Annotated in this window: 104 protein-coding genes and 4 pseudogenes; 42 read left to right on the top strand and 66 right to left on the bottom strand. The window is 65.5% G+C overall.

Annotation, left to right across the window (positions count from 1 at the left end; translation table 11 throughout):
- Window positions 1–1536 precede the first annotated feature (1536 nt).
- Window positions 1537–2673 (top strand): choline transporter, encoded by a 1137-nt coding sequence (locus tag BM315_RS13730; protein WP_090501875.1) that lies wholly within the window; start codon window positions 1537–1539, stop codon window positions 2671–2673.
- A 94-nt stretch (window positions 2674–2767) separates the two neighbouring features.
- On the opposite strand, the gene BM315_RS13725 is transcribed toward BM315_RS13730, so the two are convergent.
- The 10 genes from BM315_RS13725 to glyQ all read right to left on the bottom strand — a co-directional run bounded on the left by BM315_RS13725 (window position 2768) and on the right by glyQ (window position 13192).
- On the bottom strand, window positions 2768–3712 hold the full coding sequence (locus tag BM315_RS13725; protein ID WP_090501872.1) for a phosphatidate cytidylyltransferase: 945 nt from the start codon (window positions 3710–3712) through the stop codon (window positions 2768–2770).
- Window position 3713: 1 nt separating this feature from the next.
- Complete coding sequence (locus tag BM315_RS13720; RefSeq protein ID WP_090501870.1) at window positions 3714–4334, bottom strand: lysophospholipid acyltransferase family protein; 621 nt, start codon at window positions 4332–4334, stop codon at window positions 3714–3716.
- Between the two features lie 9 nt (window positions 4335–4343).
- Complete coding sequence (locus BM315_RS13715; RefSeq protein ID WP_090501868.1) at window positions 4344–4799, bottom strand: hypothetical protein; 456 nt, start codon at window positions 4797–4799, stop codon at window positions 4344–4346.
- Complete coding sequence (locus BM315_RS13710; protein ID WP_170862216.1) at window positions 4789–6147, bottom strand: phosphatase PAP2/dual specificity phosphatase family protein; 1359 nt, start codon at window positions 6145–6147, stop codon at window positions 4789–4791. The genes BM315_RS13715 and BM315_RS13710 overlap by 11 nt, the downstream gene beginning before the upstream one ends.
- Entirely contained in the window at window positions 6147–7904 is a 1758-nt protein-coding gene (locus BM315_RS13705) for a bifunctional alpha/beta hydrolase/class I SAM-dependent methyltransferase (protein ID WP_090501867.1), read from the bottom strand. The genes BM315_RS13710 and BM315_RS13705 overlap by 1 nt, the downstream gene beginning before the upstream one ends.
- 10 nt (window positions 7905–7914) lie before the next feature.
- Window positions 7915–8538: a CDP-alcohol phosphatidyltransferase family protein gene (locus tag BM315_RS13700; protein WP_090501865.1), complete on the bottom strand. Its 624-nt coding sequence runs from the start codon at window positions 8536–8538 to the stop codon at window positions 7915–7917.
- Window positions 8539–8777: 239 nt separating this feature from the next.
- On the bottom strand, window positions 8778–9551 hold the full coding sequence (locus BM315_RS13695; RefSeq protein WP_090501863.1) for a lysophospholipid acyltransferase family protein: 774 nt from the start codon (window positions 9549–9551) through the stop codon (window positions 8778–8780).
- Between the two features lie 26 nt (window positions 9552–9577).
- Window positions 9578–10108, bottom strand: a complete 531-nt coding sequence (gene gmhB / locus BM315_RS13690; protein WP_090501862.1) for a D-glycero-beta-D-manno-heptose 1,7-bisphosphate 7-phosphatase — start codon at window positions 10106–10108, stop codon at window positions 9578–9580.
- A gap of 85 nt (window positions 10109–10193) precedes the next feature.
- Window positions 10194–12248, bottom strand: coding sequence for a glycine--tRNA ligase subunit beta (glyS, locus tag BM315_RS13685; protein ID WP_090501860.1), 2055 nt, complete (start codon window positions 12246–12248; stop codon window positions 10194–10196).
- Complete coding sequence (glyQ, locus tag BM315_RS13680; protein ID WP_090501858.1) at window positions 12245–13192, bottom strand: glycine--tRNA ligase subunit alpha; 948 nt, start codon at window positions 13190–13192, stop codon at window positions 12245–12247. Before glyQ ends, glyS begins: the two co-directional genes overlap by 4 nt.
- An 83-nt stretch (window positions 13193–13275) precedes the next feature.
- Here glyQ and BM315_RS13675 point away from each other — a divergent pair, with 83 nt between their 5' ends.
- The 4 genes from BM315_RS13675 to BM315_RS13660 all read left to right on the top strand — a co-directional run bounded on the left by BM315_RS13675 (window position 13276) and on the right by BM315_RS13660 (window position 16000).
- Window positions 13276–13830, top strand: coding sequence for a DNA-3-methyladenine glycosylase I (locus tag BM315_RS13675; protein WP_090501855.1), 555 nt, complete (start codon window positions 13276–13278; stop codon window positions 13828–13830).
- A 132-nt stretch (window positions 13831–13962) separates the two neighbouring features.
- A complete protein-coding gene (locus BM315_RS13670; protein ID WP_090501853.1) occupies window positions 13963–14850 on the top strand; it encodes a lysophospholipid acyltransferase in 888 nt (295 codons plus the stop codon).
- 99 nt (window positions 14851–14949) lie between these two features.
- Window positions 14950–15213 (top strand): PilZ domain-containing protein, encoded by a 264-nt coding sequence (locus tag BM315_RS13665; protein ID WP_090501851.1) that lies wholly within the window; start codon window positions 14950–14952, stop codon window positions 15211–15213.
- 127 nt (window positions 15214–15340) lie between these two features.
- Window positions 15341–16000 carry a 7-cyano-7-deazaguanine/7-aminomethyl-7-deazaguanine transporter gene (locus tag BM315_RS13660; RefSeq protein WP_090501849.1) on the top strand — a complete coding sequence of 220 codons (660 nt, stop codon included), beginning with the start codon at window positions 15341–15343 and terminating at the stop codon, window positions 15998–16000.
- Window positions 16001–16035: 35 nt separating this feature from the next.
- Here BM315_RS13660 and BM315_RS13655 read toward each other — a convergent pair whose 3' ends face one another.
- The 5 genes from BM315_RS13655 to def all read right to left on the bottom strand — a co-directional run bounded on the left by BM315_RS13655 (window position 16036) and on the right by def (window position 20684).
- Window positions 16036–16359 carry a tetratricopeptide repeat protein gene (locus BM315_RS13655; RefSeq protein ID WP_090501847.1) on the bottom strand — a complete coding sequence of 108 codons (324 nt, stop codon included), beginning with the start codon at window positions 16357–16359 and terminating at the stop codon, window positions 16036–16038.
- Window positions 16360–16469: 110 nt separating this feature from the next.
- A complete protein-coding gene (gene trkA / locus BM315_RS13650) occupies window positions 16470–17843 on the bottom strand; it encodes a Trk system potassium transporter TrkA (protein ID WP_090501846.1) in 1374 nt (457 codons plus the stop codon).
- On the bottom strand, window positions 17840–19168 hold the full coding sequence (rsmB, locus tag BM315_RS13645) for a 16S rRNA (cytosine(967)-C(5))-methyltransferase RsmB (protein ID WP_090501844.1): 1329 nt from the start codon (window positions 19166–19168) through the stop codon (window positions 17840–17842). The genes trkA and rsmB overlap by 4 nt, the downstream gene beginning before the upstream one ends.
- Window positions 19165–20109, bottom strand: coding sequence for a methionyl-tRNA formyltransferase (gene fmt / locus BM315_RS13640; protein ID WP_090501842.1), 945 nt, complete (start codon window positions 20107–20109; stop codon window positions 19165–19167). The genes rsmB and fmt overlap by 4 nt, the downstream gene beginning before the upstream one ends.
- Before the next feature lie 68 nt (window positions 20110–20177).
- Entirely contained in the window at window positions 20178–20684 is a 507-nt protein-coding gene (gene def / locus BM315_RS13635) for a peptide deformylase (protein ID WP_090501840.1), read from the bottom strand.
- A gap of 152 nt (window positions 20685–20836) precedes the next feature.
- Between def and BM315_RS13630 the strand changes: the two genes are divergently transcribed.
- From BM315_RS13630 to tsaC, 3 genes are all read left to right on the top strand, one after another.
- Window positions 20837–21862, top strand: a complete 1026-nt coding sequence (locus BM315_RS13630) for a LysM peptidoglycan-binding domain-containing protein (RefSeq protein ID WP_090501838.1) — start codon at window positions 20837–20839, stop codon at window positions 21860–21862.
- Window positions 21863–21971: 109 nt separating this feature from the next.
- Complete coding sequence (gene dprA / locus BM315_RS13625) at window positions 21972–23084, top strand: DNA-processing protein DprA (RefSeq protein ID WP_090501836.1); 1113 nt, start codon at window positions 21972–21974, stop codon at window positions 23082–23084.
- Between the two features lie 42 nt (window positions 23085–23126).
- Window positions 23127–23684 carry an L-threonylcarbamoyladenylate synthase type 1 TsaC gene (gene tsaC / locus BM315_RS13620; protein WP_090501835.1) on the top strand — a complete coding sequence of 186 codons (558 nt, stop codon included), beginning with the start codon at window positions 23127–23129 and terminating at the stop codon, window positions 23682–23684.
- Between the two features lie 70 nt (window positions 23685–23754).
- Here tsaC and BM315_RS13615 read toward each other — a convergent pair whose 3' ends face one another.
- The gene (locus BM315_RS13615; RefSeq protein WP_090501833.1) at window positions 23755–24732 is read right to left on the bottom strand and encodes an NADPH:quinone reductase; all 978 of its coding nucleotides are present in this window, start codon (window positions 24730–24732) and stop codon (window positions 23755–23757) included.
- A gap of 190 nt (window positions 24733–24922) precedes the next feature.
- Here BM315_RS13615 and hemF point away from each other — a divergent pair, with 190 nt between their 5' ends.
- Together hemF and aroE are read left to right on the top strand one after the other, a co-directional pair.
- The gene (gene hemF, locus BM315_RS13610) at window positions 24923–25837 is read left to right on the top strand and encodes an oxygen-dependent coproporphyrinogen oxidase (protein WP_090501831.1); all 915 of its coding nucleotides are present in this window, start codon (window positions 24923–24925) and stop codon (window positions 25835–25837) included.
- An 89-nt stretch (window positions 25838–25926) separates the two neighbouring features.
- The gene (gene aroE / locus BM315_RS13605) at window positions 25927–26748 is read left to right on the top strand and encodes a shikimate dehydrogenase (RefSeq protein ID WP_090501829.1); all 822 of its coding nucleotides are present in this window, start codon (window positions 25927–25929) and stop codon (window positions 26746–26748) included.
- A 137-nt stretch (window positions 26749–26885) separates the two neighbouring features.
- On the opposite strand, the gene BM315_RS13600 is transcribed toward aroE, so the two are convergent.
- The 4 genes from BM315_RS13600 to betC form a co-directional block, all read right to left on the bottom strand.
- Window positions 26886–28454, bottom strand: a complete 1569-nt coding sequence (locus BM315_RS13600; RefSeq protein ID WP_090501827.1) for a SulP family inorganic anion transporter — start codon at window positions 28452–28454, stop codon at window positions 26886–26888.
- Window positions 28455–28554: 100 nt separating this feature from the next.
- Entirely contained in the window at window positions 28555–29868 is a 1314-nt protein-coding gene (locus BM315_RS13595; RefSeq protein ID WP_244527298.1) for an anaerobic sulfatase maturase, read from the bottom strand.
- Window positions 29869–29975: 107 nt separating this feature from the next.
- Window positions 29976–30902, bottom strand: coding sequence for a choline ABC transporter substrate-binding protein (gene choX, locus BM315_RS13590; protein ID WP_090501823.1), 927 nt, complete (start codon window positions 30900–30902; stop codon window positions 29976–29978).
- Between the two features lie 53 nt (window positions 30903–30955).
- On the bottom strand, window positions 30956–32464 hold the full coding sequence (gene betC / locus BM315_RS13585; RefSeq protein WP_090501822.1) for a choline-sulfatase: 1509 nt from the start codon (window positions 32462–32464) through the stop codon (window positions 30956–30958).
- Between the two features lie 113 nt (window positions 32465–32577).
- On the opposite strand from betC, the gene BM315_RS13580 reads away from it, so the two are divergent.
- Window positions 32578–33498, top strand: coding sequence for a choline sulfate utilization transcriptional regulator (locus BM315_RS13580; RefSeq protein WP_090501820.1), 921 nt, complete (start codon window positions 32578–32580; stop codon window positions 33496–33498).
- A gap of 132 nt (window positions 33499–33630) precedes the next feature.
- Window positions 33631–34530, top strand: a complete 900-nt coding sequence (gene pbpG, locus BM315_RS13575) for a D-alanyl-D-alanine endopeptidase (protein WP_090501818.1) — start codon at window positions 33631–33633, stop codon at window positions 34528–34530.
- Between the two features lie 149 nt (window positions 34531–34679).
- On the opposite strand, the gene trpA is transcribed toward pbpG, so the two are convergent.
- Together trpA and trpB are read right to left on the bottom strand one after the other, a co-directional pair.
- Window positions 34680–35489, bottom strand: coding sequence for a tryptophan synthase subunit alpha (trpA, locus tag BM315_RS13570; protein ID WP_090501817.1), 810 nt, complete (start codon window positions 35487–35489; stop codon window positions 34680–34682).
- Complete coding sequence (trpB, locus tag BM315_RS13565) at window positions 35486–36700, bottom strand: tryptophan synthase subunit beta (protein WP_090501885.1); 1215 nt, start codon at window positions 36698–36700, stop codon at window positions 35486–35488. Before trpB ends, trpA begins: the two co-directional genes overlap by 4 nt.
- Before the next feature lie 148 nt (window positions 36701–36848).
- Between trpB and BM315_RS13560 the strand changes: the two genes are divergently transcribed.
- The 3 genes from BM315_RS13560 to BM315_RS13550 all read left to right on the top strand — a co-directional run bounded on the left by BM315_RS13560 (window position 36849) and on the right by BM315_RS13550 (window position 39169).
- Entirely contained in the window at window positions 36849–37739 is an 891-nt protein-coding gene (locus BM315_RS13560; RefSeq protein ID WP_090501814.1) for a LysR family transcriptional regulator, read from the top strand.
- 94 nt (window positions 37740–37833) lie between these two features.
- Complete coding sequence (locus BM315_RS13555; RefSeq protein ID WP_090501812.1) at window positions 37834–38049, top strand: dodecin; 216 nt, start codon at window positions 37834–37836, stop codon at window positions 38047–38049.
- A 121-nt stretch (window positions 38050–38170) separates the two neighbouring features.
- Window positions 38171–39169 (top strand): LLM class flavin-dependent oxidoreductase, encoded by a 999-nt coding sequence (locus BM315_RS13550; RefSeq protein ID WP_090501810.1) that lies wholly within the window; start codon window positions 38171–38173, stop codon window positions 39167–39169.
- 23 nt (window positions 39170–39192) lie between these two features.
- On the opposite strand, the gene BM315_RS13545 is transcribed toward BM315_RS13550, so the two are convergent.
- Complete coding sequence (locus tag BM315_RS13545) at window positions 39193–39603, bottom strand: PA0061/PA0062 family lipoprotein (RefSeq protein WP_090501808.1); 411 nt, start codon at window positions 39601–39603, stop codon at window positions 39193–39195.
- Window positions 39604–39684: 81 nt separating this feature from the next.
- Between BM315_RS13545 and BM315_RS13540 the strand changes: the two genes are divergently transcribed.
- Both BM315_RS13540 and BM315_RS13535 read left to right on the top strand, forming a co-directional pair.
- Window positions 39685–40764: an aminopeptidase gene (locus tag BM315_RS13540; protein ID WP_090501806.1), complete on the top strand. Its 1080-nt coding sequence runs from the start codon at window positions 39685–39687 to the stop codon at window positions 40762–40764.
- A 62-nt stretch (window positions 40765–40826) separates the two neighbouring features.
- A complete protein-coding gene (locus tag BM315_RS13535) occupies window positions 40827–41057 on the top strand; it encodes a DUF1161 domain-containing protein (protein WP_090501804.1) in 231 nt (76 codons plus the stop codon).
- A 63-nt stretch (window positions 41058–41120) separates the two neighbouring features.
- On the opposite strand, the gene BM315_RS13530 is transcribed toward BM315_RS13535, so the two are convergent.
- Entirely contained in the window at window positions 41121–41768 is a 648-nt protein-coding gene (locus BM315_RS13530) for an HAD family hydrolase (protein ID WP_090501802.1), read from the bottom strand.
- Between the two features lie 416 nt (window positions 41769–42184).
- Complete coding sequence (locus tag BM315_RS13525; protein WP_090501800.1) at window positions 42185–42730, bottom strand: gamma carbonic anhydrase family protein; 546 nt, start codon at window positions 42728–42730, stop codon at window positions 42185–42187.
- An 88-nt stretch (window positions 42731–42818) separates the two neighbouring features.
- Between BM315_RS13525 and prlC the strand changes: the two genes are divergently transcribed.
- Together prlC and BM315_RS13515 are read left to right on the top strand one after the other, a co-directional pair.
- Window positions 42819–44918: an oligopeptidase A gene (prlC, locus tag BM315_RS13520; RefSeq protein ID WP_090501798.1), complete on the top strand. Its 2100-nt coding sequence runs from the start codon at window positions 42819–42821 to the stop codon at window positions 44916–44918.
- Entirely contained in the window at window positions 44915–45199 is a 285-nt protein-coding gene (locus BM315_RS13515; RefSeq protein ID WP_090501796.1) for a YheV family putative zinc ribbon protein, read from the top strand. The genes prlC and BM315_RS13515 overlap by 4 nt, the downstream gene beginning before the upstream one ends.
- Before the next feature lie 186 nt (window positions 45200–45385).
- Here BM315_RS13515 and BM315_RS13510 read toward each other — a convergent pair whose 3' ends face one another.
- A complete protein-coding gene (locus tag BM315_RS13510; protein WP_090501794.1) occupies window positions 45386–47971 on the bottom strand; it encodes a TRAP transporter permease in 2586 nt (861 codons plus the stop codon).
- A 161-nt stretch (window positions 47972–48132) separates the two neighbouring features.
- Window positions 48133–49104 (bottom strand): TAXI family TRAP transporter solute-binding subunit, encoded by a 972-nt coding sequence (locus BM315_RS13505; protein WP_090501791.1) that lies wholly within the window; start codon window positions 49102–49104, stop codon window positions 48133–48135.
- A gap of 221 nt (window positions 49105–49325) precedes the next feature.
- Here BM315_RS13505 and BM315_RS13500 point away from each other — a divergent pair, with 221 nt between their 5' ends.
- The 5 genes and pseudogenes from BM315_RS13500 (at window position 49326) to BM315_RS13485 (ending at window position 52920) form a co-directional block, all read left to right on the top strand.
- Window positions 49326–49652, top strand: coding sequence for a hypothetical protein (locus BM315_RS13500; protein ID WP_090501789.1), 327 nt, complete (start codon window positions 49326–49328; stop codon window positions 49650–49652).
- 347 nt (window positions 49653–49999) lie between these two features.
- A pseudogene (locus tag BM315_RS25495) lies at window positions 50000–50197 on the top strand (hypothetical protein); the annotation flags it as partial.
- 21 nt (window positions 50198–50218) lie between these two features.
- Window positions 50219–50926, top strand: a pseudogene (locus BM315_RS25490) (PAS domain-containing protein); the annotation flags it as partial.
- 36 nt (window positions 50927–50962) lie between these two features.
- Window positions 50963–51808: a methyl-accepting chemotaxis protein gene (locus BM315_RS25485; RefSeq protein ID WP_425287786.1), complete on the top strand. Its 846-nt coding sequence runs from the start codon at window positions 50963–50965 to the stop codon at window positions 51806–51808.
- Between the two features lie 89 nt (window positions 51809–51897).
- Complete coding sequence (locus tag BM315_RS13485; protein WP_244527297.1) at window positions 51898–52920, top strand: DUF5924 family protein; 1023 nt, start codon at window positions 51898–51900, stop codon at window positions 52918–52920.
- 133 nt (window positions 52921–53053) lie between these two features.
- Here the strand turns inward: BM315_RS13485 and BM315_RS13480 are convergent, their stop codons facing one another.
- The 5 genes from BM315_RS13480 to BM315_RS13460 form a co-directional block, all read right to left on the bottom strand.
- Entirely contained in the window at window positions 53054–54283 is a 1230-nt protein-coding gene (locus tag BM315_RS13480) for a nucleoside recognition domain-containing protein (protein WP_090501883.1), read from the bottom strand.
- Window positions 54284–54436: 153 nt separating this feature from the next.
- Entirely contained in the window at window positions 54437–54601 is a 165-nt protein-coding gene (locus tag BM315_RS13475) for a DUF1328 domain-containing protein (RefSeq protein ID WP_013789335.1), read from the bottom strand.
- Complete coding sequence (locus BM315_RS13470) at window positions 54595–54876, bottom strand: hypothetical protein (RefSeq protein WP_090501781.1); 282 nt, start codon at window positions 54874–54876, stop codon at window positions 54595–54597. The genes BM315_RS13475 and BM315_RS13470 overlap by 7 nt, the downstream gene beginning before the upstream one ends.
- A gap of 2 nt (window positions 54877–54878) precedes the next feature.
- A complete protein-coding gene (locus tag BM315_RS13465) occupies window positions 54879–55139 on the bottom strand; it encodes a hypothetical protein (RefSeq protein WP_090501779.1) in 261 nt (86 codons plus the stop codon).
- Between the two features lie 239 nt (window positions 55140–55378).
- Entirely contained in the window at window positions 55379–56215 is an 837-nt protein-coding gene (locus BM315_RS13460) for a BON domain-containing protein (protein ID WP_090501778.1), read from the bottom strand.
- A gap of 232 nt (window positions 56216–56447) precedes the next feature.
- Here BM315_RS13460 and algB point away from each other — a divergent pair, with 232 nt between their 5' ends.
- Window positions 56448–57791, top strand: coding sequence for a sigma-54-dependent response regulator transcription factor AlgB (gene algB / locus BM315_RS13455; protein ID WP_090501776.1), 1344 nt, complete (start codon window positions 56448–56450; stop codon window positions 57789–57791).
- Window positions 57788–59563 carry an ATP-binding protein gene (locus BM315_RS13450; RefSeq protein ID WP_090501774.1) on the top strand — a complete coding sequence of 592 codons (1776 nt, stop codon included), beginning with the start codon at window positions 57788–57790 and terminating at the stop codon, window positions 59561–59563. Before algB ends, BM315_RS13450 begins: the two co-directional genes overlap by 4 nt.
- A gap of 140 nt (window positions 59564–59703) precedes the next feature.
- Here BM315_RS13450 and BM315_RS13445 read toward each other — a convergent pair whose 3' ends face one another.
- The 3 genes from BM315_RS13445 to BM315_RS13430 all read right to left on the bottom strand — a co-directional run bounded on the left by BM315_RS13445 (window position 59704) and on the right by BM315_RS13430 (window position 62955).
- On the bottom strand, window positions 59704–61224 hold the full coding sequence (locus BM315_RS13445; RefSeq protein WP_090501773.1) for a nucleobase:cation symporter-2 family protein: 1521 nt from the start codon (window positions 61222–61224) through the stop codon (window positions 59704–59706).
- 361 nt (window positions 61225–61585) lie between these two features.
- Window positions 61586–62365, bottom strand: coding sequence for an N-acetylmuramoyl-L-alanine amidase (locus tag BM315_RS13435; RefSeq protein ID WP_090501769.1), 780 nt, complete (start codon window positions 62363–62365; stop codon window positions 61586–61588).
- A complete protein-coding gene (locus BM315_RS13430; protein ID WP_090501768.1) occupies window positions 62362–62955 on the bottom strand; it encodes a MarC family protein in 594 nt (197 codons plus the stop codon). Before BM315_RS13430 ends, BM315_RS13435 begins: the two co-directional genes overlap by 4 nt.
- Window positions 62956–63099: 144 nt before the next feature.
- Between BM315_RS13430 and BM315_RS13425 the strand changes: the two genes are divergently transcribed.
- Window positions 63100–64518: a DASH family cryptochrome gene (locus BM315_RS13425; RefSeq protein WP_090501766.1), complete on the top strand. Its 1419-nt coding sequence runs from the start codon at window positions 63100–63102 to the stop codon at window positions 64516–64518.
- A 143-nt stretch (window positions 64519–64661) separates the two neighbouring features.
- Here the strand turns inward: BM315_RS13425 and BM315_RS13420 are convergent, their stop codons facing one another.
- The 5 genes from BM315_RS13420 to BM315_RS13400 form a co-directional block, all read right to left on the bottom strand.
- A complete protein-coding gene (locus tag BM315_RS13420) occupies window positions 64662–66491 on the bottom strand; it encodes a GGDEF domain-containing protein (RefSeq protein WP_090501765.1) in 1830 nt (609 codons plus the stop codon).
- On the bottom strand, window positions 66488–67369 hold the full coding sequence (locus BM315_RS13415) for an endonuclease/exonuclease/phosphatase family protein (RefSeq protein ID WP_170862214.1): 882 nt from the start codon (window positions 67367–67369) through the stop codon (window positions 66488–66490). The genes BM315_RS13420 and BM315_RS13415 overlap by 4 nt, the downstream gene beginning before the upstream one ends.
- Window positions 67370–67391: 22 nt before the next feature.
- Window positions 67392–68018 (bottom strand): thiol:disulfide interchange protein DsbA/DsbL, encoded by a 627-nt coding sequence (locus BM315_RS13410; protein ID WP_090501763.1) that lies wholly within the window; start codon window positions 68016–68018, stop codon window positions 67392–67394.
- Window positions 68019–68360: 342 nt separating this feature from the next.
- On the bottom strand, window positions 68361–68966 hold the full coding sequence (locus BM315_RS13405) for a c-type cytochrome (RefSeq protein ID WP_090501762.1): 606 nt from the start codon (window positions 68964–68966) through the stop codon (window positions 68361–68363).
- A 46-nt stretch (window positions 68967–69012) separates the two neighbouring features.
- Window positions 69013–69303: a c-type cytochrome gene (locus tag BM315_RS13400; RefSeq protein ID WP_090501760.1), complete on the bottom strand. Its 291-nt coding sequence runs from the start codon at window positions 69301–69303 to the stop codon at window positions 69013–69015.
- Between the two features lie 247 nt (window positions 69304–69550).
- On the opposite strand from BM315_RS13400, the gene yihA reads away from it, so the two are divergent.
- A complete protein-coding gene (yihA, locus tag BM315_RS13395; protein ID WP_090501758.1) occupies window positions 69551–70204 on the top strand; it encodes a ribosome biogenesis GTP-binding protein YihA/YsxC in 654 nt (217 codons plus the stop codon).
- Window positions 70205–70554: 350 nt separating this feature from the next.
- Here yihA and polA read toward each other — a convergent pair whose 3' ends face one another.
- Complete coding sequence (gene polA / locus BM315_RS13390; protein WP_090501879.1) at window positions 70555–73374, bottom strand: DNA polymerase I; 2820 nt, start codon at window positions 73372–73374, stop codon at window positions 70555–70557.
- 74 nt (window positions 73375–73448) lie between these two features.
- On the opposite strand from polA, the gene BM315_RS13385 reads away from it, so the two are divergent.
- A complete protein-coding gene (locus BM315_RS13385) occupies window positions 73449–73733 on the top strand; it encodes a DUF2782 domain-containing protein (RefSeq protein WP_090501757.1) in 285 nt (94 codons plus the stop codon).
- Window positions 73734–73763: 30 nt separating this feature from the next.
- A complete protein-coding gene (locus BM315_RS13380; RefSeq protein WP_090501755.1) occupies window positions 73764–74714 on the top strand; it encodes a homoserine kinase in 951 nt (316 codons plus the stop codon).
- A 39-nt stretch (window positions 74715–74753) separates the two neighbouring features.
- Here the strand turns inward: BM315_RS13380 and BM315_RS13375 are convergent, their stop codons facing one another.
- The 5 genes and pseudogenes from BM315_RS13375 to znuA all read right to left on the bottom strand — a co-directional run bounded on the left by BM315_RS13375 (window position 74754) and on the right by znuA (window position 80051).
- Entirely contained in the window at window positions 74754–75452 is a 699-nt protein-coding gene (locus BM315_RS13375; RefSeq protein ID WP_090501754.1) for a TSCPD domain-containing protein, read from the bottom strand.
- 66 nt (window positions 75453–75518) lie between these two features.
- Window positions 75519–77669: an adenosylcobalamin-dependent ribonucleoside-diphosphate reductase gene (locus tag BM315_RS13370; RefSeq protein ID WP_090501752.1), complete on the bottom strand. Its 2151-nt coding sequence runs from the start codon at window positions 77667–77669 to the stop codon at window positions 75519–75521.
- Between the two features lie 190 nt (window positions 77670–77859).
- Entirely contained in the window at window positions 77860–78243 is a 384-nt protein-coding gene (locus tag BM315_RS25480) for a CZB domain-containing protein (RefSeq protein WP_244527301.1), read from the bottom strand.
- 39 nt (window positions 78244–78282) lie between these two features.
- Window positions 78283–78588, bottom strand: a pseudogene (locus BM315_RS25475) (methyl-accepting chemotaxis protein); the annotation flags it as partial.
- A gap of 500 nt (window positions 78589–79088) precedes the next feature.
- Entirely contained in the window at window positions 79089–80051 is a 963-nt protein-coding gene (znuA, locus tag BM315_RS13360; protein WP_090501748.1) for a zinc ABC transporter substrate-binding protein ZnuA, read from the bottom strand.
- Between the two features lie 66 nt (window positions 80052–80117).
- Between znuA and BM315_RS13355 the strand changes: the two genes are divergently transcribed.
- The 3 genes from BM315_RS13355 to znuB are packed head-to-tail and all read left to right on the top strand — an operon-like array spanning window position 80118 to window position 82187.
- Window positions 80118–80603, top strand: coding sequence for a Fur family transcriptional regulator (locus BM315_RS13355; protein WP_090501746.1), 486 nt, complete (start codon window positions 80118–80120; stop codon window positions 80601–80603).
- A complete protein-coding gene (znuC, locus tag BM315_RS13350; protein ID WP_090501744.1) occupies window positions 80600–81406 on the top strand; it encodes a zinc ABC transporter ATP-binding protein ZnuC in 807 nt (268 codons plus the stop codon). Before BM315_RS13355 ends, znuC begins: the two co-directional genes overlap by 4 nt.
- Window positions 81399–82187, top strand: a complete 789-nt coding sequence (gene znuB / locus BM315_RS13345; RefSeq protein ID WP_090501742.1) for a zinc ABC transporter permease subunit ZnuB — start codon at window positions 81399–81401, stop codon at window positions 82185–82187. The genes znuC and znuB overlap by 8 nt, the downstream gene beginning before the upstream one ends.
- Window positions 82188–82196: 9 nt before the next feature.
- On the opposite strand, the gene BM315_RS13340 is transcribed toward znuB, so the two are convergent.
- The 3 genes from BM315_RS13340 to BM315_RS13330 are packed head-to-tail and all read right to left on the bottom strand — an operon-like array spanning window position 82197 to window position 84018.
- Entirely contained in the window at window positions 82197–82892 is a 696-nt protein-coding gene (locus tag BM315_RS13340) for a GNAT family N-acetyltransferase (protein ID WP_090501740.1), read from the bottom strand.
- Between the two features lie 15 nt (window positions 82893–82907).
- Window positions 82908–83354 (bottom strand): GNAT family N-acetyltransferase, encoded by a 447-nt coding sequence (locus BM315_RS13335; RefSeq protein WP_090501738.1) that lies wholly within the window; start codon window positions 83352–83354, stop codon window positions 82908–82910.
- Window positions 83355–83385: 31 nt separating this feature from the next.
- The gene (locus tag BM315_RS13330; protein WP_090501736.1) at window positions 83386–84018 is read right to left on the bottom strand and encodes an FMN-binding negative transcriptional regulator; all 633 of its coding nucleotides are present in this window, start codon (window positions 84016–84018) and stop codon (window positions 83386–83388) included.
- 121 nt (window positions 84019–84139) lie between these two features.
- Here BM315_RS13330 and pdxR point away from each other — a divergent pair, with 121 nt between their 5' ends.
- Together pdxR and glsB are read left to right on the top strand one after the other, a co-directional pair.
- Window positions 84140–85594, top strand: coding sequence for a MocR-like pyridoxine biosynthesis transcription factor PdxR (gene pdxR / locus BM315_RS13325; protein ID WP_090501734.1), 1455 nt, complete (start codon window positions 84140–84142; stop codon window positions 85592–85594).
- A 100-nt stretch (window positions 85595–85694) separates the two neighbouring features.
- Window positions 85695–86603 carry a glutaminase B gene (glsB, locus tag BM315_RS13320; protein WP_090501732.1) on the top strand — a complete coding sequence of 303 codons (909 nt, stop codon included), beginning with the start codon at window positions 85695–85697 and terminating at the stop codon, window positions 86601–86603.
- Window positions 86604–86808: 205 nt separating this feature from the next.
- On the opposite strand, the gene BM315_RS13315 is transcribed toward glsB, so the two are convergent.
- The 3 genes from BM315_RS13315 to BM315_RS13300 form a co-directional block, all read right to left on the bottom strand.
- The gene (locus BM315_RS13315) at window positions 86809–87264 is read right to left on the bottom strand and encodes a GNAT family N-acetyltransferase (RefSeq protein WP_170862213.1); all 456 of its coding nucleotides are present in this window, start codon (window positions 87262–87264) and stop codon (window positions 86809–86811) included.
- A gap of 334 nt (window positions 87265–87598) precedes the next feature.
- A complete protein-coding gene (locus tag BM315_RS13305) occupies window positions 87599–88588 on the bottom strand; it encodes an asparaginase (RefSeq protein ID WP_090501728.1) in 990 nt (329 codons plus the stop codon).
- 134 nt (window positions 88589–88722) lie between these two features.
- Complete coding sequence (locus BM315_RS13300) at window positions 88723–90168, bottom strand: alanine/glycine:cation symporter family protein (RefSeq protein WP_090501726.1); 1446 nt, start codon at window positions 90166–90168, stop codon at window positions 88723–88725.
- A 161-nt stretch (window positions 90169–90329) separates the two neighbouring features.
- Between BM315_RS13300 and BM315_RS13295 the strand changes: the two genes are divergently transcribed.
- Entirely contained in the window at window positions 90330–91148 is an 819-nt protein-coding gene (locus tag BM315_RS13295) for a helix-turn-helix domain-containing protein (RefSeq protein WP_090501723.1), read from the top strand.
- Window positions 91149–91186: 38 nt separating this feature from the next.
- On the opposite strand, the gene BM315_RS13290 is transcribed toward BM315_RS13295, so the two are convergent.
- From BM315_RS13290 to BM315_RS13275, 4 genes are all read right to left on the bottom strand, one after another.
- Entirely contained in the window at window positions 91187–91942 is a 756-nt protein-coding gene (locus BM315_RS13290) for a substrate-binding periplasmic protein (protein ID WP_090501721.1), read from the bottom strand.
- A 126-nt stretch (window positions 91943–92068) separates the two neighbouring features.
- On the bottom strand, window positions 92069–93322 hold the full coding sequence (locus tag BM315_RS13285; protein WP_090501719.1) for a dicarboxylate/amino acid:cation symporter: 1254 nt from the start codon (window positions 93320–93322) through the stop codon (window positions 92069–92071).
- A 146-nt stretch (window positions 93323–93468) separates the two neighbouring features.
- Window positions 93469–94893 (bottom strand): aspartate ammonia-lyase, encoded by a 1425-nt coding sequence (locus BM315_RS13280; RefSeq protein ID WP_090501717.1) that lies wholly within the window; start codon window positions 94891–94893, stop codon window positions 93469–93471.
- A gap of 409 nt (window positions 94894–95302) precedes the next feature.
- A complete protein-coding gene (locus BM315_RS13275; RefSeq protein WP_090501715.1) occupies window positions 95303–96100 on the bottom strand; it encodes a substrate-binding periplasmic protein in 798 nt (265 codons plus the stop codon).
- A gap of 178 nt (window positions 96101–96278) precedes the next feature.
- Here BM315_RS13275 and BM315_RS13270 point away from each other — a divergent pair, with 178 nt between their 5' ends.
- Window positions 96279–97184: a LysR substrate-binding domain-containing protein gene (locus BM315_RS13270; protein ID WP_090501713.1), complete on the top strand. Its 906-nt coding sequence runs from the start codon at window positions 96279–96281 to the stop codon at window positions 97182–97184.
- 70 nt (window positions 97185–97254) lie between these two features.
- On the opposite strand, the gene BM315_RS13265 is transcribed toward BM315_RS13270, so the two are convergent.
- The 10 genes and pseudogenes from BM315_RS13265 to BM315_RS13225 form a co-directional block, all read right to left on the bottom strand.
- Window positions 97255–97491: a type II toxin-antitoxin system RelE/ParE family toxin gene (locus BM315_RS13265; protein ID WP_244527300.1), complete on the bottom strand. Its 237-nt coding sequence runs from the start codon at window positions 97489–97491 to the stop codon at window positions 97255–97257.
- A gap of 57 nt (window positions 97492–97548) precedes the next feature.
- Window positions 97549–97806 carry a type II toxin-antitoxin system Phd/YefM family antitoxin gene (locus tag BM315_RS13260; protein ID WP_090501711.1) on the bottom strand — a complete coding sequence of 86 codons (258 nt, stop codon included), beginning with the start codon at window positions 97804–97806 and terminating at the stop codon, window positions 97549–97551.
- 597 nt (window positions 97807–98403) lie between these two features.
- Window positions 98404–98481, bottom strand: a pseudogene (locus BM315_RS25005) (hypothetical protein); the annotation flags it as partial.
- 58 nt (window positions 98482–98539) lie between these two features.
- Window positions 98540–99532, bottom strand: coding sequence for an AraC family transcriptional regulator (locus BM315_RS13255; protein ID WP_090501709.1), 993 nt, complete (start codon window positions 99530–99532; stop codon window positions 98540–98542).
- 104 nt (window positions 99533–99636) lie between these two features.
- Window positions 99637–100959, bottom strand: coding sequence for a two-component response regulator AauR (gene aauR, locus BM315_RS13250; protein WP_090501706.1), 1323 nt, complete (start codon window positions 100957–100959; stop codon window positions 99637–99639).
- The gene (locus BM315_RS13245; protein ID WP_090501704.1) at window positions 100952–102865 is read right to left on the bottom strand and encodes a sensor histidine kinase; all 1914 of its coding nucleotides are present in this window, start codon (window positions 102863–102865) and stop codon (window positions 100952–100954) included. The genes aauR and BM315_RS13245 overlap by 8 nt, the downstream gene beginning before the upstream one ends.
- Before the next feature lie 244 nt (window positions 102866–103109).
- Entirely contained in the window at window positions 103110–103844 is a 735-nt protein-coding gene (locus BM315_RS13240; protein WP_090501702.1) for an amino acid ABC transporter ATP-binding protein, read from the bottom strand.
- Window positions 103841–104509 carry an amino acid ABC transporter permease gene (locus BM315_RS13235; RefSeq protein WP_170862212.1) on the bottom strand — a complete coding sequence of 223 codons (669 nt, stop codon included), beginning with the start codon at window positions 104507–104509 and terminating at the stop codon, window positions 103841–103843. The genes BM315_RS13240 and BM315_RS13235 overlap by 4 nt, the downstream gene beginning before the upstream one ends.
- Complete coding sequence (locus BM315_RS13230) at window positions 104506–105252, bottom strand: amino acid ABC transporter permease (protein ID WP_090501698.1); 747 nt, start codon at window positions 105250–105252, stop codon at window positions 104506–104508. Before BM315_RS13230 ends, BM315_RS13235 begins: the two co-directional genes overlap by 4 nt.
- Window positions 105253–105420: 168 nt before the next feature.
- Complete coding sequence (locus tag BM315_RS13225; RefSeq protein ID WP_090501697.1) at window positions 105421–106335, bottom strand: glutamate/aspartate ABC transporter substrate-binding protein; 915 nt, start codon at window positions 106333–106335, stop codon at window positions 105421–105423.
- Window positions 106336–106949: 614 nt separating this feature from the next.
- Between BM315_RS13225 and purE the strand changes: the two genes are divergently transcribed.
- From purE to BM315_RS13200, 5 genes are all read left to right on the top strand, one after another.
- Window positions 106950–107441 (top strand): 5-(carboxyamino)imidazole ribonucleotide mutase, encoded by a 492-nt coding sequence (gene purE, locus BM315_RS13220; protein ID WP_090501695.1) that lies wholly within the window; start codon window positions 106950–106952, stop codon window positions 107439–107441.
- A gap of 81 nt (window positions 107442–107522) precedes the next feature.
- Window positions 107523–108608, top strand: a complete 1086-nt coding sequence (locus BM315_RS13215; protein ID WP_090501693.1) for a 5-(carboxyamino)imidazole ribonucleotide synthase — start codon at window positions 107523–107525, stop codon at window positions 108606–108608.
- Window positions 108609–108739: 131 nt separating this feature from the next.
- A complete protein-coding gene (locus BM315_RS13210; protein ID WP_090501691.1) occupies window positions 108740–108985 on the top strand; it encodes a GlsB/YeaQ/YmgE family stress response membrane protein in 246 nt (81 codons plus the stop codon).
- A 37-nt stretch (window positions 108986–109022) separates the two neighbouring features.
- The gene (locus BM315_RS13205; RefSeq protein WP_090501689.1) at window positions 109023–109571 is read left to right on the top strand and encodes a DUF3299 domain-containing protein; all 549 of its coding nucleotides are present in this window, start codon (window positions 109023–109025) and stop codon (window positions 109569–109571) included.
- 433 nt (window positions 109572–110004) lie between these two features.
- Window positions 110005–112050: a cation:proton antiporter gene (locus BM315_RS13200; protein ID WP_090501687.1), complete on the top strand. Its 2046-nt coding sequence runs from the start codon at window positions 110005–110007 to the stop codon at window positions 112048–112050.
- Window positions 112051–112750 lie beyond the last annotated feature (700 nt).

Genomic DNA, 112750 nt, shown 5'->3' with positions numbered 1-112750 from the left:
CAATAATGGTGCCCATTATTTTTTGTAAGTCATTGATTTAATTGGGATTGATGATTCTGACAAATGCCAGGTTTGTCGCCCGTCGACAGGTGTCGACGGGCAGGTTAATTGTCATGATTGTGCGAGTTATTGTCATGATGAAATCTGCCACTACCCCGGCCTAGCGCCGGGGTTTTTCTTTCTGGATCAGTGCTTTAGATGCAGCCTCGTAGTGTCCAGTAAGCGATTTATGTAGTGAAGCTACAGAGAAATCCCGGAAAATCTCGTTTTGAGAGTGCAGAAATCTGCGAGATTTTTGGAGTGAAAGACTCGCGGCAATTTGTGCCGATCAAAATAGCGTCACCCATCAGTCTCAAAAATTGTGATGGGTAGTCGAGTGCGACTCGCTTGCGGCTTCATCAAGCAAGGCTGATGTGCGCATCATCGACTTCATCGATGGGGGACACCCGGCTTTGTTACGGATGTGGAATAAGCGCCAAGCTGGCTATAAGGCGATGGGCTACCGGATCGTTGATACGTCCAGCTCAATGGAGTTGCTTGGTACGACGGGGTGATGAGCGTCTGTATCTAGCGCAGGAGGGCTTTGGTAAGTCCGGATATTGTTGCCAGTCAGTTCGGCCAAACAGCGCGGCAGAACGCGGAGAGCGGATTAGGAGAGGATGATCAACGGCTGACCCCTGCTCTGAAGATGGGGAAGCCAGAAAGCACTGAGGGGAGCCTGGGCTCCCCTCGAATAAGTTACGTGTGCTTTGTTTTTCTTGTTTAGCGATCTGTTGTTTTTATTGGTGATCGACAAGCTTTTCATCAGATCCCCAGAAGGGACCAAGGGCAAACGTATTTTTTTGGTTGCTGGCAGTGCCATTGTCACCAAGTGATCCAACCAGAACGAGCTACCTCAAGGTAGTTTTATTCTTCTAAAACTGGTTGCCGGTTCTGAATCCCGGAACAGCGCACCCTCTCCAAAAAAATCTGTTTGCTACTTCTCTGCCGTGTTGTTTTTGTTTTACCAGAGTCGAGATGTTTTTCTTTTTGCTGTTTTTGTTGTTGTTCTACCCTAGATAAAGCACAGCCCGTGCCAGTTTTTAAAAATCGTTATAAATCAATATGTTGATAGGTTATCGCTTTTTCTGCGAAGTAGAAGCGTGGCCGATCTGTTCCCGTAGCACTCAGTTACGTTACCTGTGGATGGGCGGCGTAACACAGGCTGCCCGCACCATGGCGCGACCGGGGGGGCCGGCGACAGGATAGAAGATGTCGCCTACGGGAATGTGTGAAGTTGCAGCCGGCGACAGGATAGCTCGGTGACCGGAGCCTGCTGACGAGGCTGCCAATCAAGGAGCTAAGGTTGGCTGCGCTGTTCTATCGCCAGGTGCCTTGTCGCCGCTCAGGGGTGAGCCGCGGCCCAGCGGCGTGGTGCCCAGGCAGGACACCTCGCAAGCAATCCATCAAACAATTACAAGAAGCACAACGCCGCCGCCGACCTCAGGGTTGGCCCTTGGCCACAGCATCAGGCGCGGCAGTAGGCATGGGGTCCTTATGAAATTTGTTTTGTCCGGCGCGATCATCGCACTGTTGCTCACCACCCTGTTTGTCCTGCTGCGCTGGGGCAACCAGCGTTGTCATGGTTCCGAACCGGTGGGGTTGCTGACCTTCATGGCGATCCTGTTTACCTCGGGCCTGGACATGGGCCTGATCATCTTTCCGCTGACCGAGTTCCCGGTCTACGCCAAGGACGCGGAATATCAATTCTCCAACCCACTGGCTGTCGAGTTCGGCTTCTGGGGCTTTCTGATTTGGGTGTTCTACTTCCTCACCACCTTCTACTTCTGTGTGATCGAGCCGCGGGTGAAGTTCTTCGAACTGAAACCGGTGAAGCTCATCAACAATCTGGTGATCATTTCGACCTGCGCCTTCACGGCCTACCTGTTCCTGGTGAATATCGCCTGGTATGCGCCGGAAGTCGGCGAAGGCTGGGGTTACCTGGTGGTCTTGCTGATCCTGCTGGCGGCGGTCTATTCGAGCACCGATATCAAGTACCTGAAGATCCTGAGCGTGGCCTCGACCTGGTTGTTCTTCGCCCTGATTGCCGGGATGTGGTGGTTGATGGATGCGGACGCCGGCTACGTGGCCGAGGCGGCTGCGGCGATCGGCACCGGCTATTTCGCCGAGTTGCATGAGTTCGTCCTGCCGCTGAGCGACTACCACGCCTTCTACCTGTTCTGGTGGTTTGCCTGGAGCGTGATGATCGGCCAGTTCGTCTCGCGTTTCGTCGGCGGCCTGAAGACCTATCAACTGTTGCTGGCGCTGCTGATCATCCCCTCCATTCCGTTGGCGATATGGTTCTCCGTGCTGTACTACTACTTCGCCAATGCCATCGAGATCACCCTGCTGTTCAAGCTGGCGATGGTCACGGTGGGGATCATCTTCGTGATCAACTCGGTCGATTCGCTGGTGCGCTTGTACACCGACAATCTGGGGATCAAGGTCGAGAAACTGGGGCGGCCGAGGTTCATCATGCTCAACGTGAGTGTGCTGGCCGCCCTGGTCCTGCTGTTCAAATTCACCCCGTTCGAGATTCAGTCGGTGGGACTGGTGGTGATTGCCCTGTATGCCGCGACTATCGCGACCATCCTGTGGCGGCATCGACCGGCGTTGGCCTCGATCAATGGCTGAACAACCGATGAACTGAACGGCATGTCGAGCCACAGCCCAAGCGGACCTGGAGCTGTTCTATTGCTGGGCTGTCCTGGCGACCGACGTACTGGATCTAGGCCAGTGCCGGCACCCACCAGTAGCGCACGAAGTGGAAGAATATCGGGGCAGCGAAACACACCGAGTCGAGGCGGTCGAGCATGCCGCCGTGGCCTTCGATCATATGACCCCAGTCCTTCACCCCGCGGTCGCGCTTGATTGCCGACATCACCAGGCCGCCGGCAAAGCCCAGCAGGTTGACGGTCAGGGCCATCAGCGCGGCCTGCCAGAAGTTGAACGGGGTGATCCAGCACAGCAGCGCACCGACCAGGCAAGCCAGGGCCACCCCGCCGACAAAGCCCTCCACGGTTTTAGAGGGCGACAGGCGCGGGGCGATCTTGTGTTTGCCGAACAGCTTGCCGCAGACGTACTGCAGTACGTCGGATAGCTGCACGACTATGATCAGCCAGGCGATCAGCAGCAGGTTGCGCCCTGCATAGCCGGGGATGTCCAGGGTCAGCAGTGCCGGTACCGCGGAGATGCAGTAGACCGCGATCATCAGCCCCCATTGCACCTTGGAGGCACGCTCGAGGAAGCGCGTGGTATCGCCGCCCAGGGAGGCGAGAATCGGCAGCAGCAGGAACAGGTAAACCGGGATGAAGATCGAGAACAGGCCGTACCAGTCGACGGCGATCAGCAGGTATTGCATCGGCAGAGCGAAGTAAAAGGCCGCCACCAGCGCCGGATAATCGCTGCGCCGGGTCGGCGTCAAGGTCATGAATTCGCGCAGGGCGTAGAAGGAAACGAAGTAGAACAGCAGGATCACGCCGATATCGCCGAACAGAAAAGCCGCGCCTATCACGGCCACCATCACCCACCAGGCGTTGATCCGCGCGTTGAGGTTGTCGATCACCGGGTTGGGGCTGTCGCCGCTACGCCATTTAAGGAAATAGCCGATGGCCGAGGCCAACAGCAACAGGGCGCCGATACCGGCGAACAGCAGCAGGGTGTTGTTATCCATTTCAAACCTCCTCGGGCGCCATGGCCAGCAGCGCGTTACGGGCGCGTTCGAGGAACGCTTCCTTGCTCTCGGTTTCCAGCGGTTGCAGCGGCGCACCGAAGCTCAGGGTGCACAGCAGCGGCAAGGGTAGCGCCCTGCCCTTGGGCATCACGCGGCTAAGGTTGGCGATCCATACGGGGATCAGCTCGATATGCGGTCGCGCCTTGGCCAAGTGATAGAGGCCACTCTTGAACGGCAACAAGCCCTCTTCCAGGTTGCGCGTGCCCTCGGGAAACAGGATCAACGAATCGCCGTTGTCCAGGGCATCGAGCATCGGTTGCAGCGGGTTGCTGTGTGCGGAGCCGCGCTCGCGATCGATCAACACGCCGTTGAACACCTGATGGATCAGGTAGCGGCGCAGGCTGTCGCGCTGCCAGTAGTCGGCACCGGCCACCGGGCGGGTGCTGCGCCGCAGCTCCGGCGGTAGCGAGGCCCAGAGCAGCACGAAGTCGCCGTGGCTGCTGTGGTTGGCGTAATACAGGCGCTGCACCGGTTGCGCGGTGCAGCCGAGCCAGAGCGCGCGGGCGCCGGTCAGCAGGCGCGCGGCTGAGGTAATCGCAAAGGCGGTCAGGGCAGCGAGCATGACGATTCCTTATCCAGTGATAGAAAGCCAAGGCAGACCGAGCAGGATCGCCACGGCCAGCAACAATTGCACGAGTAGCCAGAGCGCCTGCAGGCGTAACAAGCGCAGCGCACCGCGACTGCGTTCATCCCAGCTGCGCGCCTCCAGGTTTGCCGATCGCAGGCCTAGCCGGGTGAGCGCTTGATCGAGATCGGCGGTATGCAGCGCCAGGTGCTCGGCGTCGTCCGCCAGGCGCTGGAACAGTTCGGCATCCAGGGCCACTCGCAACGCCCAATACTTTTCGACCAGCCCCAGCAGTACCAACAGCCCGCAGAACAGGGTGGCCAATGGTTGAGCTGCAACGCCGAGCAGCGGTGCCAGGCCGATCGCCAAGCCGAGCAGGGTGACTGCGTTGGACAACCGATCCAGCGCCTTGCCCCGGCGCAGCAGGCTGGCCAGGGTGAACAGCTGCATCTCAGTAGCCATGGGTTGCCGCCAAGACCGGAGTCGCACCGCCGCTCAGTTGCTGCATGTCCACCAGCGCGCGCTGGTGGGCTTCGCTCAACACCACCTGCGGACGCGCCAGGCGCAGGCGTGCGAGTGCATCTGGCACGCTCTGGCAACGGCCGCTATGCAGCAGCCAGGCGGCTACCGCGGTGGCGCTGCGTGAATAACCTAGTGCGCAATAGACCAGCAACGGACCCTGCTGACGCAGCGTTTCGATTGCCTGGGCGGCGGCCTGCAGCGTGTGCGCGTTGGGTACGCTGAGGTCGAGCACCGGCAGCGAACGATAGGCCTTGGCCGGTGCTCGCCTCGGCAGTTCGGCGCAGAGATCCAGCAGGGCATGAAACTGATCGGCCTGCCCTGCTGCGGGAATTCGCCCGAGCCAGACGCCCTCGCTGACCTCATCGGCCTGGGGATGTTTACGAGTCCATAGGCGTGAGTTGAGCCAGGCAGCCGCCAGGTATGGCGCGAGCAGCCAGCAGGCGGCACTGCTGAGGTGGCCTTTGGCGTCCTTCTGAAAGCCTGCGGCGTCGAACAGCGCATAGTTCAGCGCCACCAGCAGCAACGAGAAGCTTGGCCACAACAGCCATAACCAGACGCCGCCCAGATTCACCGCCAGCGCGCTCAGCAGCGCCGCGCCCAGGCCATAGCGCAATGCCAGGCGCCAACGTTGCGGCTCGCGGGCCAACTGCCAATCCAGCAGCGGGCTGGGACCTTGCTGGGGCCAGAGCCAGACGCAGAGCCAGCCGGCCAGCACCCCGGTGGGCACGTCGATGAAATGATGCTGCCAGGTGGTCAGCACCGACACGCCGATCAGCGCAAACCAGCCGTGCAGCAGGCCGCGCAGCCATAGACCATGGGTATGTCGGGCGAACATTATCCAGATGACCACTAGCAGGGCGATATGCAGGGATGGCGCCTGGTTGAAGGGTTTATCGAAGCCCATCAGCACATCGAACAGGCTGCCGAACAAGCCATCCAGTTCGGGCCGCTCGAAGGTGAAACGCAGCGGCCAGAGCAGGAAGGCGGCGATGCACAGCAGCTGTACGCTGAGCAAGCGCAGGCCGTGGCGATCCATTTCCCGCCGTGTCGCCGGCAGCAGAAAGGACAAACCATAGAGCAGGTCGATCGACCAGTAAGGCACGATGGTCCATGGCCATAGCGGCATCCGGTTTTCCCAGGCGAACATCAGGCTGCCGACGTCATCGCGCTGGCTGCTCAGCCAGTTGGCAAAGCTGTAGCTGGCGAAGAACAGCGGCGCCAACAACAGCAGCCACACTATCCCGCGTTTCCACAGCCCCGCTTCGCGGCTAACCGCGGCGCCTGCCATCAGGACAGCCGTTGCGCCAGGGAGACGCTGAAGATGCCCCATTCATCGATGCGCTGGGTCAGCTTGCGGAAACCCGCGGCCTCGACCAGTTGATCCATCTCCGCCTGACTGCGTCGGCGCATGACCCAGGCTTCGCCGCCGCGGTGGCTGGTCAGCGCGCGGGCGATCAGTTCCAGCTGCGGGTGCCAGGGCTGCCCGGTGTAAACCAGATAGCCGCCCTCTTCCACCGCCGCGGCCAAGCCGGCCAGGGAGTCGCCGACCATCTGGTTGCTGCCGAACAGCTCGTACAAACCGGAGACCACCGCCAGGGTCGGCTTGGGATCGAGCGCGGCCAGATCGTCGCGGTCGAAGGCGTCGCCTTTGACGAAGCGGGCGATATGGGACAGGCCCCTGTGTTCGATCAGCGCGGCGCCGTCGCGCACGTTGACATCGCTGTAATCGCGCAGCAGGATCGAGTCGGGCTGCTGCTCCATCCCGTCCAGGGCTTCGAGAATGTAGCGGCCATGACCGGCGGCGATATCGACGATACGCACGCCACGACCCTGCACGCGCAACTTGGCCATGGCCAGGCGCAGCAACTCCTCGGCATGCACTTTGCGTTGGCGGATGCCGCGCCAGCCGATGGAGTTCAGGTAGTTCCGGTCGATCAGCTTGCCGAGTGCCGACTTGCCGCTGGGCCGGTTGCGGTAGACGTAATCGAGGGTGCTGCCGGAGTCGAAGCCGGTGTCGAAGCCCAGTTTGACTCCATCGGATAGATTGCTGCCGAACCTCAGGCTGGCGCGGCTGGCGCGCCAATAGAGGTCGCGCGGCGAGTTGTGCGGCAGCGGCGCGGCCAGGCTCTCGGCCTCGGCGCAAGTCGCGCCCAGGCGGTCAGCATCCAGCAGCGAGGGGTGCTGCACCGGCTCCTCGAAACAATGCAGAAGAAAGCGTCTCGCGCGGCTCAAGGCATGGCTACGGTCGCGTTCGCCGAGGGTGTCGTGGAAGAAGCCGGGCAGTATGTGCTGCTCCTTGCGCAGGCTGCCGAGGCGCTCGAAGAACTGTTCCTGCGGCTTGCGCTGCACCACGAAGTCGGCCCCGGAGATCAGCAGCTGGGTGGGAATCTGGATCGCCTGGGCATCGGCCACCACCCGCTCGGCGGCCTCGTACAGGCCGAGCAGCATATTCACCGAAATCGCCCGGGTGATCAGCGGGTCGTTATCGAAGGAGGCGATACGCGCCGGGTCGTGGCTGAGGAACCTGGCTTTGACGTAGCTGTTAACGAAGAAATTGCCGCGCCAGGTGCGCATCAGCTTGAGGCCGCTGCGGGCGAGGGGCACATAGAGCTTGACCTTGAAGGCCGGTGAGGCGAGCACCAGGGCGCGGATCTGCGGCGCGTAGTCATGGGCCCAGGTCGCGACCACAACGGCGCCGACGCTTTGCGCCAACACCGCAAGATCTTCCTCGGCCAGGCCATGCTGATCGCCGATATGCTCGATAAAGGTCTGCACATCGCGCACGCTGGTGGCGAAGCTCGGGCTGTCGCCGCGTTCGCCCGGCGACAGGCCATGGCCGCGGGCATCCCAGGCGAAGAAGTCGAAGCCGGGCATGTCCAGTTCATCGACCAGATGGGCCATGCGCCCGCCATGCTCGTGGCCGCGGTGGAACATCACGATGGCCCGTCTCGGCGCGGCAGCGTCGGCGACCTCGGCAGGCCAGTGGCGGTAGAACAGTTCGACGCCGTCATGGCTGGTGAAACGCAGTTGCTGGGCTTCGCGCATCGAGATATCCCTATTTCGAATCGGTCGGTTGTGCCGCCTCGGCCAGGCCTTGGCGCACACGGTTGTAGAGGGTGTAAAGCAGCAGGGCGAGGATCAGGGCGAGCAGGCCGTCGATCCAGCTGGCCGGCAACAGGCCGCTGGCCACCCCGGCGCCGAGCACGCCGAAACAGAAGGCGCGGTCGCTCTTGCCCATGGGCCCATCGTAGCGGCGCGAGGCACCGATCATGGGCCCGAGTACGCCGGCGTATTCGCTGATCAGGGCCAACAGCACCAGCAATACCACCAGCAGCGGCGAGACGCCGGGCAGCAGGGCAAAAGGCAGATACAGGGCGCTATCGGCGATCAGGTCGCAGAGTTCGTTGAGGTAGGCGCCGAGCCTGGATTGCTGGCCGAACTCGCGGGCGAGCATGCCGTCCACCGCGTTGAGCGCCATGCGCAGAATCATCCACAGCGGGATCAGGGCGAACAGCCAGGCGTGTCGATGCAAGGTCGCCAGGAGGATGCCGAGCAGCAGCGAAATCGAGGCCGCCGCCAAGGTCACCTGATTGGCGCTCACGCCGCTGGCATGGAGGTGCTTTACGCCGGGGCGCAGCAGGTTCTGCAAGTGTGGTTTGAGTTGATAGATGGACAGCATCGGCCTGAAGTCCCTTTCAGTGCACTGGGGTGGCGAATAGCTTAGCCGCTTTGGCTGTCCCGTTGCGTGTGCCAGTCCCGGATTAGCGCAACGGGTTAGAACTTATACCCAGCGACCTGGCTTCCCGCTATCTAGATAAAATCTATTAATAGTCAGCTAGTTATGTCGGATATAGGATGATTCCCAAGATTTCGCGCACAGCTTATCCACAGTTTTTCAAAAAACTTGGCGAACCTGATCTAAACGCTTTCGTGGACGTCGCACACGGCGTCTTCGGCAGCCAGGGCGCCGATATCGCGCTGTGCCTGGCTGATCCAGGCGAAGGCGCGATCGTTCAGCTCGGCAATCGCCCGCGGGCCTGTGCCTTCGGCCTGCATGGCCGGGCCTATCACCACCTGAACGGTGCCGGGGGTCTTGCCCCAGCCCTGCTTGGGCCAGAACTCGCCGGCGTTATGGGCGATGGGCAATACCGGCAGCTTGGCGTTGACCGCCAGGGCGGCGCCGCCGCGGGAGAACTTGCCGATCTGGCCGGTGGCGATCCGCGTACCTTCCGGGAAGATCAGCACCCAGGCGCCCTGCTCCAGGCGCTCGTGGCCCTGTTTGGCCAGCTGCTTGAGGGCGGCTTTGGGGTTGCTGCGGTCGATGGCGATGGGTTTGAGCATGGCCATGGCCCAGCCAAAGAAGGGTACATAGAGCAGTTCGCGCTTGAGCACCTGGCTCAGCGGTTCGAACAGCGCCGAGAGAAAGAAGGTCTCCCAGGTGCTCTGGTGCTTGGCGAGAATCACGCAGGGTCGCTGCGGGATGTTCTCCAGGCCTTTGACTTCATAGCGGATGCCCAGCAGCACCTTGGCCAGCCACACGGCGCAACGGCACCAGGTCTGATTGACGAAACGGTAGCGCGCCCGAAACGGCAGGAAGGGCGCAACGAATACGCTGAGAATGCACCAGACGCAGGCGCTGACAGACAGCAACAGGTAGAAGAGGAAGGTTCTGAGGGTCTGCATTGTCGACATGGGGGCGTTTACCGTCCTGCGTTATTTCAGTGGATAAGCTGGCTGGCGACCGCCGCCAGATCGTCGAATACCAGGGTGCCTGCCGGCAATGGCTGGGCCAGGGTCAGCAGGCCTTTGCCGGTCTTGACCAGGACCGGCTGGCAACCGACGGCCAGAGCGGCTTTCAGGTCGCCGCCGCTGTCGCCGACGAACCACACTCCGGCCAGGCTGGTGTCGTAATGTGTGGCGATCTGCCGGAGCATACCGGGCTTTGGCTTGCGGCAGTCGCAACCGTCATCCGGGCCATGCGGGCAATGCACGATCAGCCCCAGCTCGCCGCCCTGCTCGGCCACCAGTTGGCGCAGGCGCGCGTGCATCGCCTCCAGCGCCGTCTGATCGTAATAGCCACGGGCCAGGCCCGACTGGTTGGTGGCCACCGCGACCGTCCAGCCTGCCCGGGACAAGCGCGCGATGGCCTCGACGGCGCCGGGCAGCGGAATCCACTCGTCGAGGCTCTTGATATAGGCGTCGGAGTCGTAATTGATCACGCCGTCGCGATCGAGAATGAGTAGTTTCATAGCTGCAAGCTCCAAGCCTCAAGCTGCAAGTAAAAGCGGACTGCTTGCCGCTTGAAGCTTGCAGCTTGCCGCTCGGTGCAGGGCCTCAGCCCAGCACCGAGATATCGGCCACGCCGAGGAACAGGCCACGCAGTTTGGCCAGCAACGCATAGCGGTTGGCTCGCACCGCCGGATTCTCGGCGTTGACCAGCACCGACTCGAAGAAGGCGTCGACCGGTTCGCGCAGGCCGGCCAGTTGCGCCAGGGCGGCGCTGTACTGACGCGCCTCGGCGAGTGGCTGCACGGTCTGTTCGGCCTGCTGGATGGCGGCGTTGAGGGTGAACTCGCTCGGCGTATCGAAGTGGTGGGCCTGGATGCTGGCGGCGACCTGCCCCTCGGCCTTGCCCAGCAGATTCGACACGCGCTTGTTGGCGGCGGCCAGGGCCGCGGCTTCGGGCAGGCTGCGGAAGACCTGCACGGCCTGTACGCGCTGGTCGAAGTCCAGTGGCGAGACCGGATTGACCGCGCGCACCGCCTGATACACGGCGACCTCGACGCCCTCGTCTTCATAACGCGCGCGCAGGCGGTCGAAGATGAAGTCCTGCACCTGGGACGCCAGGTCGCCGGCTTTGACCTTGCCGTCGAACTGTTCGATGGCGAAGGCGACGGTCGCCACCAGATCCAGGTCCAGCTGCTTCTCGATCAGGATGCGCAGCACGCCCAGGGCGGCACGACGCAGGGCATAGGGGTCCTTGCTGCCGGTGGGCAGCATGCCGATGCCGAAGATGCCGACCAGGGTGTCGAGCTTGTCGGCCAGGGCCACCGCGGCGCCGGTCAGGGTGCTCGGCAGTTCGGCGCCGGCACCGCGCGGCATGTAGTGCTCGTTGAGCGCCAGGGCGACGTCTTGCGCCTCGCCGTCATGCGTGGCGTAGTAGTAACCGGCGATGCCCTGCATTTCCGGGAATTCGCCGACCATCTCGCTGGCCAGGTCGCACTTGCACAGCAGGCCGGCGCGCGCGGCGCGAGTCGCGTCGCCGCCGACGCGCGCGGCGATGAAGCCGGCCAGGGCGGAAACCCGCTTGGCCTTGTCGTAGACCGAGCCGAGCTGGGCCTGGAACACCACATTGGCCAGGCGCTGGTTGAGGGTCTCGAGCTTGTGCTTCTGGTCCTGCTTGAAGAAGAATTCGGCGTCGGTCAGGCGCGGACGCACGACTTTCTCGTTGCCGGCAATGATCTGCTGCGGATCCTTGCTCTCGATATTGGTCACGGTGATGAAGCGCGGCAGCAGCTTGCCGTTGGCATCGAGCAGGCAGAAGTATTTCTGGTTGTCCTGCATGGTGATGATCAGCGCCTCCTGGGGCACCTCGAGGAAGCGCTCCTCGAAGGAGCAGACCAGCGGCACCGGCCATTCGACCAGGGCACTGACTTCATCGAGCAACGCCGGCGGCACTATCGCGCTGCCCTGCTGTTCGCTGGCCAATTGCTCGATGCGCGCGGCGATCTGCCCACGGCGCTCGGCGAAATCGGCGATCACATAGGCGCTGCGCAGGTCTTCGGCGTAGTTGGCCGGGCTGCTGATGCGCACGTCGTGGTTGGCGTGGAAGCGGTGACCGCGGGAAACCCGGCCGGACCTCTGGGCGAGGATTTCGCAATCGATCACCGCATCGCCGAACAGCATCACCAGCCACTGGCTCGGGCGGACGAATTCGGTCTTGCGCGCACCCCAGCGCATGCGCTTGGGAATCGGCAGCTCGTTCAGCGAGGTTTCGACGATGCCCGGCAGCAGGCCGACCGCGGCCTGGCCGGGAATGCGCTGGCTGAATCTCAGCTTCGGCCCGCTGCGGTCGATCTCGGCCAGGTCGACGCCACACTTCTTGGCGAAGCCCAAGGCGGCCTGGGTCGGCATACCGTCCTTGTCGAAGGCCGCTTGCAGTGGCGGGCCATCGAGGTTCTGGGTGCGATCGGCCTGTTGTTCTTCGAGTTGCTCGACCAACACCGCGAGGCGCCGCGGCGCGGCGTAGTAGCGCACCTGGCCATAGCTCAGGCCGGCGGCCTTCAGGCCCTTTTCGATGCCGGCGAGAAAGGCCTGGCCTAGGCTGTTCAGGGATTTCGGCGGCAGCTCTTCGGTGCCCAGTTCTACCAGAAAATCGTGCGCACTCATTCTGCTGCCTCCAGCTTGGCTAGTACTTCATCACGCAGGTCGGGGGCGGCGAGCGGGAAGCCGAGCTTGCGCCGCGCCTGCAGGTAGCTCTGCGCCACGGCGCGGGCCAGGGCGCGTACGCGCAGGATGTATTGCTGGCGCGCGGTCACCGAAATGGCCCGGCGTGCATCCAGCAGGTTGAAGGTGTGCGAGGCCTTGAGCACCATCTCGTAGGTTGGCAGCGGCAGTTCCAGCTCGATCAGGCGATTGGCTTCCGACTCATAGAAATCGAACAGCTCGAACAGCTTGTCGACGTTGGCGTGCTCGAAGTTGTAAGTCGACTGCTCCACCTCGTTCTGGTGGAACACATCGCCGTAGGTCACGGTGCCAAACGGGCCGTCGGTCCAGATCAGGTCGTAGACCGAGTCGACGCCCTGAATGTACATGGCCAGGCGTTCCAGGCCGTAGGTGATCTCGCCGGTTACCGGGTAGCATTCGATGCCGCCGACCTGCTGGAAGTAGGTGAACTGGGTGACTTCCATGCCGTTCAGCCAGATTTCCCAGCCCAGACCCCAGGCGCCGAGGGTCGGCGATTCCCAGTTGTCTTCGACGAAGCGGACGTCGTGCACCAACGGGTCGATGCCGATGGCCTGCAGCGAGCCGAGGTACAGCTCCTGGAAGTTTTCCGGGTTCGGCTTCAAGACTACCTGGAACTGGTAGTAATGCTGCAGGCGGTTGGGGTTCTCGCCGTAGCGGCCGTCGGTGGGGCGACGGGAGGGCTGCACGTAGGCGGCGTTCCAGGTCTCCGGGCCGACGGCGCGCAGGAACGTGGCAGTGTGGAAGGTGCCGGCGCCCACTTCCATATCGTAAGGCTGTAACACCACACAACCTTGCTCGGCCCAGTATTGTTGCAGGGTGAGGATCAAGTCTTGGAAGGTGCGCACGGCAGGCGTAGTCTGGCTCACGGAAAATTCACCTGTTGGGGCTGCGACAGAAAGGGCGGGAGTATACCCCAATCCACGCGGCCTCCACCGCCCAGGAAGGCCCTATGCCCCGCTGCTTCTGGTGTACCGACGACCCGCTCTACCAGGCCTATCACGATCGGGAATGGGGTGTGCCGCAGCGCGATCCCCAGGCGCTGTTCGAGCTGTTGCTGCTGGAGGGCTTCCAGGCCGGCCTGTCCTGGATCACCGTGCTGAAGAAGCGCGAACGCTACCGCGAGGTGCTGTTCGGCTTCGATCCCCGGCGCCTGGCCGAGATGAGCGATGAGTACCTGGAAAGCCTGATGCAGGACCCCGGGATCATCCGCAACCGCCTGAAACTCAAGGCCGCGCGGCAGAACGCGCAGGCCTGGCTACGGCTGGAAGATCCAGTGGCGCTGCTCTGGTCGTTCGTCGACGGGCAGCCGAAGATCAATCACTTCAGCGAGCGCAGCCAGATGCCGAGCGTCACCGTGGAGGCCGAAGCCATGAGCAAGACGCTGAAGAAGGCCGGTTTCACCTTCGTCGGCCCGACCATCTGCTACGCCTATATGCAGGCCACGGGCATGGTCATGGACCACGCCACCGATTGCGACCGCTATGCCGAACTGTGCCGTGCCTAGCGGGGATGGGGGTGCGCCCCGCCTGGATCATCCGCGTGAATGGCGGGTTGCACCCGCCCTAAATCCCTGACATTGCTCAGCCCTGGCCACTCTTGGTTACACTAGGCACCTTTTGCCCGTGCGGAGTCGTCTGTGGAAAAGCTCAAAGGTGCCTTGGTGGTGGGTTTTCTGCGCCTGTTCGCCCTGCTCCCCTGGCGTGCGGTGCAGGCGGTGGGCAATCTCATCGGCTGGCTGATGTGGAAGCTGCCGAACAGCTCGCGCGAGGTGGTGCGGATCAACCTGGCCAAGTGCTTTCCCGAGCTGGACGAGGCCGAGCGCGAGCGCCTGGTCGGGCAGAGCCTCAAGGACATCGGCAAGACCCTCACCGAAAGCGCCTGCGCCTGGATCTGGCCGGCACACAAATCCATCGGCCTGATCCGTGAGGTCGAGGGCCTGGAGGTCCTCGAGGACGCCCTGGCCAGCGGTAAGGGCGTGGTCGGCATCACCAGCCATCTGGGCAACTGGGAGGTGCTCAATCACTTCTACTGCGCCCAGTGCAAGCCGATCATTTTCTATCGGCCGCCCAAGCTCAAGGCGGTCGACGAACTGTTGCGCCAGCAGCGCGTGCAGTTGGGCAACCGGGTGGCGCCCTCGACCCGTGAAGGCATCCTCAGCGTCATCAAGGAAGTGCGCAAAGGCGGCGCCGTGGGCATTCCCGCCGACCCCGAGCCGAGCCTGTCGGCGGGGGTGTTCGTGCCCTTCCTGGCGACCCGGGCGCTGACCAGCAAGTTCGTGGCCGGCATGCTCACTGGCGGCAAGGCCCGCGGCGTGTTCCTGCATGCCGTGCGCCTGGCCGATGGTTCCGGCTTCAAGGTGATCCTCGAGGCGGCGCCGGCGCAGATGTACAGCGAAGATGTGGAGACCGCGGTGGCGGCGATGAGCGAGGTCATCGAGAAATACGTGCGGGCCTACCCGAGCCAGTACATGTGGAGCATGAAACGCTTCAAGAAGCGCCCGCCGGGCGAGCAGAAGTGGTATTGAAGCGAGGCGTCCGATCGGCGCCTTGAGCGCATTGTCGCTCGGTTTTTCCAGAAAGTTGCGCTATTAATTGCACCTCCCCTGCTAAGGACGGTCACCGCTATGCCCAGTCAGCGCCAGCATCCACGTACCTCGATGAAGTGCCGGATCAAGATCTGCCACCCGAGTTTCGGTGAAGTGGTGGCGCAGACCCGCGACCTTTCCGATGGTGGTGTCTACGTCAAACACCCGGATCTGCTGGCCCTGCCCCAGGGCACGCTAGTCACGGGCCAGGTGCAGGACCTGCCGATCGAGGCACCGGTGCTGCAGATGGAAGTGATGCGGGTCGACGCCGAGGGTATCGGCCTGCGCTTCATCGAGCGCTGACACGCCGTCCGCGGCGCATAAAAACTTATCCTGGCGGTCAAGAAAACGCTAGAATGCCGCGCGGTTGATAGTTCCCCCGCCGCGGCAATGGGTTCCCTAACCCCATCTCATTGAAAAAGGACCCGTCATGCCAACGCTCCCTGCGACGATCTGGCGCCCGGCTCTGGCCGGCCTGATCGCCTTTCACATGCTGATCATCATTGCCAGCAACTACCTGGTGCAGTTGCCCATGAGTCTGTTCGGCTGGCAGACCACCTGGGGTGCGTTCAGCTTTCCGTTTATCTTCCTGGCCACCGACCTGACCGTGCGCCTGCTCGGTAAAGGCCCGGCGCGCCAGGTGATCGCCCGGGTCATGCTGCCGGCGCTGATCGCCTCTTATGGGGTGTCCGTACTGTTCCAGAGCGGCAGTTTCGCCGGCCTTGCCGCCTTGCAGGAGTTCAACCTGTTCGTCGCCCGTATCGCCCTGGCCAGCTTCCTCGCCTATGTCCTCGGGCAACTGCTGGATATCCAGGTATTCGACCGCCTGCGCAACCTGCGCCAATGGTGGCTGGCGCCAGCCGCCTCGACGCTACTGGGCAACCTGCTGGATACTTTCGCCTTCTTCTCCATCGCCTTCTGGCACAGCAGCGACCCGTTCATGGCCGAGCACTGGATCGAGATCGCCAGCGTGGATTATGCGATCAAGCTGGCGGTCAGCCTGCTGCTGTTCGTGCCGCTCTACGGCATGCTGCTCAGCGCCATCGCCCGGGCCGTGCCCAGGCGCGCAGCGCTGTCTTCCCGAGTCTGACGGCGGCGCAAGCCGGGTGATCCACGGCTGGTGAGCTACTCGGCTTGCGGCTGGTGTTTGTCCAGCTTGCGCAGGAATACCGTCATTTCCTTTTCCGCCTGCTTGTCGCCATGCTCGCGCGCGGCTTGCAGGCCCTGCTCCCAGGCCTGGCGGGCCGCCAGTGGTTGCTCGGCGGCCAGCAGCGCCTTGCCCAGCAGCTTCCAGGCGGCCGAATACTTGGGGTCGAACTCGACGCAGCGCTGCAGGTGTTCGGCGGCGCGCGCCGGCTCGCCCGTATCCAGATAGCCCTTGCCCAGGCCGAAGCGCAACAGGGCGTTGTCCACGCCCTTGGCCAGCATTTTTTCCAGGGATTCGAGCATAAAACCTCCGAGTAGGAGCGGGGGGAACGCCTAGTTCCTTGTCCGCGAGCCGGGCAACCCAAGAGCTTCGCGGGCATGGCCCGCTCCTACGCTCAGAAAAACGTCGGGGTTCAAAAAAACGTCAGGCCGACCTGGAACAGCCGTTCGGCATCGCGAATGTACTTCTTGTCTACCAGGAACAGGATCACGTGGTCGCCGGATTCGATCACCGTGGCGTCGTGGGCGATCAGCACTTCCTCGGCGCGGATGATCGCACCTATGGTGGTGCCCGGCGGCAGCGGGATGTCCTGGATGGCGCGGCCGACCACCTTGCTCGACTTGGCGTCGCCGTGGGCGATGGCCTCGATGGCTTCGGCGGCGCCGCGGCGCAACGAGTGCACGCTGACGATATCGCCGCGGCGCACGTGGGTCAGCAGGGTGCCGATGGTGGCCAGCTGCGGGCTGATGGCGATATCGATCTCGCCGCCCTGGACCAGGTCGACGTAGGCCGGGTTGTTGATCAGGGTCATCACCTTGCGCGCGCCGAGGCGCTTGGCCAGCAGCGACGACATGATGTTGGCCTCGTCGTCGTTGGTCAGGGCGAGGAAGATGTCGGCATCGCTGATGTTCTCCTCGACCAGCAGGTCCTTGTCCGAGGCGCTGCCCTGCAGGACCACGGTGCTGTCGAGGTTTTCCGAGAGGTAGCGGCAGCGCGCCGGGTTCATCTCGATGATCTTCACCTGGTAGCGGCTCTCGATGGCCTCGGCCAGGCGCTCGCCGATATGCCCGCCGCCGGCGATCACCACCTTCTTGTAGCTGACTTCCAGGCGGCGCATCTCGCTCATCACCGCACGGATATGGCCCTTGGCGGCGATGAAGAACACCTCGTCGTCGGCCTCGATCACGGTGTCGCCATGGGGAATGATCGGCCGGTTGCGGCGGAAGATCGCCGCCACCCGGGTGTCGACATTGGGCATGTGCTCGCGCAGCTGGCGCAGTTGCTGGCCGACCAGCGGGCCGCCGTAATAGGCGCGCACGGCCACCAGTTGGGCTTTGCCCTCGGCGAAGTCGATCACCTGCAGGGCGCCGGGGTATTCGATCAGGCGCTTGATGTAGTTGGTCACCACCTGTTCCGGGCTGATCAGCACGTCGACCGGGATCGACTCGTTGCAGAACAGGCCGGAGCGGGTCAGGTAGGCGGCCTCGCGCACCCGGGCGATCTTGGTCGGGGTGTGGAACAGGCTGTAGGCGACCTGGCAGGCGATCATGTTGACCTCGTCGCTGTTGGTCACCGCGATCAGCATGTCGGCATCGTCCGCACCGGCCTGGCGCAGCACCGTGGGAAAGGAGCCACGGCCCTGCACGGTGCGGATATCCAGGCGGTCGCCGAGGTCGCGCAGGCGGTCGCCGTCGGTGTCGACCACGGTGATGTCGTTGGCCTCGCTGGCCAGGTGTTCCGCCAGGGTGCCGCCGACCTGACCGGCGCCGAGAATGATGATTTTCAAGCGATCACTCCTGTTGGGTGGGGAGACGTGGCGATCTTGCTCAGCTTGGCATAGTAGAAACCATCATGGCCGTCGATTTGTGGCAGCAGCTGGCGGCCATGGGCTGGCTGCAGACCGAAGTCGGCGCTTATCTGCAGCTCGCGTGCGCTTGGCGTGCGGGCGAGAAAGGCGGCGATGGTATCGCTGTTTTCCGTCGGCAGCACTGAGCAGGTGGCGTACAGCAGGATGCCGCCGACTTCCAGGGTTGGCCACAGGGCATCGAGCAACTCGCCCTGCAGCTGCGCCAGCGCCGGAATATCCGCGGCCTGGCGGGTTAGCTTGATGTCCGGATGGCGACGAATCACCCCGGTCGCCGAGCACGGCGCGTCGAGCAGAATCCGCTGGAACGGCTGGCCGTCCCACCAGGCCGCGGTATCACGACCATCGGCGGCGATCAGCTCGGCGTCGAGGTTGAGGCGCCTGAGGTTTTCGCGCACCCGCACCAGGCGCTTCTCTTCCAGATCCACTGCCACCACGCCGGCCAGTGCCGGCTCGGCTTCGAGCAGGTGACAGGTCTTGCCGCCCGGCGCGCAGCAGGCATCCAGCACTCGTTGCCCGGGTGCCAGTTCGAGCAGCTCGGCGGCCAGTTGCGCGGCTTCGTCCTGCACGCTGACCCAGCCTGCGGCGAAGCCCGGCAGAGTGGTGACGTCGCAGGCCTGGAGCAAACGGATGCCGTCGCGGCTGAAGGCGCAGGGCTCGGCCTCGAAGCCGACCCGGCGCAGTTCGGCCAGGTAGTCATCGCGGCTGCCCAGGCGCCGATTGACCCGCAGGATCAGTGGCGGATGGGCATTGTTGGCCGCGCAGATGGCCTGCCATTGCTCGGGCCAGTGGGCTTTCAGGGCCTTCTGCAGCCAGCGCGGATGGGCGCTATGCAGCACCGGATCGCGCTCCAGGCTGGCAATGATACTGTCGCTGTCGCGCTGGGCGTTGCGCAGCACGGCATTGAGCAGGCCCTTGAGCGACGGCTTCTTCAGCTTGTCGACACAGGCCACCGTCTCGCCGATGGCGGCGTGGGCCGGAATCCGGGTATAGAACAGCTGATACAGGCCGATCAGCAGCAGCGCCTCGACGTCACGGTCGGCCGCCTTGAAGGGCTTTTGCAGCAGTTTGTCGGCGATCAGGGCCAGGCGCGGTTGCCAGCGCGCGGTGCCGAAGGCCAGATCCTGGGCCAGGCCGCGGTCGCGCTGCTCGACCCTGTCCAGCAGCGGCGGCAGGCTGCTGCCCAGCGAGGCCTTGCCATTGAGCACCACAGCCAGGGCGCGGGCGGCCGCCAGGCGCGGGTTCATAGACCGAGCACCAGGCCGACGGCGAACTGCTCGCGGCGGCTGTTGTACAGCTCACGGAAATCAAGCGCCTTGCCGCCGGGCAATTGCAGGCGGGTCAAGCGCAGTGCGCCTTGGCCACAGGCCACGGTCAGGCCCTGCTTGTCGGCCGCCAGGATGGTGCCGGGAGCACCGCTGCCCTCGCCCAGCTCGGCCGCGTGCACCTTCAGGGCTTCGCCATTCAACGTGCTGTGGCAGATCGGCCAGGGCTGGAAGGCGCGGATCAGGCGTTCCAGCTGCACGGCCGGGCGTGTCCAGTCCAGGCGCGCCTCGTCCTTGTTCAGCTTGTGTGCGTAGGTGGCCAGGCCGTCGTCCTGCACTTCGCCGTGCAGCGTAGCGGCGGCCAGGCCGGCGATGGCCTGGATAACCGCCTGCGGGCCGAGGCGGGCCAGGCGGTCGTGCAGGCTGCCGCCGGTGTCGTCGGCGGTGATCGGCGTGCGCACTTTCAACAGCATCGGCCCGGTGTCCAGGCCGGCTTCCATCTGCATCACGGTGACCCCGGACTCGGGGTCGCCGGCTTCGATGGCGCGCTGGATCGGCGCGGCACCGCGCCAGCGCGGCAGCAGCGAGGCGTGGCTGTTGATGCAGCCCAGACGCGGGATATCCAGCACCGCCTGGGGCAGGATCAGGCCGTAGGCCACCACCACCAGCAGGTCGGGCTTGAGCGCGGCCAGCTCGGCTTGCGCCTCTTCAGTGCGCAGGCTGGCCGGCTGGTACACCGGGATGGCGTTTGCCACGGCGAGCTGCTTGACCGGGCTGGCGGCGAGTTTCTGCCCGCGGCCTGCCGGGCGATCCGGCTGGCTATACACCGCAACGAGCTGGTGAGGGCTATCGAGCAGGGCCCTGAGGTGTTCGGCGGCGAACTCCGGGGTGCCGGCGAAGACGATGCGCAAAGACTCGGACATGGATTCTCGCTAATCACTACGGAAAAGAAAAAGGCTTGCCGTGGCAAGCCTTCTATACAAGCTGTGGTTCAAGCCTGCTGGCGATGTTGCTTTTCCAGCTTCTTCTTGATGCGGTCGCGTTTCAGGTTGGACAGGTAATCGACGAACAGCTTGCCGTTGAGGTGGTCGCATTCGTGCTGGATGCACACCGCGAGCAGGCCTTCGGCGATCAGCTCGAAGGGTTGGCCATCGCGGTCCAGCGCCTTGATCCCGACTTTTTGCGGGCGGTCGACGTTTTCGTAGAAGCCCGGCACCGACAGGCAACCTTCCTGATACTGGTCCACCTGGTCGGTGAGGATCTCGAACTCGGGGTTGATGAACACCCGCGGCTCGCTTCTGTCTTCCGACAGATCCATCACCACCAGACGCTTGTGTACGTTGACCTGGGTCGCAGCCAGGCCGATGCCGGGGGCTTCGTACATGGTTTCGAACATGTCGTCGATCAACTGACGCAAGGCGTCGTCGACCACATCCACCGGCTTGGCGATGGTGCGCAGACGCGGATCGGGAAATTCGAGGATGTTTAAAATCGCCATATGCGTTTGTGATGCACTTGTGGAATAAAGTCAAAATCCGCTGCTAAGATGATGAGCAGCATTGAAAAACGGCTTCACGCCGCAGTACTACTGGGTTTAGTCGCGGCGCTAGGGCGCTCCACGTGAAGGCACATAATAAAGGGATTCACCGCATGAGGAAATCACTACTCGCCCTGCTATTGCTTGCCGCTAGCGGCTTGACCCAGGGCGAAGTGCAACTCAAGGACGGTCACCCAGACCGTTATACCGTGGTCAAGGGCGATACCCTCTGGGATATTTCCGGGCGGTTTCTCCGCCAACCGTGGAAATGGCCGGAAATCTGGCACGCCAACCCGCAGGTGGAAAACCCTCATCTGATCTATCCCGGCGACCTGCTCAGCCTGGTCTACATCGACGGTCAGCCGCGCCTGATGCTCAACCGCGGCGAGTCGCGCGGCACCATCAAGCTGTCGCCGCAAGTGCGCAGCACGCCGATGGCCGAAGCCATTCCGACCATCCCGCTGGGGGCGATCAACAGCTTTCTGCTGAGCAACCGCATCGTCGATACCCCTGAACAGTTCGCCGGCGCGCCCTATATAGTCGCCGGCAACGCCGAGCGTGTGGTCAGTGGGGCCGGGGATCGGGTCTATGCGCGTGGGGCTTTCGATGAAGCCGCGCCGGTGTACGGCATCTTCCGTCAGGGTAAAACCTATGTCGATCCGGACACCCAGGAGTTCCTCGGGATCAACGCCGATGACATCGGCGGCGGCGAGATCGTTGCCGAGGAAGGCGATATCGGCACCATGCACCTGACCCGTACGACCCAGGAAGTGCGCCTCGGCGACCGCCTGTTCGCCACCGAAGAACGGGCGATCACCTCGACCTTCATGCCCAGCGAGCCGAGCCGCGAAATCAACGGCCTGATCCTCGACGTCCCGCGTGGCGTGACCCAGATCGGCCAGTTCGATGTGGTCACCCTGAACAAGGGCGCGCGTGATGGCCTGGCCGAGGGCAACGTGCTGGCGATCTACAAGACCGGCGAAACCGTGCGCGACCGGGTCACCGGCGAGTCGGTGAAGATCCCCGATGAGCGGGCCGGCTTGCTGATGGTGTTCCGCACCTACGAGAAGCTCAGCTATGGCCTGATCCTTGGCGCCACCCGCTCTCTCGAGCTGATGGACAAGGTGCGTAACCCGTAACGCCCCGCCACCCGCCACCCGCTTGCGCGGTTGGCTTTTCTGTTGCACCGCTACCTGCCGCCCGCAGCCTCTCGAGGCGTGCGGGCGCGACCGATCAAGGATGATCGCCATGGCGCAATGCCCCCGCTATAGCATTTCCCCTGCCGAACTCGAAGCCCGCCTGCGCCTGCACAGCCTGCCGGAGCTTGGCCCGCGGCGTTTTCGCAAATTGCTCAGCGCCTTCGACAGCGCCTCCGCGGCCCTCAGTGCGCCAGCCAGTGCCTGGCGTGCGCTGGGTTTGCCGGTCGCCTGCGCCGAGCCGCGGCGCAGCAGCGCGGTGCGTGAGCACGCCGCGGCCGCCCTGGCCTGGCTGGAGGCCGAGCGCCATCATCTGTTGATGTGGGACGACCCCACTTACCCGGGCTTGCTCGCCGAGCTCGGCGATGCCCCGCCCCTGCTGTTCGTCGCCGGCGATCCGGGGTTGCTCGAGCTGCCGCAACTGGCCATGGTCGGCAGCCGCCGCGCCTCGCGTCCCGGGCTGGATACCGCGCACAGCTTCGCCCGCAGCCTGGCTGGCGGCGGCTTTGTGATCACCAGCGGCCTGGCCCTGGGCATTGACGGCGCCGCCCATCGCGGCGCCTTGGATGTGGCGGGCAAGACCATCGCGGTACTCGGCACCGGCTTGCAGTGCCTGTATCCGGCGCGGCACCGGCAATTGGCCGCGGACATAGTCGAGCACGGCGGCGCGCTGGTGTCCGAGTTGCCGCTGGCTTGCCCGCCGCATGCGAGCAATTTCCCCCGGCGCAATCGCATCATCAGCGGCCTGTCTCTCGGCGTGCTGGTGGTCGAGGCCAGCCCGTCCAGCGGCTCGCTGATCACCGCGCGGCTGGCGGCCGAGCAAGGCCGCGAGGTCTATGCCATCCCCGGCTCCATCCACCATCCGGGGGCGCGCGGTTGCCATCAGTTGATCCGCGATGGCGCCGTGCTGGTGGAAAGCATTGCGCATATTCTCGAAGCGCTGCGCGGCTGGCAGCTGCAACCGCCGTCGGCGAGCGAGGCGAGTCCGCTGCAAGGCTTCGAGCACCCGTTGCTCGACTTGCTGCATGCGGCGCCGCACAGCAGCGAAGCCCTGGCGGCGGTCAGCGGTTGGCCGTTGTCGCAGGTGCTGGCGGCCCTCACCGAGCTGGAGCTGGACGGCCATATCGCCTGCGAAGCCGGACGCTGGGTGGGCCGCGCCCGCTAGCTTGGATACACTGCGCGGCAGGCATAGGCGGGAGAGTGGTGAATGGTTAGCCGTTGGCAGATACAGCAGGCAGCGCGGGTGGTGCGTCAGGGCGGAATAATCGCTTACCCGACCGAGGCGGTGTGGGGCCTGGGCTGCGACCCGTGGAATGAACTCGCGGTGGAGCGGCTCCTGGCGCTGAAAGAGCGGCCGATGAACAAGGGCCTGATTCTGGTGGCGGACAGCATTGAGCAGTTTGATTTTCTTCTCGAAGACCTGCCGGATATCTGGCAAGAGCGCCTGGCCGGCACCTGGCCGGGGCCCAATACCTGGCTGGTGCCGCATCAGCAGCGCCTGCCCGAATGGATCACCGGCGAGCACAGCAGCGTCGCCCTGCGCGTCAGTGATCACCCGCTGGTGCGCGAACTCTGCGCCCTCACCGGCCCGCTGGTGTCGACCTCGGCCAATCCGGCCGGGCGCCCGGCGGCCCGCTCGCGCCTGCGGGTCGAACAGTACTTCCCGCGGCAACTGGACAAGGTGCTCGGCGGCGCCCTGGGCGGGCGCAAGAACCCCAGTCTGATCCGCGACCTGATCAGCGGCGATGTAATCAGGCCGTCCTGACCGTAGGGTGCGCTGCGCGCACCGCAACGCCCTTGCATGAAACACAGGTGCGCACGGCGCACCCTACGTTTTACGGCAACAGAATGGTCGAGCCGGTGGTCTGCCGGGCGCTCAGGGCGGCTTGCGCGGCGGCGGCGTCCTTGAGTGCATAGCGGTTGCTGATATCGACCTTGAGTTGACCGCTTTCGATCATGCCGAACAGTTCGTCGGCCATCATCTGCAGGCGCTCGGGGGTGTCGGCGTAGCCGGCCACCGTCGGCCGGGTGACGAACAGCGAGCCCTTCTGCGCAAGGATGCCCAGGTTGACCCCGGTCACCGCGCCCGAGGCGTTGCCGAAGCTGACCAGCAGGCCGCGCGGGGCGACGCAGTCCAGGGAGATTTCCCAAGTGTCCTTGCCGACCCCGTCGTAGACCACCGGACACTTGTGCCCGTCGGTCAGCTCCAGTACGCGCTGGACCACGTCCTCGTGGCTGTAATCGATGGTCGCCCAGGCGCCCTGCGCCATGGCCCGCGCGGCTTTCTCGGCCGAACCGACGGTGCCGATCAGCCTGACCCCCAGCGCCTTGGCCCACTGGCAGGCGAAGGAGCCGACGCCACCGGCGGCGGCATGGAACAGGATGGTTTCGCCGCCCTTGAGCGGGAACACCTGGCGCAACAGGTACTGCACCGTCAGGCCCTTGAGCATCACCGCCGCGGCCTGTTCGAAGCTGATCGCGTCAGGCAGCTTGACCAGCTTGCTCGCCGGCAGCACGTGCAGCTCGCTGTAGGCGCCCAGTGGCCCGGTGGCGTAGGCTACGCGGTCGCCGACCTGGAACTGGCTGACCTGGGCGCCGACCGCCTCGACGATGCCGGCGCCCTCGTTGCCCAGGCCCGACGGCAGGGCCGGTGGTGGATACAGGCCGCTGCGGAAATAGGTGTCGATGAAGTTCAGGCCGATCGCCTGGTTCTGCACGCGGACCTCGTGGGGGCCGGGTGCGGCTGGCTGGTAGTCGCGGTACTCGAGGACGTCGGGGCCGCCGTGGCTGCTGAATTGAATACGCTTGGCCATACAAGGCTCCTTGCTGCAGGGGGTTCGACCGAACCGCCGATGATGGCGGCCGGGGCGCGTCGGGCATCTATCCAACCGTGTCGCTCGAGCGGCGTCAACTGCGAGGGCCCATGGGCAAATGTTATGCTTGGCCTCGATTCCGCCGGCTGGGCAGTTCCCCGGCTGGCCTGACTGCTTTCAAGGTGGTGCCGTGAGTGACCGTACCGAGGCCGTGAAGGCCTATCTGCTCGACCTGCAAGACCGTATCTGCGCCGCCCTGCAAGCCGAGGATGGCGGCGCCGAGTTCTTCGAGGACAGCTGGCAGCGCCCGGCCGGCGGCGGTGGCCGCACGCGGGTGATCGAGAATGGCGCGCTGATCGAAAAGGGCGGGGTCAACTTCTCCCACGTGTTCGGCGACGGCCTGCCGCCTTCGGCCAGCGCCCATCGGCCCGAGCTGGCCGGGCGCGGCTTCGAGGCCCTCGGCGTGTCCCTGGTGATCCACCCGGAAAACCCCTACGTGCCCACCTCCCATGCCAACGTGCGCTTCTTCAGCGCCGAGAAGGAGGGCGAGAAGCCGGTCTGGTGGTTCGGCGGCGGCTTCGACCTGACCCCCTATTACGCCAACGAGGAAGACTGCGTGCACTGGCACCGGGTCGCCTATGAGGCCTGCGCGCCCTTCGGTGCGGAGGTCTACCCGCGTTTCAAGGAGTGGTGCGACCGCTACTTCCAGATCAAGCACCGCGGCGAGCCGCGCGGGATTGGCGGCCTGTTCTTCGATGATCTGAACCAGTGGGACTTCGCCACCAGCTTCGCCTTCATGCGTGCGATCGGCGATGCCTACCTGGCGGCCTACCTACCCATCGTGCAACGGCGCAAGCTGACCCCCTACGGCGAACGCGAGCGCGAGTTCCAGGCCTTCCGCCGTGGCCGTTACGTCGAGTTCAACCTGGTCTACGACCGCGGCACCCTGTTCGGCCTGCAGTCCGGCGGGCGCACCGAGTCGATCCTGATGTCGCTGCCGCCCCAGGTGCGCTGGGGTTATGACTGGAAAGCCGCGCCGGGCAGCGAGGAAGCGCGCCTGACCGAGTATTTTCTGACCGACCGCGATTGGCTCTCGGCGACGTAGTAGTTGCGTAGCCCGGATGGAATCTGGCTGAGTCACAATAGACGGTAGGGTGGGCTCAAGCCCACCCTACGCATCCCACGAGGTGTTTCATGGACCGCTACGGCGTATTCGGCAACCCCATCGCGCACAGCAAGTCGCCGATGATTCACCGGCTGTTTGCCGCGCAGACCGGCGAGCAGCTGAGCTACGAGGCGCTGCTCGCGCCGCTGGACAACTTCGCCGGTTTCGCCCGGCACTTCTTCGCCGCGGGCAAGGGCGCCAACGTCACCGTGCCGTTCAAAGAGCAGGCCTTTCAGCTGGCCGACAGCCTGACCGCCCGCGCCCGACGCGCCGGCGCGGTGAATACCCTGAAGAAGCTGGATGACGGCAGCCTGCTCGGCGACAACACCGACGGCGCCGGCCTGGTGCGCGACCTGACCGTCAACGCCGCCTTCGACCTGCGCGGCAAGCGCATCCTCCTGCTGGGTGCCGGCGGGGCCGTGCGCGGCGTGCTCGAGCCGCTGCTGGCGCAACAGCCGGCGGCCCTGGTGATCGCTAATCGCACGCTGGCCAAGGCCGAGCAGCTGGCCGGCGAATTCGCCGACCTGGGCCCGGTGCTGGCCTGCGCTTTCGACCGGATCGATGCGCCGGTCGACCTGATCGTCAACGGCACCTCGGCCAGCCTGGCCGGCGAGCTGCCACCGCTGGCGGCGAGCCTGATCAGGCCCCATCACACGCTGTGCTACGACATGATGTACGCCAGGCAGCCAACTGCGTTCAACCGCTGGGCCGCCGAGCAGGGCGCAGGCCGTACCCTGGATGGCCTGGGCATGCTGGTCGAACAGGCCGCCGAGGCGTTCTTCCTCTGGCGCGGCGTGCGCCCGGACAGCGAGCCGGTATTGGCCGAGTTACGCCGCTCGCTCGCGGCCTGAAGCGGGCTGAATGCCCCGGTTGATTGCCTGGCGCAAGCTCGGCAGCCGACTGCAACCCCTAGGGTGCGCTGCGCGCACCAACGACTCGCCGATCATGGCACATGGCATAAGCGTACAAGCGCAGCGCCCCCGGAAGCCTAATCCTCGAACCGCACCGGGCACAGCTCGGCGCCTTCGAGTTTGAGGATTTCCTCGATCACCTGGGGCCGGGCGCGGCGCAGGATCAGCTGGCGGCCTTGGGCGTGCAGGCGGCGCGCCTCCTGATGGAGCATCTCCACCCCGGCGTAGTCGATGAAGTTGACGTGGTGGGCGTCGATGATCACCCGCTCGCCCTTGCTGCGCTGGATGAGCTGTTGCAGATAGTGGCAGGCGCCGAAAAAGATCGAGCCTTCGACGCGCAACAGTTCCTCCTCGCCCTCCTGCCAGAATTTAACCCGCGGCTGCGAGGTGCGCTTGAGGTAGAAGAACAGCGAGGCCAGCACCCCGGCATAGATCGCCGTCTGCAGCTCCAGCAGCAGGGTGGCGAGCAGAGTCAGCAGCATCACCAGGAACTCCGAGCGGCTGACCCGGAACAGCGCGCGCAGCCCGGCGATATCCACCAGCCCCCAGCAGATCAGCAGGATCCCCGCGGCCATGCTCGGCAGCGGAATGTGCGCGATCAGCCTGGCGCCGAGCAGGGCGAACAGCGCCACCAGCAACGCGGAAAATACCCCGGCCAGGGGCGAGCGCGCGCCGGCTTGCAGGTTCAGCGCCGAACGGGTGAAGGAGCCGGCCGACAACGAGGCGGAGAACCAGGGGCCGATCAGGTTCGACAGGCCCTGGGCGCGCACTTCCTGGTTGGCGTCGAGAAACTGCTGGGATCTGCCGGCCAGGGCGCGGGCGATCGACAGGCTGGTGACCAGGCCGAGCATGCCGCAGGCCACCGCCGCCGGCAGCAGCGCGAGGACGCTTTCCAGCTCGAAACGCAGCGGGCTGAACGGCGGCAGGCGACCCTCGAAGGCGCTGACCAGGGCGATGCCGCCGAGCTGGGCCGGCCAGGCCAGCACGAGCAGGCTGCCGGCGACCAGGCCGATCAGCAGGGCCGGCAAACGCGGCCACAGACGCCGGATCAGCAGGCTGACGCCGAGGGTGAAGCCGGCCACGGCCAGGGCGCGCCAGTCGGTTTGCGCCAGGTGCTGGCCGATATTGAGGATGGTCGCCAGCGCCGTGGCCTGGCTGGGTACAGCGATGCCGAGCAAGTTGGGCAACTGGCCGAGGGCGATGACCACGGCCGCGCCCAGGGTGAAGCCGAGCACCACCGAGTGCGAGACGAAATTGACCAGAGCGCCGAAGCGCAGCAGACCGAGCAGCCACTGGAACAGCCCGGCGAGAAAGCTCAGCAACAGGATCAGGGCGATGAAATCGTCGCTGCCCGGCGTCGCCAGTGGGCTGACGCTGGTGAACAGGACGATGGAGATCGCCGCGGTGGGCCCGCAGATCAGGTGCCAGGACGAGCCCCACAGGCAGGCGACGATCACCGGCACTATGGCCGCGTACAGGCCGTATTCCGCCGGCAGCCCGGCGATCAGGGCGTAGGCGATGGATTGCGGCAGGGCCAGGATGGCGCCGCTCAGACCCACCAGCAGATCGCTGGCGAGGCTGCGCTTGCTGGTGTTGGGCAACCATCTGAGAAAGGGCAGCAGCGTCTGGCGGCTGGGTAGCGGCATTCAGTGGCGCTCTTCGGTGGCGTGGACAGTCTCGCATGGGCACCCGCTGCGGTCGGGATCCGTGCGCAGCGGTGGGATCAACCCTACGCAATCCGGACGGTTAATTCAAAGCCGATCCCCTGCCAGGGTCTGTTGGCGCAGGGACACAGCACTGCTTGCGGGGTCGTCCACTGCCGCAAGGGCAGGGCCGCTTGAGCGCGGCTGCTGAATCGCTGCGGCGGGCGGCCAGCAGCGGCATGATCGCGGCCGCGGGGCTGCCGTGGCGAATGAGGTGCGCCATCGCGTCCAGCAAGGGGCCGGCATGGGTGAAGAAACGCCGGTAGGCGGCGCAGAAATAGTTGAGCCCTTGCTCTGCGCTGGCCTCGCTGGCCAGGAAGCGGTGCTTGGGACAACCGCCGTTGCACGCGAAGCGGTATTCGCATTGCTGGCAACGGCGCGGCAGGCTCGCGCGCTTGTCCTCGCCGAAGCGGCGCAGTGCCGTGCTGGCGGCCAGCTGCCCAAGCGGTTGCTGCATGATGTTGCCCAGGCGGTATCCGGGATAGACATAGTGGTCGCAGGCATAGAGGTCGCCATTGTGTTCGAGTGCCAGGCCCCGCCCGCAGGTTTCCGCGAAGATGCATAGTGCCGCGGGCCCGCCCAGCCACAGGCCCAATTGCACGTCGAAGAGCTGAACGAAGACCCGCCCGACGTCATGGCGGACCCATTCGTCGAAAATGGCGCAGAGGAAATCCCCGTATTCCAGGGGGCGCACGCTCCAGGGCGTCACCTGCATGGAGGGCTGTTCCGGTCCGCCCTCCGTCGGGCCGGCGAGGCATCCCTGCGGGCTGCTGCGCTCGACCACCGGGATAAATTGCATGAAGGTCACGCCGCACTCGCGCAGGAAGCGGTAGAGCTCGAGCGGCCGGCTCACGTTGTCGTGGTTGACCGTCACCAGCACGTTGAACTCGACCCGCTGCGCCCGCAGCAGATCGAGCGCCGCCATGACCCGGCCCGAGGTCGGCTGCCCACGCCGGTCGCGGCGATGCTGGTCATGCAGGTCGGGCGGGCCGTCGATGCTGAGGCCGAGCAGAAAATCATGCTGGCGCAAGAAACCCGCCCATTGCTCGGTCAGCAAGGTGCCATTGGTTTGTAGCGAGTTGCGGATCGTTTTTCCCGCGGGCCGGTGTTTTTCTTGCAGCGCCACGATGCGGGCGAAGTAGTCGAGTCCCAGCAGGGTTGGCTCGCCGCCCTGCCAGGCAAACCAGATCTCGGCAACCCCGGCGGAGTCCTGCGCGGCGATGTAATCGGCAATGAAGCGCTCGAGCACGGCGTCGCTCATCCGGAACTTCTGCTCCCGTGGATAGAGGCGTTCCTTCTCGAGGTAATAGCAATAGGTACAGGCGAGGTTGCAGCGCGGGCCGATCGGCTTGCTCATGACATGAAAGGGCCCTGCCGCGGGCTGTCCGGCAATGGATGACATCAGGGTTGCCTCGTGCTGTTGTGCTTGTCATGGGAGTCCGGCGGCCGCGCCACGGGGTTGCTTCAAAGGCGCGCCTTCACCGCCGCCAGACCGTTGCCGCCGTCGCGGCTGCTGACGCCGTCCAGCCAGTCGTCGAGCACCGCCGGATTGGCCTGCAGCCAGGTCTTGATCGCTTCGGCATTGCTCGCCTCCTTGCTCAGCACCCGGTCCATGATGGCGTTCTCCATCTCCTGGGTGAAGCCCAGGTTGCTCAGCAGCTTGCCGACATTCGGGCACTCTGCGGCATAGCCCTTGCGGGCCAGGGTGTTGACGCTGCCGCTGGCGCCGAAATATTTCTCGCCGCCGGCGAGGTACTGCATGTCGTACTGCACGTTCATCGGGTGCGGGGTCCAGCCGAGGAACACCACGAACTGCTCGCGTTTCACCGCGCGGCCGACCTGCACCAGCATCGCCTGCTCGCTGGACTCCACCAGTTGCCAGTCGCCCAGGCCGAACTCGTCGGCCTCGATCATTCGGCGGATCGACTCGTTGGCCGGCGAGCCCGAGGCGATGCCGTAGAGCTTGTTGGCGAACTGGTCGGCATGCTTGTCCAGGTCGGCGAAGGACTTCACCCCGGCCTCATAGACATAGGTCGGCACGGCCAGGGTGTACTCGGTTCCGCTGAGATTTTCCTTGAGCTTGTCCACCTCGCCAGTGGCGACGAACTTGTCGTAGTTGCCTTGCTGCGCCGGCATCCAGTTGCCGAGGAAGACATCGACCTGGCCCTTGTGCAGGCCGGCGAAGATGATCGGCACCGCCAGGGTCTGGGTCTGCACCTTGTAGCCCAGGCCTTCGAGCAGGAAGCTGGCGATGCCGTTGGTCACGGCGATATCGCTCCAGCCCGGATCGCCGAGTTTCACCGTGCTGCAACTGGCCTCTTCGGCCTGGGCGTGGAGGGTACTGGCAGCCAGTAGCAGAGCGCCGGCGAAACCTATGGTTGGTTTGTTCATGACTTGTGTCCTCTGATTTCTAATTATTTTATTCAGTTGCACCGATGTAGTTGTCATACCTGTGGATAGCGGGCGCGACGCTCCAGGTCGTCGAGGTCGATGTGGTTGCGCATGTACTGCTGACTGGCGTCGACCAGCGGCTGGTGATCCCAGCTTTTCAGCCGGCCCAGGGTCAGCGCTTCGGCGACCAGGCGGCGGCGGCGCTGGCTGGCCAGGGTCGCCCGATGAATCGCCGGCATATCCCAGCGCGTGTGCGCCTCGGCAATCAACTCGGCCAGCAGCGTCTGCTGCTCGGCGGAGCCGGCGAGGTTTTGTCGCTCCTGCGGATCGTGGCGCAGGTTGAACAGCAGCAGCGGATCCTGTTCGGAGTAGATGAACTTCCAGTCGCCACGGCGGATCATCATCAGCGGGGCGTTGCTGCCTTCGGCCATGTATTCGCCAATGACTTCATCGTGGCCCTGGCGACCTTCGAGGTGCGCTAATAGCGAGCGACCATCCAGCGCCAGGTCGGCCTCGACCTCGCCGCCGGCCAGCTCGACCAGGGTCGGCAGCAGGTCCAGGGTCGACACGCACTGGCCGATGCGCCGGGCGGCGAAGCGCTTGGGCGCATGCACCAGCAGGGGCACCCGGGCCGACATCTCGAACCAGTGCATCTTGTACCAGAGGCCGCGTTCGCCGAGCATGTCGCCGTGGTCGCCGGAGAAGACGATGATGGTGTCTTCGGCGAGGTTGCAGTCCTCGAGGGTCTTCAGCAGCTTGCCGATGTTCGTGTCGACGTAACTGCAGGCGCCGAAGTAGGCGCGCCGCGCATCCCTGACCTTGTGTTCGGGCAAGGGCTTGTCCCACAGGTCGATGACCTTGAGCAGGCGCTGCGAGTGCGGGTCCTGCTCAGCCTGGTCGATGACCTGTTGCGGCAGCGGGATGTCCTCGTCGCGATAGAGATTCCAGAATTCTTCGGGAATCGTATAGGGGTCGTGGGGGTGGGTCATCGACACCGTCAGGCAGAACGGCTGGTCGGCGTGCATGCGCACGTGGTCGTACAGGTATTGCTGGGCCTTGAACACCGCCTCCTCGTCGAAATCCAACTGGTTGGTGCGCACACAGGGGCCGGCCTGCAGCACCGAGGACATGTTGTGGTACCAGCTCAGGCGTTCCTCGGGCGCATCCCAGTTCACCGCCCAGCCGTAGTCGGCCGGGTAGATGTCGCTGGTCAGGCGCTCCTCGTAGCCATGCAGCTGGTCCGGGCCGCAGAAATGCATCTTGCCGGACAGCGCGGTGCGGTAGCCGAGGCGGCGCAGGTAGTGGGCGTAGGTTGGCACGTCGGCGGGCAGGTCGGCGGCGTTATCGTAGGCGCCGATCTTGCTCGGCAACTGGCCGCTGACCATGGCGAAACGCGAGGGCCCACAGAGCGGGCTGTTGCAATAGGCGGCGTCGAACACCACGGCCTGTTCGGCCAGGCGCACCAGGTTGGGCATCTTGATCGGCGATACCGGATCGTGAATCGGCAGGATAGGCGCAGCCATCTGGTCGGTCATGATGAAGAGAATATTCGGACGTTTCATAGGCCGCTGGTTTTCCATATAAAAGATTTATGCGACATTGCTGGCTTGATGATCAGGCCAAGCAAATGCCGGGTAAACCCGCGGCGAATACATGACTCGGATAACAACAGCTTATGTTTAAGAGCACCGCCGGGCTGTCCCTGGATGTGCTGCGGGTGTTCGAATCCGCAGCCCGCCACCTGAGCTTCACCACCGCTGCCGCCGAACTGGGTAGCAGTCAGCCGGCCATCAGCCAGCAGATCAAGCGCCTCGAACAGCAGTTGGCGGTCCGCTTGTTCGACCGCGTCTACCGCGGCATCGTCCTCACCGAGGCCGGCGCGCTGCTGCTGCGCTACGTCCAGGACGGCCTGCACAGCCTCGATGCCGGCTTGGCTGCGGTTGCTGCCGGGCAACAGCACGAGGTGCTGCAGGTGGCCACCGACTTCGCCTTGGCCGCCTACTGGCTGATGCCCAGGTTGCAACGCTTCCATCAGCTGCATCCGGAGGTGGACGTCAGCCTGATCACCAGTGCGCGCGACCTGGCCGCGCTACCCGCGGAGATCGACGTGGCCATCGCCTTCGGCGATGGCCGCTTCAAGCACGGCGAGGCCCATCTGCTGTTTCACGAAGAGGTGTTCCCGGTGTGCAGCCCGCAGTTGCTCAAGGGCCGGGCCTTGCCGCTGGCGCCGATGGCATTGGCCGAGTTGCCCCTGCTGCACCTGCGTCCGGAGATTCGTTCGCGCTGGTTCGACTGGAATGGCCTGTTCCGCGCGTTCGCTATCGCCGAGACGCCCAGCCCGGGGATGCTGCGCTTCGACAACTACACCCTGCTGATCCAGGCGGCCATCGCCGGCCAGGGCGTGGCCATCGGCTGGCGTCATCTGGTCGATGAGCTGCTCGATCAAGGCCTGCTGTGCCGCCTGTGCGCCGGCGAGGTGCGCTCCGACTTCGGTTATTACCTGGTGCTGCCCGAGCGCAAGCGCCGTCAGCGCCTGACCCAGCAGTTCGTCGACTGGCTCAAGCTGGAGCTGGCGCGGGAAGACCCAACGGCTTGAAGCAATCCGCCGAACGGGGACAATGCCTCGCCATGGACGCCTACACTAATAAGCGAAAGCCGAGTTCCGTATACTGCGCGGCCAGTCGCCGCTGCTCTGGCACTTCCCCACCCAACCCGGTGAAATTTTCCCGTGAATATCCGTCATTCGATAGTCGGTCTGTTGCTGATCTGCAGCGGCCTTGGTGTTACCTCGAACAGCCTGGCCGCCACTCAGCAGCAGCTCGCTGCCGGCAGCGCCCTGCTGGTCGACCTGCAGACCGATCAGGTGCTCTATTCGAGCAATCCGGATATGGTGGTGCCAATCGCCTCGGTGACCAAGCTGATGACCGCCATGGTCGCGCTGGACGCCCAGTTGCCGTTGGATCAGCAACTGCCGATCACCATTCGCGATACCGCGGAGATGAAGGGTGTGTTCTCGCGGGTGCGCATCGGCAGCGAGGTCAGCCGCCGCGACATGCTCCTGCTCGCGCTGATGTCCTCGGAGAACCGTGCCGCGGCCAGCCTGGCGCACCATTACCCGGGCGGTCATGTGGCCTTTGTCGCGGCGATGAATGCCAAGGCCCGGGCGCTGGGCATGAGCCGCAGCCACTTCGTCGAGCCGACCGGCTTGTCGGAGCACAACGTCTCCACCGCCCGCGACCTGGTGCTGCTGCTCAAGGCCAGCGAAGCCTACCCGCTGATCGGCGAACTGAGCACCACCCGGGAAAAAACCGTGACCTTCCGCAAGCCCAACTACAGCCTGGGCTTTCGCAATACCAACGCCCTGGTGCGCAAGGACAACTGGAGCGTGCAGGCGACCAAGACCGGCTTCACCAATGCCGCCGGTCACTGCCTGGTGATGCGCACGCGGATGGCCGGCAAGTCGGTGGCCTTCGTGGTGCTGGATGCCTTCGGCAAATACACCCACATGGCCGACGCCAACCGCCTCAAGCGCTGGCTGGAAACCGGCAAGGTCACCCCGGTGCCCGCCGCGGCGCTCAGCTACCGCAAGCAGAAGATGGCGCAGCGCCAGCTGCAGGCGGCGCAGTAATAGCCGGCTCCCACTAATCCGTAGGGTGGGCCGGGCGGCGATCCGCTTCAGCCCAACACCCATCGGAGCATCCCCGGCAACCCTGATATACCTCCGGACGGTGGGCTGAAGCCCACCCTACGCCCAACCCTTCACCCTACGTTCGACGGTTACTGGCGCGCCCCGCGCACGCCTGCAGCCAGTTCGGCGCAAAGCTGTAGCACGCCATCCACCGCCTGTTGGTCGTTTTCGGCAGTGGCGATCCGGTCGATCAGCGCCGAGCCGACCACCACGCCGTCGGCCAGGCGGGCGATGGTCGCCGCGTGTTCCGGGGTGCGGATGCCGAAACCGATGCTGATCGGCAGGTCGGTGTGCCGGCGCAGGCGGGTCACGGCCTGTTCGACATGTTCCAGGGTTGCCGCACCGGCACCAGTGACGCCGGCCACCGAGACGTAGTAGACGAAGCCGGAGCTGCCGGCGAGTACCTTGGGCAGGCGCTTATCATCGGTGGTCGGGGTGGTCAGGCGGATGAAGTCCAGACCTGCTACCTGCGCCGGATCACAGAGGTCGGCGTTATGTTCCGGCGGCAGGTCGACCACGATCAGGCCGTCGACCCCGGCTTCCTTGGCCTCGGCGATAAAGCGCGCGACGCCGTACTTGTGGATCGGGTTGAAATAGCCCATCAGCACCAGCGGCGTGTTCTGCTCGCCTTGGCGGAATTCGCGAACCATCTGCAGGGTCTTGGCCAGGTTCTGCCCGCCGTCCAGGGCGCGGATATTCGCCAGCTGGATCGCCGGGCCGTCGGCCATCGGGTCGGTGAAGGGCATGCCCAGTTCGATCACGTCGGCGCCGGCCGCCGGCAGACCCTTGAGGATCGCCAGGGAGGCGGCGTAGTTCGGGTCGCCAGCGGTGACGAAGGTCACCAGGGCGGCGCGGTTCTGTTGTTTCAGTTCGGCAAAGCGCGTCTGCAGGCGGCTCATACGACGGTTTCCTTCTGTTCTTGCATGTGGTGCATGACGGTTTGCATATCCTTGTCGCCACGGCCGGACAGGTTGACCACCATCAGGTGTTCCTTCGGCAAAGTGGGCGCGCGCTTGAATACTTCGGCCAGGGCGTGGGCGCTTTCCAGGGCCGGGATGATGCCCTCCAGGCGGCAGCAGGTGTGGAAGGCTGCGAGCGCTTCGTCGTCGGTCACCGAGGTGTATTCGACCCGGCCGATCTCATGCAGCCAGGCGTGCTCGGGGCCGATGCCGGGGTAATCGAGGCCGGCGGAAATCGAGTGGGCGTCGATGATCTGGCCATCGTCGTCCTGCAGCAGGAAGGTGCGGTTGCCGTGCAGTACGCCCGGTACGCCGCCGTTGAGGCTGGCCGCGTGCTTGCCGGTTGCGATGCCGTAACCCGCCGCTTCGACGCCGATGATCTGGATGTCCTGGTCGTCGAGGAAGGGGTGGAACAGGCCGATGGCGTTGGAGCCGCCGCCGATGCAGGCCACCAGGCTGTCGGGCAGACGGCCTTCCTGGGCGAGGATCTGCTCGCGGGTTTCCTTGCCGATCACCGCCTGGAAGTCGCGCACCATCGCCGGATAGGGGTGCGGGCCGGCCACGGTGCCGATCATGTAGAAGGTGTTGTCGACGTTGGTCACCCAGTCGCGCAGGGCCTCGTTCATCGCGTCTTTCAGGGTGCCGGTGCCGGCGACCACCGGAATCACGGTGGCACCGAGCAGCTTCATGCGGAAGACGTTGGCCTGCTGCCGGTCGATGTCGGTGGTACCCATGAAGATCACGCATTCCATGCCGAAGCGCGCCGCGACGGTGGCGGTGGCCACGCCGTGCATGCCGGCGCCGGTCTCGGCGATGATGCGTTTTTTGCCCATGCGCCGCGCCAGCAGGGCCTGGCCGATGCAGTTGTTGATCTTGTGCGCGCCGGTGTGGTTGAGCTCTTCGCGCTTGAAGTAGATCTTCGCGCCGCCGCAGTGTTCGCTCAGGCGTTCGGCGAAATACAGCGGGCTCGGCCGGCCGACGAAATCGCGCTGGAAGTAGGCCAGCTCCTTGGCGAACTCGGGATCGAGCTTGGCCTTCTCGTATTCGGCGGCCAGGTCGTGGATCAGCGGCATCAGGGTTTCGGCGACGTACTGGCCGCCGAACGAGCCGAACAGGCCGTTGGCGTCTGGGCCGCTGCGGTATGAGGTCATGGCGTTCTCCTGCGGGTGAATGGTGTAGGAGCGCCCCATGGGCGCGATCGCGGGCATGGCCCGCTCCTACGATCTGTGTTGAGGATACGGCTGTGGCGGTTGACAGAAAAGCGATAAGATCGCCGCAACCTGTCAGGAAAACTCACGTATGAGCCAAGGCCTGCCGCCACTCAATGCCCTGCGCGCCTTCGAGGCCGCCGCCCGCCTGCACAGCGTCAGCCAGGCGGCGGAACAGCTGCACGTCACCCATGGTGCGGTCAGCCGGCAGATCCGCGCGCTGGAGGAGCACCTCGGCTTGGCCTTGTTCGTCAAGGACGGGCGTGGCCTTAAACTCACAGATGCCGGGCTGCGCCTGCGCGATGTCAGCAGCGAGGCGTTCGAGCGGCTGCGGGCGGTCTGCGGCGAACTGCAGCAGGGTCAGGCCGAGGCGCCGTTCGTGTTGGCCTGCCCCGGCAGCCTGCTGGCGCGCTGGTTCATCCCGCGCCTGGATCGGCTCAACCGCGAGCTGCCGGAGTTGCGCCTGCAACTCTCGGCCAGCGAGGGTGAACTGGACCCGCGGCGGGCCGGGGTCGACGCCACCCTGTGGTTCGCCGAGCCGCCCTGGCCGGCGGACATGCAGGTGTTCGAGCTGGCGGTCGAGCGCATCGGCCCGGTCTTGAGCCCGCGTTATGGGCGCTACGGCGAACTGCACGCGGCGCCGGCAGCGGCGCTGCTGGGCGAGCCGCTGCTGCACACCAGCTCGCGGCCGCAGGCCTGGCCGAGCTGGGCGGCGCGCAATGGTCTGGATAGCGGCGCGCTCAGGCTGGGCCAGGGCTTCGAGCACCTCTACTACCTGCTGGAGGCCGCTGCCGCCGGCCTGGGCGTGGCCATCGCCCCGCAGCAGCTGGTCGCCGACGATCTGGCGGCGGGGCGCCTGGTCGCGCCCTGGGGTTTCGTCGCAACCCCGGCCCGCCTGGCCCTGTGGGTGCCCGCGCGGCGGCTGGACAAGCGCGCGCAATGCCTGGCCGAGTGGCTGCGCGGCGAGCTGAGTGGCGTTTGACTATCGCGTTTAGTTTGGCTGGATATGCCAAATACATGTCACAAAGATCTGTGTGCTCGACTAGCGTTTAATTACCCACCGTGGAGAAAACGCCATGTCTGACCACCACACCTACAAGAAGATCGAAGTTGTCGGCTCGTCGAAAAACAGCATCGATGAGGCGATCAACAATGCCCTGGGCGAATGCGCCAAGTCGATTCGCAACCTGGACTGGTTCGAAGTCGTGGAAACCCGCGGGCATATCGAAAACGGCAAGGTCGGCCATTACCAGGTGACCCTCAAGGTCGGTTTCCGCCTCAGCGAAAGCTGAAATCCGGGCCTGCTCATTCGCCGCGCAAAGAGTCCACCTTCGCGCGGCGGAGCGCTGCCGAAGCCGGGGTTGCCTTTGCTCCCGATGCCCCCATAAAGCATGTATGGCTTCAGGAGGCTGTATGAGCAGGCTATCCACCACCCCGTTTTCCATTCTCGACCTGGCGCCGATACGCGACGATGACGCCGGCCCGGCGCCAGCGCTGCAGCGTTCCCTGGCCCTGGCGCAACAGGCGGAGCGTTTGGGCTTCACCCGTTTCTGGGTGGCCGAGCACCACAACATGGACGGCATCGCCAGTTCGGCGACCGCGGTGCTGCTGGGCTACCTGGCTGCGGGGACCGCGAGCATCCGTCTCGGCGCCGGTGGGGTGATGCTGCCCAATCACGCGCCCCTGGTGATCGCCGAGCAGTTCGGCACCCTCGCCACCCTGTATCCGGGGCGCATCGATCTGGGCCTGGGCCGCGCCCCGGGCGCCGATCAGTTCACCGCCCATGCCCTGCGTCGCGAGCGCTCCGGTAGCGCCGACGACTTTCCTGCGGATGTCGAGGAGTTGCAGCGCTACCTGGGCCCGCGCACGCCGGATCAGCGAGTCATCGCCATGCCGGGCAGCGACACCCGGGTGCCGCTCTGGCTGCTCGGTTCCAGTCTGTTCAGCGCCCGGTTGGCGGGCGAGAAAGGCCTGCCCTATGCTTTCGCCTCGCACTTTGCGCCGCGCCTGATGCATGAGGCGATCCGCGTCTACCGCAACCATTTCAAGCCGTCGACGGTGCTCGAACAACCCTATGTGATGCTCGGTGTGCCGTTGGTGGCGGCAGACAGCGACGAGCAGGCGCAATTCCTGGCAACCACGGCTTATCAGCGCATCCTCGCCCTGATTCGCGGCCAGAGCCTGGTGCAGAAAGCGCCGGTCGAGAGCATGCACGGCCTGTGGCTGCCCCACGAAAAAGAGGCAGTCGCCAGTTTCCTGGGCATGGCGATGATCGGCGGCCCGGAGAAAGTTCGTGCGCGCCTCGAAGTGCTGCTGGAGCAGACCGGCGCCGACGAACTGATCTTCACCTGCGACCTTTACGAGTTCGCCGACCGCTTGCGCGCCTTCGAGATTCTCGCCCAGTTGCGTTGATCGAGGCGTGCCCACGGGGCCTGCTAGAACACCCCACAGCGCAGCACCCTGGCGCGCGCCAGCACATTGCGCTGGTCGTCGTAGAGCCAGCCCTGGGCACTCATCACCAGTGTCCGTGCTTCGATCAGGTAGCGCTGGCCGGCGGCGAAGTCGTCGTAGCGCACGCGCAGCTCACAGGTGCGCTGCATAGGCTCGGCCATCAGATTGCCGCCGCCGTGCACCTCGAACTGAAAGCGCGCGATCAGTTCGTGGGCGCCAGGGGTGATCTGGAAGTAACGACCGTCGTTGACCCGCTTGCCGTCGAGCTCCTCGGCCATCAACAGATCGCTGGCGGTGGTGTATAGGTCGACCCACGCCAGGCCAGGGTCGCGTGGTGGCAATGGCGAGGCGCAGGCACCGAGCAGCAGGCTGATAATCAGGACTAGGTAACGCATGGCAGCCTCCGAAATTGACCCTCTGCAATCAGCTTACGCCGATAGTGCGGACAGTCGCGTAAATGCGCTAATTTGCCGGGTATGGCGTGTCGTACTGCTCACTCATTTATCGACTCCTTCTGTTGGCGCGGGGTTCCGCTGCTGGCGGCGCTGCTGTGGCTCGGCGGTTGCAGCACCCTGGATTACTACGGCCACCTGGCCCGGGGGCAGGTGCAGGTGTGGCAGGCGAGCCAGCCGATCAATGCGCTGCTCGGCGACCCGCAGGTGGACCCCGAGCTGCGTCGGCGCCTGGCCCTGGCCCAGCGGGCGCGCGACTTCGCCAGTGCACAACTGGGCCTGCCGGATAACCGCAGCTACCGCCTGTATGCCGATATCCAGCGACCCTTCGTGGTGTGGAACCTGTTCGCCACGGCGGAGTTTTCGGTCAAGCCCGAGCTGCACTGCTTCCCCATTGCCGGCTGTGTGGCCTATCGCGGTTACTACAGCCTGGGCCGTGCCCGTGGCGCGGCGGCACTGCTCAAGCAGCGCCGCTTCGACACCTACGTCGGCGGGGTCGAGGCGTATTCCACCCTGGGCTGGTTCAACGATCCGATTCTCAACAGCATGCTGCGCTGGAACGATGAACGTCTGGTGGCGGTGATCTTCCATGAACTGGCCCATCAGCAGCTGTATGTGGCCGACGACAGTGCATTCAACGAATCCTTCGCCACCTTCGTCGAGCGCGAAGGCCTGCGCCAGTGGCAACAGGCGCAGGGCCTGCCGGCCGTCGACCCGAGCGGAGCCAAACAGCGCGAGCAGTTCAGCACGCTGGTGCTGGCCAGCCGTGCGCGCCTGGAACAGCTGTATGCCAGCGAACTGCCGGCGGATGCCATGCGTGCGGCCAAACAGGCCGAGTTCGAGCGCCTGCGCCAGGAGTACCGGACCCTGCGTGAGCGTGAGTGGGGCGGTCGCGGTCGCTACGACGGCTGGATCGCGGCGCCACTGAACAACGCCAAGCTGCTGCCGTTCGGCCTCTACGACCAGTGGGTGCCGGCGTTCGCCGCCTTGTTCGCCGAGGCCGGCGGTGATTGGCCGCGCTTCTACCGGCGGGTCGCCGTCCTTGGCGAGTTGCCGCTCGAGGCGCGCACCAAGGCACTGGAAGCCTTGCGTAAAGCCAGCTAGAACTTGCTGTACCGTGCGCCAGTCGAATACTGGCGAGTTTCGCCAAACCGGGGAGATCTGCGATGAACCGATGGACAGTGGCCATACTGCTCTGCGTGCTGGGCAGCACTGCGTGGGCGGCGCCCAAACCCTGCGAGGAACTGAAGCAGGAAATCGAAGTGAAGATCCAGGCCGCTGGGGTTTCCAGCTACACCCTGGAGATCGTCGACAACGACGAGGTGCAGGATCAGAGCATGGTGGTCGGCAGCTGCGACGGCGGCACCAAGAAGATCATCTACCAGAAGAACGGCTGAGACTGTCTCTGCGCCACCGTCCGTGGGAGCGGTTTTAGCCGCGATATACCCCGCAAGTGGGTATCAGTCGATAAACGCCCGGTGCAGCTCGGCCAGGGTCTGGAAGTGATAAGTCGGCGCCTCGGCCTGCAGTTCCTCACGACTGCCGAAGCCATAACCCACCGCTGCGGCGGCCAGGCCGTTGCGCCGCGCGCCGATCAGGTCGTGCTTGCGGTCGCCGATCATCAGGGTGTTGCTTGCAGCGAGGTTTTCCTGCGCCAGCAGATGGCCGATCAGCTCGACCTTGTCGGTGCGCGTGCCGTCCAGTTCGCTGCCGTAGATCACCTTGAAGTGCCGGGCGAAATCGAAATGCCGGGCGATCTCCACGGCGAACACTCGCGGCTTGCTGGTGGCGATATACAGGCTGCGATTCTGCATGAGCAGCAGCTCCAGCAGCGCGCCAACGCCGTCGAACAGACGGTTCTCGTACAGCCCGACCTCGCCAAAGCGCTCGCGGTAATGATGCACCGCCTGCCAGGCCGTGGCCTCGTCGAAGCCATAGCTCTGCATGAAACACTGCAACAGCGGCGGTCCGATGAAGTGCTCCAGCGCCTGCAGATCGGGCTCGTCGATGCCGAGTTGCGCCAGCGCATGCTGCACCGAGCGGGTGATGCCCTCGCGCGGGTCGGTCAGGGTGCCGTCGAGGTCGAAGAGGATGTTCTGGTAGTGCATGGGCAGCCGTTCCTGGTTGGGTTCAGTAGCATAACGCTGCTGGATTGGTAGGTCAGTGCAGCGCTCAAGAACAACCAGCCGGTTACAAAGCACCGCGGCTAAAGCCCCACCCACAGGAAATAGCCGCTGCCGTGGGAGGGGCTTTAGCCGCGACCCCGTTGATGGGAATCGTGTTGTCAGGAAATCCCGGACACCTGACTCACAATCCGCAAATTCCCATGCAGCGTCAGCTTGAGCGCCGAACCCCGCAGAACTGCCGAGACGCGGTGTCGCCACGGCTGAGTGACTCGATAAGACTGTCGGCCAGGGCGAATAGCCGCATGCGCCTGCGCGAGGCGCAAGAACCGGCAGTGCCCCCGGCGCGTCGAGACGTGCCGGCCGAATGTCTGCTGCGCTGCGGCGTCTGCCGCGGCGCCTCATTGGTTGGCGTAGTCTTCCATCAGGTGCTGATCCTTCAGGCGCACGTAGTTGTCGGCGCTGTAGCGGAAGTAGCTGCGTTCCTTTTCGGTCAGTTCGCGGGTTTTTTTCGCCGGGCTGCCGACGTACAGGTAGCCGCTCTCCAGGTGGCTGCCGGGGGTGACCAGGCTGCCGGCGCCGAGCACCACTTCCTCGTCGATCACCACGCCGTCCATGATGATGCTGCCCATGCCGATCAGCACCCGGTCGGCGATGGTGCAGCCGTGCAGGGTGACGTTGTGGCCGATGGTCACGTCGCTGCCGATATTCAGCGGATAGCCGCGCGGGTTGAAGGGGCCGGCGTGGGTGATGTGCAGCACGCAGCCATCCTGAATGCTGGTGCGCTCGCCGATGCGGATGCTGTGCATGTCGCCACGGATCACCACCAGCGGCCAGATCGAGCTGTCGGCGCCGATTTCCACGTCGCCCATGACCACGGCCGAGGCATCGACGAAGGCCCGCTCGCCGAGCAATGGAGTGAACTGTTGGTAAGTACGTATCGCCACGATAGAAACCTCTTGGGCTGCGGTGAGTCGAGATTGTAATTATGATGACGGGTATATGTGCCGAATCCACCCTGCCCAGGGCAGGTGCATGGCTTCAAACCCATTTCGTTACAGGTGCCCAATCGTGACCGCCAACAACCCGTTGCTGCAAGCCTTCGACCTGCCACCCTATTCCGCCATCCGCCCGGAGCATGTCGAGCCGGCGGTGGACAGGCTTCTCGCCGAGAACCGCGCCGCCATTGCCGAACTGCTCAAGCAACAGTCTGGCACACCGAGCTGGAATGGGCTGGTGCTGGCGCTCGACGAATTGAACGAGCGCCTGAACCGCGCCTGGAGTCCGGTCAGCCATCTCAATGCGGTGTGCAACAACGCCGAGCTGCGCGCGGCCTATGAGGCCTGTCTGCCCAAGCTGTCCGAGTACTCGACCGAGCTGGGCCATAACCGCGCGCTGTACGAGGCCTATCACGCCCTGGCCGTCAGCCCCGAGGCGGCCACCTTCGAGGTCGCCCAGCAGACCATCCTCAAGCACACGCTGCGCGACTTCCACCTGTCCGGCATCGATCTGGCGGAAGCCGAGAAGCAGCGTTTCGGCGCCATCCAGAGCAAGCTCTCCGAACTCGGCAGCCGTTTCTCCAACCAACTGCTCGATGCCACCCAGGCCTGGAGCAAGCAGGTCGGCGACGAGGCGGCGCTGGCCGGCCTGACCGATTCGGCCAAGGCGCAAATGAAGCAAGCTGCCGAGGCCAAGGGTCTGGACGGCTGGCTGATCACCCTGGAATTTCCCAGCTACTTCGCGGTGATGACCTACGCCGACGACCGCGCGCTGCGCGAAGAGGTGTATGCCGCCTACTGCACCCGCGCCTCCGATCAGGGGCCGAACGCCGGCCAGCACGACAACGGCCCGGTGATGCAGCAGATCCTCGATCTGCGTCAGGAGCTGGCCAGGCTGCTGGGGTTCGCCAACTACGCCGAGCTGAGCCTGGCGAGCAAGATGGCCGAGTCCACCGACCAGGTGCTGCACTTCCTGCGTGACCTGGCGCTGCGCAGCAAGCCGTTCGCCGCCCAGGACCTGGCCGAGCTGCAAGCCTTCGCCGCCGAACAGGGCTGCCGCGACCTGCAAAGCTGGGATGTCGGTTACTACAGCGAGAAGCTGCGCGAGCAGCGCTACAGCATTTCCCAGGAAATCCTGCGGGCCTATTTCCCCATCGACAAGGTGCTGGGCGGCCTGTTCGCCATCGTCGAGAAGCTCTATGGCATCCAGATCGAGGAGCTGAGCGGCTTCGATGCCTGGCATCCGGACGTACGCCTGTTCGAGATCAGGGAGCACGGCGAGCATGTCGGGCGTTTCTTCTTCGACCTCTACGCCCGCGCCAACAAGCGCGGCGGCGCCTGGATGGATGGCGCCCGCGACAAGCGCCGCGCCGCCGATGGCCGCCTGATCAGCCCGGTGGCCAATCTGGTGTGCAATTTCACTCCGCCAGTCGCTACTGCGGCGGTAGGCGACAAGCCGGCGCTGCTGACCCACGACGAGGTCACCACCCTGTTCCACGAGTTCGGCCACGGCCTGCACCACCTGCTGACCCGGGTCGAGCATGCCGGCGCCTCGGGCATCAACGGCGTGGCCTGGGACGCGGTCGAGCTGCCGAGCCAGTTCATGGAGAACTGGTGCTGGGAGCCGCAAGGCCTGGCGCTGATCTCCGGCCACTACCAGAGCGGCGAGGCTCTGCCGCAGAACCTGCTGGACAAGATGCTGGCGGCGAAGAACTTCCAGTCCGGGCTGATGATGGTGCGCCAGCTGGAATTCTCCCTGTTCGACTTCGAACTGCACGCCACTCACGGCGACGGCCGCAGCGTGCTCGAGGTGCTCGAAGGCATCCGCGACGAAGTCTCGGTGCTGCGTCCGCCGGCCTACAACCGCTTCCCCAACAGCTTTGCGCACATCTTCGCCGGCGGTTACGCGGCCGGTTACTACAGCTACAAATGGGCCGAAGTGCTCTCGGCGGACGCCTTCTCGCGCTTCGAGGAAGAAGGCGTGTTCAACAGCGACACCGGCCGCGCCTTCCGCGAGGCGATCCTGGCCCGTGGCGGTTCCCAGGAGCCGATGCAGCTGTTCGTCGACTTCCGCGGCCGCGAGCCGAGCATCGACCCGCTGCTGCGCCATCTGGGCCTGAGCCAGGAGGCCGCATGAGCGACGTGCCCAAGATGAGCAAGAAGCGCTTTATCGCCGGTGCCGTGTGCCCGGCCTGCAGCGAGCTGGACAAGATCCAGATGTGGGACGAGGACGGCGTGCCGCACCGCGAATGCGTGGCCTGTGGCTACGCCGACACCCTCGACGAGCGCGGCAACTCGGTGCCCAGGGAGCTGGCGACCCGGGTCAATGTCAGCGCCCTGAAACCCAAGACCGCCGATCCCAAGGTGCAGGCGGTGCAGTTCTTTCCCAATCCCAAGCTGAAGAAGCCGACGGAATAAATCTCGCGCCGGACTCGGTCCCGTAGCCCGGCGCAAGCCGGGAGCGGTTTGCCGGGCGCCGCCTTCGCAGCTGACCCGGAGCGTCACGGGCGGCGTTCCCACGTAGACGGTTCGACGTGGGAACGATCGTCGGAGTAAACCCGCGGCCTTTTTCGTTCACCAAGGAGTGCGCATTCGCCTCTCCGCTCAGCTACCCAGCAGCACCTCATTCGGCTCGCGTCGGCGCCGCTGCAGCCAGACCACCAGGGCGAACAGCATAAAGCCCGGAAGCCACATCAACTCCTTGGCCCAGCGCTCGGTCGGGGCGCGCACGATGAGGATCTGCTGGTCGAACTCGAGGCCGGCCTCGGCAGCCGGGCTGCCGAAGGTGACGCTGTCGATCAGCAGCTTGCCGTCTTCCTCATAGGTCAACAGGCCGAGTTTCTCCATGCGTTGCTCGCCCGTCTCGCCAGCCGGCACCGGCAGCAGCAGGGCGAACTCGCGGGGATCGCCGACCGCGTCCTCGCCCCTGATGCGCAGGCGCAACTGGCTGCCTTCCTCGACCTCGCCCAGCGCCTGCACCAGCTGCGCCGGTGGAATATCGCGGTAGGGGTCATGGACCATGTCCATCCAGAAGCCCGGGCGGAACAGGGTGAAGGCCACCAGCAACAGCAACAGCCCTTCGTACCAGCGGCTCCTGACCAGGAAGTAGCCCTGGGTGCCGGCGGCGAAGATCAGCATGGCGACGGTGGCGACGATGAAGATCAGCACGCCGTGCCAGAAGTCCACGTCGATCAGCAGCAGGTCGGTGTTGAAGATGAACAGGAACGGCAGCGCCGCGGTGCGCAGGCTGTAGTAGAAGGCGGTGATCCCGGTCCTGATTGGGTCGCCCTTGGACACCGCGGCGGCGGCGAACGAGGCCAGGCCCACCGGCGGGGTGACGTCGGCCATGATGCCGAAGTAGAAGACGAACAGGTGCACCGCGATCAGCGGCACGATCAGGCCATTCTGCTGGCCGAGGGTGACCACCACCGGTGCCAGCAGACTGGACACCACGATGTAGTTGGCGGTGGTTGGCAGGCCCATGCCCAGCACCAGGCTGAACACCGCGGTGAGCATCAGCATCAGCAACAGGTTGCCCATCGACAGCAGCTCGACCAGGTCGGCCAATACCAGGCCGACCCCGGTTTGCGACACCGCGCCGACGATGATCCCCGCCGCCGCGGTGGCGATACCGATGCCGATCATGTTGCGCGCGCCGGCCAGCAGGCCTTCGCGCAGGTCGACCAGGCCGTCGATGAAATTGCCGTGTTCATGCAGGCCATCGGTGCGCAACCAGCTCAGCAGCGGGCGCTGGGTGAGCAGGATGATCACCAGCATCACGCTGCCCCAGAACGCCGACAGCCCGGGCGACAGCCGTTCGATCATCAGGCACCAGACCAGCACCACCACCGGCAGCAGGAAGTGCAGGCCGGACAGCAGCACCGCGCGGGTCTCGGGCAGTGATTCCAGCGGGGCGTCCGGGTCTTCCGGCGCCAGCGGCGCAACGCTGGCGGCGATCTTCAGCAGGCCCAGGTAGACCAGCGCCAGCAACGCGCCGATGCCGTGCAGGGCGTAGTCGCCGAGCGCCGGCTTGAGCCAGCCGAGGCCATAGTAGACGGCCAGGGACAGACCGCTGATCAGCGTCGCACCGAAGGCGAAGCCGGTCAGGCGGCGCAGCCAGGGCTTGGGCTGATGGCCGCCGATCGGCTGCAGGCCGAGCTTGAGCGCCTCCAGATGGACGATATAGAGCAGGGCAATGTAGGAGATCGCCGCAGGCAAGAAGGCGTGCTTGATGATCTCGACATAGGGCATGCCGATGTACTCGACCATCAGGAAGGCCGCGGCGCCCATCACCGGCGGCATGATCTGGCCGTTGACCGAGGCCGCCACTTCCACCGCGCCGGCCTTCTCCGCGGAGAAGCCGGTGCGCTTCATCATCGGGATGGTGAAGGTGCCGGTGGTCACTACGTTGGCGATCGATGAGCCGGAAATCATTCCGGTCAGCCCGGAGGCGACCACCGCCGCCTTGGCCGGGCCACCGCGCAGGTGCCCGAGCAGGCTGAACGCCAGCTGGATGAAGTAATGGCCGGCGCCCGCGCGTTCGAGCAGGGCACCGAACAGCACGAAGAGAAACACGAAGCTGGTGGACACGCCGAGGGCGATGCCGAACACCCCTTCGGTGGTGATCCACTGGTGGTTGGCCAGGGCGGTGAAACTCACCCCGCGGTGCGCCAGCAGGCCCGGCATATAGGGCCCGGCCAGGCTGTAGACGAGGAACAGCAGGGCGATGATCGCCAGCGGCGGGCCGAGCGCGCGGCGAGTGGCCTCGAGCAGCAGCGGAATGCCGATGCAGGCGGTGACCAGGTCGGCCGTGGTCAGGCTGCCGGGGCGCTGCGCCAGCTCCTGGTAGAAGATGAACAGGTAGGCGGCACTGGCCGCGGCCACCAGCCCGAGGGCGAGATCCAGCAGCGGCACGCGGTCGCGCGGCGAGCGCTTGAACGCCGGAAAGGCGAGAAACGCCAGGAGCAGGGCGAAGGCCAGGTGGATGGCGCGGGTCTCGGTGTCGTTGAGTACGGCGAAACCGAAGATGAACGGCAGCGGCGAGGCGATCCACAGCTGGAACAGCGACCAGAGCAGCGCCAGGCCGGCGATCACCTGGGCCATGGCGCCGACGGGGATACGCGCGCCGACGTCCTGGGCGATCAGTTCTTCGGTGGACAGTTCGGCGGTTGAAAGTCGCTTGTCATGCATGGGGCGAAACCTGCATTCGGGAAATCGGAAAACGGCAAAGCCCGCAGCCTTGCGGCCAGCGGGCTTGTTTCAAGCTTAGGCGGTAGCCCGGATAAACCCAGGCGCAATCCGGGCAGTGCTGCTGCAGATTGCGCTGGCGCTAAGCCGGGCTACGGACGGGCTTACATCCAGCCACGTTCCTTGTAATAACGCACGGCGCCGTCATGCAGCGGTGCGGTCAGGCCGGCCTTGATCATGTCGGTTTCCTTGAGGTCGGCGAACGCCGGGTGCAGACGCTTGAAGCGCTCGAGGTTGTCGAACACCGACTTGACCAGCTGGTAGACCACTTCCGGGTCGGCCTGGGCCGTGGTGGAGAGCACCGCCTTGCCGCCGATCGAGGTGGTAGGCGCATCGTTGCCCTTGTACAGGCCACCGGGGATTTCGGCCTTGGTGTAGTAGCTCTTCTCGGCCAGCAGCTGGTCGATCTCGGCGCCGCTTACCGGCACCAGCACGGCGTCGGTGGTGGTGGTGGCTTCCTGGATCGCGCCATTGGGGTGGCCGACGAAGTAGGTCATGGCGTCGATGTTGTTGTCGCCCAGGGCGCTGGCCTGCTCGGCCGGCTTGAGCTCGGCGGACAGGGCGAACACCGACTTGTCCCAGCCCTTGACCCGCATGATTTCGTCGAGGGTGTCGCGCTGCCCGGAGCCCGGGTTGCCGACGTTGACGCGCTTGCCCTTGAGATCGTCGAGGCTGGCGATCTTGGCATCGCGGCGGGCGAGCAGGGTGAAGACTTCGCTCTGCAGGGAGAACAAGGCACGGATATCGTCCATCGCGCCTTCGGCCTCGAACGGCGCCACACCGTTGAGCGCCTTGAACTGGTGGTCCGACTGCATGATGCCGAAGTTGAACTCGCCGCTGCGCAGGCCGTTGACGTTGGCCACGCCGCCGCCACTGGCCGGGGCGTTGCACTTGATGCCGTGCTCGCTGGTGCCACGGTTGACGAAGCGGCAGATCGACTGCCCAGCCACGTAGTAAACCCCGGTCTGACCGCCGGTGCCGATGGTGACGAATTTTTCTTCGGCCTGTACCGCGCCACTCAGGGTGATACCCGCGAGTGCCGCCGACAGGACCCATGCCAGGGATTTGCCTTTCATGGGGGAGCTCCTTTTCTGCTTGTGGTTAAGCCGCACTAACCTCATGGGATGCGGCCGGAAGCGGGAAAGTCTAACCGTTCAGACAAAATTTGCACGGTGCAATGCGCTTTTAGGCGGTAATCGGCCAGCCAAGGGCAGGCCCGCGCGACACTGACCCTGATCAATAGATCCGCAGAGCGGGCGCGCTAGCCTTGGTGGCAATTCGCCATTGAGTTGCCACCATGCACAAGACCCGTTTGTTCGTGATCCTGCCCCAACCGCAATGCGCCAGCCGGGTCCGGCAATTGTTGCAGGCCCAGGTGCCGGGCTGCGAAGTGCTCGACCAGCCGGACGACTGCAGTCAGGCCGCAAGCTGTCGCTGGCTGCAGGCACTGCCGCCGCATCAGACCGGTGCCGTACAGGCTCTGCTCAGCGATGCCATCGAGGTGCTGGAGCAGACCCGGCATGCTTTCAAGTCGGCGCAACTGGGGCAACTGCGTAAACGCCTGAGCCGCATGCTAGAGGACTTGTCGGACAATTCAGAATCGGGTAAAACCCCTCTTCACTAGTGGTTTCGCTTCGGCGTAGACCCGCTTTGCCGGGCAGGGCATATGGACCTGCAAGACAGAGCGCCGAGGTGAGTCATCTGTTGTAGATGACTCGCCTCGGCGCTTTTTTTTGCGCTGCGAAATGTAAGGGACTATCCATGGACATGAGCAAGAATTCCAGGAACTGCTCCAACACGTCGTGTCTTTACCGCAAAGAAATCAGCCCGCGTCTGCGCTTTCTCGACTGGAACGCGGTCGATGTCGAGCCGCTCAGCCGGGCTGCAGCCGTCCTGCATCGGCGTCCTCGAGCCCTCTCCGAGCGCTGGCCGAGCATGCTCGAGCTGCACCGCGACCCGCTGGCCAACCCGGGTATCCAGTTGGCGCCGGACGACTTCGGCTCCGGCGACTCCTCGCTCGGCTACCGCAACCGCCTCCCGCTGCACACCCTTAAGGTGGACAAGACATTCATCAGCGGCACGGCGGTCGAGCAGGAGCGTCTGTTCAGCGGCGAGGACTGCTTCGAGGGCCTCTACTGCCTGTTGCAGCCCGCCCCTTTCCTTCCATAGCAAGAAAACGCGAGAGCCCCCATGAAGCTCAACTTGCCCGTCAGCGGCCGTGCCAGCTCCGTCGACGCCCAGGCCAATATCCTCACCACCACCGATCTGAAGGGTACGCTGAGTTACGTCAATCCGGACTTCGTCGCCATCAGCGGTTTCAGCGAAGCCGAGTTGCTCGGCCGCAACCACAACATCGTGCGCCACCCGGACATGCCGGCGCAGGCCTTCGCCGGCCTCTGGCGCACGCTCAAGGCTGGCCGTTCGTGGATGGGGCTGGTGAAGAATCGCTGCAACAACGGCGACCATTACTGGGTCAGTGCCTATGTCACCCCGGTGCTGCGCAATGGTCAGGTGGTGGAATACCAATCGGTGCGCACTCAGGCTTCGCCGCAAGGGGTCGCGCGTGCCGAGCATCTGTATGGCGAACTGCGCGCCGGGCGCAATCCGCTGCGGTTGCGGGCGCCGCGACTGAGCCTGGCGCAGCGCCTCGGCCTGCTCTGCGCGGTACCCGGCCTGCTCGCCGCGACGCTGCTCGGGGTCAGCGGCGCTCTGCCGCTGCTGCCTGCCCTCGGTGGTGGCGTATTGCTCGGCGGGCTGCTGGCCGGTGTGCTGCACCTTGGCCTGCGGCCGCTGACGGACTTGACCCGCCAGGCCCGCGCGATTGCCGACAACCCGCTGAGCCAACTGGTGTACACCGGGCGTAACGACTGCTTCGGCCAAATCGCCTTCGCCCTGCATAGCCTGCAGGCCGAAACCGGCGCCGTGATCGGGCGGATGGCCGACTCGGCCCGGCAGTTGAGTGGCGAAGCCGGACAGCTGGTCGCTGCCGTCGACAGCAGCAGCCAGGCAACCCTGCAGCAACAGGGCGAAACCGATCAGGTCGCCAGTGCCATCGGCCAGATGACCTGCAGCGTGCAGGAGGTGGCACGGCATGCCCAGCTCAGCGCCAGCGCGGCCGGCGCCGCCGACCTGGAAACCGGCAGCGGTCTACAGCTGGTCGAACACACCCGGCAGTCGATCGCCGTGCTGGCCAGCGAAGTACAGCAGAGCAGCCAGGTGATCCACCAACTGGAGTTGCACAGCCAGGAGATCAATCGCGCCCTGGAAGTGATCCAGAGCATTGCCGAACAGACCAACCTGCTCGCCCTCAACGCTGCGATCGAGGCAGCGCGGGCCGGCGAGGCCGGTCGCGGTTTCGCCGTGGTCGCCGACGAGGTGCGCGGCCTGGCCTCGCGCACCCAGCAGTCCACTGCGGAAATCCACGTCATCATTAGCAACCTGCAGCAGGGCACCAGCAACGCCGTGGCTGCCATGAGCCGTAGCCAGCAACAGGCCGAAGCCAGCGTTGCCCACGCGCTACAGGCCGCCCAGGCGCTCGAAGGTATCAACCAGAGAGTCAGCCAGATCAGCGACATGAACCTGCAGATCGCCGCCGCCGTCGAGCAGCAGAGTACAGTCGGCGACGACATCCAGCGCAGCCTCGGCGGCATCCGTCTGGCCAGCGAGAGCAACGTGGCGGCCGGCTGCCAGAGTCGCAGCAGCGCCAGCCGGGTCGCCGCCCTGGCCGATCGCCTGCAGGCCCTGGTCGAACATTTCTGGGGGCAGAAGCGCAATCACTGAGGCGCGGCAGACGGCGCTGGACACAGGCGTCGGGCACAAGGAGTATTCTCGGCTACTCGCCGACTTCGGCCACTGCCATGAGCCAGCCCTTGACCCTACTCGCGCGCGGAAAAAACCAGCTGCTCCGCCTGTTCGCCCTGATCCAGCGCAATCCGGGGCTGGTGGCGATCTTCGGTTTTGCCTCGGGGCTGGCGAGCTTCCTGCTGGTCGAGCGTCAGGCCGAACTGGCCCAGGTGCTGGCCACGGTGATGCTGGTCAGCTGGCTGTGGCTGATCCTGGAAAACATCCTGCGCGAGCAGATCGCCCGCTGGTTCGGCTTCGAGCTGCCGCCGCCGCTGCTGCGCTACGCGACCCAGATGATCCACCAGGAAAGCCTGTTCTTCGTCCTGCCGTTCTTCTTCATCACCACCACCTGGAACAGCGGCCAGGCGCTGTTCAGCGGCGTGCTGGCGGTGGCCGCGCTGGTCTCGATCATCGATCCGCTGTACTACAAGTGGCTGGCGCCGCGGCGCTGGCTGTTCCTCGCCTACCACACCCTGGCGCTGTTCGCGGTCATGCTCACCGCCCTGCCGATCATCTTCAAGCTGACCACCCCGCAGAGCTACCAGTTGGCCCTGGCCACCGCGGTGATCCTGTCGTTTCCCAGCCTGATCGGCATCATCACCGTGCAGCGCTGGTGGCGCGGCATGTTACTGGTCGGCTTGACCCTGGCGCTGGGCGCGACCGGCTGGCTGGCGCGCTCCTGGGTGCCGCCGGCAACGCTGTGGCTGACCGAGGTCGCAGTGTCCAGCGAGTTCGATGACCGCAACCGCGCGCCGGGCGCCAGGCTCAAGCAGCTCAGCGCCGCGCAATTGCGCGCCCAGGGCCTGTTCGCCTACACCGCGATCAACGCACCGCGCGGCTTGAACGAACGCATCTACCACGTCTGGCGGCATAACGGCCGCGAGCTCGAGCGCATCGCCCTGGACATCCACGGCGGGCGCAAGAAAGGCTACCGCGCCTGGACCCACAAGCAGAACTTCCCCGCCGACCCGCTCGGCAACTGGCAGGTGCAGGTCATGACCGAGGCCGGACAGATGATCGGCGTGCTGCGCTTCAAGGTGGTTGAATAGCCGGCACACTGGGCCACCAGCAATTGACCGTGGGAGGCGCTTTAGCGGCGCTGGTGCGTCGCGGTCCTCCCACCAGTGTCTCGCCGGCACCGGAGCGCGCCCCTCAACGGTCGACGCCTGATGGCTGCGCCGCTCAGCCGAAGAACCAGTAGCACACGCCGATGGCGGCGAGGATCCCGGCCAGGTCGGCGAACAGCGCACAGGCCACGGCGTGGCGGGCGCGCTGGATGCCGACCGCGCCGAAATACACCGCCAGCACGTAGAAGGTGGTCTCGGTACTGCCCTGTACCGTCGCCGCCAGCAGGGCGGGGAAGCTGTCCACGCCGAAGCTCTGCATGGTCTCGATCAGCATGGCCCGCGCCGCGCTGCCGGAGAACGGTTTCATCAGCGCGGTGGGCAGGGCGTCGATGAAGCGGGTGTCCCAGCCCAGCCACTGGACCACGGCGCGCACGCCGTCCAGGCCGAAATCCAGGGCTCCGGAGGCGCGCAGCACGCCGATCGCGCAGAGCATGGCGACCAGGTAGGGCAAGAGGTTCTTGGCCACCTCGAAGCCTTCCTTGGCGCCTTCGATAAAGCTCTCGTAGACCGGCACCCGGCGCAGGGCGCCGACCAGCAGGAACACCAGGATCAGGCCGAACAGGGTGAGGTTGCCGAGCAGCGAGGACAGCGCCGCCAGCGCCGTGGCCGAGAGACCGGCGAGCAGCGCCATGAAGCCACCGAGCAGCAGCGCACCGGGAATCAGGTAGGCCAGCACCACCGGATCCCACAGGCGCAGGCGCTGCACCAGGGCCACCGCCAGCAGGCCGGCCAGGGTCGAGGCGCTGGTGGCCAGGAGGATCGGCAGAAAGACCAGGGTCGGGTCGTCGGCGCCCTGTTGCACCCGGTACATGAAGATCGACACCGGCAGCAGGGTCAGCGACGAGGTATTGAGCACCAGGAAGAGGATCTGCGCGTTGCTCGCCACCAGCTTGCTCGGGTTCAGCTCCTGCAGGGCCTTCATGGCTTTCAGGCCGATCGGCGTGGCGGCGTTGTCCAGGCCCAGGCCGTTGGCGGCGAAGTTGAGGGTAATGAAGCCCAGCGCCGGATGGCCGCGCGGCACCTCGGGCATCAGCCGCGCGAACAACGGCCCCAGCGCGCGGCCCAGGAGGTCGACCAGGCCGGCCTTCTCGGCGATGCGCAGAAAGCCCAGCCACAGGGTCAGGGTGCCGAACAGCACGACCATCACCTCGACCGCCAGCTTGGCCATGGCGAACAGGCTCTCGACCATCGCGGCGAACACCGCCGGATCGTCACCCAGCAACCAGCGCGACAATGCCGCCAGCGCCGCCACCACGAAAAAGCCCAGCCACAAGCCGTTCAGCATCATCCACCCCCAATCGATGGGCGGATGATAGCGTGGCTCAAGGTGGCCGCGCGCAGCTTGTGTGCTGACTGGAGGCGGCCCTGGCGAAAGATGGCGCCCTGCGAGAGCGCTTCAGCAGGGCGGCAGGCGCTGCCAGGATCCGGCCACAGACAGCTAGCCCCGTGGGCGGCGGCCCATGATGAACGACACGATAAACATCACCAGGAACACCACGAAGAGGATCTTCGCAATGCCCGTGGCAGTGCCGGCGATACCACCGAAACCCAATACGGCTGCGACGATGGCGATGATCAGAAAAGTTATGGCCCAGCTCAACATGGCGTTGCTCCTTGGTGCGTGAGGTCTTGCAAAATATGTGTCGAATTTACAGTTGTGCTGCCGCGCGCGGGCATTGCAAACACTTTCCCGGCGCGATCTAACCCGTCGTTGCATCGCTGCCACGGCATGACATGCTCCTCGGCATGATTGCCCCACAGCCATTGGCCTGCCAGCAGCGTGCCGCCGAACATCACGCCTGACAGGGCCAGCAGAATCGCCAGCAACAAGACCACCGCACAGAGGGCCGTCTTGCGCGCCTGCAGCTGCATGTACATGGCTAGAACACCCAACTGACTTTGCGCGAGGAGTCGCTCCAGGTTGGCGCCAGACTATCGCGGCTGATCTGCTGCATGCCTCGAACCATCACCACTCCACCCGTCGTAGCGGCTATCGGCAGGGCTGGAGCAAGCATCGCCGCAGGGGAGGCTGCCACCTCGGCATCCCGACTCAACACCAAGCCGATCAGCGCCAGCAAAAAGGCGCTGCCGATCAACAAATACTTATCGCTTGATGCGAGATCGAAATGACGGCGGTTCATCCTGAAACTCCTCCCAGTCTTGCCTGGGTTGTCCGGTACCCGGCCGGCATGGATGCGGGCGCTGGGGCTGATAGCTTAACTAGCGCAGCGGTCGTGCCAGCTGAACTGAAAATAAAAAGTCATTAAGATCAACAAGATAAAAATAAATCCGGCAACGGATACGGGCATCCGGCACGATCCGCTGCCGGCCGCCGGTCGTTTTGCACGACGGCCAGCGCAGGGAACCCGGCAGTAAGCGTTTAACCAGTGACTTTCAGGCCTGCGGCTTTCACCGACCGCACGCCGCGGATGTTGCGGGCGGTCTCGATCGCCAGCTGCTTCTCGGCCTCGCTCTGCACGCTGCCGCCGAGCGTGACCTGACCGGCCTTGGTCGCCACCGAGATATTCAGGCCGTCGACGTTGCGGCTGTAGAGCAGGCTGGATTTGACCTTGCTGGTGATCCAGGCATCGCTGATTGCCGCCCCGGCATCAGTCGCGACGTTCTGCGCTTTTGCCGCCGTAGTCTCGTCGGCGCTGACGCTGAGCTGGTTATGCACCTGGCGTACGCCCTCGGTATTGGCCGCCAGACGCCCGGCCAGTTCCTTGGCCGCCGCAGACTGGGCACTGCCAGTGAGGGTCACCACACCGTTGTCGCTGGTCACCTTGATGTCCAGGCCTTCGGTGTTGCGATTCCACAGCAGCTTGGATTTCACCGTGGCGACCAGGGTGGCGTCGTCGAAACGCTGCGCCAGGGTCGGTTCGCTGCTGACCGCAGGTTCGATCTTCGGATCGATCTGCAGCTGGTTATCGACCTTGTTCACCCCGTCGATGCCCAACGCGACCTGCTCGGCGAGATCACGCTCGACAGCAGTTTCCACGCTGCCGGTGAGCAGCGCGCTGCCGTTCTCGACATCCACATCGATCTTGAACGGACTGAGGTGACGGTTGAGGGCGAATGCCGTCCAGATCGAGCCTTCCTGACGAGCTTCAGTGAGCTGACTGCTCAGGTCGCCCTGCTCGGCGTAGGCCGCCAAGGGCATGAAGGCGAACAGACTGGCGGTCGCGGTGGCCAGGGCCAGAGTTTTCAACTGATGCATGGCAGTACTCCTATCGAATCCACTTACGAGCCACCTGCGGCAGCTATGTGTGAGTGGACTCTTGCAGAGCCTGTGCCAGCCCATTGATTTAAATTAAACCGTTATATATCAATAGCTTATTAACTAGATTCAAAAGCGCTAGCATGCACTTTGCAAGATCGCCGCATACTGGTCATGCAACTTGCACGAAATCGCTGGGACTAATCCTTATAGTCAGCCTCTGGAGATGGACATGGACGCAGCACAACCGGGCGGGCGCATCCTGCTGGTCGATGACGAAGCGGCGATCCTGCGCACCTTCCGTTACTGCCTGGAGGACGCCGGTCATCAGGTTGCCACGGCCAACAGCGCCAATCAGGCTGAAACGCTGCTGCAACGCCAGGTGTTCGACCTGTGCTTCCTCGATCTGCGCCTGGGCGAGGACAACGGCCTCGACGTACTGGCGCAGATGCGTGTGCAGGCGCCCTGGATGCACGTGGTGATCGTTACCGCCCTGTCGGCGGTGGATACCGCGGTCGACGCCATCCAGGCCGGGGCGGCGGATTACCTGGTCAAACCCTGCAGTCCCGAGCAACTGCGCGTGGCGGCGGCCAAGCAGCTGGAAATGCGCCACATGTCCACGCGCCTGGAAGCGCTGGAAGGCCAGGTGCGCAACAGCAAGCAGGATCTCGATTCGAACAACCCGGCGATGATGGCGATCCTGGAGACCGCGCGCCAAGTCGCCGCTACCGACGCCAATATCCTCATTCTCGGCGAATCCGGCACCGGCAAGGGTGAACTGGCGCAGGCCATTCATGGCTGGAGCCGGCGGGCGAAAAAATTCTGCGTGACCATCAACTGCCCCTCGCTGACCGCCGAACTGATGGAAAGCGAACTGTTCGGTCATAGCCGCGGCGCCTTCACCGGCGCCAGTGAAAGCACCCGCGGCCGGGTCAATCAGGCCGACGGTGGCAGCCTGTTCCTCGACGAGATCGGCGACTTCCCGCTGACCCTGCAACCCAAGTTGCTGCGTTTCATCCAGGACAAGCAATACGAACGGGTCGGCGACCCGGTGACGCGCCAGGCCGACGTACGCATCCTCGCCGCCACCAATCGCATGCTTGACGACATGGTCAAGGACGGTCAGTTTCGTGAAGACCTGCTCTACCGCCTCAACGTCATCACCCTCAAGCTGCCACCGCTACGCGAGCGCAGCGAAGACCTGCTGGCGCTGGCCGAGCGTTTCCTCGCCCGCTTCGTCAAGGAATATGCCCGCCCGGTGCGGGGTTTCAGTGACGCGGCGCGCGCGGCGTTACTGGCCTATGCCTGGCCCGGCAACATTCGCGAACTGCGCAATGTAGTCGAACGCGCCAGCATCATCTGCACCCAGCCGCTGGTCGAGGTCAGCCACCTGGGTCTCGGCGAGCAGCTGAACGGCAACGGCCTGCGCATCGGCAGCACGATGAGCCTGGAAGAGCTGGAGAAAGCCCATATCAGCGCCGTGCTGGTCAGTAGCGAAACCCTCGACCAGGCGGCAAAAACCCTCGGCATCGATGCCTCGACCCTGTACCGCAAACGCAAGCAGTTCAACCTGTGAAGCTGCGTAGCCGGCTCTTCCTCAACAGCAGTGCGCTGATCACCGTGGCCCTGCTCGGCCTGCTGCTGGGCATGTTCAGCGTGTTGCAGCTGACCAAGACGCAAAGCCAGGCGATGACCCACAGCCTGAGTATTATCGACGCCACCCTCGGCCTGCGCCTGGAGCTGGGCAAGCAGCTGATCCTGCAGTTGCCGGAAAGCCGCGACCACCAGGCCTTGCAGGCCTCCGACCGTCGTTTTAACGACTGGCTCGAGCAGATCCGCGCAGGCGCCCTGGACGACCGCGATCGCCAGGCCCTGAGCGAGATCGCGCGCGCTTACGTGCTCTATCGGGAACTGCTGGATAAACCCTTGCCGAAGCGCCAGGAGCTGCTCGGCTCTGCCGCTTTCGGTCAGTCGCTGGAGGCCCTGCGCGAGCGCATCAATGCCGTGCAAATGCGTTATTTCACCGCGCTGCAAAGCGCCGAACAGAGTTCGCAGGAGCGCGCCACCCTGATTGCCGCGCTGCTCGGTCTGATCGGCGTGGCTGTGCTGTTGCTTGGTTTCGTCACCGCGCACAGCATCGCCCAGTATTTCGGCCAGCCACTCGAGGCCCTGACCCTGGCGGCCGAGCGGATCAGTCAGGGCGATTTCCAGGTCAACCTGCCGTCTACTCCGGTCGCCGAACTCTCGTCCTTGAGCCAGCGTTTCGGCGTGATGGCCGAGTCGCTGCGGCAATTCAAGAACAGCGATATCGAGACCTTGCTCACCGAGCAGCGGCGCTTGCAGGCGGTACTCGACAGCATCGACGACGGCCTGCTGATTTTCGACCGCAGCGGCCTGCTCGATCACTTCAATCAGGTAGCCCAGCGCCAGCTCGGCTGGTACGACCAGCCGCGCGGGGTGAGCATCAGTCAGGCCCTGCAGCGCCCGGGATTGGACGAGCAGTTGCAACGGGTCATGCGCGGCGAAGGCCTGGAACAGGCACCGGAAGACCTGCAGGTCGAAGCCGACGGCGAGATCCGGCTGCTGACCTACAGCCTGACCCCGGTCAGTCTCAACGACGAACGGGTTCACGGCGCGGTGATGGTGCTGCACGACGTCACCGAACAGCGCGCCTTCGAACGCGTGCGCAACGAATTCGTGTTGCGGGCCTCGCATGAACTGCGCACCCCGGTGACCGGCATGCACATGGCCTTCGGCCTGCTGCAGGAACGCCTGCACTTCCCGCCCGAGGCGCGCGAGAGCAAGCTGCTGCGCACCGTCGACGAAGAAATGCGCCGCCTGCTCCTGCTGATCAACGACCTGCTGAATTTCTCGCGCTACCAGAATGGCCTGCAGCAGCTCGACAGGCGCCCCTGCGACCTCGAGCAATTGCTGCTGCAGGCGCAACAGCGCTTCGCCGCCCAGGCCGGCGAGCGCCAGGTCACGCTGAGTGTCGAGGTCGGCGGCGCGCTGCCGGAGATCGATCTGGACCGCCTGCAGATTGAACGAACCCTCGACAACCTGCTCGGCAACGCCCTGCGCCACAGTCATGCCGGCGGGCAGATCCGTCTGCAGGCGCGGCGCCAGGGGCAGCGGGTGATCCTGGCCGTCGAGGATGATGGCGAGGGCATTCCCTACAGCCAGCAGGCGCGGGTATTCGAGCCGTTCGTCCAGGTCGGCCGCAAGACCGGCGGCGCCGGCCTCGGCCTGGCGCTGTGCAAGGAGATCGCCCAACTGCACGGCGGGCGCATCGGCGTGCAGTCGCGACCGGGACAGGGCGCGCACTTCTATCTGGAGCTGCCGCTCTGAGTGGCAGTCTTGGCGCCACGGCGAGCAACTTTTCCCGGCATCGGCCTGTCCAGGCTGATGCCGGAGCCTCGTACAGGGGGCCGCGGGTGTCGAGTGCCGTGGCGAGAGGTCTTCACAGCGTCTCAGGTATATGTCCGGTCCTAACTGTCGGCTGTCGATGCGACTGCCGCTGACCTCATCGCCGGGGCACTTTCCACCACCAGCGGTACCTCCTTGCCCTCGGCATCGAACAGCTTGCCGCCCTTGAAGTAGTCGCCATCGTTCAGCGCGGCGACATCCTGGTAGCGCAAGGTGCGTTCGCTGGCGGCGACGAAGACCGACTGCTGATCCGAGTTGCCGGTCCTGACGTGGTTGAACGCTAGGTTCAGCAGGATCGCCATGATCGCCGCCGAGCTGATGCCGGAGTGGAAGATGGTTTCGAACCAGGCCGGGAAGTGGTGATAGAAGGTCGGCGCGGCGATGGGGATCATGCCGAAGCCGAGCGAGGTGGCGACTATGATCAGGTTCATGTTGTTGCGGTAGTCGACCTTGGACAGGGTGCGGATGCCGCTCGCCGCGACCGTGCCGAACAGCACCACGCCGGCACCGCCGAGCACCGAGGTGGGCACCGCGGCAACCAGACGGCCCATCACCGGCAGCAGGCCCAGGGTCACCAGGATCAGGCCGCCGGTGGCCACCACGTAACGGCTCTTGACCCCGGTCACCGCAACCAGGCCAACGTTCTGGGCGAATGCGCTCTGGGTGAACGAGCCGAAGATCGGCGCGAACATACTGGAGATCATGTCGGCGCGCAGGCCGTTGCCCAGGCGTTTGGAGTCCACCTTGGTCTCGATGATGTCACCGACCGCGAGGATGTCCGCCGAGGTTTCCACCAGGGTGACGATGATCACGATCAGCATCGAAATGATCGCCGCGATGTGGAAGGTCGGCATGCCGAAATGGAACGGAGTCGGGAAGGCCAGCAGCGGTCCTTCGCCAACCTTGGAGAAGTCCGCCATGCCCAGCGCCACAGCCACCAGCGTGCCGATGACCATGGCCAGCAGAATCGACAGGCGCGAGATGCTGGCGCTGCCGAGTTTGCTCAGCAGCAACACGGTGACCAGGGTCAGCGCCGCCAGACCTATATTGGCCATGCTGCCGAAATCCGCTGCCTGGCTGTTGCCGCCCATCGCCCAACGCGCGGCGACCGGCATCAGGGTCAGGCCGATGGTGGTGATGACGATACCGTTCACCAGTGGCGGAAAGAACTTGGTGATCCGCGAGAACACCGGGGTGATCAGCAAGCCGATAAAGGCCGCGGCAATCACCGCGCCGAGTACCGCAGGCATGCCCCCGGCGCCGTCACTGCCGATTATCGCGATCATGGTCGCCACGCCGGCGAAGGACACGCCCTGGACCAGCGGCAACTGACAGCCGAAGAACGGCAGGCCGATGGTTTGCAGCAGGGTCGCCAGGCCACCGGCAAACAGCGAGGCGGCGATCAGCAAGCCGATGTCCGCCGGCGACAAGCCGGCGGCCTGACCGATGATCAGCGGCACGGCGACGATGCCGCCGTACATGGTCAGCACATGCTGCAAGCCATAAGCAAGGTTGGCGCCGATACCGAGGTTTTCGTCTTCCGGACGCTGCGCAGAAGGCGACGTAACAGGTGAAGTCGTCATGCTGGGGTTCTCGCTGTTATTTTTGTATGCGTTATGCAGGCAACTACATGAGCAAATATCCTATGCTTTGTATACAATTTTTGTCCAGCAGTACCTGCGCGCAATTACCACGGCAGCCCGGGCAATCGCTGCACGATGGCGCCGCGTGCAGTTCCTGGCGCACCAGGAGGTGCCCGGCGACAGGCCGCGATCGCGGGCGCTCACGGGTAATTAGCAGGCCGTCTCGGAGTTGTTGTTTCGCTGACAGCGGCTCGTACGCCGTGCGCACCGGCACCCGCTCGTCAGTGATGCGCACGGCCAGGCGGCCTCGGCCCGCCGGACAGCGGGCGACGCCGGATTGAGTCGCAGGCCTTCGCTCAAGCTAGCGGGCAGGCCCGCCCAGCACCATCAGCAGCGCTGCCGTCTCGGCATCCGGCTCGCCGTCGTAGCGCGCCTGGCGGTACTTCATCTGGAAGGCGGCCAGCACGTTGCGCGTGGCCTCATCCAGCTCACCATGCTCGGGCACCCGATAGCCCTGGCGCTGCAGCTGCTGCTGAAACCAGGCCACCGTGGGCAGGCTCTTGGCGAACAAGGCCTGCTGCTGCGCCACGGCCTGGGCATCCGGCCAGGGCAGCAGGCCGGCATCGGCCAGGCGCTTCCAGGGAAACAGCGGCCCCGGATCGACCTTGCGCTGCGGCGCCACGTCGCTGTGGCCGAGGATGCTGCCGGGGGGCAGCTGGTGGCGGCGCACGATGTCCTCGAGCAGTTCGATCAAGGCGTCGATCTGCGCCGGGGCATAGGGTTGCCAGTAGCGCCCGGCGGGACCCTCGTAGTAGCCCTGGTTGACCAGTTCGATGCCGATCGAGGTGCCATTGAGCCAGGTGCGCCCCTGCCACTGGCTGTCGCCGACATGCCAGGCACGGCGGTTTTCATCGACCAGGCGGTAGATGGTCGGCGGCGCATCGCCGATCAGGTAATGGCTGCTGACTTCCTCCCCGGTCAGCAGGCGTAAGGAGCGCGGCAGGTCGGTCGAGGTGTAGTGCAGGACGATGTACTGCACCCGGCTGTTCTGGCCGATCGCAGTGTAGCGGTCGTCGATCCGCGGACCGCTGGTACAGCCGGCGAGCAGGGTGATCGACAGGGCCAGGCAAAGGATTCTCATGGGCGGATATGCAACACGCTCTGCAGGTTATCCAGCAGCATGTCGACGCTGAGCATGATCAACAGCATGCCCATCAGTCGCTCCACTGCGGTCAGCCCGCGGGGGCCGAGGAAGCGCTGCAGGAACGAGGCCTGCAACAGGATAAAGGCGGTCGCCGCCCAGGCCAGGATGACCGCCAGGTAGAGTTCCCAGAGTGGCCCTTCATGGGTATTGCGCAGGGTCATCAACACCGCCAGGGCCGAGGGGCCGGCCACCGCCGGAGTGGCCAGCGGCACCAGCATGGGCTCGCCGTCCGGAGTATCGCCGAGCAGCCCCTGCGGGCCGGGAAAGATCATGCGCATGGCGATCACGAACAGGATGATACCGCCGGCAATCGCGATTGCCTCGCGCGACAGGCCGAGGGCGTTGAGGGCTTTGTCACCAAAGGTCAGGAACAGCAGGAGCAAGGCCAGGGCACAGAGCAACTCGCGCCCCGCCACCCACAGCCGGCGCTTGGGCGCGACATTCTTCAGCGCGGCGATATAGATGGCGATATTGCCGAACGGATCGGTCACCAGAAAGATCAACACCGCAATACCGAAAATATCCATGCAGCACTCCTCGACAGGTCGCGACAGTCTAATGTTGTAGAAGGCGACAGTCTGTCGGTAATACGCCTTCGTCAGGCACATCGACGGCAAACGCATATAACCGCCGCCCACTCCTTGGGTCAAACGCCACTCGAGCAAGTTCTCATGCGCGCACTGCTATGGTTGAAACAGGATCTGCGCCTCGACGATCACCCGGCCCTGCAGGCCGGACTCGGTGCCGAGTGCCTGCTGCCGGTGTTCGTCTTCGATCCTGAGCAGTTGCGGCTCTGCGCGTTCGGCACTCGCCGGCTCGGCGTGCACCGTGCGCGCTTTCTCCTGGAGAGCCTGACCGCGCTGGATGGCGCCCTGCGCCAGCGTGGTTCGCATTTGCTGGTTGTGCCGGGCGCGCCAGAGCGGGTGATCCCCCAACTGGTTAGCCAGTTCGCGCTGGACAGGGTGCTGACCCTGGAAGAGATCGCCCCGGACGAACGCGCGCAACTCGCCCGGGTGCAGCACAGACTCGCCAGCGTGACGCTGCAGCAAGCGCCGGGCAACAGCCTGTTGCGCGCCGAGGAGTTGCCCGACCAGATCGCCCGGATGCCGCAAGTCTTTAGCCGGTTTAAAAACCTGGTCGAGGAGCGTGTGCAGGTATTTCAACCGCGTCCGCCGCCGGATCGCCTGCCGGCCCTGCCGGATGGCGCGGCGGCGCTGCTGCAGCCCCTGCCGAGCCTGTCCCAACTGGGCCTGGGCGATCCGCTCAGCATGCCGGCCAGCGCCTTCCCCTTCTCCGGCGGCGAAACCGCGGCCCAGGCGCGCCTGCGCGACTACCTGTGGAGCAGTCAGGCTGTACGCCACTACAAGGAGACGCGCAATGGCCTGATCGGCAGCGAATATTCGTCGAAATTCTCGCCCTGGCTGGCCAACGGCAGTCTCTCGGCGCGGCGGGTGATGGCCGAGTTGCGTCGCCATGAGGGGCAGTACGGGCGCAACGACTCAACCTATGGCTTGTGGCTGGCGCTGCTCTGGCGTGATTTCTTGCGCGGGACTCTGGTTCGCCACGGCAGCGCGCTGTTCAAGGCCGGCGGCCTGAAAGCCACGGAGCACGCCCCGCAACGACTCGATCAAGGCTTCGAACGCTGGTGCCAGGGCCGCACCGGCATGCCGCTGGTGGACGCCAGTATGCGCGAACTGGCCGCCACCGGCTTCATCTCCAGCCGTGGCCGGCAAGTCGTCGCCAGTTACCTGGTCGGCGATCTGCTGCAGGATTGGCGCTACGGCGCCGCCTGGTTCGAGGAACACCTGATCGACTACGACCCGGCGAGTAACTGGGGCAATTGGGCCTACCTGGTCGGGGTCGCTTGCGACCCACAACGCCAGCGCACGTTCAACGCCCTGCGCCAGGCCCGCCAATACGATCCGGATGCCAGTTACGTCAGCCTCTGGCTGCCGGAGCTGCGTCATCTGCCGCAGCATTTGCGCCACACGCCGTTCCTTCTCTCGCAACGGCAACTGGACGTGCTCGACTACCCGCGCCTGGAACAGATTCCCGAGGCCTGGCGGCCCTACCTGCCCAGGGCGGCCTGAGGCCCGAATTCTGGGGCGCGGGGAATGGGGAATGAGGGGAACGCCCTCCTGGGAGCGGCCAGGCACTCTTGTCAGCCCGTATGTCATTGATTTTATGGATTGAACGTTTTCTGCAGAAGCGGGGCGGCGCCTAGCCTGATGGCTCAGTCCGCCTCGACGCGGTTGCGGCCGTCGCGCTTGGCCCGGTACAGCGCCTGGTCGGCGCGCTCGAAGACCTGTTCGCCGCGCTCGGCGCTGGCGAAGGCACTGATCCCGGCCGACAGGGTAATGGTCACCCGCTCGCCCCTGAAGTGGAACGGGCAGGCTGCGATGCCGGCGCGCAGGGTTTCCAGCAGCTGCAAGCCACCGGCCAGGGGGGTTGCGGGAATCAGCAGGGCGAACTCCTCGCCGCCGAAGCGGGCGATGAAGTCGGTCTTGCGCAGGCGCTTGTGCAGTTCGCCGGCGATGATCTTCAGCACCTTGTCGCCGGCCAGGTGGCCGTACTCGTCGTTGACCCGCTTGAAGTGGTCGATGTCGACCACCGCCAGCAGCAGTTCGCCGCCGTAGCGCTGCCAGCGCGCCACTTCCAGATCCAGGCGTTCGTTCCAGGCCGCGCGATTGGGCAGAGCGGTGAGTGGGTCGAGCAAGGCTTTCTGCCGTTGTTCTTCCAGGTGCTGGCGAAAGCCCTTGGCTTCCCGCTCCATGTTCGCCACGCGCTCGACCAGGGTTTGCAGGCGCCCGGCCACCAGCTGCTCGCGCTCGTCACGCTGGCGCTGGTATTGCTCCATGGTGCCGAGCAGACCATTCAGGCGGGTTTCCACCAGTTCCTTGAGGCTTGGCAGATCGGTTGCCTGCTGCACGCTGTTGTGCAGACCGTCGACCTGCTGGCGCAGTTCGCTATCCAGTTCGCGCGCGGCGCTGACCGAGTCGGTGTAGCCATCGTGGGCGTCCTGCAAACCGCCCTGGAAAGTCGCCAGGCGTTCGTTGAGCTGCTTGAGATAGCCCTCGAATTCGTGCTGGCCGGCATCGGCGAGGGCCAGCATCAGCACGGCCAGATCGTCCAGCACCGGCACCAGTTCGTACATGTTCAGCCCGGCCAGAATCCGCTCGCGCAGCAGATCGGCTTGATCCTGGTGGTGCTGCGGCAACGCCAGCTCATCCAACAGGCCAAGCAGGGTTGTCTCGACATGCGTGGCGATGGCGCTGTAACCCGGCTCAGGCGGCGATGGCAGGGCGTACTCGTCGACCGCCGCTTCAGGGCAGTCAGGCGCCGTCGGCGTTAACAGACCGGCAGGCAGCGGCAGGCTGTCGAGCAGGTTCGCCGTCGGTACCGGGGCTGCTGCGCGAACAGCGTTCGGCGTGATCGGACGGGCGGCAAGCGCCGTCGCTTCGGCCATGGGGCGGTCGACCGCCAATGGCACCATCGCCGGCTGCAGCGGCTGTGGTACAGGTTGCGGCGCAGGGATGGCCGGGGTGCTGCTGGCGAACAGGCGCTGGAACAGGCCCGGACGCTCAACCTGTTCGTGCCCCAGCACGGCCAGGGCCTGTTGCTGCAGGGTACTCAATTCGGCCAGCAGCAGCGGCAACTCACGCACCTGCTCGGCACGCCTATCGAGCTGCTTGGCGTAGCTTTTCAGCGGCTTGCGCACTTCCCGCGGCAGGTTCAGGTCGAGCAGCTGGTCAACCAGCGCCAGCAACGCAGTGGATACCTGGCCGACCCGCTGCTGGCGCCGCTGCTCGGAGTCCAGCACGGCCTTTTCCAGGCGCGGAATCAGCGCCGCGAGTCCGCCATCCATGTCGTCGCGGCGCAGGATCTCGCGCAGCTCCTGCATGCACTGATCGACCGCCTTATCGGCACCCTCGGCCGCCAGGCTGCTGCGCACCAGACCCCGGCGCAGCAGGTCGACCCGGGCGCCCCAACGCCGTTCGAGGACTTCCTGCTGTTCGAGGCCGGCCAGGTACTTGTCTTTCCAGCGCTGGGCGTCGTTGTTCATTGCGGTTTTTCGCGGGCTGGCAGGTTCGGTTCGGGCGTCTGCGGGCCGCGCAGCGTCTGGGGCAGGCGAATTTCCACGGCCACCGGCAGGTGATCGGAGATCGGCAGGGCCAGCACCTCGAACCGTTCCAGCAGCAGGCCGGGGCTGAGCAGGATGTGGTCGAGGCAGCGCTGCGGCCGCCAGCTGGGAAAGGTCGCCTCGAGCTGCGGCGCCACCAGGCCGAGGTCGCGCAGTGGCGAGCCCAGCAGCAGGTCGCTGGCATGGGTGTTCATGTCGCCCATCAGGATCTGATGCCGGTAGCCGCCGATCAATTCGCGGATATAGGCCAACTGGCGGGTGCGGGTACGGGTTCCGAGCGCCAGGTGCATCATCACCACCACTATGGCGTCCTCGCCTTCGCCGATGCGCAGCAGCATCGCGCCGCGGCCGCGGGGGCCCGGTAGCGGGTGATCCTCCAGCAGGCTGGGACGCAGCCGGCTGAGCACGCCATTGCTGTGCTGGGCCAGATGGCCAAGATTGCGATTGAGCTGTTGGTACCAGTAAGGGAAGGCGCCGAGGTGGGCCAGGTGTTCGACCTGGTTGACATAGCCGGAACGCAGGCTGCCGCCATCGGCTTCCTGCAGGGCGACCAGGTCGTAGTCGGCGAGCAGATTGCCGATGCGCTGCAAGTTGCCGGCGCGCCCGTAGTGGGGCAACAGGTGCTGCCAGCTACGCGTCAGGTAATGATGGTAACGCTGGGTATTGATGCCGACCTGGATATTGAAGCTGAGCAGACGCAGGCGTCCGCCGCAGGGCCAGTCGTCGGCCGCAGTGCACTGCGGGTTGACCTGCGGATCACACAGGCCAGCCTGGCGAGCGCTCGACCAGCGACGCAGCATGCCCGGCACTCCTGGCGGCCGCCTACTGCGCGGCGCGCTCTTTTTCGATCAGGTAGTCGGCCACCTGCAGGGCTTGCTCCGGGCCACCCGAACTGCCGATGTCGAAGCGGTACTTGCCGTTGACGATCATCACCGGCACCCCGTTGATCTGGTAGGCCATGGCCAGTTTCTTGGCCTTTTCCATCTGGCTCTTCACGCCGAAGGAGTTGTAGGTCTTGAGAAAGGCATCCTTGTCGACGCCCAGGGTGGCGAGAAATTCGGCCATCTCTTCTGCTGTCGCCAGCTTCTTGCCTTGCTTGTGAATGGCGTCGAATACCGCGGCATGCACCGCAGGCTCCACCTTCAGCGCTTCCAGGGTAATGAAGCCCTGGCCCTGCACATTCCACAGGCCGCCGAACAAGGCCGGGATGCGCACGAAGTTGACGTCTTCCGGCAACTGCTCGATCCACGGATTGATGGTCGACTCGAACTGATAGCAATGCCCGCAGCCGTACCAGAACAACTCGACCACCTCGATCTGCCCAGGCTTGGATACCGGCACGGGACTGGCGAGTTCGACGTAGTTCTTGCCGGCTATGGGTTCCGCCTGAACAGCCAGGGCGAACAGGCTGCTGATGGCCAGGGCGGCGCCGAGGATCAGTTTACGCATGGGGTACTCCTTGCTTGGATGTTAAGGGCCTGTCAATAAATAACTACGACGTCTTGCTGGTCTTTTCGTCCGCCTTCGGCGTTACGGCAAAGCTTGCATAGAACGACTATGCGCGCCTCGCCGTGCCTTGAAGGCAAACGAAAAACCGGCGCAATACGTAGCAGTTATTTCTTTCCATGACCTAAGCGTCGCCCAGCGACGAGTCGGAAATCAGACTCGTCGCTGCGGGCCAGGTTCCGGCCATTGTAGCGGGCTGACAAACGAAAAAGGGTGGCCGCAGCCACCCTTTTCTTTGCAGGTTCTTACATCACCCGCAGTAGGCGAGCCTTTGTTCGCAAGCTATCAATGCAGGCCCTGAATGAAGCTGGATACCGCTTCGATATCCTTGTTGCTCAGCTTGGCGGCGATACCGCGCATGATCATGCTGTCGCCGTCGTTGGTCCGATTACCTTCGCGGAAATCGGTCAGCTGCTTGGCCACATAGCCGGCATGCTGGCCGCCGAGTCGTGGGTAGCTCGCTGCCGCGAGCCCTGCGCCATCGGGCGAATGGCAACCGGTACAGGCCGGCATGCCTTCGTTCAGTTTGCCGCCACGGAACAGCGCTTCACCACGTTCGACCAGTTTCGGGTCGGCGGCGCCCACGCTCATGCTCTGGCTGGCGTAATAGGCGGAAATATCGGCCAGATCCTGATCGCTGAGGTGATTCAGCAGGCCGGTCATTTCCACGACCTGACGAGCGCCCGACTTGATGTCGTTCAGTTGCTTGAGCAGGTAACGCTCGCCCTGACCGGCCAGTTTCGGAAAATTCGGTGCAGCACTGTTGCCATCGGCACCGTGGCAAGCGCCACACATAACGACCTTGCCCTGACCAGCGACAGAATCACCAGCGGCCTGGGCCAAACCGGTGATGCCCAGGGTCAACAGCAGACTCACGAGTATTTTGTTCATCAACTAATCCAACTACGGCTAAGAGAGAAAGAGTTATGGGCCGGATTTACTCGGTCATCCACTGTATGACGGCTTGGTAATCCTCGGCGGTGCAGTCCATGCATAAACCACGTGGTGGCATGGCATTCAAACCATTGGTGACGCTCTGCACCAGCACGTCCATGCCTTTGGCCAAACGGGGTTCCCAAGCCGCCTTGTCGCCTTTTTGCGGCGCTATCGGCAACTGCCCGTTATGGCACGCGGCACAGGCACGAGCATAGACAGCCTCGGGATCCTGGGCAGCATGGCTGTTGATTGACAGCATCAACATGCCAGCGCCAAGCAGCATTTTTTTCATCAGATCTGCCTCATCAGGGAGGGGAACGTCCTGCTTCTAAGGGCAGCGGTACTCCATCGTTCCCATGAACACTTATCCTGCGAGTGGGACAAAGCGCACACAAAATCTGCGGCATTATATACTGGCGTCACCGAAACGGAAACGACGCCGCTTGCCGCGCTGCGTAGCGCCCGGCAGGATGTGCGCAAATGTCGCAAGGGCTGCGCACCTGCACTTTCCCTTATGCCCGCCCTCACCGGATACCCCGATGCAAGCCAAGAACCCCATTATCGGCCTGTGCCAACAAGCCACCTTCCAGATCAGCGCCGCCAAGGTCGACCAATGTCCGGACGACCTGGGTCACGAAGTCGCCTTCGCCGGCCGCTCCAACGCCGGCAAGTCCAGCGCGCTGAATACCCTGACCCACGCCAGCCTGGCGCGCACCTCGAAAACCCCGGGACGCACCCAGTTGCTCAACTTCTTCCGCCTGGACGATGAGCGGCGCCTGGTCGACCTGCCCGGTTACGGCTATGCCAAAGTGCCGATCCCGCTGAAGCTGCACTGGCAAAAACACCTGGAAGCCTATCTGGGCAGCCGCGAGAGCCTGCGCGGGCTGATGCTGATGATGGACATCCGTCACCCGCTGACCGAATTCGACATCTTGATGCTGGATTGGTCGACGGCCAGCGAGATGCCCATGCACATCCTCCTGACCAAGGCCGACAAGCTGGCCTTTGGCGCCGCCAAGACCGCGCTGCTCAAGGTGCAGCAGGACATTCGCAAGCGCTGGGGCGACCGGGTCAGCATCCAGCTATTTTCCGCGCCCAAGCGCCAGGGCATCGAAGAAGCCCAGGCGGTGCTGGCCGAGTGGCTGCAATTGGGTGAGTTCGCGCTGCCGGACGATGAGGCGGCCGAGGCCTGATTCGGGGGGGTGGACTACAAATTCCCAGGCGGAGTCTTTACCGCCGCGCCGCCAGGGATGGCAGGCCATAAAAAAAACCCCGAGACTCATATGGGGAGAGAGAGGCTCGGGGTCTAAGGGTCTGAACCGCTAGGGCGGGGTTCAGATATCTGCCAACACTTAACACAACAAGGAGCATCGAAAGGCTTTCTGGGCCATTCGTAGGTTCTGACTATTGGCACAAACGCAAAGTTCAGCCACTTCTTAGATTCAATTGGTCATAAAACACTTTTGCTTGATGTCTTACGGTTTTAAAACCAGCGGGAAAGCCTGCTGCCAAGCTTTCCCGCTACCGGCTGCACGCCGCCGTCTCAGTGCGCCTCGTCCCAGTTATCGCCCACGCCCACTTCCACCAGCAGCGGCACAGCCAGTTCGGCCGCACCGCTCATCAGCTGCTTGATCCGCTCGCGTACCTGCTCGACCAGGTCTTCGCGCACCTCCAATACCAGTTCATCGTGCACCTGCAGGATCACCTTGGCATCCAGCCCGGACTCGCTCAGCCAGTTGTCCACCGCGATCATCGCACGCTTGATGATGTCCGCGGCGGTGCCCTGCATGGGCGCGTTGATCGCGGTGCGTTCGGCGCCTTTGCGCAGGCCCTGGTTGCTCGAACGGATCTCCGGCAGGTACAGCCGGCGACCGAACAGGGTCTCGACATAGCCCTGCTCGGCGGCCTGCTCGCGGGTGCGCTCCATATAGGCGAGCACCCCCGGATAGCGGGCGAAATAAACGTCGATATAGGCCTGCGCCTGCTTGCGCTCGCAGCCGATCTGCTTGGCCAGGCCGAAGGCGCTCATGCCGTAGATCAGGCCGAAGTTGATCGCCTTGGCGCTGCGCCGCTGATCGCTGCTGACTTCGTCCAGAGGCACGCCGAACACTTCGGCAGCGGTGGCCTTGTGCACATCGCGGCCATGGCGGAAGGCATCCAGCAGGCCTTCGTCATGGGCCAGGTGGGCCATGATGCGCAGCTCGATCTGCGAATAGTCCGCGGCCAGCAATTTGTAGCCGGCGGGGGCGACGAAGGCCTGGCGAATGCGCCGGCCCTCGGCAGTACGGATTGGGATGTTCTGCAGGTTCGGGTCCGAGGACGACAAGCGCCCGGTGGCCGCCACCGCCTGGTGATAAGAAGTGTGGATACGCCCAGTGCGCGGGTTGATCTGCTCCGGCAGGCGGTCGGTGTAGGTGCTCTTGAGCTTGCTCAGGGTGCGGTACTGCATCAGCACCTTGGGCAGCTCGAAGTCCTGCTCGGCCAGTTCGGCGAGCACCGCTTCGGCGGTGGAGGCCTGGCCCTTGGCGGTCTTGCTGATGATCGGCAGACCGAGTTTGTCGTAGAGGATCACCCCGAGCTGCTTGGGTGACGACAGGTTGAACTCCTCGCCGGCGATGTCGAAGGCTTGGCGCTCCAGGGCCACCAGCTTGTCGCCCAGCTCGACGCTGTGCTGGCCGAGCAACTTGGCATCGACCAGCGCGCCCTGGCGCTCGATGCGCGCCAGCACCGGCACCAGCGGCATCTCGATCTCGCGCAGGACCTTGGCCAGGCTCGGTTCGGCTTCGAGCTTGGCCCACAGGCACTGGTGCAGACGCAGAGTCACATCGGCGTCTTCCGCCGCGTAAGGCCCGGCCAGTTCCAGGGCGATCTGGTCGAAGGTCAGCTGCTTGGCTCCCTTGCCGGCGATGTCCTCGAAGCGGATGGTGCTGTGGTCGAGGTATTTCAGCGCCAGGCTGTCCATGTCGTGGCGGGTCGCCGTGGAGTCGAGCACGTAGGACTCGAGCATGGTGTCGAAGGCCACGCCCTGCACCTGGATCGGCGTCGAGGCATTGGCTAGGATATTGATGTCGTACTTGGCGTGCTGGCCGACCTTGGCCTTGCGCGGGTCTTCGAGAATCGGCTTGAGCGCCGCCAGCACCTGGTCGCGATCGAGCTGCGCCGGCACGCCCATGTAGGAGTGGGCCAGCGGAATATAGGCGGCTTCGCCAGCCGTGACCGCAAAGGACAGGCCCACCAGCTGCGCCTGCTGCGCGTCTAGGCCGGTGGTTTCGCTGTCGAAGGCGATCAGCTCGGCGCCTTCGAGCTTCGCCAGCCAGCTGTCGAACTGGGCCTGCTCGAGAATCGTCAGATAGCCAGACGGGGCCGCGGCCGGGGCGACGCTGGCCGGCTGCGCTGGCGGCGCAGCGCTGGCGGTCAGGCTGAACAGGTCGGCGGCAGGCGGCTCGGCGCTGGCGACTTTGCCGGCCTTGGCAGCCTGGCCCTGGTTCTGGCGCAACAGTTCATCGCGCCAGCTCTTGAACTCCAGCTCGCCGTACAGCTCGATCAGGGTCGGCACATCGGCGGCGCCGGGATGCAACGCGTCGATTTCCAGGTTCAAGGGCACGTCCAGCTTGATGGTCGCCAGCTCATGGGACAGGTAGGCCATGTCGCGGTGCTCGCTGAGCTTGGCCGCCAGGGTCTTGGCCCCGCGGATCGGCAGCCCGGCCACCTGGTCGAGGTTGGCGTAGATCACGTCGAGGCCGCCACCGAGGCCGACCAGCAGGCCCAGCGCAGTTTTCTCGCCGACCCCCGGCACCCCCGGAATGTTGTCGACCTTGTCGCCCATCAGCGCCAGGTAGTCGATGATCAGCTCAGGACCGACACCGAATTTCTCTTTCACGCCATCGATGTCATAGACGCTACCGGTCATGGTGTTGACCAGGGTAACGTGCGGGCAGACCAGCTGGGCCATGTCCTTGTCGCCGGTGGAAATCACCACGTCGCGGCCCTCGCCGGCGCATTGGCGGGCCAGGGTGCCGATCACGTCATCGGCTTCGACGTTGTCGACGCACAGCAGCGGAAAGCCCAGCGCCCTGACGCTGGCGTGCAGCGGTTCGACCTGCACGCGCAGATCGTCGGGCATCGACGGCCGGTTGGCCTTGTACTCGGCGAACAGCGCATCGCGGAAGGTGCCGCCCTTGGCGTCGAAGACCACCGCGAAGGGGCTGTCGGGATACTGCTTGCGCAGGCTCTTGAGCATGTTCAGCACGCCCTTCACCGCACCGGTGGGCAAGCCCTTGGAGGTGGTCAGCGGCGGCAGGGCATGGAAGGCGCGGTAGAGGTAAGACGAGCCGTCGACCAGCACGAGAGGAGCGTTTGACATGCGCAGGATCAACCTTTTCCTGAGGGCCGGGGTTAAACTGAGCCGACCATTGACGATAAAGGGACAAGGTTACCATGCGCACACTCAATCGCCTGTTGCTGGTCAGCCTGCTGGCTGTCGTTCCGTTCGCGGCCTATGCCGATGATGCGCCGTCCGCCGAGCCGGATGTGACCATCCGCCAGGAAGGCGACAAGACCATCGAGGAATTCCGGGTCAATGGCTTCCTCTATGCAATCAAAGTCACCCCCAAGACCGGCAAGCCCTACTTCCTGGTGCGCGCCGACGGCAGTGACGGCAACTTCGTTCGCTCGGACTATCCGGACATGCTGATTCCGGCCTGGGAGATTTTTAAATGGTAAGACAGCACATGTTAAGTCGGCGGTTCTGATATGTCGGTATTCACCCCCCTGGAGCGTCACGAGCTGGAAGCCTTTCTCGCGCCTTATGGCCTGGGTCGCTTGCGCGACTTCCAGGGCATAGCCGCGGGCAGCGAGAACAGCAACTTCTTCGTCAGCCTGGAGCAGGGCGAGTTCGTCCTGACCCTGATCGAGCGCGGCCCCAGCGCCGACCTGTCGTTCTTCATCGAACTGCTCGATGTCCTGCATGAGGCCGGCCTGCCGGTGCCCTATGCCCTGCGCACCGAGAGCGGCGAAGCGCTGCGCAGCCTGGCGGAGAAGCCGGCGCTGTTGCAGCCGCGCCTGCCGGGCAAGCACGTCAGCCTGGCCAACCCGCACCATTGCCAGGAAGTCGGCAACCTGCTGGCGCGCATTCACCTGGCCACCCGCGGGCAAATGCTGGAACGCCAGAGCGATCGCGGCCTGGACTGGATGCTCGAAGAGGGGCCGAGCCTGGCGCTGAAACTGCCGGGCTCGCAACTGCCGCTGCTGCGCGATGCCCTGGCGGAAATCCACACAGTCAAGCCGCGCATCCTCGCCTTGCCGCGGGCCAACCTGCATGCCGACCTGTTCCGCGACAATGTGCTGTTCGACGGCAATCACCTGGCCGGCGTGATCGACTTCTACAACGCCTGTGCCGGCCCGATGCTCTACGACCTGGCGATCGCCCTGAATGACTGGTGCTCGGAAGCCGATGGCAGTCTCGATCCGCACCGCGCCCAGGCCTTGCTCGGCGCCTACGCCGCACTGCGTCCCTTTACCCCGGCCGAGGCCGAACTGTGGCCGGCCATGCTGCGCATCGCCTGCGTGCGCTTCTGGCTGTCGCGGTTGATCGCCGCCGACACCTTTGCCGGTCAGCACGTACTGATCCACGATCCGGGCGAATTCCAGCATCGCCTGCTGCATCGCCAGCGGGTCGAGGTGGCGCTGCCCTTTGCCCTGTAACGGCGGCGCCCGGGTGCGGGCGCTGCCGTTAGCTGGCGACTACCCGCATTTGGAGTAGCCGCAGTTGAGGCAGGTGGCGCAGCCGTCCATCTGCACTACCGCCTGGGTGTTGCACTTGCCACACAGCTGCGCGCCGGCCGGGAAGCCGTCGCCCGGCTCCAGCGTCACGGCACCCTGGCTGGCCTCGTAGGCGGCGCGCTTCTCGGCCAGGTACTGGCGCTGGGTTTCATCCAGCGCCTGGCCTTCGAGCATGCCGATGGCGATCAGGTGGCGTTCCAGCACCACGCCGATCTCGGCGACGATGGAAGGCATGTACACCCCGCCCTTCTTCAGGTAACCGCCGCGCGGGTCGAATACCGCCTTCAGCTCCTCGACCAGGAAGGTGCAGTCCCCGCCCTTGCGGAACACCGCGGACATGATCCGGGTGAGCGCGACTATCCATTGGAAATGGTCCATGTTCTTCGAGTTGATGAAGATCTCGAACGGGCGGCGCTGCTCGTGGGGCGTGCCGGCATTGAGCACTATGTCGTTGACGGTGACGTAGAGCGCGTGTTCGAACAGCGGCGATTTGATCTTGTAGGTCATGCCGATCAGGGTTTCCGGGCGTTGCAGGCTTTCGTCCATCTCCACCACGTTGACCTTGCTGGCCTTGTCGGAGGCGGTGGTGGCGGCAGAGCGCTCAAGGGTCTCGTCGACCACTTTGAAACCCTTGATGCGCTGGTTGATCTTGACGGTCATGGTGCAGTCTCTCCTGTCGGGCGGCGACGGCGGCGGCCCGAGGCTTGAACGGTGGCGGCGGCCGGCTCAGTACTTGCCGTAGTAGCCTTCTTTGAGTGCGTCGAACAGGTTGGCGGCGGAGTTCACCTCGCCATCGTATTCGACCTCCTCGTTACCCTTGAGCTCTACCGCGCTGCCGTCTTCGAGGATGAAGCGGTAGAGGGTCTTCTCCAGATCGGCTTCCTTGACCAGCACACCCTGGAAGGCCGCCGGATTGAAGCGGAAGGTGGTGCAGCCCTTGAGGCCCTGGCGCCAGGCGTAGCGGTAAATGTCCTTGAACGCCTCGAACGGGTAGTCGGTCGGTACGTTGGCGGTTTTGGAGATCGACGAGTCGATCCATTTCTGCGCGGCCGCCTGGATATCCACGTGCTGGGTCGGGCTGACGTCATCGGCGGTGATGAAGTAATCCGGCAGCTTCTCGCCCGGCTCGTCGGAGCCCGGCTTGGCCCGGGTGTTGACCAGCGTGCGATAGGCCAGCAGCTCGTAGCTGAAGACCTCGATCTTCTCCTTGGCCTTGCGCCCGGGGCGGATCAGGTTGCGCGAGTAATGATGGGCGAAGCTCGGCTCGATGCCATTGGAGGCGTTGTTGGCCAGGCTCAGGCTGATGGTGCCGGTGGGCGCGATCGAGCTGTGGTGGGTGAAGCGCGCACCCTGCTCGGCCAGCGCCTCGATCAGCTCGGGCGCGTATTCGGCGATCTTCTGCATGTAGCGCGAATACTTGGCGTGCAGCACCCGGCCGGGAATCTGCTCGCCAACCTGGTAGCCATCCTTCTTCATCTCCGGGCGCTTGCGCAGCATCTCGGCGGTGACCTCGACGCTCTCCATCAGCAACGGTGCCGGGCCTTTTTCCCTGGACAGGGTGAGCGCCTCTTCCCAGCCCACCAGCGCCATTTCGCGGGCGACTTCCTCGGTGAAAACACAGGATTCCGGGCTGCCGTAGCGCAGCTTGAGCAGGGTCAGGGTCGAGCCGAGGCCGAGGAAACCCATGCCATGCCGCCGCTTGTGTTCGATCTCGTGACGCTGCTGCTCCAGCGGCAGGCCATTGATCTCCACCACGTTGTCCAGCATGCGGGTGAAAATACGCACCACTTCGCGGTACTTGTCCCAGTCGAAACGCGCGTCGGCGCCGAAGGGGTCGAGCACGAAGCAGGTCAGGTTGATCGAACCCAGCAGGCACGAGCCATAAGGCGGCAGCGGCTGCTCGCCGCAGGGGTTGGTGGCGCGGATCGCTTCGCACCACCAGTTGTTGTTCAACTGATTGACCCGGTCGATGAGGATGAAACCCGGCTCGGCGTAATCGTAGGTGGAGACCATGATCATGTCCCACAGATGCCGCGCCTTGATCCGGCCATAGATACGGCAGGCCACCAGGCCGTCCTCGCGGACGATATAGCCCTCGTGCACCGGCCATTCGCGCCAGAGCACCTGCTCCGGGTCGTCCAGATCCAGATCGGCTTTTTCCTTGTGGTGCAGCGGGAAAATCAGCGGCCACTCGCCGTCGTTCTCCACCGCCTGCATGAACTCGTCGGTGATCAGCAGGCTGAGGTTGAACTGACGCAGCCGGCCGTCCTCGCGCTTGGCGCGGATGAATTCGCGCACATCCGGATGGCCGACGTCGAAGGTGCCCATCTGTGCGCCGCGGCGACCGCCGGCGGAGCTGACGGTGAAGCACATCTTGTCGAAGATATCCATGAACGACAGCGGGCCGCTGGTGTGCGCGCCGGCGCCGGAAACGAAGGAGCCACGCGGACGCAGGGTGCTGAACTCGTAACCGATGCCGCAGCCGGCCTTGAGCGTCAGCCCGGCCTCGTGGACCTTGCCGAGAATGTCGTCCATCGAGTCGGTGATGGTGCCGGAAACGGTGCAGTTGATGGTCGAGGTGGCCGGTTTGTAATCCTGCGCGCCGGCGTTGGAGATGATCCGCCCGGCAGGGATGGCACCGTTGCGCAGCGCCCAGAGGAAGTTCTGATACCAGAGCTCGCGCTTGTCCTCCGTCTCGACGTCGGCGAGCGCCCGGGCGACACGCTGCCAGGTGGCGTCGACGCTGTCATCGACCGGCGTGCCGTCCTTGCGGCTGAGGCGATATTTCTGTGCCCAGATATCCTCGGAGGCCGCCTGCAAAGCAATGCCGGAAGCGTTGTCTATACCTGCCGCGATGGTTCCGCCCGTCTTCGCCATGCCCTGCGCACCCTCGTGTCGATGGTAAGAAATAAAAGCAGTAAAGCTTAAACCAACGGACTCACAATGCCATGACCTCCATCAATTCCCCTGCTCGAGTTACCGCGATTGGGGGGTAGCCGGTTGCCCGTTCGGCCTGTGCCGGCTGCCGGGGGCCGGTTTGCCGCCCGTTGCGCCGGCGATTCGCCGTTCAGCGTCCGACCGCCTTGCCGAGCATGCGGCTCATGCCGGCCATCACCGTCAGGTTGGCGTTCTCCATCGCTTGCAGCTCGGCCAGCGCAGGCTCCAGCCGGCCTTCGTAGTAGAGCGTGACGGCCTGCCGGGCGTGCACGTGCACGGCGCGGTGCGGCGTCTCCAGTTCCGCGTAGCCGGGCAGGCCGGCGAAGCGCTCGCGCCCCTCGCCGTCGTAGTACCACTGGCCGAGGCGGCAGTGCTTCTCGTCCGGCAGGTCGTCCGGGTGGGGCCGCGAGATGCCGAGGAAGACCTTGTACACCTCCAGTTTGAGCGTCAGCTCCTCGATGTTGGCCAGCTCGACGTTGGCCAGCAGCGCCGACGAGGCGACGGCATTTTCCATACGCCGCGCCAGTTCGAGCAGGCGTTGCATGCTGTGCATGGCGACCTCGCTCTCGGCCGAGTAGCGGCTGGCGTCCTCGGCACCGACCTCCATCACCGCCTTGGCGGTGCGGGTCTCCTCCTGGATGTTGCCAACCAGGCCGGAAATCTCGGTCGTGGCCTTGGCCGTGCGCTCGGCCAGCTTGCGTACCTCGTCGGCCACCACGGCGAAGCCGCGCCCGGCCTCGCCGGCACGCGCCGCCTCGATCGCCGCATTGAGCGCGAGCAGATTGGTCTGGTCGGCGATCTCCTTGATCAGGCGCACGATGCCGCCGATTTCGCCGGCGCGCTGGTTGAGTCCGTCGACGTTGCGCGAAGCCTCGCTCATGCGCGCGAACATGGCGCGCAGGTTGCTGGCGATCTGCTCGAAAGCGATGCGGTTGCTGTCGGACTGCGCCGCCGCCTCGAGCGCCGAAGCCTTCTCCTGGTTGAGCGTGGTGGCGAGGCCGAAGAAGGACTGGCGCACGCCGCTCAGCGAATCGCCGAAGCTGCCGAGGCTGGTGAAGACGCCGTTCAGGTTGGACCGTTCGCGGCGCAGCAGGGCGGCCTCCTCATGCAGGCTGGCGCGCTCGGCTTCGAGCAGGGCGACGCGCGCCTGGAGGTCGGCGTTCTCGCGCTGCAGGCGCGAATTTTCGCTGTCGGCGCGGATCAGCGACTGTTTCAGCTTGGGGAAGAACATGGCGGCTCCCTGGCGAGTAGTTGAGTGATTCGCTCAACAATATAGTTGAGCATTTTAATCAACTATTGCGCCAAGGATTTGATGCCGATCAAAAAACGCCGTCGACGATTGATCGATAAGCCGAGGCCTTACAGGGCGCCCAGGCACTCGACCAGGCCATTGGCCAGGTTATCCAGCAGGGCCTCGTAGCCGTTGCCATCCACCGACAGCGCGCCGCCCATGGTGTCCAGTTCGGCCAGGGTCACCGGCAGGCCGGCGGTCAGGGTCTCGGCCAGGCGTGGGCGCAGCGGCGGCTCGCTGAACACGCAGGCCGGGCCGGCCTGCTGCAGGCGGGTGCGCATGGCGGCGACATGCCGCGCACCGGGCTGCACTTCGCTGGCCACGCTGAATACTCCGGCATGCTTGAGGCCGTAGGCGGCCTCGAAGTAGTCGTAGGCCTCGTGAAAGACGAAGTAGGGCTTGCCGGCCAGACCGCTCAGGCGGCTTTGCAGGCGCTGGTCGAGGGCCTCCAGGCGGGCGCCGAAGGCTTTGGCATTGGCCTGGTAGCGCGCAGCGTTGGCCGGGTCGGCGGCACTCAGGTCGGCGGCCATCTTCGCGGCTATGACCCGGGCGTTGGCCGGCAGCAACCACAGGTGCGCATCCAGGCTGCCGGGGCGGTGGGCGTGATCGTGCTGCTCGGCGGGCTCTTGCTCGTGTTCGTCGTGCTCATCGTGGGCCTGGCCGTGGTCATCGTGACCGGCATGGCTGTCGCCGAAGTGGCGCAGGTGCATGCCGGGCAGGTCCTGCACGGCGACGCTCGGCTGGCTGCGCGCGGCCAGCACCCGCGGCAGGAAGCTTTCCAGGTCCGGGCCGACCCAGTACAGCAGCGCCACCTCGCTCACCCGCCGCACATCGGAGGGACGCAGCGCGTAGTGGTGCGGCGAGGCACCGGGCGGCAGCAGCACTTCGGGGCTGCCAACACCGTCCTGCACGGCCGCGGCGATCAGCTGCAAGGGCTTGATGCTGGTCAGCACGCGCACCTCGGCGAGGGCGGTGGGGCTGGTGAGGAAAACGGCGCAGAGCAGGCTGACAGCAGAAAAAAGACGCAACACGGAGGACACTCGGGCTGGAAGGAACGGGTAATATAATAACGTCTCTCGCCTCTGCCGTCCCCGCCCATGACTCAGCCACCGCTCGCCTCACGTCCCCACGACCATTCCCGCTGCGTCAGCCATGCCCTGGCCGAGGCGGAAAGCATTTGCACGCGCCAGGGCCTGCGCCTGACCGCCCTGCGCAAGCGTGTGCTGGAGCTGGTCTGGCAGAGCCACAAGCCGCTCGGCGCCTACGACATCCTCGCCGTGTTGAGCGAGCAGGATGGCCGCCGCGCCGCGCCGCCGACCGTGTACCGGGCGCTGGATTTTCTCCTGGACAACGGCCTGGTGCACCGCATCGCCTCGCTCAACGCCTTCGTCGGCTGCAGTCACCCGGCGCATGCCCACCAGGGCCAGTTCCTCATCTGCCGCAGTTGTCATGCGGCCATCGAACTGGAGCACGCGGCGATCAGCGCAGCGATCGTCAGTGGCGCGCAGAGCGTCGGTTTCGTGGTCGAAGGGCAGACCGTGGAAGTGCTCGGCCTCTGTGCGGGCTGTCAGGAGGCCGCATGAGCGATGCGCTGATTCGCCTCGCCGGGATTGGCGTCAGCTTCCGCGGCCAGAGCGTGCTGCAGGACGTGCAACTGAGCGTCAAACCCGGCGAAATCGTCACCCTGATCGGCCCCAACGGGGCCGGCAAGACCACCCTGGTGCGTGCCGTGCTCGGCCTGCTCAAGCCCGACAGCGGCAGCGTCTGGCGCAAGCCGAAGCTGCGCATCGGCTATATGCCGCAGAAACTGCATGTCGATGCCACCCTGCCGCTCAGCGTGCTGCGCTTCCTGCGCCTGGTGCCCGGCGTCGATCGCGCCCGCGCCCAGGCGGCGCTGGCCGAAGTCGGCGCCGGCCAGGTGCTCGACAGCCCCTTGCAGAGCATTTCCGGCGGCGAACTGCAGCGCGTGCTGCTGGCCCGCGCCCTGCTGCGCGAGCCGCAGTTGCTGGTGCTCGACGAGCCGGTGCAGGGCGTCGACGTCAGCGGCCAGGCCGAGCTGTACCGCCTGATCACCCAGTTGCGCGACCGCCATGGTTGCGGCGTGCTGATGGTCTCCCACGACCTGCACCTGGTGATGAGCACCACCGACCAGGTGGTCTGCCTCAACCGGCATGTCTGCTGTTCCGGCCATCCCGAGCAGGTCAGCGGCGATCCGGCGTTCGTCGAGCTGTTCGGCCAGGACGCCAAGAGCCTGGCGATCTATCACCACCGCCACGACCATGAGCACGACCTGCATGGCGCGGTGGTCAACGAAGCGAGCGCCGGCCTGAGCATCCAGGGTCCGGTCCAACCACACGTTCACGGAGATGGCTGCAAGCATGGCTGATTTTCTGCTTAACGCCCTGCTCGCCGGCCTGGCCCTGGCCCTGGTCGCCGGCCCGCTCGGCTCCTTCGTGGTCTGGCGGCGCATGGCCTATTTCGGCGACACCCTGTCGCATGCCGCGCTGCTCGGCGTGGCCCTCGGCCTGATGCTCGACGTCAGCCCGACCCTGGCGGTGACGGTCGGCTGCGTGCTGCTGGCGGTACTGCTGGTGACCCTGCAGAGCCGCCAGCCGCTGGCCTCGGATACCCTGCTCGGCATCCTCGCCCACAGCACCCTGTCCCTGGGGCTGGTGGTGCTGAGTTTCATGCAGGACGTGCGCATCGACCTGATGGGTTACCTGTTCGGCGACCTGCTCGCCGTCGGCCCCGGCGACCTGGCCTGGATTCTCGGCGGCAGCGCCCTGGTGCTGGTGCTGCTGAGCCTGCTCTGGCGACCCTTGCTGGCAATCACCGTGCACGAGGAGCTGGCCCGGGTCGAAGGCCTGCCGGTGGCGGCGATCCGTCTGAGCCTGATGCTGCTGATCGCCGTGGTGATCGCCGTGGCGATGAAGATCGTCGGCGTGCTGCTGATCACCTCACTGCTGATCATTCCCGCCGCCGCCGCCCAGCGCCACGCGCGTACCCCGGAGCAGATGGCCCTGGGCGCCAGCCTGCTGGGCATAGTCGCGGTATGCGGCGGCCTCAGCCTGTCGTGGTTCCAGGACACTCCGGCCGGGCCATCGATCGTGGTCTCGGCGGCCAGCCTGTTCCTGCTCAGCTTCGCCTGGCCGCGGCGCACGGGGTAAGGCTGGCGCTCAGCGTTCCGGGCGGCTCCGGTTGCGCAGCTCGGCGAGGCTGCTGCGCTGGCGGCCCTGCTCATCGAAGTTGTCCAGGGCCAGCCAGCGCTCGAACGCTTGCCGTTGCGCCGGCCACTCGTGGTCGAGCAGGGAGAACCAGGCGCTATCGCGGTTGCGCCCCTTGATCACCAGATGCTGGCGGAACAACCCTTCGAAGCTGAAGCCGAAGCGCTCGGCGGCGCGCTTGGAGCGGGCGTTCAGATCATTGCACTTCCATTCCAGGCGGCGGTTGCCGAGGGCGAAGGCCAGTTCGGCGAGCAGGAATACCGCCTCAGTGGCCCGCGGCGTGCGCTGCATGGCGCGGCCGAAGGCAATGTGGCCGATCTCGATGCAGCCATGGGCCGGCACTATGTTCAGGTAGCTGAGCAGGCCCTGGGCCTGGCCGTTGGCGCGCTCGCGCACGGCGAAGAACAGCGGGTCGCTGCCGGCGGCATTGCCGGCCAGCCAGGCGTCGAATGCCGCGCGGGATGCGAAGGGTCCATAAGGCAGGTAATCCCACAGCGCCGGATCGGCGTCCGGCCCCTGCAGGCACGGCCACAGGTCATCACCGTGGCGCGCGGGATCGAGCGGTTCCAGACGCACATAACGGCCGTCGAGCGGACGCCGTGGCGGCGGGTTGGCGGGGCGCCAATCGGGCAGGGCTGGCTGGGTCATGTCATCGTCCTCGGGCTACAGGCCGTGGGTGTATTGCACGAAGCCGGAACGCTCGGCGATGTGATCGTAGAGCTGCATGGCGCTGTGGTTGCTTTCCCGGGTCAGCCAGTGCACCCGCGCACTGCCGGCGCTGCGGGCCTGGGCGTAGACGTGTTCGATCAGCTGGCGGCCAACGCCGCTGCCGCGCACCTCGGGGCTGACGAACAGATCCTGCAGATAACAGCTGTGGGCCACCAACCAGTTGGAGCGATGGTAAATCCACTGCACCAGGCCGACGGCATGGCCGTCGCGCCAGGCCAGCGCGGCATGGGTCGGCTCGGCCGGGTCGAGAAAGCGCTGCCAGGTGCTGGCGCTGGTTTCGTCTGGCAGCTCGCTTGCGTAGAAGCGCAGATAGCCTTGCCACAGCGGTAGCCAGGCGGCGTGGTCGGCGGCACTGACGGGGCGGATTTCGAGAGTCGACATCGGGGTATTCCTTCGCTGGGAGAGGGGGTCTTCAGCGCAGGCTATCCATCAGCCGCGCTACTTCCTGTTCGTTCGGCGTCGCGCGGGTCGCCAGGGCAGCGCGCACGCCGGCGCGGTTGTCCGCCGGCTGGTTCTGGCTCAGCTTACGTTTGCCGGCGATGCGGGCGATCGGCAGTTCGAAGCCGACGATGGCGCGCAGCATGGCGTCGAGGTAGTCGGCGGGCGCCTCGTCCAGCGACCAGGGCTGCGCCTGGCCGCTTTCGTGATGGGCGCTGAGGCGGCCGACCAGTTCGCGCAGGCGCGCCGGCTCGTCGAACACCGCGGCGTGGCCCCAGACGTGCACGGTCTGGTAGTTCCAGGTCGGCACCGCCTTGTGGTCGCGCGCCTTGCTCGGGTAGTAGCCGGGGCTGACGTAGGCCGAAGCGCCGGGAAAGATCACCAGCGCTTCGGCACCCGCGGCCAGGTCGCGCCACTGCGGGTTGGCGCGGGCGAAGTGGCCGAGCAGCGTGCCGTTTTCACCTGCGTCGGGGTCGAGCAGCAGTGGCAGATGGCTGGCCTGCAGGCCCTGCTCGGCCTGGGTCACCAGGATCGCCAGGGGTGTGCGCTCGATCTGTGCGTGCAGTTCGGCGAGGTCGTCGATGCGGAAGGCGGCGGGTGAGTACATGGCGGTTCTCCTGAGCGATGGCGCCATGCTAGGCGGGCTATTGGTCCTTTGTAAGAGCCATTAATGGTCTTTTCGATAGGTCCAATTTACTCTGTGCATTCTCCTGCCCAGGCCGCCGCCCATGTCCAGCAAACCGCCCTTGCCCCTCGACCCCGCGGGCTTCCGCCTCGACCCGCGTCAGGGCCTGGCGCGCCAGCTGTATCAGGCCCTGCGCGAACGCATTCTCGACGGCCGCATGGCCAGTCGCATGCGTTTGCCGGCCAGCCGCGAACTGGCCGAGGCGCTCGGCGTGTCGCGCAATACCGTGGTGCGCGCCTACGACCAGCTGTATGCGGAGGGCTATATCGACGGGCGCATCGGCGACGGCACCTATGTCGCCGAACTGGGTGACGGCGTGCCGGCCGCCATGCCGCCGGCGGCGCAGGCGCAGATTGCGCAGCCGCTGCGGGCGCGCTTGCAGGCCCACGGGCCGGGCGCGCCGCGCGAGGGGCCGCCGCGGGCGTTCCGCCTCGGCTTGCCGGCCCTCGACCTGTTCCCCTTCGAGGTCTGGGCGCGTTTGCAGGCGCAGTTCTGGCGTGCGCCGGCACTGGAATGCCTGGGCTATGGCGCTGCGGCCGGCGATCCGCGCCTGCGGGAAATGATCGCCGCCTACCTGCGCAACGGCCGCGGCCTGCGCTGCACGCCCGAGCAGGTGCTGATCACCAGCGGCGCGCAGCAGGCCATCAGCCTCTGCGCCCAGCTGCTGCAGGCCGGCGACGGCGTGGCGCTGGAGAATCCCTGCTACCGCTCCGCCGCGCAGACCTTCGCCGTCGCCGGGGCGCGCCTGCACGGCATCGCGGTGGACCAGGACGGTCTGGACACCGGTCAGTTGGCGGGCCTCGGCGATTGCCGGCTGGCCTACGTCACGCCGTCGCACCAGTACCCCAGCGGCGTCACCCTGTCCCTGGCGCGGCGCCTGGAACTGCTGGAATGGGCCGAACGCGAACAGGCCTGGATCGTCGAGGACGACTACGACGGCGAGTACCGCTACAGCGGCACGCCGCTGGCGCCGCTCGCCTCTCTGGATCGCCAGGGCCGGGTGCTCTATGTTGGCACCTTCTCCAAGGTGCTGTTCCCGGCGCTGCGCCTCGGTTATCTGGTGGTGCCGCCGGCGCTGGTCGAGCCCCTGGCGCAGTTGCGCACCCTGAACATGCGCCATTCGGAAATCGGCAGCCAGGCGGTGCTCGCCGAGTTCATCGCCCGTGGCCACTTCCAGCGGCATATCCGCCGCATGCGCCGCGCCGCTCGCTCGCGTCGCGATGCCCTGTTGCGCGACTGGCCCGCCGCCGAAGCCGGCGTGGCGCTGCCGGAGGTGCAGGCCGGGCTGCACGTCTGCGTGCCGTTGCCCAGCCTGGCGCGTGAGCGTGAGCTGATCGACCAGGCGGCAGGCGTCGGCGTCGAGCTCAGTGCGCTGAGCGGCTACTGCCTGGACGAGCCGATACAGCCGCCGCGTGCCGGGTTGGTGCTGGGCTTTGCCGGGGTCGACGAGGCGCAGATCGCCCAGGCACTCGATAAGCTGCGTCGGGCCTGGCGTTGAGGGAGCCGCCGGGAGCAGTTTCTTGTGTGATCAGCGCCGGCTGGCAGGCGTCTACCAGCCATCGCCCGAGGTTCGCTCGGGCACTGCTACGAGCCCGAACATGCAAGCGCTGTTGAATGAAATCCTCGACGAAGTCCGCCCGCTGATCGGCCAGGGCAAGGTGGCCGATTACATCCCGGCGCTGGCCGATGTGCCGGCCAATCAGCTGGGCATCGCGGTGTACAGCAACGCGGGTGAGCTGTTCTGCGCTGGCGATGCGGCTACGGCGTTTTCCGTGCAGAGCATCTCCAAGGTGTTCAGCCTGGTCCAGGCCATCGGGCACTCCGGCGAGGACATCTGGCAGCGCCTGGGCCACGAGCCGTCCGGGCAGCCGTTCAACTCGCTGGTGCAGCTGGAGTTCGAGCGCGGCCGGCCGCGCAATCCGTTCATCAACGCCGGCGCCCTGGTGATCTGCGACATCAACCAGTCGCGCTTCGCCGCGCCGGTGGTGTCGATGCGCGATTTCGTTCGGCGTCTGGCCGGCAACCCGCAGGTGGCGGTGGATAACCGGGTGGCCGATTCGGAATACCAGCACCGCGCGCGCAACGCGGCGGCGGCCTACCTGATGCAGTCTTTCGGCAATTTTCATAACGAAGTGGAAGCGGTGCTGCGCAGCTACTTCAGTTGCTGCGCGTTGCGCATGAGCTGCGTCGACCTGGCCCGCGCCTTCTGCTTCCTGGCCAACGGCGGCTTCTGCCTGCACAGCGGTGCGCAGATCCTCACGCCGCGACAGACCAAGCAGGTCAACGCGATCATGGCCACCAGCGGGCTGTACGACGAGGCCGGCAACTTCGCCTACCGGGTCGGCCTGCCGGGCAAGAGCGGGGTCGGCGGCGGCATAGTCGCGGTGGTGCCCGGGCAGTTCAGCGTCTGCGTGTGGTCGCCGGAGCTGAACGCGGCCGGCAACTCCCTGGCCGGGATCAAGGCGCTGGAGCTGCTCAGCGAGCGGATCGGCTGGTCGGTGTTCTAGCAGGCTGGCTATAGGGCGCCTGCGCTTTATCGATCCACCAGGGAGAGGCGCGACATCCGCCCTAGCAGGCCGTTGAAAAACTACCTGCGTTGGCAATACTGCGTTAAAAACGGGCTCGGAATGCTCATTTACATCTCGTAAACTCCGCTTCTTCGGCTGTTTTTGCCTTGTCTTGCCTGCCTCGCCTACGTTTTTCAACGGCCTGCTAGAGCAGCTTGCGGAACTGCACGAAGCCCGAGCGTTCGGCGACCCGCTCGTACAGCAGCATGGCGCGGCTGTTGGTTTCGTGGGTCAGCCAGTACACCCGCGCGCAGCCGGCCTGGCGGGCCTGGGCGTAGACGTATTCGATCAGCTGGCGGCCGACCCCGCTGCTGCGCACATCCTTGGCGATGAACAGGTCCTGCAGGTAGCAGTAGTCGCCAGTGGTCCAGGTCGAGCGGTGGTAGACCCAGTGCGCCAGGCCGATGGCCTGGCCTTCGTGCCAGGCCAGGGCGGCGTGCATGGGTTCGGCCGGGTCGAGAAAGCGCTGCCAGGTGACGTCGCTGGCGGCGGCGGGGATCTCGGTCATGTAGAAGCGCTGATAGCCCTGCCACAGCGGCAGCCAGGCCGCATGCTCGGCGGCGCTGACGGGACGGATCTCGGCGGGAATGCGAACGGCCATCGGGCAACCTCCTGTCGGTATGATTGATCATCCTGAAACGGTTAAGGTCTGGCTGCAAGTGTAGGAGCCCGACTAGTCTGCGCGCTCGTCGCACAGGTCGGGGGGAACCAGTGTTCCGTCTCGGCCTGGCTCAGCCTCGTAGTGTGGATCTGGGCGCGTAGCTGAGGTTTCACCATCCACCAACTGCGATGGTACCTGTAGGAGCGGGCCATGCCCGCGAAACGCATCGCGGCCATGGGCCGCTCCTACAGGTCTTGGTGCTGATTCAATTTCTATATAAAACAATTATTTATTTCTTGTTCGATAAGAACCGACGCCTGCCCAATAGGGCCTGTCAATCGGCACGCTCGCCGCACAGGTCGAGGGCGAACCAGTGTTCCGTTTCGGCCTGATCCAGGCCGGCGCCGAGCAGGGCGAACAGCTTGCCCAGGGCCGCCTCGCGGGTCATGCCGCCGCCGGAGACCAGGCCGGCGCTGGCCAGTTTGCTGCCTGCCGCATAGACGCCGAACTCGACGTGGCCATGGGCGCACTGGCTGATCGCCGCCAGCACCACGCCGCGCGCATGGGCCGCCGCGAGTGCGGCGAGCAGTTCGCCGTCGTCCGAGGGGCCGGTGCCGCTGCCGTAGCACTCCAGCAGCAGGCCGCGTACACCGCTATCGAGCAGGGCGCGGACATGCGCGGCCTGGATGCCGGGGAACAGCGGCAACACGGCGAGGTTCACCGGCTGGCGCGGCTGACGGTAGTCGAGGGCGGTGGGAATCTGCGCGGCGCGTTCGCCGCGGCGCTGGCGCGGCAGTTCGGCGAAGGCGCCGAAGGTGGCGCTGGCCAGCTTGCTGACCCGCGCGCCGTGCAGCAGTTTGCCGTCGAAGTACAGCTGCACGCCGGGCGCAACGCCCTGCTGCAGCGCCTGCATGGCGCCGAACAGATTGGCCCAGGCATCGCTGCCCGGCACGCCGGCCGGCTGCATCGAGCCGGTCAGCAGCACCGGCAGCGCCAGGCCGAGCAGCAGGAAACTCAGGGCCGCGGCGCTGTAGGCCAGGGTGTCGGTGCCGTGCAGCACCAGCACGGCGTCGCAGCCGTCCTGCTCGACGCCTGCGCGGATCGCCGCGACCATCGCCAGCCAGTTGGCCTGGCTCATGTTGGCGCTGTCGATCGGTGGCAGCAGTTCGCGGAAGATCCAGGCCGGCAATTGCCGCTCTTGTTCCTGCGCTTGCCGGGCGCGCAGCCGCGCCTCGAAGCCGGAGGCGGGCGCCAGGCCGTCCGCGCCCATCTGCATGCCGATGGTGCCGCCGGTGTAGAGCACCAGGAGTTTTGTTATAGCCATGACGGCTCTCCTCAGAGGTTGTGAAAATATCGAGCGCCGTCGCGAAACCACCGCAGTAGGCGGGAGTTGTGTCACAGCCTCGCATATAAAAAAACAGGGGGCCATGGCCCCCTGTTTATCACGTCGTTAGCGGCTCAGCGCTGGTGCACGCTGTGGCCGATCTCGGCGCTCAGGGTCTGCGGTGCTGGCGACGGCTTGGCCGGCCAGGCTGCCGGATCGAGATCCAGGTCGGCGAAGGCTTTCGGGTCGAAGACCGGCGACGCTACACCCGCCTTGATCTGCTTGTCGTAGTCGCGCATCAGGCGCAGGCCGACCTTGAACAGCAGGGCCAGGGCGATCAGGTTGGCGATGGCCAGCAGGCCCATGGTTACGTCGGCGAAGGCGAACACCGTGCCCAGGTCCTGCAGCGAGCCCCAGAGTACCAGGCCGATCACCAGCACGCGGTAGGCCTGTACCAGCCAGCGCTTTTCGCTGAAGAAGCCCAGGGCGTTCTCGCCGAGGTAGTAGTTGTAGATCAGGGTGGTGAAGACGAACAGCAGCAGGGCGATGCTGATGAACACCCGGCCCCACTCGCCGACCACGCTGGCCATGGCGGTCTGGGTCAGGATCACCCCGGAGACTTCCATGCCCGGCTGGTAGACGCCCGAGAGCAGGATGATCAGCGCGGTGCAGCTGCACAGGATGATGGTGTCGATGAACACGCTGAGCGATTGCACGATGCCCTGGGCGACCGGGTGCTTGACCTCGGCCACGGCGGCGACGTTGGGCGCACTGCCCAGGCCTGCCTCGTTGGAGAACAGGCCGCGCTTGACGCCCATGATGATGGCCGCGCCGATGCCGCCGGCGAAGGCCGGTTCCAGGCCGAAGGCGCTCTTGACGATCAGTGCCAGGGTCGCCGGGACCGCCTCGATGTTCAGGCCGATCACCACCAGGGCCATGGCGATGTAGGAGAAGGCCATCACCGGTACCAGCACGTCGGCGAATTTGGCGATGCGCTGGATGCCACCGAAGATGATCAGGCCCATTACGGCGACAAGGATCAGGCCGCTGATATGGGTGGGTAGGCCGAAGGTATCGTGCATCGAGCTGGCCACGGTGTAGGACTGCACGGCGTTGAAGCCGAAGCCGAAGGTCACCAGCAGCAGGATCGACACAACGATGCCCAGCCAGCGCTGGCCAAGACCGTGCTGGATGTAGAAGGCCGGGCCACCGCGGTAGCTGCCGTCGGCTTCGCGGCGCTTGTACAGCTGGGCCAGGGAGCACTCGAAATAGCTGGTGGCCATGCCGACCAGGGCGACCATCCACATCCAGAACACTGCGCCCGGGCCGCCGAGCATGATGGCCACCGAGACCCCGGCGATGTTGCCGGCGCCGACGCGGCCGGCGACGCTGAGCATCAGCGCCTGGAACGAGCTGAGCTGGCCCGGATGGTGTTGAAAGGCTTCGCTGAAGATGCGGAACATGTTGCCGAAGTAGCGAAACTGGACGAAGCGTGAGGCGATGGTGAAGTACAGCCCGAGGCCGATCAGCATCACGATCAGCAGCTTGCTCCAGATAAGGTCGTTGAGAATATCGAGCATGGCGGGAGGGTCTCTCTCTTGTTGTTGGGGAAAAATGCAGCGTCAGCTTGGGGCCCGGGAATGGTTGGCCAGACGCGCTCGTCATGCAATTTCGCGGGTGGCGGCGACCTGATGCGAGTTGATGCTACAATCGCGCCGATCGCGCCAAGAGGAGCTGCAGCATGTCGGAATACCTGGGAGCCAATCTCAAGCTGCTGTGCAGCCACTACCGCTCGATCGCCGAGGTCTGCCGCAAGCTGGCGATCAACCGCGCCCAGTTCAACAAATACCTCAGCGGGCAGAGCCAACCGACCGCGCACAACCTCAAGCGCATCTGCGATTTCTTCGGCGTCGAGGCCTATGAACTGAGCTTGCCGGGCGAGCAGTTCGCCCGTCTGATCGGCGCGCGCGGCAGCGGCCTGGAGCAGCCAGCCGGCGGCGATCCGCTGTTGGAGTTGCTGCAGCCGCTGCGCGAGCATGCCAGCAGCCTGGCGCGCTACTGCGGCTATTACTTCGAGTACGCCAACTGCATGTCGGTGCCGGGGCAGATCTTGCTGTCGCTGGTGCAGCTGCGCGAGGAGCGTGGTAATTACCTGTTCGAACGCCAGGAGCGCCAGGAACCGTCGCGCGCCGCCAGCGCCAAGGCCGAGGACTGGGTGCGTTGTCGCTACCTGGGCGCGGCCTTCTACCTGCAGGATCGATTGTTCCTGATCGACTACGAGTCGCTGACCGGCAACGAGATGAGCCAGACCATCCTGATCCCCAGCTTCAAGAGCCGCATCGCCCGCCTCAACGGCCTGAAGACCGGGGTCTCCAGCGGCGACCTGCGCACCCCGGCCTGCACCCGGGTGGTCTGGGAGTTCCTCGGCACGGAGATCAACCGGGTCAATGCCTATCGCCAGGTGATGCTCTACGAGCCGGACGATCCGCGCATCGACCCCGACATCCGTCAGCGCCTGGCCGGAGCGCATATCCGCGACGGGCTGTTCGAGATCGAGTAGCAGTCGGCCCACCTGGCGGGCGCGGCAGCTCTTCGCGCTCAGCACAACTGTGGGTTCTTCGCGCAGCTGCCATAGCCTTCGTCGCGCATCTGCTCGAGTGCCGCCTGCAGGCGTTCCACCACTTCATCCGGGGTGTCCTTGTTCAGCGCCAGGTACAGCTGTGAAGTCTCGAAGCTCAGGACCGTGCTCAGGCCGCTGACGCCCTGCTCCCTGGCGTAGTGACGCCAGACCGGATCGGAGGTGGCCCACAGGTCGATCTGCCCGCGCTGCAGCTTGCGCAGGTTTTCCTGGTCGCGCAGGGCGTTGTGCGGGGTGAAGCCGAGGCGCTCGAGGTGCTGGCTGACCGCTGCGCTGCGGTAGGCGCCGATGCGGTAGGCCCTGGCCTGCTCCAGGTTGGCCGGGCGCGGGCCGCCGTCCTCGCGGCCGACCAGCACGCTCTCATACTGGGCGATCGGCCCGACCCACTTGAACAGCGGTCGCCGCGCCTCGCTCAGCGAGGTGGAAAACAGCCCGTGATTGGGCGTTTCCAGGGTCTGCTTATAGATCCGTGCCCAGGGGAAGCGCAGGGTCAGGCTGTAGCCGATGCCGGCGCGCCTGAACATCTCGCGCACGATATCGGCGCTGAGGCCGTGGATATTCGGGTCGCGGGCGAAGTTCTTGCCGTTCGCCGCCAGGTTGAACGGCGGGAAATTCTCGGTCAGCAGCACCACCCGGTAATCCGCCGGCAATTCGGCGTGAGCGAAGTGGCTGAACAGCAGGCCAAGCAACAGGTGCAGCGGGATATAACGGCGCATGGTCGATCACTCCTACAAGCGAACGCCCCGCGCCCGACGGATGTCCGGGCGGGGCCTGGTTCGCAACGGATGCCGGCGGCTGGAGCCGGCGGCGGCGGTGAATCAACGATGTTGCGGTGCGGCGGCCTATTCCTTGTTCGCGCTGTTGTAGACCTCGCGGTCCAGCTCGTTCTCGCTGTGGCCGACCAGGGTGGTGGTCATCAGGTCGCCAGCGACGTTGACCGTGGTGCGGGCCATGTCGAGGATGCGGTCGATGCCGGCGATCAGCGCCACGCCTTCCAGCGGCAGGCCGACCGAGGTCAGCACCAGGCCGAGCATGATCAGCCCGGCGCCGGGGATGCCGGCGGTGCCGATCGAGGCCAGGGTGGCGGTGAGGATGATCATCAGGTACTGGCCGCCGCTGAGGTCGACGCCGAAGGCCTGGGCGATGAACAGCGCCAGCACGCCCTGGTAGATGGCGGTGCCGTCCATGTTGATGGTGGCGCCGACCGGCAGCACGAAGCCGGCCACGCCCTCGGACACACCGAGGTTCTTGCGCGCGCATTCGATCGACACCGGCAGGGTGCCGGCGCTGCTCGAGGTGCTGAAGGCCACCGCCAGGGCCGGGGCGATGCCCTGGAAGAAACGCAGCGGGCTGAGCCGCGCCAGGCCGCCGAGCAGGCCGCCGTAGACCAGCAGCACATGGGCCAGGCTGGCCAGGTAGATCACCCCGATCACCCCCGCCAGCGGCAGCAGCACCTCGGCGCCGTGGCTGCCGACCACGCCGGCGATCAGGGCGAACACGCCGTAGGGGGCGCAGCGCATGATCAGGTCGGTGAGCTTGTAGAAGGCCTCGGCCAGGCTGTCGAACAGCTTGATCGCCGGCGCGGCCTTGGCGCCGACCAGGTTCAGGCTCACGCCCAGGGCGATGGCGAACACGATGATCTGCAGGATGTTGCCTTCGGCGAAGGCGGTGACCGGGTTGCTCGGCACCAGGCCGACCAGGATCTGCACCAGCGAGGGCGCCTGCTTGGCTTCGCTGCCAGCGCTGGCGACCATGTGCATGCCTTCGCCGGGCGTGAACAGGGTGCCGAACAGCAGGCCGATGCTTACCGCGAAGGCGGTGGTGACCAGGTAGATGGCGATGGTCTTGACGCTGATACGGCCGAGCTTGGCGCTGTCCTGCATGGAGGTGATGCCGGCCACCAGGGAGACGAACACCAGCGGCACGATGAGCATCTTGATCGCGTTGAGGAACAGCGCGCCGACGGGGGCCAGGATCAGGGCATCCTGCTCGAAGGCGATGCCGGTGGCGACGCCGAGGGTCAGGCCGATGAGGATTTGCTGCCACAGCGGCAGGCGGCTCCAGAAACGCAAGGGAAGGGTAGTGCTCTGACTCATGGTTATCACCCGAATAGTTGTTGTTTGAGGGCCGTCTGTTGCGGCCTTGAGTGCTACTGCCCGTCAGGATCGGGGCGGGAGGGTGCGCCGCACGGGGGCGTGCGGCGCGTGGACATGCGTAGGAAGGGGCGAGCCTAGGCCGTGGCTTACGCCTTCAAGGGCACCAGGCGCGGGGCGATCATGTTTTCCGGGCTGAGGATGTCGGCCAGGGTGGCGTCGTCCAGCAGGTTTTCTTCGCGCACCAGTTCCAGCACGCCGCGGCCGCTGTCCAGGGCCAGCTTGGCGATGCGGGTGGCGTTCTCGTAGCCGATGTAGGGGTTGAGCGCGGTGATCAGGCCGATGGAGTTCTCCATCAGCGCCCGGCAATGCGCCTCGTTGGCGGTGATGCCATTGATGCAATGCTCGCGCAGCATGTCCATGGCGCGCTGCAGCAGGCGGATCGAGTCGAAGATCTTGTAGGCGATCAGCGGCTCCATGACGTTCAGTTGCAGCTGGCCGCCCTCGGCGGCGATGGTCAGGGCCAGGTCGTTGCCGATGATCTCGAAGGCCACCTGATTGACCGCCTCGGGGATCACCGGGTTGACCTTGCCGGGCATGATCGAGCTGCCCGGCTGGCGCGCCGGCAGGTTGATCTCGTTGATCCCGGTGCGCGGGCCGCTGGACAGCAGGCGCAGGTCGTTGCAGATCTTCGACAGCTTGACTGCGGTGCGCTTGAGCATGCCGGAGAACAGCACGAAGGCGCCCATGTCCGAGGTCGCCTCGATCAGGTCGGCGGCCGGCACCAGCGGCTGGCCACTGATCGCGGCCAGGCGGTCGACCGCCAGCTGCTGGTAGCGCGGGTCGGCGTTGATCCCGGTGCCGATCGCGGTGCCGCCCAGGTTGACCTCGGTGAGCAGTTCCGGGGCCAGGCTGCGCAGGCGCGCCAGGTCTTCGCCGAGGGTGGTGGCGAAGGCGCGGAACTCCTGGCCGAGGGTCATCGGCACGGCGTCCTGCAACTGGGTGCGGCCCATCTTCAATACGTGGGCGAACTCCTCGCCCTTGGCCGCGAAGGCGCCGATCAGGCTGTCGAGGCTGGCCAGCAGGGCATCGTGGCCGAGCAGCAGGCCGAGGCGGATGGCGGTCGGGTAGGCGTCGTTGGTCGACTGCGCCATGTTCACGTCGTTGTTCGGGTGCAGGTATTTGTACTCGCCCTTGGCGTGGCCCATGGCCTCCAGGGCGATGTTGGCGATCACCTCGTTGGCATTCATGTTGGTCGAGGTGCCGGCGCCGCCCTGGATCATGTCGACCACGAACTCTTCGTGGAAGTCGCCGCGCACGATGCGCGCACAGGCTTCGCTGATCGCCGCGTGCTTGGCCGCACTCAGGTGGCCCAGTTCGCGGTTGGCATCGGCGGCCGCCTGCTTGACCATGGCCAGCGCGGTGACGAACTTCGGGTAGTGCGCCAGCGGCACGCCGGACAGGCGGAAGTTGTGCACGGCACGCAAGGTCTGGATGCCGTAATAGGCCTCGGCGGGAACTTCGAGGGTGCCAAGCAGATCTTTTTCGATACGGAATGATGCGGCAGCGGACATGATGGGGGTATCTCTAGGGAATACGGCTAACGCCGCGATGTCCCGTAGACTAAGGGCTGCGGCCGAAACCTGGCCAATGCTGTTAAGCGCTGGGCTATGCACAATCGGCATAATGTCGGCGTGACGCCCCAAGTCGTTCGGACGTGTGGCGCGGCTTGGCCGCCTGCCTTGGCGGCAGAACCCGCAACATCAGGCTGCGCGCCTGAACCCGTAAGGTGCGCCGCGCGCACCACGAACCACAGGCAGTTGGAGCGCACACCTGGGCGGCCCCGCGCCCCCGTCGAAGAACCTGTGATTTTGCTTCGGTCGTTGCCAAACTCCGGGGTGGGCAAGATCGTAGGGCGGATTACCCCGCTGCGGCGCGACCCAGCCGCAGCTTCCGCTCTGCCCGAATCGGCCGCGGGCGCGACTAGGAACCGCTGGGGATCGCCCGGTTGCGGATCAGGTAACAGAACTCGGGGGTCTTGCTGCAGCCGCTATAACCCTCGGCGATGATCTCGTTCATCGCCTGCTGCAGGCGCCCGACCACCTCGTCGGGGGTGTCCTTGTGCAGCGCCAGGTACAGCTCGGCGGTGTGGAAGGTCAGTGCGGTCTTCAGCCCGGTCACGCCCAACTGCTTGGTGTAGTAGCGCCATGCAGGTTCCGCGGTGGCCCACAGTTCGATGTCGCCCTTGAGCAGGCGCTGCACGTTGTCTTGCTCGTTCAGGGCGCTGTCGACGTTCAGCCCCTGGCTTTCCAGGTAGGCATTCAGTGCGCCGTTGCGGTACACCCCGATTCGGTAGGCCTTGGCCTGCTCCAGGCTGTTGAGCCGCAGTTGGTTGTCCGCCGCGCTGAGCAGCACGCTTTCGTAATGGGCGAGCGGGCCGACCCACTTGAACAGCGTGCGGTTCTGTTCGCTGCGCACGACCGAGAACAGTCCGTGGTTCGGCGACTTCAGGGTGTCGCCGTAGATTCGGCTCCACGGCGAGCGCAGGGTCATGCTGTACGCGATGCCGGCGCGCTCGAACAGGTCACGCACGGTGTCGGCGCCGATGCCCTGGATGTCATCGCCGCGGGCGAATCGTTTGTTCGCCGGGGAGATGCTGAACGGCGGGAAATTTTCGGTCTGCAGGATGATCCGGTAGTCGTCGGGCAGCTCGGCGTGCGCCGTAGCGGTGATCCCCAGAACCAAGCCAATCAGCAGGATGGTGCGGCGCAACTTCTCCATGATTTCAGCTCCTTGAGGTATTTCTTGTTGTTAGGGCGGCATTGTAGCGGCTGTGGTGTGCGAGGGGGGGAGCCGCCAGGCTATGGTGCGCGGCAAGCGCATAGGGCAGGATGAGCCGGTAGGCAGCGAGCGGCCGGTGCACCGCTGCAGGTCCGTTACGAGGGAAGCCACGCAATCGATGAACCTGGAAACCAAATGGCTGGAAGACTTCGTCGCCCTGGCCGCCACCCGCAGCTTCTCCCAGGCCGCGCAGAAGCGCTTCGTCACCCAGCCGGCCTTCAGCCGGCGGATCAAGGCGCTGGAGCAGATGCTCGGCCTGACCCTGGTCAACCGCGCCTGCACCCCGGTCGAGCTGACCGAGTCCGGCCAGCTGTTTCTGGTCACCGCACGCAGCCTGGTCGAGCAGCTCGGCGAGGTGGTGCGTCACCTGCACAACCTCGAAGGCAAGCAGGGCGAGGTGCTGCAGATCGCCGCCGCGCACTCGTTGACCCTGGGCTTCTTCCCCGAATGGATCGCCCGCCTGCGCCGTGAAGGCCTGCCGTTGAATACCCGGCTGGTGGCGACCAACGTCGGCGAGGCGGTGCACTCGCTGCGCGAGGGCGGCTGCGACCTGATCCTCGCCTACTACGACCCGGATGCCGCGCTGCAGATGGACCCGGAAATCTTCCCCTCGCTGCACCTGGGCGTGACCTCGATGCTGCCGGTGTGCGCGGTGGACGAGGGCGGTGCGCCGCTGTTTGACCTCGACGGCGGCCAGAGCGTGCCGCTGCTGGCCTACAGCGCCGGCGCCTTCCTCGGCCGCTCGGTCAACCTGCTGCTGCGCCAGCGCGCGCTGCGCTCGACCACGGTGTACGAAACGGCGATGGCCGACAGCCTGAAGAGCATGGCCCTGCAGGGCATGGGCGTGGCCTGGGTGCCACGCCTGTCGGTCACCATGGAGCTGGCCCGCGGCGAGCTGGTGGTGTGCGGCGACGAACAGTGGCAAGTGCCGCTGGAAATCCGCCTGCACCGCTGCGCCCTGGTGCGCAAGGCGGCGGTCAGGCTGTTGTGGCGCAAGCTGGAAAGCGGCGAGCTGGGGGGATGAGTGCGGGGGCTTTGCTTGGTTGGTGCTGAGCACAGTTTCTCAGTCAAAGACATCCGTGCGCCGCGCTTGGTTAACTGGTCTCCAGCATGAAAGCACGCAGCTGCCGTTCCTCTCTCATGACGTATAGCAAAAGCACCAGATCCCCATCTTCCCGGTAAAAAATGCGGCAAGGCGGCACCAGCACTTCTCTGTATATGGCATTGGGCAGCTCTGGAGGAACGCGCCCGGATTGGGGGAAATCTGCCAGTCGATCCGTTTTGGCGAAAACGCGCTCGACCAAGTTGCTTGCGGCAACGGGATTATCCAGCGCTATGTACTCGGCAATGGCATCCAGTTGCTGAAGCGCTGGTTCCGTCCGTCCAGACTACTTCGGCCATTTACCCATCTTCTCCCTGGCCTCTGTTTGGCTGTACGTCCTTCCTTCGAGTACAGCCCGCTCTCCCCGTGAGAGGCCTTCCAGCAACTCAAGTCGGCGCTGCATGAATTCGTAGTCCTGAACATCGACGAGATACGCCGATGGCTGACCATGCTCGGTAATCAACACCGGTTCTTTCGACGCGTGGAGATCCGCCAGGATTTTTGTCGCCTGCCGCTTGAGGTTGGTAACAAGCTCGACTTTCATGGGTGTCCTCCAAAACCGGCCAAATAGTGATACTACAGTATCACTATGCGGGCGACGCAAGCCCAGCTAACGTTTGTCTCTTAGCTGGGGCTGGGCCTGATTCATGGCGCCGACAAATGAATCGTCTCCCCCCCCATACCAGCCGCGCTCAGCGCAGCCACCTGGCCAGCAGACGCCGGGCCGGCTGCCGGTTCGGCTGCGCCGTACAGCCGAATATTCGGGGTCACAGATTTCTCTGTAGAGAGTTGCAGCGTAAATCGCGGTCTGACCCCATTTATTGATAGGGGATCGAAGTGGCCAAATTTCACGGCCGCAGTGCCCAGTCGTAGGGTGCGCCGCGCGCACCAGGGGCAGGTGCGCAAACGGCTGGTGCGCGTGGCGCACCCTACGGGCAGGTCGGCATTGGCGGGGCCCGGATGATCAGGCGCGAAACCGGCTCGGCGCGGCCTCGCTCCAGCGCTGGAAGGCGTGGCGGAAGCTGGCGCTCTCGCTGAAGCCATGTCGTAGGGTGCGCCGCGCGCACCAGGGCCGGTGTGCAAACGGCTGGTGCGCGTGGCGCACCCTACGGGCAGGTCAATATTGACGGGGCCCGGATGATCAGGCGCGAAACCGGCTCGGCGCGACCCCGCTCCAGCGCTGGAAGGCGTGGCGGAAGCTGGCGCTCTCGCTGAAGCCATGTCGTAGGGTGCGCCGTGCGCACCAGGGCAGGTCAGTATTGGCGGGGCCTGGATGATCAGGCGCGAAACCGGCTCGGCGCCACCCCGCTCCAGCGCTGGAAGGCGTGGCGGAAGCTGGCGCTCTCGCTGAAGCCGAGTTCCTCGGCGATCCGGCAGATCGGCCAGTCGTCCTGGCCGAGCAGGGTCTTGGCCCGTTCGAAGCGCAGCTCGTCGAGCAGCTCCTGGTAGTGGGTGCCGAGCTCCTGCAGGTGGCGGCGCAGGGTGTGCGGCGAGCAGTGCATCTGCTGGGCCAGCGCCTCCAGCCCGGGCGGTTCGACCAGGTGGCTGGCCAGTTCCGCGCGCACTCGCTGCAGCCAGGCCTGGCGGGTGGTGAACTCGGCGTTCTGCTTGCGGCAGCGCTCGAGCATCTCCAGGTGGGTGACCGGGTCGGCCAGCGGCAGGCGCCGCTGCAGCCACTCGGCGGGGAAGGCGAAGGCATTGCGCGCGGCGTCGAACTGCAGCGGGCAGGCGAAGCTGCTGGCGTAGCGTGCGACGTAGGCCGGCTGTGGATAGGCGAACTGCGCCGCGGCCAGCGGCAGCGGCTGGCCGAGCAGTTCGTCGCAGATCAGCTTGAGCGAGGCCAGACACATCTCCACGTTGAACCGCTCCAGCGCCAGCGCGTGGCGGTACTCGGCGGCGCCGACCCAGGCCAGCTCGTCCTCCACCGTCAGGTCCAGCTTGAAGTAGGTGCCGAGCAGGGCCGGGTACTGCAACAGCAGGCGCCAGGCGTCACCAAAGGTGGCACTGGAGAGCGCGGCGTAACCGAGCAGGCCGTAAGACGACACATGCAGGCGCCGGCCCAACTGCAGGCCGAGGTCGGCGCGCAGGGCCAGGGCGTTGGCGCACACCTGCAATTCCTGGGTGCGGGTGATGCGCCGCTCGCCGCTCGCCAGGTCGCCGGCCTGGATGCCGCTGCCGGCCAGCAATGGCTCGGTCAGTTCGGGCTGGTCGGCGAACAGTTCGAGGATCAGCGCGACCACGTGCAGGGTGGTCAGGTGGGCATGCAGCATCGGCGATTTCCGCGGGCCTTGGGTGAGCGATAGACAGCAAGAAGCATACCGTCTGCAGCAGCGCCTGTTGCAGAAGGAGCCTGGTGCGGCGGCGAACGGTCCCCCTACAGCCCGTACTTCTTCACCTTGTCGAACAGCGTGGTCTTGGCCATGCCCAGGGCTTGGGCGGCCTGGCTGAGGTTGCCGGCGTGGCGGGCCAGGGCGTCGCCCAGCAGGTTGCGCTCGAAGGCCTCCACCGCCTCGGCGAAGCCCGGGCCGCTGCCGCCGTCGGCCAGGCCGCTGTGCTTGAAGGCCGGCAGGCCGAGGGCGAAGCGCTCGGCGACGTTGCGCAGCTCGCGCACGTTGCCCGGCCAGTCGTGGGCCAGCAGTGCGGCCAGGGTGGGGTGGTCGAGCGCGGGTGGCGGGCGGTCGAAGCGCAGGGCGGCGAGCTGCAGGAAGTGCTCGAACAGCAGGCCGATGTCCTCGCGTCGCTCGCGCAGCGGCGGCAGTTCCAGGCTGACCACGTTGAGCCGGTAGTAGAGGTCGCTGCGGAACTGGCCGGCGCGGCCAAGCTGGTCGAGGTCGGCCTTGGTCGCGGCGATCACCCGGCAGTCGACGGCGATCGGCTGGTTCGAGCCGAGGCGTTCCAGGCTGTGTTCCTGCAGCACCCGCAGCAGTTTGATCTGCAGGTTCAGCGGCATGCTCTCGATCTCGTCGAGGAACAGGCTGCCGCCGTGGGCGTGTTCGATCTTGCCGATCCGCCGCTTGCCGGCACCGGTGAAGGCGTGGGCCTCGTGGCCGAAGATCTCGCTCTCGAACAGGCTCTCCGGCAGGCCGCCACAGTTCAGCGCGACGAACTGCTTGCTCTGGCGCCGGCTGAAGTCGTGCAGGCAGCGCGCGACCAGTTCCTTGCCGGTGCCGGTCTCGCCCTCGATCAGCACGTTGGCGCCGGTGTCGGCGACGTTGGCGATCAGTTCGCGCAGCCGCTGCATGGCCGGCGAGCGGCCGATCAGGCGCTGTTCCAGGGCCTGGCGCCCGGCCAGCTGGCGGCGCAGCGCCGACACCTCGCGGGCCAGGCCGCGCTGCTCGAGGGCGCGGCGCACCACCTCGACCAGACGCTCGGGGGAGAAGGGCTTCTCGATGAAGTCGTAGGCGCCGTCGCGCATGGCGCCGACCGCCATGCCGATGTCGCCGTGGCCGGTGATCAGCACCACCGGCAGGCTCGGGTCGCGGCGCTTGAGTTCGTTCAGCAGGCGCAGGCCGTCCATGCCCGGCAGGCGGATGTCGCTGACGACGATGCCGGGAAAATCCGCGTCGACCTGGGCCAGGGCCTCCTCGGCGCTGCCCAGGCCGATGCTGTCGATGTCCTCCAGGGCCAGCGCCTGCTGGCAGCCGAGCAGCACATGGGGGTCGTCTTCGACGATCAGGACGCACAGCGCTTCATTCATGGGACGGCTCCGGGGCGGGCGCGCCGGCGAGCAGCGCCAGGCTGAGGACGAAGGCGGTGCCACCGGCTTCCGGGTGACGCACGCCGAGATTGCCGCCGGCGGCGGCGGCCAGGCTGGCCGACAGGGTCAGGCCGAGGCCTAGGCCCTGCTCGCCGGGCTTGGTGGTGAAGAAGGGTTCGAACAGGTGGCCGCGCAGTTCCGGGGCGATGCCCGGGCCGTTGTCGCGCACCTCCAGGCGGTAGCTGGCGCCGTCGGCCGCGCCGCTGAGCCAGAGGTGGCGCTCGGCCTGCGCGCCCATGGCGTCCAGGGCGTTGCCGATCAGGTTGACCAGGATCTGTTCCAGGCGGGTCTGGTCGATGCCCAGGCGGGTAGCGCCGGCGTAGGCGTGTTCGATCTGCACCGGGCTGCGCTGCAGGCGCGGCTGCAGCAGCATCAGCGCGGCGTCCACCGCCTGGCCCAGGCTGGCCTGGCCGTGGTCATCGGAGCGGCGGGCGAAGGCGCGCAGGCTGGCGGTGATCTTGCCCATGCGGTCGACCAGCTCGCCGATGGTCTGCAGGTTGCTGCCTGCCACCTCCAGGGCGCCGCGCTGGAGGAAGCGCACGGTGTTGCCGGACAGGGTGCGCAGCGCCGCCAGCGGCTGGTTGAGTTCGTGGGCGATGCTGGTGGACATCTGCCCGATCACCGCCAGCTTGCCGGCCTGGACCAGCTCGTCCTGGGTCTGGCGCAGGTGCGCCTCGGTCTGCCGGCGCTCGCGGATCTCGGCCTTGAGCCGCTCGTTGCTGGCCGAGAGGTCGGCGGTGCGTTCGGCGATGCGCCGCTCCAGCTCGTCGTTGGCCCGTTGCAGCGCCTCGCGCGCGGCCAGACGGGTGGCGATCACCTTGCGCCGCTGGTTCAGCGCCAGGCCGAAGAAGATCAGTAACGCGCAGGCGCCGGCGGCCAGCAGGGCATTGCCGATGGCCGCGCGGCGCTGGTCCTGCAGCGGGCTGAGCAGGGTCAGGCGCCAGGGCGTGTCGGCCAGCGGCCGGCTCTGCTCCAGGTAGTTGATCCGCCCCGGCGCCCGTCCGCCCGGCGTGGCGCTGGCGTAGCTGACCTGCTCGATGCCGTCGCCCAGCGGCGTGCGCGCCAGCGGCTGCAGTTCCTCCAGCGCCCACCAGTGGTATTGCAGGCTGCGCGCCAGGCGCTCGCGGGTGTTCGGCCCCAGCGCCTGCACCGCCTTGAGCCGCCGCGCCGGGTCGCTGGACAGGATGATGACGCCGTTCTCGTCGCTGACGTAGGCTTCCAACCGCGCCCGTTGCCAGCGCTGCTCGAGGGCGTCCAGGCGCACCTTGACCACCGCCACGCCGATGATCCGCTCGCCCTGCTTGAGGCCGTGGGCCAGGTAGTAGCCGGGCTCGCCGGTGGTGCTGCCGATGCCGTAGAAGCGCCCCGGCTTGCCCTGCACGGCGTCCTGGAAATAGGCGCGGAACGACAGGTCTTCACCGAGGAAGCTGCTCGGCTCGCGCCAGTTGCTGGTGGCCAGCACCCGCCCAGAGGTGTCCAGCACGTAGGTGGCCAGGCTGCCGCTGCGGCCGTTAAGGCCCTCGAGGTAATCGTTGACCCGCTGCCGCCGGTAGTTGCTGGGGGTCTGCAGCAGGCGCCGCACGTCTTCGTTGAGCTCCAGCAGGCTGGGCAGGTAGTTGTACTTGGTGATCTCGCTTTCCACCGCGCGGGCGTTCAGCTCCAGCTGGCGCTCGCCGTCCTCGGCCAGGGCGCGGATGCCCGCCCGTTCGCTGAGCCGATAGCCGGCATAGCCGCAGCCGAGCACCAGGGCGAGCAGCAGCAGGGACAGCAGCAGGTGGCGGAACAGGCGCGGTTTCACGGTCAGGGCAGGCGGCACTGCGCAGAGGCGGGCGGTGGGGCATTGCATCACAGTCCTCCAGTGCTGGCCAGTTCCGCTGGGCGCCTCATTCCGTAGGGTGCGCTGTGCGCACCGCTGGCGACGGTTGTTTGGTGCGCACGGCGCACCCTACGGATCTGCACCCGCCCTACACGAGGTTGTGGTCAGTGCGTAGGATGGGTTGAGCGAAGCGATACCCATCAATCCGGCGATACCCATCGATTGGCTGATGGGTATCGCAGGCTCAACCCATCCTACGGGGTTGCGGTTGCGGTCAGTGCTGGAGGATCTTGGCGAGGAACTGCTGGGCGCGCTCGGAGCGGGCCGAGAGATCGCCGAAGAAGGCTTCCTTGGGGCAGTCCTCGACTATCTTGCCGGCGTCCATGAAGATCACCCGGTCGGCGACCTTGCGCGCGAAGCCCATCTCGTGGGTCACGCACATCATGGTCATGCCCTCGTTGGCCAGCTGCACCATCACATCCAGCACCTCGTTGACCATCTCCGGGTCGAGCGCCGAGGTCGGCTCGTCGAACAGCATCACCACCGGGTCCATGGCCAGGGCGCGGGCGATCGCTACCCGTTGCTGCTGGCCGCCGGACAACTGACCGGGGTGTTTGTGCGCATGGGCGGCCAGGCCGACCCGCTCGAGCAGGGCCAGGCCCTTCTCACGGGCTTCGGCCTTGCTGCGGCCGAGTACCTTGACCTGGGCGATGCACAGGTTCTCGGTGATGGAGAGGTGCGGGAACAGCTCGAAGTGCTGGAACACCATGCCGACCCGCGAGCGCAGCTTGGGCAGGTCGGTCTTCTTGTCGGCGATCGAGGTGGCATCGACCAGGATGTCGCCCTGCTGGAACGGCTCCAGGGCGTTGACGCACTTGATCAGGGTCGACTTGCCCGAGCCGGATGGACCGCACACCACCACCACTTCGCCCTTCTTCACTTCGGTGCTGCAGTCGCTCAGCACCTGGAAGTCCCCGTACCACTTGTTGACGTTCTGGATAGAGATCATACGGCTAACCTTTTTTGCAGATGCTTGACCAGCTGCGAGGCGGCGAAGCTGAGGGTGAAGTAGACCAGGCCGGCGAAGATCAGGAACTCATGGGCCTGGCCGATGATGTCGCCGCGCGAGCGGGCGGCGTTGAGGAAGTCCATCAGGCCGACGGTGTAGACCAGCGAGGTGTCCTGGAACAGGATGATGCTCTGCTGCAGCAGCAGCGGGGTCATCTTGCGGAACGCCTGGGGCAGGATGATCAGGCGCATGCTCTGCGCGTAGCTCATGCCGAGCGCCGAGGCGGCGCCCATCTGACCCCGGGGGATGGCCTGGATGCCGGCGCGGACGATCTCGCAGAAGTACGCCGCCTCGAACATCACGAAGGCCACCAGGCAGGAGGCGAAGGCGCCCACCGGGGTGTCCTCGCCGGTGATCCAGCGCAGGATGAAGGGCACCGCGAAGTAGAACCAGGTGATCACCAGCAGCAGCGGGATCGAGCGGAAGTAGTTGACGTAGGTGGCGGCGAAGCTGGCCAGCAGCCGGTTCGGCGACAGCCGCAGCAGCGCCAGCAGGGTGCCCAGCACGACGCCGCCGAGCACGCCCAGCGCCATCAGCTTGAGGGTCATCCACAGGCCGTCGGCCAGCCCCGGCAGCGCCGGAATGATTGCGGAAAAGTCCATCACTTGCCTCCTACGGCGATCAGCCCGGGCACCGCGACCTGCTTCTCCACCGCGCGCATCAGCAGCATCAGGCCCATGTTCAGGGTGAAGTAGATCAGCGTGGCCAGGGTGAAGGCCTCGAACAGGTTGGCGCTGAATTCGGCGGTCTGCTTGGTCTGCGCCAGCAGCTCCATCAGGCCGATCAAGGACGCCACCGAGGAGTTCTTGAAGATGTTGAGGAACTCGCTGGTCAGCGGCGGGATGACGATGCGCAGCGCCTGCGGCAGCAGCACCTCGCGGTAGATCTGCGGCAGGCGAAAGCCCATGGCGTAGCCGGCGGCGATCTGCCCGCTGGGCAGCGCCTGGATGCCGGTGCGCACCTGCTCGCAGACCCGCGCGGCGGTGAACAGGCCCAGGCACAGCACCACGCTCAGGTAGGCCGAGGTGGCCGGTGCCAGGTCCTGCTTGAACCAGATTTCCAGTGGCTCGGGCAGCAGGTCCGGCACCAGGAAGTACCAGAGGAACAGCTGCACCAGCAGCGGCACGTTACGGAAGATTTCCACGTAGGCGCTGGCCAGGCCGGCCAGCCAACGGTTCGGCACGGTGCGCAGCACGCCGAGCAGGGTGCCGAGCAGCAGGGCGATGACCCAGCCGGCCAGGGCGATGGCGATGGTCCAGCCCAGGCCGGTGACGAACCAGTCCAGGTAGATCTCGCTGCCGATGCCGGTGGACTTGAAGAAGATGCCCCAGTCCCAGTTGTAATTCATGCGGGTTTCCCCTCGGGTGTCACTGTGGGTTGGACGGGGCCGGGCAGGCAGATGCCGGCCCCGCGCGCTAGTGGCGCACGTGCCCCTGATCCATTCGGGTGGAAGGTGGGAGCCAGGCTCCCGGGTCCCCGCCGGCGCGCCCCTCGTGAGGGCACGTCGGCGTCACCGTCAGAGCTGCTCGGCAGCCTTGTCGGTGGGGTTGGCGATGAGCTTCTTCAGCTCGGCGCTCATGGGGAAGTTGAGGTTCAGGCCCTTCGGCGGGATCGGCTGCATGAACCACTTGTCGTAGATCGCCGTGACTTCGCCGGACTGGTAGGCCGCGGCGATGGCGCCGTCGACCACCTGCTTGAACGCCGGGTCGCCCTTGCGCAGCATGCAACCGTAGATCTCGAACGACTGCGGGGTGCCGACCACCGCCCAGTCGGCCGGCTGCTTGGCCTTGGCCATTTCGCCGAACAGCAGGGCGTCGTCCATCATGAAGGCCAGCGCGCGGCCGGACTCGAGCATCAGGAAGGACTCGCCGTGGTCCTTGGCCGAGATGATGTTCATGCCCATCTGCTTGTCGGCGTTCATGCTCTTGAGCAGGCGCTCGGAGGTGGTGCCGGCGGTGGTCACCACGTTCTTGCCCTTGAGGTCGGCGAAGTCGGCGACGCCCGAGGTCTTCTTGGTCAGCAGGCGGGTGCCCACCTCGAAGATGCCCACGGAGAAGTCCACCTGCTGCTGGCGCTCGACGTTGTTGGTGGTGGAGCCGCACTCCAGGTCGACGGTGCCGTTCTGCACCAGCGGGATGCGGGTCTGCGAGGTCACCAGGTTGTAGCGCACCTTCAGCTCGGGCATCGCCAGCTTCTGCTTGATCGCCTCGACTGCCTTGAGCTGCAGGTCATGGGAGAAACCCACCGGCTGCTGCGGGCTGTCGCCGAAATAGGAGAAGGGGATGGAGGCGTCGCGGTGGCCGAGGACGATGGTGCCGGTTTGCTTGATCTTCTTCAGGGTGCCGGTCAGCTCTTCGGCCAGCGTCGGGGCGCTGAGCAGGGTGGCGGCCAGGGCGACGGCGACGGCGCGGGAAAGAGTGCTGGTGGTCATGCTGATCCTCACTGTTGTTGTTATCGGCTGGCCGACCGGGCCGGCCCGGCGGCGGGGAAGGCGCGCGGCCTTCCTGCAGTGGGTTAGAGCAGGGAACGTGCCAGGCTTTTTTTGGGCGCTGCTTTTTTATAACTGATTGAAAATAAAGGATTAAAGTTTTGTGCCGGTTCCGCAGGCGAACCCTGGCGTTCGCCTTGGCGAACAAGTGCGGTTTACTCATTCGGAAAACCGAACGGCCGCTCCGGGCAGTGAGAACGTTTTCACGTCAGAGCCAGAGGCAGGAGCCGTATGCGCCAATGCCGCACATACGGGGCTGTGCGGGCGCGGTGGCTAACCACCGTCTCCAGCGCGACCGCCTGTTGCTCCCGGATAGCCATAGGCGCAATAGCCGGCAGACCCGCATCGCCCTATAAAGGAAGGAGGTCCGCGAAGCTTGGTGCCAGGACCGGCGACGGACGGTCATGCAGGGGGGGCGCTCTTTGTGTCGTTAGGCTATACTGCGCCGCCTTCAAACCCGCCGGCCGCGGGTTTGCTCCGAACATGACAAGCCACGCTCTTTGCGTGGCTTGTTGGTTTTTGACGCGCCGTGAGGCGCTTGATGAAGAGGCACGACGATGAGCGCACTGGTTGGCGTGATCATGGGCTCCAAGTCCGATTGGTCCACCCTTAGCCACACCGCCGAGATGCTGGACAAGCTGGGCATCCCCTATGAGGTCAAGGTGGTGTCCGCCCACCGCACCCCGGACCTGCTGTTCCAGTACGCCGAGCAGGCCGAAGGCCGCGGCATCCAGGTGATCATCGCCGGTGCCGGCGGCGCCGCCCACCTGCCGGGCATGTGCGCGGCCAAGACCCACCTGCCGGTGCTGGGCGTGCCGGTGCAGTCGGCGATGCTCTCGGGCGTCGATTCGCTGCTGTCGATCGTGCAGATGCCGGCCGGCATTCCGGTTGCCACCCTGGCCATCGGCAAGGCCGGTGCGGTCAACGCGGCGCTGCTGGCGGCGAGCATCCTCGGTCACCAGCACCCGCAGTTCCATGCGGCGCTGAAGAAGTTCCGCCAGGAGCAGACCGATACCGTGCTGGACAATCCGGACCCGCGTCAGGCCTGAGGGCGGCTCGTGGGTCAGTAGAAGCTTCGCGGGCAAGTCCGCTCCCACAGGGGCGCGTGCGGCATTGAAAGAGGTAGACGCATGAAAATCGGTGTAATCGGTGGCGGCCAACTGGGTCGCATGCTGGCTTTGGCCGGCACTCCCCTGGGGATGAACTTCGCCTTTCTCGACCCGGCGCCGGACGCCTGTGCCCAGGCGCTTGGCGAGCATATCCGCGCCGACTACGGCGACCAGGACCACCTGCGCCAGCTGGCCGACGAAGTCGACCTGGTGACCTTCGAGTTCGAGAGCGTGCCGGCCGAGACCGTGGCCTTCCTCTCGCAGTTCGTGCCGGTCTACCCGTGCGCCGAATCGCTGCGCATCGCCCGCGACCGCTGGTTCGAGAAGTCGATGTTCAAGGAGCTGGGCATTCCCACCCCGGCGTTCGCCGACATCCACTCGCAGGCCGACCTCGACGCCGCGGCCGCCGCTATCGGTCTGCCGGCGGTGCTCAAGACCCGCACCCTGGGCTACGACGGCAAGGGTCAGAAGGTCCTGCGCCAGGCGCAAGACGTGCAGGACGCCTTCGCCGAGCTGGGCAGCGTGCCCTGCATCCTCGAAGGCTTCGTGCCCTTCACCGGCGAGGTCTCGCTGGTCGCCGTGCGCGGCCGTGACGGCGAGACGCGCTTCTACCCGCTGGTGCACAACCGCCACGACAGCGGCATCCTCGCCCTGTCGGTCGCCAGCACGGACCATCCGCTGCAGGCCCTGGCCGAAGACTACGTCGGCCGCGTGCTGCAGAAACTCAACTACGTCGGCGTCATGGCCTTCGAGTTCTTCGAGGTCGACGGCGGTCTCAAGGCCAACGAGATCGCCCCGCGCGTGCACAACTCCGGGCACTGGACCATCGAAGGCAGCGAGTGCAGCCAGTTCGAGAACCACCTGCGTGCCGTCGCCGGCCTGCCGCTGGGCTCGACCGCCAAGGTCGGCGAGAGCGCCATGCTCAACTTCATCGGCGAAGTGCCGGCGGTGGATAAGGTAATCGCCATCGACGACTGCCACCTGCACCACTACGGCAAGGCCTTCAAGGTCGGCCGCAAGGTCGGCCACGCCACCCTGCGCTGTGCCGACCGCGCCACCCTGGAGCGGCAGATCGCCGCGGTCGAGGCGCTGATCGGCAAGGGCTGAGGTCGTGTCTGGCGCCGGCATTTCCCGGCGCCAGACACTTCCGATGGAACCTCTGCGGCTCCCATCCATCTGATAGCCTAATGCCACGGCTATTTCGGCCCTGGCGCACTCAGCTATTCGGAGACCACGCCATGGGCATTATCGGCACCATCTTCATCGGCCTGATCGTCGGCCTGATTGCACGCTTCCTCAAGCCGGGCGACGACAGCATGGGCTGGATCATGACCATCCTGCTCGGCATCGGCGGCGCCATCGCCGCGACCTACGGCGGCCAGGCCCTGGGCATCTACCAGGCTGGCCAGGGCGCCGGTTTCGTCGGCGCAGTGATCGGCGCCGTGGTTCTGCTGATACTCTACGGCGCAATCAAGAAAGGCTGAGCGGCCCTTCGCTTTCTAGCTACCCGTGAGTCTGCCCATGCGTCATCTGCTGTTGTCCCTCCTGCTCCTGAGCAGCCTGCTGCCGGCTAGCCTGGTGCATGCCGAGCTGGCGGAAACCGACTGGCTGGAGCTGATGCCGGCGGAAGACCGCCAGGCCCTCGAAGCCATGCCGGAAATCAGTCACGACGGCCCCGAGCAGGACGGCGCCTTCTACAACCCCAGTGGCCTCAGGCAGCAGGACAACAGCCTGCCGGCAGTGATGTACTCGGCCAAGACCGTGGCGGCGCTGGACGGCAAAGCCATCCGCCTGGGCGGCTACCCCGTGCCCCTGGAAAGCGACGCCGAGGGCCGCAGCACCCTGTTCTTCCTCGTCCCCTATCCAGGCGCCTGCATCCACGTGCCGCCACCGCCGCCCAACCAGTTAGTGCTGGTGCGCTACCCCGAAGGCATCGAACTTGAAGACATCTATGCCCCGCTCTGGGTCAGCGGCACCTTGCAGGTGGAGCAGGTCAGCAACGAGCTGGCCGATGCGGCCTATGCACTGGAGGCGGGGATGGTGCGGGTGGTGGAGGAGGCTGACCTTTAGCCGGACGCTTTTAGCGTGAAAGTCGCGTAGCGATGGCCTCCTCTTGTCCTTCTCCCGCCGGGAGGCGGCTCCCGCTCCCGGCGGGAGTACCGCATTCGCCACATCCCTGTGGGTCAAGGTGGCGCGAAGCGCCGGATGAGGGAGGCGGGCATGCCGCGAAGACTTTCATCGTTCGGGTGCCTCTCGCGGCATGCCCGTTAACGCCCTGATAGGTGCTGTCGCAGAATGATTGTTGCGACGAGCGCGGCTCGTAGGGTGCGCTGTGCGCACCAGGCGCCAGGCACCAGGCACCAGGCATACGGCCGCCGATGGTGCGCACGGCGCACCCTACCCAGGCCGGTTGCCTATGCTTGATCAGAGGCGTCCCGCTCGTGCCCGGTGTGCGAGCCAGTCCGCCACCTGCCTGTGCCTGCCCGAACGCGGGAGGTGAGCCATGACCCAGGGTCTGGCGATTCTGCTGTTTGCCGTCTTCGCGCTGCTCAGCGGCGCCCTGCTGCGCTTCCTGCTGCACGGCGGCAAGGTGCCCTACTCGGTGGCGCTGCTCCTGCTCGGCCTGCTGCTCGGCGTGCTGGCGCAGCAGGCCTGGCTGCCGCCCTGGGCCGAGGAGTTCGCCGCCAGCGTCGACTACGTGGCCGGCATCGAGCCGCAGCTGATCCTGTTCCTGTTCCTGCCCGCGCTGATCTTCGAATCCGCCTTCGCCCTGGAGGTGCACCTGTTCCGCCGCATGCTGACGCAGATCGCCCTGCTGGCGGTGCCGGGGCTGATCATCGCGACCCTGCTCACCGCGCTGCTGGTGCGCCTGGCCCTGCCGCTGGAGTGGAGCTGGCCGGTGGCGCTGATGTTCGGCGCCCTGGTCAGCGCCACCGACCCGGTGGCGGTGGTGTCCCTGCTCAAGGAGCAGAGTTCGCGCAAGCGCCTGGAGACCCTGATCGAGGGCGAGTCGCTGCTCAACGACGGCACCGCCATCGTCTTCTTCGTGCTCTTCTACAGCATGCTGCTGGGGGGCGCGGCGGAGGTCGGGGTCGGCTACGTCAGCCAGGAGTTCCTCCGCGTGGTCTGCGTCGGCGCCCTGGTCGGGCTGGCGGTAGCGGCGGTGGTGGTGTTCTGGGTCGGCAAGGTGTTCAACGACGCGGTGCTGGAAACCGTGGTGACCATCGCCGCCGCCTACCTGGGCTTCATCGTTGCCGAGCACGGTTTCCATTCCTCCGGCGTGGTGGCGGTGGTGACCACCGCGGTGCTGCTCGCCGGGGTCGGCCGCACCCGCTTCAGCCCGGAGGTGATGCACTACCTGCATCACTTCTGGGAAATGCTCGCCTACATCTTCAACACCCTGATCTTCCTCCTGGTCGGCATCATCATCGCTCGCCAGGTGGCGCTGCCGTCGCTGCAGATGTGGCTGAGCCTGCTGCTGCTCTACCTCGGGGTGAACCTGATCCGCGGCGCTACCATCGCCATGCTTTCGCCGCTGCTGGCGCGCCTGGGCATCGGCCTGACCCGCGACAAGGCGATCGTCCTCACCTGGGGCGGCCTGCGCGGCGCGGTGGCGCTGGCCCTGGCGCTGTCGGTGGCGCAGCAGGGGCAGATCGATGCGGCCATCCGCGAGCAGGTGCTGTTCCTCACCGCCGGCCTGGTGGTGCTGACCATCGTGATCAACGGCGCCAGCATCAGCGCCCTGCTGCAGTGGCTCGGCTTGGCCCAGCTGCCGCCGGCCAAGCGCGCCACCGTGCGCAAGGCCGAGGGCCTGATCCACAAGGAAGTGGCCGATCTGCTCGACGCCCTGAGCCGCGACGAGTTGCTCGCCCACGCCGACTGGCCCGGCATCGAGCGCAGCCTGAACGACCTGCGACTCAGCGCCGAGTTCGAGCCGAGCGCGCCCGGCCCGCAGGAGGATCTGGCGATCTTCTACAAGCGCCAGCTGCTGGAGAGCGAGCGGCAGAACTACTGGAACCAGTTCAGCCTGGGGCTGCTCGACCAGGGCGCGGCGGCGCACCTGGTGGAGGCGGTGGAGGCCGCGCTGGACGGCATCCCCGACCTCGGCCCGCGGCCCCGGTTGCAGGCGCTGTGGTCCGGCCCGGTCTGGCTGCAACGTCTGGCCCACTGGGGCTGGCTGGAGCCCGCGCGCTTTCGCCACCTGACCGCCGTCTACGGCACCCTGCGCGGCTACCGCCAGGCCCAGCAGGCGCTGCTGGCCCTGGCCGCCGACCTCGCCCCGGACCCGACCATGGCCGAAGCCGCCCGCCAGCAGATTGCCGCCAACCTGCACCAGGCCCAGCAACACCTAGAACAACTGCGCGCCGAACACGGCGCCGCCGTCGCCCAGCTGGAAACCTATACGGCCCTGCGCCTGCTGCTCAACCGCCAGCGCGAAGCGGTGCAACACCTGGCCGACGAAGGCGTGCTCGAACCGGCGGAGAGCCGCAAGCTGATCGAGCGGGTCGAGCAGCGGATGTTTAGTTTGGCGCGGGGGCGGCGAGGGTAGGCGGGGCCTGCTCAACCGCGGGATTTGCAGCGTTGCTGGCTGCGAGAACAAGTGGTACTGCCGTGTTGCAGACGCTGGTTAAAAAGCCATGAGATTTGTTATTTACATACAGTCTGGCTCTTTCGAAAAAGGGGGCGAATTTATTTATAAGGGTAGACCGGCCATTCATGGCCGGCTGCCGGTGGGGAACCGGCAGAAACCGGTTAGAAGCGGACGGTCAGCAGCATCAACACCTTGTTCCCGATTGTTCGATGACACCAGCTCGTAGGGTGCGCCGTGCGCACCAGGGGTTATCAGTGGTGCGCGCAGCCTAGGCGGCCCCGTGCGCCCTGCACAGGCCAGGCGCAACCGCTTGAGCGATGATTATCGCGAGACAGCCTCCTCGCCGGCAGACCAGTATTTTGCCCAGAACCTGATCAGTGACCGGCCGCAAGCAAGGGGAGGTGGCGGGGCACAACAGGCAAAACCGACGCGAAACGGCTGGTGGCGACTGACGGCGAGCGGTCAGGAGCTGGCATTGACGACAGGCAGCAACCGGCCCAGGCTGTGTAAAAACGTATTGAGCACCGAGAGCTGATCAATCAATGATCGAATCTGACGATCTCTCGTAAATTCCACGCAAGCTCGATGCGAAAACTTCTCCAGAATTCGCGTAGCAACGCGATCCGCAGAGTTGAGTGGGAGTTTTTACACAGCCTGG

The organism is Pseudomonas borbori, assembly GCF_900115555.1.
Lineage (GTDB): Bacteria > Pseudomonadota > Gammaproteobacteria > Pseudomonadales > Pseudomonadaceae > Aquipseudomonas > Aquipseudomonas borbori.
Note: the sequence above shows the minus strand (reverse complement) of the source record. Positions and strands in the feature narration are given on the sequence as shown.

Coding starts and splice junctions, on each gene's coding strand:
- BM315_RS13530 (WP_090501802.1), bottom strand. CDS start 41,768: ATGCACTACCAGAACATCCTCTTCGACCTCGACGGCACCCTGACCGAC.
- BM315_RS13215 (WP_090501693.1), top strand. CDS start 107,523: ATGAAAATCGGTGTAATCGGTGGCGGCCAACTGGGTCGCATGCTGGCT.
- glyS (WP_090501860.1), bottom strand. CDS start 12,248: ATGAGTGCGCACGATTTTCTGGTAGAACTGGGCACCGAAGAGCTGCCG.
- BM315_RS13370 (WP_090501752.1), bottom strand. CDS start 77,669: ATGGCGAAGACGGGCGGAACCATCGCGGCAGGTATAGACAACGCTTCC.
- BM315_RS13425 (WP_090501766.1), top strand. CDS start 63,100: ATGCGCGCACTGCTATGGTTGAAACAGGATCTGCGCCTCGACGATCAC.
- BM315_RS13255 (WP_090501709.1), bottom strand. CDS start 99,532: ATGCTGCATGCCCACCTGACCACCCTGCACGTGGTCGCGCTGATCCTC.
- BM315_RS13600 (WP_090501827.1), bottom strand. CDS start 28,454: ATGCCGCTACCCAGCCGCCAGACGCTGCTGCCCTTTCTCAGATGGTTG.
- BM315_RS13500 (WP_090501789.1), top strand. CDS start 49,326: ATGCACAAGACCCGTTTGTTCGTGATCCTGCCCCAACCGCAATGCGCC.
- BM315_RS13240 (WP_090501702.1), bottom strand. CDS start 103,844: ATGATCTCTATCCAGAACGTCAACAAGTGGTACGGGGACTTCCAGGTG.
- BM315_RS13695 (WP_090501863.1), bottom strand. CDS start 9,551: ATGTCGACAATGCAGACCCTCAGAACCTTCCTCTTCTACCTGTTGCTG.
- def (WP_090501840.1), bottom strand. CDS start 20,684: ATGGCGATTTTAAACATCCTCGAATTTCCCGATCCGCGTCTGCGCACC.
- BM315_RS13505 (WP_090501791.1), bottom strand. CDS start 49,104: ATGAAAGGCAAATCCCTGGCATGGGTCCTGTCGGCGGCACTCGCGGGT.
- BM315_RS13340 (WP_090501740.1), bottom strand. CDS start 82,892: ATGACCCAGCCAGCCCTGCCCGATTGGCGCCCCGCCAACCCGCCGCCA.
- BM315_RS13725 (WP_090501872.1), bottom strand. CDS start 3,712: ATGGATAACAACACCCTGCTGCTGTTCGCCGGTATCGGCGCCCTGTTG.
- fmt (WP_090501842.1), bottom strand. CDS start 20,109: ATGTCCGAGTCTTTGCGCATCGTCTTCGCCGGCACCCCGGAGTTCGCC.
- purE (WP_090501695.1), top strand. CDS start 106,950: ATGAGCGCACTGGTTGGCGTGATCATGGGCTCCAAGTCCGATTGGTCC.
- BM315_RS13700 (WP_090501865.1), bottom strand. CDS start 8,538: ATGCTGTCCATCTATCAACTCAAACCACACTTGCAGAACCTGCTGCGC.
- BM315_RS13330 (WP_090501736.1), bottom strand. CDS start 84,018: ATGTACTCACCCGCCGCCTTCCGCATCGACGACCTCGCCGAACTGCAC.
- dprA (WP_090501836.1), top strand. CDS start 21,972: ATGGCGCAATGCCCCCGCTATAGCATTTCCCCTGCCGAACTCGAAGCC.
- trpA (WP_090501817.1), bottom strand. CDS start 35,489: ATGAGCCGCCTGCAGACGCGCTTTGCCGAACTGAAACAACAGAACCGC.
- choX (WP_090501823.1), bottom strand. CDS start 30,902: ATGAACAAACCAACCATAGGTTTCGCCGGCGCTCTGCTACTGGCTGCC.
- BM315_RS13315 (WP_170862213.1), bottom strand. CDS start 87,264: ATGGCCGTTCGCATTCCCGCCGAGATCCGTCCCGTCAGCGCCGCCGAG.
- tsaC (WP_090501835.1), top strand. CDS start 23,127: ATGGTTAGCCGTTGGCAGATACAGCAGGCAGCGCGGGTGGTGCGTCAG.
- BM315_RS13535 (WP_090501804.1), top strand. CDS start 40,827: ATGAACCGATGGACAGTGGCCATACTGCTCTGCGTGCTGGGCAGCACT.
- BM315_RS13305 (WP_090501728.1), bottom strand. CDS start 88,588: ATGGCTATAACAAAACTCCTGGTGCTCTACACCGGCGGCACCATCGGC.
- BM315_RS13335 (WP_090501738.1), bottom strand. CDS start 83,354: ATGTCGACTCTCGAAATCCGCCCCGTCAGTGCCGCCGACCACGCCGCC.
- BM315_RS13290 (WP_090501721.1), bottom strand. CDS start 91,942: ATGCGCCGTTATATCCCGCTGCACCTGTTGCTTGGCCTGCTGTTCAGC.
- BM315_RS13380 (WP_090501755.1), top strand. CDS start 73,764: ATGTCGGTATTCACCCCCCTGGAGCGTCACGAGCTGGAAGCCTTTCTC.
- BM315_RS13655 (WP_090501847.1), bottom strand. CDS start 16,359: ATGCTCGAATCCCTGGAAAAAATGCTGGCCAAGGGCGTGGACAACGCC.
- gmhB (WP_090501862.1), bottom strand. CDS start 10,108: ATGAAACTACTCATTCTCGATCGCGACGGCGTGATCAATTACGACTCC.
- yihA (WP_090501758.1), top strand. CDS start 69,551: ATGCAAGCCAAGAACCCCATTATCGGCCTGTGCCAACAAGCCACCTTC.
- BM315_RS13720 (WP_090501870.1), bottom strand. CDS start 4,334: ATGCTCGCTGCCCTGACCGCCTTTGCGATTACCTCAGCCGCGCGCCTG.
- BM315_RS13270 (WP_090501713.1), top strand. CDS start 96,279: ATGAACCTGGAAACCAAATGGCTGGAAGACTTCGTCGCCCTGGCCGCC.
- BM315_RS13550 (WP_090501810.1), top strand. CDS start 38,171: ATGAGCAGGCTATCCACCACCCCGTTTTCCATTCTCGACCTGGCGCCG.
- BM315_RS13205 (WP_090501689.1), top strand. CDS start 109,023: ATGCGTCATCTGCTGTTGTCCCTCCTGCTCCTGAGCAGCCTGCTGCCG.
- BM315_RS13465 (WP_090501779.1), bottom strand. CDS start 55,139: ATGAACCGCCGTCATTTCGATCTCGCATCAAGCGATAAGTATTTGTTG.
- BM315_RS13405 (WP_090501762.1), bottom strand. CDS start 68,966: ATGAACAAAATACTCGTGAGTCTGCTGTTGACCCTGGGCATCACCGGT.
- BM315_RS13715 (WP_090501868.1), bottom strand. CDS start 4,799: ATGGCTACTGAGATGCAGCTGTTCACCCTGGCCAGCCTGCTGCGCCGG.
- BM315_RS13480 (WP_090501883.1), bottom strand. CDS start 54,283: ATGCTGAACGGCTTGTGGCTGGGCTTTTTCGTGGTGGCGGCGCTGGCG.
- BM315_RS13510 (WP_090501794.1), bottom strand. CDS start 47,971: ATGCATGACAAGCGACTTTCAACCGCCGAACTGTCCACCGAAGAACTG.
- trpB (WP_090501885.1), bottom strand. CDS start 36,700: ATGACCTCATACCGCAGCGGCCCAGACGCCAACGGCCTGTTCGGCTCG.
- BM315_RS25485 (WP_425287786.1), top strand. CDS start 50,963: ATGGCCGACTCGGCCCGGCAGTTGAGTGGCGAAGCCGGACAGCTGGTC.
- BM315_RS13225 (WP_090501697.1), bottom strand. CDS start 106,335: ATGACCACCAGCACTCTTTCCCGCGCCGTCGCCGTCGCCCTGGCCGCC.
- BM315_RS13400 (WP_090501760.1), bottom strand. CDS start 69,303: ATGAAAAAAATGCTGCTTGGCGCTGGCATGTTGATGCTGTCAATCAAC.
- rsmB (WP_090501844.1), bottom strand. CDS start 19,168: ATGAACCCGCGCCTGGCGGCCGCCCGCGCCCTGGCTGTGGTGCTCAAT.
- znuC (WP_090501744.1), top strand. CDS start 80,600: ATGAGCGATGCGCTGATTCGCCTCGCCGGGATTGGCGTCAGCTTCCGC.
- BM315_RS13445 (WP_090501773.1), bottom strand. CDS start 61,224: ATGACGACTTCACCTGTTACGTCGCCTTCTGCGCAGCGTCCGGAAGAC.
- pdxR (WP_090501734.1), top strand. CDS start 84,140: ATGTCCAGCAAACCGCCCTTGCCCCTCGACCCCGCGGGCTTCCGCCTC.
- BM315_RS13460 (WP_090501778.1), bottom strand. CDS start 56,215: ATGCATCAGTTGAAAACTCTGGCCCTGGCCACCGCGACCGCCAGTCTG.
- BM315_RS13420 (WP_090501765.1), bottom strand. CDS start 66,491: ATGAACAACGACGCCCAGCGCTGGAAAGACAAGTACCTGGCCGGCCTC.
- BM315_RS13230 (WP_090501698.1), bottom strand. CDS start 105,252: ATGAATTACAACTGGGACTGGGGCATCTTCTTCAAGTCCACCGGCATC.
- BM315_RS13555 (WP_090501812.1), top strand. CDS start 37,834: ATGTCTGACCACCACACCTACAAGAAGATCGAAGTTGTCGGCTCGTCG.
- BM315_RS13710 (WP_170862216.1), bottom strand. CDS start 6,147: ATGGCAGGCGCCGCGGTTAGCCGCGAAGCGGGGCTGTGGAAACGCGGG.
- glsB (WP_090501732.1), top strand. CDS start 85,695: ATGCAAGCGCTGTTGAATGAAATCCTCGACGAAGTCCGCCCGCTGATC.
- BM315_RS13515 (WP_090501796.1), top strand. CDS start 44,915: ATGAGCGACGTGCCCAAGATGAGCAAGAAGCGCTTTATCGCCGGTGCC.
- BM315_RS13245 (WP_090501704.1), bottom strand. CDS start 102,865: ATGCAATGCCCCACCGCCCGCCTCTGCGCAGTGCCGCCTGCCCTGACC.
- BM315_RS13415 (WP_170862214.1), bottom strand. CDS start 67,369: ATGCTGCGTCGCTGGTCGAGCGCTCGCCAGGCTGGCCTGTGTGATCCG.
- BM315_RS13200 (WP_090501687.1), top strand. CDS start 110,005: ATGACCCAGGGTCTGGCGATTCTGCTGTTTGCCGTCTTCGCGCTGCTC.
- BM315_RS13475 (WP_013789335.1), bottom strand. CDS start 54,601: ATGTTGAGCTGGGCCATAACTTTTCTGATCATCGCCATCGTCGCAGCC.
- BM315_RS13560 (WP_090501814.1), top strand. CDS start 36,849: ATGAGCCAAGGCCTGCCGCCACTCAATGCCCTGCGCGCCTTCGAGGCC.
- BM315_RS13260 (WP_090501711.1), bottom strand. CDS start 97,806: ATGAAAGTCGAGCTTGTTACCAACCTCAAGCGGCAGGCGACAAAAATC.
- polA (WP_090501879.1), bottom strand. CDS start 73,374: ATGTCAAACGCTCCTCTCGTGCTGGTCGACGGCTCGTCTTACCTCTAC.
- BM315_RS13275 (WP_090501715.1), bottom strand. CDS start 96,100: ATGGAGAAGTTGCGCCGCACCATCCTGCTGATTGGCTTGGTTCTGGGG.
- BM315_RS13630 (WP_090501838.1), top strand. CDS start 20,837: ATGAGGAAATCACTACTCGCCCTGCTATTGCTTGCCGCTAGCGGCTTG.
- BM315_RS13435 (WP_090501769.1), bottom strand. CDS start 62,365: ATGAGAATCCTTTGCCTGGCCCTGTCGATCACCCTGCTCGCCGGCTGT.
- BM315_RS13210 (WP_090501691.1), top strand. CDS start 108,740: ATGGGCATTATCGGCACCATCTTCATCGGCCTGATCGTCGGCCTGATT.
- BM315_RS13285 (WP_090501719.1), bottom strand. CDS start 93,322: ATGAGTCAGAGCACTACCCTTCCCTTGCGTTTCTGGAGCCGCCTGCCG.
- BM315_RS13295 (WP_090501723.1), top strand. CDS start 90,330: ATGTCGGAATACCTGGGAGCCAATCTCAAGCTGCTGTGCAGCCACTAC.
- BM315_RS13355 (WP_090501746.1), top strand. CDS start 80,118: ATGACTCAGCCACCGCTCGCCTCACGTCCCCACGACCATTCCCGCTGC.
- algB (WP_090501776.1), top strand. CDS start 56,448: ATGGACGCAGCACAACCGGGCGGGCGCATCCTGCTGGTCGATGACGAA.
- BM315_RS13410 (WP_090501763.1), bottom strand. CDS start 68,018: ATGCGTAAACTGATCCTCGGCGCCGCCCTGGCCATCAGCAGCCTGTTC.
- prlC (WP_090501798.1), top strand. CDS start 42,819: ATGGCTTCAAACCCATTTCGTTACAGGTGCCCAATCGTGACCGCCAAC.
- BM315_RS13595 (WP_244527298.1), bottom strand. CDS start 29,868: ATGAGCAAGCCGATCGGCCCGCGCTGCAACCTCGCCTGTACCTATTGC.
- BM315_RS13665 (WP_090501851.1), top strand. CDS start 14,950: ATGCCCAGTCAGCGCCAGCATCCACGTACCTCGATGAAGTGCCGGATC.
- BM315_RS13675 (WP_090501855.1), top strand. CDS start 13,276: ATGCCCCGCTGCTTCTGGTGTACCGACGACCCGCTCTACCAGGCCTAT.
- BM315_RS13540 (WP_090501806.1), top strand. CDS start 39,685: ATGGCGTGTCGTACTGCTCACTCATTTATCGACTCCTTCTGTTGGCGC.
- BM315_RS25480 (WP_244527301.1), bottom strand. CDS start 78,243: ATGGAAAATGCCGTCGCCTCGTCGGCGCTGCTGGCCAACGTCGAGCTG.
- BM315_RS13580 (WP_090501820.1), top strand. CDS start 32,578: ATGTTTAAGAGCACCGCCGGGCTGTCCCTGGATGTGCTGCGGGTGTTC.
- BM315_RS13430 (WP_090501768.1), bottom strand. CDS start 62,955: ATGGATATTTTCGGTATTGCGGTGTTGATCTTTCTGGTGACCGATCCG.
- BM315_RS13615 (WP_090501833.1), bottom strand. CDS start 24,732: ATGGCCAAGCGTATTCAATTCAGCAGCCACGGCGGCCCCGACGTCCTC.
- BM315_RS13385 (WP_090501757.1), top strand. CDS start 73,449: ATGCGCACACTCAATCGCCTGTTGCTGGTCAGCCTGCTGGCTGTCGTT.
- BM315_RS13280 (WP_090501717.1), bottom strand. CDS start 94,893: ATGTCCGCTGCCGCATCATTCCGTATCGAAAAAGATCTGCTTGGCACC.
- BM315_RS13470 (WP_090501781.1), bottom strand. CDS start 54,876: ATGTACATGCAGCTGCAGGCGCGCAAGACGGCCCTCTGTGCGGTGGTC.
- BM315_RS13375 (WP_090501754.1), bottom strand. CDS start 75,452: ATGACCGTCAAGATCAACCAGCGCATCAAGGGTTTCAAAGTGGTCGAC.
- aauR (WP_090501706.1), bottom strand. CDS start 100,959: ATGAATGAAGCGCTGTGCGTCCTGATCGTCGAAGACGACCCCCATGTG.
- BM315_RS13705 (WP_090501867.1), bottom strand. CDS start 7,904: ATGCGCGAAGCCCAGCAACTGCGTTTCACCAGCCATGACGGCGTCGAA.
- BM315_RS13730 (WP_090501875.1), top strand. CDS start 1,537: ATGAAATTTGTTTTGTCCGGCGCGATCATCGCACTGTTGCTCACCACC.
- betC (WP_090501822.1), bottom strand. CDS start 32,464: ATGAAACGTCCGAATATTCTCTTCATCATGACCGACCAGATGGCTGCG.
- BM315_RS13545 (WP_090501808.1), bottom strand. CDS start 39,603: ATGCGTTACCTAGTCCTGATTATCAGCCTGCTGCTCGGTGCCTGCGCC.
- BM315_RS13660 (WP_090501849.1), top strand. CDS start 15,341: ATGCCAACGCTCCCTGCGACGATCTGGCGCCCGGCTCTGGCCGGCCTG.
- aroE (WP_090501829.1), top strand. CDS start 25,927: ATGGACCGCTACGGCGTATTCGGCAACCCCATCGCGCACAGCAAGTCG.
- znuB (WP_090501742.1), top strand. CDS start 81,399: ATGGCTGATTTTCTGCTTAACGCCCTGCTCGCCGGCCTGGCCCTGGCC.
- BM315_RS13300 (WP_090501726.1), bottom strand. CDS start 90,168: ATGCTCGATATTCTCAACGACCTTATCTGGAGCAAGCTGCTGATCGTG.